Source organism: Pseudomonas sp. LARHCG127, from assembly GCF_052871455.1.
On record NZ_JBIXJT010000010.1, the window covers coordinates 77,569 to 192,911 of the forward strand.

Below are 115,343 nucleotides of genomic sequence, written 5' to 3' on the forward strand. Positions count from 1 at the left end.
GGGGGTGGGGGGTTGGGCGGTTGGGGTTATTTTGTGGCCAATTTTTTTGGCCCCCCCCCCCCCCCCCCCGCCCCCCCCCCCGCTCCCACAAGTCCCACAAGAAGGATCGCGCATGAGGCCGGGAGCCTAGCAGACGGTTGGTACAAGGCATAGCTTGCGCGAATGACGATGTCTGGTAGAATCCGCGGCCTAATTACGTGCGGTATTCAACAATAGTGTTGGGTGGCGGCACGCTAGCCTGAGGAAAACAGCATGAAAACCGATATCCATCCGGAATACCCAGAAATTGCCGTAACCTGCAGCTGCGGCAACAAGTTCGAAACGCGTTCGACCTACGGCAAAGCCCTGGCGATCGACGTTTGCAACGAATGCCACCCGTTCTACACCGGTAAGCAAAAGACTCTGGATACCGGCGGCCGCGTTCAGAAGTTCGCCGATCGTTTCGGTGCTTTCGGCAAAGTTACTCCAAAAGCCTGAGGCTGATCATTTTGGATGGTCGTCTCGACTGCTCCAGACTGATAAAGAAGGCGTCCCTCGCGGGCGCCTTTTTTGTGTCTGCGATTTGGCTCTGCGGTGCCCAGGCGGCCTGCCCTTCGCCGGGCGACCTGCCACAAGTGGCGGTGCAGCGCGTGGTGGATGGCGACACCTTGTACCTGGCGGATGGCCGCCGCATTCGGATGATCGGCCTCAACAGCCCTGAGCTGGGCAAGCGCGGCCGCGCCGACGAGCCGTTTGCCGTGGCGGCGCGCCAGCGACTCGAGGCCCTGGTGGCTGCCAGCGGTGGCCGGGTGGGCGTATTGCCTGGCAAGGACGACCGGGATGATTACGGTCGCACCCTGGCCCATGTCTACAACGCCCAGGGCGATAATCTCGAAGAGCGCCTGATTGCCGAAGGGTTGGGGTTTCTGGTGGCAGTCGCGCCGAACGTCGACCTGGTCGGTTGCCAGCAAATGGCCGAGCGTCATGCGCGCCAAGCCGGATCAGGTATTTGGAAAAAATCCCCGGTGGTGCGAGCGGAGCAGATCAATGCCCCCGGCTTCGTGCTGACCCGTGGACGAGTAGAAAGCGTGCAACGCAATCGCGGTGGTGTCTGGATTGAATTGCAGGGGGCGGTTGTCCTGCATATTGCGCCCAATTTGCACAGACGTTTTGATGCCTCGGTCCTGGAGCGGCTCAAGGGGCGGACAATCGAGGCGCGTGGCTGGGTTATCGACCGCGCCCGGCGTGGCGGAAATAAAGCCGGTCAAGCGCGATGGATGTTGCCGTTGACTGATCCGGCCATGCTGGAAGCAATCCTGTAGGAAAAAATTGTAGACATTTCGTCGCTATATTGTATGCATGTAGCCCTTGTGTTTCGCGGCTCTTGGCCCAAAGTCGTAGGGCAGGGCGCTTGACAGCAGTGACTGGTCAGTCTTGTGGGGACTTTGCGAGGCGCGTATCCTCGGCGGTCCGTCTGTCCAACACAGTAAAAAGCGGAATGCCCACATGTCTGATCTGAAAACTGCCGCTCTCGAATATCACGCTCATCCTCGTCCAGGAAAGCTGAGTGTCGAGCTCACCAAGGCCACCGCTACTGCTCGCGACTTGTCGCTGGCCTACAGCCCCGGCGTAGCCGAACCAGTCCGCGAAATCGCTCGCGACCCTGAACTGGCCTACAAATACACCGGTAAAGGCAACCTGGTTGCAGTCATTTCCGATGGCACCGCGATCCTCGGCCTGGGTAACCTCGGCCCATTGGCGTCCAAGCCAGTCATGGAAGGCAAGGGCGTGCTGTTCAAGCGTTTTGCCGGTATCGACGTATTCGATATCGAAGTCGATTCCGAGAGCCCGCAAGCCTTCATCGACACCGTCAAGCGCATCTCCATCACCTTCGGTGGCATCAACCTGGAAGACATCAAGGCACCTGAGTGCTTCGAGATCGAGCGCGCCCTGATCGAACAGTGCGACATCCCGGTCTTCCACGATGACCAGCACGGCACCGCGATCGTTACCGCGGCCGGCATGATCAACGCCCTGGAAATCGCCGGCAAGACCCTGCCGGAAGCCAAGATCGTCTGCCTGGGTGCCGGCGCTGCGGCCATCTCCTGCATGAAGTTGCTGGTGAGCATGGGCGCCAAGATCGAAAACATCTTCATGGTCGACCGTACCGGCGTGATCCACTCCGGCCGTGACGACCTGAACCAGTACAAAGCCGTGTTCGCCCACGCGACCGACAAGCGCTCCCTGGCGGACGCGCTGGACGGTGCCGATGTGTTCGTCGGCCTGTCGGGCCCGAACCTGCTGAGCCCGGAAAACCTGCTGCGCATGGCACCGAACCCAATCGTGTTCGCCTGCTCGAACCCGGACCCGGAAATCTCCCCGGAACTGGCTCACGCGACCCGCAACGACGTGATCATGGCCACTGGCCGTTCGGACTACCCGAACCAGGTCAACAACGTACTGGGCTTCCCGTTCATCTTCCGTGGTGCCCTGGACGTTCGCGCCAAGCGCATCAACGAAGAAATGAAAGTCGCGGCCGCCAACGCCCTGCGCGAACTGGCTAAGTTGCCGGTGCCTCAGGAAGTGTGCGACGCCTACGGCGGCATCAAGCTGGAATTCGGTCGTGAGTACATCATCCCGAAACCAATGGACGCCCGCCTGATCACCCTGATCTCCGATGCCGTGGCCAAGGCCGCCATCGAGACGGGCGTGGCGACACTGCCGTATCCAAAGAACTACCCGCTCAAGAGCGTGGATGACGTGTTCAACGGCTAAGCCGTTGTAGCGCTTCAACAAAAAGCCCCGGCTCTGTGAGTCGGGGCTTTTTAATGCCTGCCGATTTTGTACGACCGTCGCAGATCCCTGTGGGAGCCGAGCTTGCTCCCGCTCGGCTGCGCAGCAGTCGCAAATCGGGCAATGCGGTCGGTCTATAGGCATGCAGGGGCCTGCTGCGCAGGCCAGCGGGAGCAAGCTCCCTCGCCACGGGTTTTGGGTTGCCTGGGCTGACGCCATCGCGAGCAAGCTCGGCTCCCACATTGGTTCGGTGGTGGACGTTGATTGTGTGACCGCCACAAATCCCCCTGTGGGAGCGAGCTTGCTCGCGATGACGATCTTCAATTCACCCCAGGCCTCTCAGCCCAACGCTCGAGCCTCAATCCAACCCTGTGGCGAGGGAGCTTGCTCCCGCTCGGCTGCGCAGCAGTCGCAAACCGGGCAATGCGGTCGGTCTATAGGCATGCAGGGGCCTGCTGCGCAGGCCAGCGGGAGCAAGCTCCCTCGCCACGGGTTTTGGGTTGCCTGGGCTGGCGCCATCGCGAGCAAGCTTGGCTCCCACAGGGATGTGGATGGGTCAGAACAGATCGATCGGCGCCGCTTCGTCCGCCGGCAGCGGGCTACCCGGTGCGACGCCGTTGCCCAGCTCGTTGGCCGACGGCGGCGTGTCTTCGCTCTTGAACAGTTCGAAGTACGCACCCGGGGTACCTGGCGTGGCCGCGCGGCCGCTGACCGGGTCGACCCGCAGGCTGAGGATGCCTTCCGGCTCCGGCTGGGTGTGCGGCGGTTTGTCCTTGAGGGCGGCGCCCATGTAGTTCATCCAGATCGGCAGCGCCACGGTGCCGCCGAACTCGCGGCGACCCAGGCTTTCAGGCTGGTCGAAACCGGTCCAGACGGTGGTCACGTAGTCGGCGTTGTAGCCGGAGAACCAGGCGTCCTTGGATTCATTGGTGGTGCCGGTCTTGCCCGCCAGGTCAGTGCGGCCCAGGGCCAGGGCGCGACGGCCGGTGCCGAGCTTGATCACGTCCTGCAGCATGCTGTTGAGAATGTAGGTGGTGCGGCCATCGACAATGCGCTCCGCGATGGCGGGCGCTTGCGGCAGGCCTGGGGCCGTCGCGGCTTCACCTGGTGTCGCATTGACCGTGAACGTCTCGGTGGACGGTGCGGCGACGCCATCGCTGGCCTGCTCGCCCGTGGGAACCCGTGGCGGGTTGGCAACAAACAGTGTCTCGCCATTGCGACTTTCGATCTTGTCGATGATGTACGGGGTGATCTTGTAGCCGCCGTTGGCGAACGTGCTCCAGCCCATGGCGATTTCCATCGGCGTCAAGGTCGCGGTGCCCAAGGCCAGGGACAGGTTGCGCGGCAGGTCCTGCTTGTTGAAGCCGAACTTGCTGATGTAGTCGATGGTGCGGTCCACGCCCAGCGCTTGCAGCAAGCGGATCGAGACCAGGTTGCGGGATTTGTACAGCGCCTCGCGCAGGCGAATCGGGCCGAGGAAGGTATTGGTGTCGTTCTTCGGTCGCCAGACCTTGTCCAGGTACTCATCGACGAACACGATCGGCGCATCGTTCACCAGGCTGGCGGCGGTGTAGCCGTTATCCAGGGCGGCGCTGTAGACAAACGGCTTGAAGCTCGAGCCTGGCTGGCGCTTGGCCTGCAAGGCGCGGTTGTAATTGCTTTGCTCGAAGGCGAAGCCACCCACCAGCGAGCGGATCGCGCCGTTCTGTGGGTCGAGGGACACCAGCGCGCCCTGGGCGGCCGGAATCTGGCTGAACTTGAGCGTATTGTCCGCCTGGCGCTGGACGCGGATCAGGTCGCCGACCTGGGCCACATCCGACGGTTGCCGTGGGTTGGCGCCCATGCTGTTGGTGTTGAGGAATGGGCGGGCCCATTTCATGGTGTCCCAGGCTACGTGTTCTTCCTGCTCGCCATTGCGGGTCAGCACCTTGATGCCGTCCTTGTCCACCGAGGTGACGATCGCCGGCTCCAGGCTGCTGATGGTGCGTTGCTTGGTCAGTTCCAGGGCCCAGGCTTCCTTGGTCTTGCCCGGCAGGCGCGATTCAGGGCCACGGTAGCCGTGGCGCTGGTCGTAGGTCATCAGGCCCTCGTGCAGCGCGGTGTTGGCCATTTCCTGCAAGTTGCTCGGCACCGTGGTGGTCACGCGAAAACCTTCAGTGTAGGCGTCGCTGCCATAACGCCCGACCATCTCAGCGCGGGCCATCTCGGCAATGTACGGGGCATTCACTTCCGGCGTCGGCACGTGATAGCTGGCGTTCAGCGGCTCGTTGATCGCGGCGGTGTAGTCGGCCTCGGTTATTTTGCCGAGCTTGTACATACGCCCCAGGATCCAGTCGCGTCGCTCCTTGCTGCGCGTCGGGTTGGCCAGCGGGTTGAAGCGCGACGGGGCCTTGGGCAGGCCGGCGATCATCGCCATCTGCGCCAGGCTCACATCGCGAATCGACTTGCCGTAATACACCTGCGCCGCCGCCTCGATGCCGTAGGCGCGGTTGCCCAGGTAAATCTTGTTCACGTACAGCTCGAGGATTTCATCCTTGGTCAGTTGCCGTTCGATCTGCAGGGCCAGGAGGATCTCGGTGGTCTTGCGCGAAAAGCTGCGCTCGCTGGTCAGGAAGAAGTTCTTGGCCACTTGCATGGTGATGGTGCTGCCGCCGGACTGGATGTGCCCGCTCTTGACCAACTGGCTGGCCGCGCGCATCAGGCTGCCAGGATCGACGCCATAGTGGTTGGCGAAGTTATCGTCTTCAGCACTTAGTAACGCATTGATGAAATTGGGGGGAATGTCGGCGAAACGGATCGGTGTGCGGCGCATTTCGCCAAATTCGGCGATCAACTTGTCGTCGCTGCTGTATACCCGCAAAGGAATCTGCAACTGAATACTTCTCAGCGCCTCCACGGACGGCAAACCCGGACTAAGGTAAAGAAAAGCACCGCTCAGGCCCAAGAGCAGTCCGCAGAAAACGGCGACGATGGACCATCCGAAAAATTTCAGCAGACGAATCAAGGCTTTTGGATATCCAGGCAAAGAATGAAAAAGGCGCCAGGTGCAGGGATGGACCCGTGCTTGCAACAAAGCGAAAAAAACGCTGGGCATTATAAGCATTTTTTTTCGTCAGGCATGCCATACGCACGTCCGTCGGACGGCCGTGATTGAACGCAATGCATATTAGAGAGTCCGTAACTCACGGATAGTCATAGGGAATTGGTAGTGCTACGACTCTTCAATAAAAAAGCCCATGCGCTTCTGGGGATCGACATCAGTTCGACGTCGGTGAAGCTGCTCGAGTTGAGTCGCCAGGGCGAGCGATACCGCGTCGAGTCCTACGCGGTCGAACCGTTGCCGGCCAACGCCGTGATCGAGAAGAACATCGCCGAACTCGAAGGGGTGGGGCAGGCGTTGTCGCGGCTGCTGGCCAAGGCCAGGACACCCCTGCGCAGCGTGGCGGTGGCCGTGGCGGGCTCGGCGGTGATCACCAAGACCATCGAGATGGACGCCGGCCTGTCCGACGACGAGATGGAGAACCAGCTCAAGATCGAGGCCGATCAATACATCCCTTATCCGCTGGATGAGGTGGCCATCGATTTCGAAGTGATGGGCGTTTCGCCCCGCAGCGCCGAACGCGTCGAAGTACTGCTGGCGGCCTGTCGCAAGGAAAACGTCGAGGTCCGCGAGGCGGCGTTGGCGCTCGCCGGGCTGACGGCCCGGGTGGTGGATGTGGAGGCATATGCGCTGGAGCGGGCGTTTGGCCTGCTCGCCACGCAACTGGCCGCGTCCCAGGAGCGGCTGACAGTGGCGGTCATCGACATCGGCGCCACCATGACCACCCTCAGCGTGCTGCACAACGGGCGTATCATCTATACCCGCGAACAACTGTTCGGCGGCCGCCAGTTGACCGAGGAAATTCAGCGCCGCTACGGCCTGACGCCCGAGCAGGCGGGCCTGGCAAAGAAGCAGGGTGGGCTGCCGGACGATTATCTCGGCGAAGTGTTGCAACCTTTTCGCGAGGCCCTGGTGCAGCAGGTTTCGCGCTCCCTGCAATTTTTCTTCGCCTCGGGCCAGTACAGCGCGGTGGATCACATTCTGTTGGCCGGGGGCACGGCTTCCGTCGCTGGCCTGGACCGGCTGATCGAGCAACGCCTGGGCACGCCGACCCAGGTGGCCAACCCGTTCACCAACATGGCCCTGAGCAGCAAGGTCAATGCCGGTGCCCTGGCCAGTGATGCGCCGGCGCTGATGATCGCTTGCGGGCTGGCCCTCAGGAGTTTCGACTGATGGCGCGGATCAACCTGCTTCCCTGGCGCGAAGAGCTGCGCGAAGAGCGGCGCAAACGCTTTCTGCTGGCCTTGGTGGGTGCGCTCGTCGGAGCGGTCGGGGTGATTCTGGTCGCCGTCCGCTACATCGACAACGCCATCGACCATCAGGTCGCTCGCAACAGCCATCTCTCCGGCCAGATCGCCGTGCTCGATGAGCGCATCAAGCAGATCAGCGAATTGAAAGCCCGTCGCCAGCAATTGCTGGAGCGCATGCGCATTATCCAGGACTTGCAAGGAAATCGACCGGTCAGCGGGCGCATCTTCGACCAGTTGGTGCGGACCTTGCCGGATGGCGTGTACTTCACCGAAGTGAAAATGGAAGACCGGACGCTCTTCATCAAGGGCGCTGCGGAATCGAACAACCGGGTCTCGGACCTGATGCGCAACCTGGACTCATCGGACCTGTTCGATGCGCCCAGTTTGACGGAGGTCAAGGCGACCACCGCTGGCCAGCTCGACCAGGCCAACGTTTTCCAACTGACGGTTCGCCAGACCCGCCCGGTCGAAGTGGAGGACGCCGAATGAAGCCGGGGGAGTGGTTCGACGCGCTGCGCAAGATCGACATCAGTGACCTGGACACCAACAACATTGGCTCCTGGCCGGCACCGATCAAGTGGTTGGCCGGCATCCTGCTGGTGGCCCTGGTGCTGGGGCTGGGCTATAACTTTGCCTTGAGTGACCTGGAAAACCAATTGCAGCAGGTGCGCGAGGAAGAGAACACGCTCAAGGCGCAATTCGCGGGCAAGGCCCACATGGCCGCGAACCTGGAACGCTACACCGAGCAGATGAAACAGATGGAAACGTCTTTTGGTGTGCTGTTGCGGCAATTGCCCAGCGATACCGAGGTGCCGGGCCTGCTGGAAGACATTACCCGCACCGGGTTGGGCAGCGGCCTGGAGTTCGAGGAAATCAAGCTGCTGCCGGAAGTCACCCAGCCTTTCTATATCGAGCTGCCGATCCAGATCACCGTGACCGGCGGCTACCACGACCTGGCGACGTTCGTCAGTGGGGTGGCGGGGCTGCCCCGGATCGTCACGCTGCATGATTTCGAGATCGCCCCGATGGAGCCCGAGGCAGGCACGAAACTGCGCATGAGCATCCAGGCCAAGACCTACCGCTACAACGAGCAGGAGGCGCAGCCATGAGGCTGATGGTGTGCCGTCTCTGTCTGCTGGCGGGCCTGGTCGTGTTGGCGGGCTGCAACAATGACAGCGGGTTCAGCGACCTGGACGCCTACATGAACGAAGTGCGCCTGCGCCCGCCCGGCAAGATCGAGCCGACGCCGACGTTCAGGCCCCAGGAGACCTTTACCTACAGCGCTGCCAACCTGCGCAGCCCGTTTTCCCGGCAGGTCCGTGTGGACCAGGCTGACCGGCAGCGCGGCTCGCGCAACGTCCGGCCAGACCCCAACCGGGTCAAGCAGTACCTGGAAGGCTTCAACATCGAGCAGTTCGAAATGGTCGGTACGATCTCCAACGCCGCTGGCTCCTTCGCGCTCCTGCGGGGCGCGGGCGGGGTGCACCGGCTCAAGGTCGGTGACTATCTGGGACGCAACGACGGACGAATCGTCGCCATCAGCGCCACCCAGGTCGATGTGGTCGAAATCGTTCCCGATGGCGAGGGTGCCTGGCTGGAGCGACCCCGGACCATTCCTTTGAAAGAGCATTCATAGTGGAAGTCGAACAATGAACAGGTTTTTTTCAGCCCTCGGTATTTCGCTATGGACAGCGCTGTTGTCGCCGATGGTTCTTGGGACCGGCCTGAAAACGCTGGATGTGGCGGCGTTGCCGGGGGACCGTGTCGAGTTGAAACTTACCTTCGACGGACCGCCGCCGACACCGCGGGGCTACACCACCGAACAACCGGCCCGGATTGCGCTGGACCTGCCGGGTGTGACCAATCAACTGGCCAGTAGAAGCCGCGACCTGGGAGGGGGCAACGCGCGTAGCGCCACCGTGGTCGAGGCGGGGGATCGCACCCGGTTGATCATCGGCCTGACTCAACTGGCGCCGTATGACACCCGGATCGAAGGCAATAACCTGTTCGTGGTGGTCGGCAAGGGCGCCGCCCCGAAGAGCACTGCCCGCAACGGCACCGCCCAGGCTCCACGCCCGGCGGTGGCCAGCGCGGCGCCTGCCAGGAGCAGTGCGCCGGTGGGCAAGGCGATCCGTGGGGTGGATTTTCAGCGCGGGACCCAGGGCGAAGGCAACGTGGTGATCGATTTGTCCGATCCGTCCATCGCCCCGGACATCCAGGAGCGCGACGGCAAGATCATCCTCAATTTCGCCAGGACCCAATTGCCCGAGCCACTGCGGGTGCGCCTGGACGTCAAGGACTTCGCCACCCCGGTGCAGTTCGTCAATGCCAGCGCCGGCAGCGACCGGGCGACCATCAGCATCGAGCCCAGCGGTACCTTCGACTACTCGACCTACCAGACCGACAACAAGCTCACCGTCAGCGTCCGGCCCATGACCGTCGACGACCTGCAAAAACGCAACGCCGACCGCGCTGCCTACAGCGGCGAAAAACTCTCGCTCAACTTCCAGGACATCGAGGTGCGTTCGGTCCTGCAATTGATTGCCGACTTTACCAACCTGAACCTGGTGGCCAGCGACACGGTGCAGGGCGGTATCACCCTGCGCTTGCAGAATGTGCCTTGGGACCAGGCGCTGGACTTGGTGCTCAAGACCAAGGGGTTGGACAAGCGCAAGGTCGGCAACGTGCTGCTGGTGGCCCCGGCCGATGAAATCGCAGCGCGGGAACGCCAGGAGCTGGAGTCGCAAAAGCAGATTGCCGACCTGGCGCCACTGCGGCGTGAGCTGCTGCAGGTCAACTATGCGAAGGCTGCGGACATCGCCAAGCTGTTCCAATCGGTGACCAGCGCCGAGGCGAAAGCCGACGAGCGCGGCACGATCACGGTGGATGAGCGAACCAACAACATCATTGCCTACCAGACCCAGGACCGGCTCGACGAACTGCGCCGGATCGTGGCGCAGTTGGATATTCCGGTACGCCAGGTGATGATCGAGGCGCGAATTGTCGAGGCCAACGTCGACTACGACAAAAGCCTGGGCGTGCGCTGGGGCGGTTCGATCCAGAACAAGGGCAACTGGAACTCCTCGGGGGTGACCACCGGCACCTCCACCACCATCGGCACGCCGGGCAGTACCGGCACCAATCAGCCGTTCGTGGACCTGGGTGCCTCGGGCAATACCTCGGGGATCGGCATTGCGTTCATCACCGACAACGTATTGCTGGACCTTGAACTGACGGCCATGGAGAAAACCGGTAACGGGGAAATCGTCTCCCAGCCCAAGGTGGTGACATCCGACAAGGAGACGGCCAAGATCCTCAAGGGCACGGAGATTCCTTATCAGGAAGCCAGCTCCAGCGGCGCCACCTCGGTGTCGTTCAAGGAGGCCTCGCTGTCCCTGGAGGTGACCCCGCAAATCACCCCGGACAACCGCATCATCATGGAGGTCAAGGTCACCAAGGATGAGCCGGACTACCTGAACAAGGTGCAGGATGTGCCGCCGATCAAGAAAAACGAAGTCAATGCCAAGGTCTTGGTCAATGATGGCGAGACCATTGTGATTGGCGGGGTTTTCTCAAATACTCAGAGCAAGGTCGTAGATAAGGTGCCATTTCTTGGCGATGTGCCGTATCTTGGCCGCCTTTTCCGGCGTGATGTGGTTTCGGAGAAAAAATCCGAGCTGCTGGTGTTCCTCACTCCGCGTATCATGAATAACCAGGCGATTGCTGTGAGTCGTTGATTCTGTGCGAAATTTGATTCTTGTTGGGCCGATGGGCGCTGGAAAAAGCACCATCGGCCGTTTGCTGGCCAAAGAGCTGCGCCTGCCGTTCAAAGATTCCGACAAGGAAATTGAATTGCGCACGGGTGCCAATATCCCATGGATCTTCGATAAGGAAGGCGAGCCGGGCTTTCGCGACCGTGAGCAGGCGATGATTGCCGAGCTGTGCGCGTTCGAGGGCGTGGTGTTGGCCACCGGCGGTGGTGCGGTAATGCGCGAAGCCAATCGTCGGGCGCTGCATGCCGGCGGACGAGTGGTCTATCTGCACGCCTCTGTCGAGCAGCAGGTCGGCCGCACCGCCCGGGACCGCAACCGGCCGCTGTTGCGCACCGCTGACCCGGCCAAGACCCTGCGCGACCTGCTGGAGTTGCGTGATCCGCTGTATCGGGAGATCGCTGACCTGGTAGTGGAAACCGACGAGCGGCCGCCGCGGATGGTGGTGCTGGACATTCTCGATCGCCTTCAGCAACTGCCGCCCCGTTAATGCGCCTGGCGAAATGCGCTATCCTCGACGTCCCGTTTTGGTCCGTCTGGAGCGTGGCGTATGGCCATTAACTGGCGTCAGGGCAGGCACCGTGGACTTTCGTTAATTGCAGGCAGGACGCCTGATTCCATCTTCACTGTGGGGACACATGCAGACACTTAAGGTCGACCTGGGCGAGCGCAGCTACCCGATTCATATTGGCGAAGGCTTGTTGGACCAGCCCGAACTGCTGGCGCCGCATATCGCCGGGCGGCAAGTGGCGATCATTTCCAATGAAACCGTCGCGCCCCTGTATCTGGAACGTCTGACCCGCAGCCTGTCGGCCTTCTCGGTGATTTCCGTGGTATTGCCCGACGGCGAAGCCTTCAAGAATTGGGAAACCCTGCAACTGATTTTCGACGGCCTGCTGACCGCACGTCACGATCGCCGCACCACGGTGGTTGCCCTGGGTGGCGGCGTGATCGGCGACATGGCCGGTTTTGCCGCCGCCTGCTACCAGCGTGGTGTCGATTTCATCCAGATCCCCACTACGCTGCTGTCGCAGGTCGACTCGTCGGTGGGCGGCAAGACCGGGATCAATCATCCGCTGGGCAAGAACATGGTTGGTGCGTTCTATCAGCCCAACGTGGTGCTGATCGACACCGCCACACTCAATACCTTGCCGGCTCGCGAGCTGTCTGCGGGGCTGGCGGAAGTCATCAAGTACGGGCTGATCTGCGACGAACCGTTCCTGGGCTGGCTCGAAGAGAACGTCGACCGCCTGCGTGCGTTGGACCAGTCGGCGCTGACCTACGCCATCGAGCGCTCCTGCGCCGCCAAGGCCGCCGTGGTCGGTGCCGACGAGCGTGAGTCCGGAGTGCGCGCCACGCTCAACCTGGGGCACACCTTTGGCCATGCCATCGAAACCCACATGGGCTATGGTGTCTGGCTGCACGGTGAAGCGGTTGCGGCCGGTACGGTCATGGCCCTGGAGATGTCCGCGCGCCTGGGTTGGATCAGCGAGCAGGAGCGCGATCGCGGTATTCGTCTGTTCCAGCGCGCCGGGCTGCCGGTGGTTCCGCCCGAGGAAATGAGCGAGGCGGATTTTCTTCAACACATGGCAATCGACAAAAAAGTGATCGACGGTCGTCTGCGCCTGGTGCTGCTGCGCCACATGGGCGAAGCGGTGGTGACCGACGATTATCCGAAAGAAGTTCTACAGGCCACGCTGGGAGCGGACTACCGCGCCCTGGCTCAGCTTAAAGGTTAATAAGACTGCGATGACTAGTTTGCATGCCGACGAGGCTTTCCTCGGCCATTTCCAATTGAGTCATGACCCTTTTGCCCCACGGGTCCCGGGCTTCAAGTTCTTCCCCGCCCAGCGCAAGCCGGTGCTGGGCCAGTTGCATCACCTGGCGCGCTACAGCCAGTTGCTCCTGGTGGTCACCGGTCCCCAGGGCAGCGGCAAGACCTTGTTGCGCCAGGCCCTGGTGGCCAGCACCAACAAACAGTCGGTGCAAAGCGTGGTGGTATCGGCCCGTGGCGCTGGCGATGCCGCCGGCGTGTTGCGCCAGGTGGCCCAGGCGCTGAACGTCGCCCAGGCTGAAGTCGGTGCCATTCTCGATCAGATCGTGCAACTGGCGCTGACCGGGCAGGAAGTCTATCTGCTGGTGGACGATGCCGAGCAACTCGACGAGTCGGCCCTCGAAGCCCTGCTGGCCCTGGCGGCCGGTGCGCCGGAGGGTCGCCCTCATGTGTTCCTGTTCGGCGAGTCGTCGCTGATCGCCGACCTGGACCAGTTGAACCTCGAGGAAGAGCGCTTCCACGTCATCGAACTGGCGCCCTACACCGAGGAAGAAACGCGTGAATACCTGGCCCAGCGTCTTGAAGGTGCGGGGCGGGGCATCGAACTTTTCACTGCCGATCAGATCTCTGAGATTCACGAAAGCTCCGACGGTTGGCCTGGCAACATCAACCAGGTTGCCCGCGATGCTCTCATCGAAGTCATGATTGCCAGCCGCTCAGCGGTGAAGCGTCCAAGTATGGGGTTCAACATGCCGAAGAAACACGTATTGGCAATTTCCGCCGTCGTCGTGGTTGCGGTTGCCGCCGCCTGGCTGATGCCGGGTCGCAGCAAGGCGCCAACCACCGGCGCACCTGCCAACGAACAGGCGCAACTGCCCCTTGGCCAAGGTACACCGCAACCCAACGGCGGTGCACCGGCGGTGGAATTCGCCGGCAATACCCAGCCGATGCCGCTGCCGCTGGTCGGCAACTCGCAACCGGTCATGCGCGGGCCCCTGGCGGAAGCCGCAGGTGGAATCACCGAGGGTGACGACGGTGCGCCGCCTCCGATCGAAGACACCAGCGACGTGCCACCTACCGTGACCACCACCGCGCCGCCTGCGGGCGTACCGGCCGGTCCTGCGCCGACGACGCCTGCACCGGCTCCAGCCGCCAAACCGACCCCAGCGCCCACTCAGGTCGCCACCGCCAAGCCGGCACCGGTTCCAGCGCCTGCGGCCAAGCCTGCCGCTGCCCCGGCCAAGGCCGCGGGCGGTAGTTGGTACGCCGGCCAGGCACCGGGCAACTACGTAGTGCAGATCCTCGGCACAAGCTCCGAAACCGCGGCGCAGAACTTCGTCAAGGAGCAGGGCGGCGAGTACCGTTATTTCAAGAAAGTGCTCAATGGCAAGCCGCTCTATGTCATCACCTACGGCAGCTTTGCTAACCGTGATGCAGCCGTTTCCGCCATCAAGGCCTTGCCAGCGAAGGTTCAGGCTGGTAAACCTTGGCCTCGCACTGTCGCCAGCGTCCAACAGGAACTGGCAGCAACTCGCTGATGATTCGGCGGCCTTACCCAGGCCGCCTCTCCCGGCAACCTCAAAATTTCCGCAAGGGCGGGCGGCCTTTCAGGCCGCGCGCCTTGTGGTGTCTGCGTCACAGTAGCGTTTGAGTCGTAGCGGTCGAACCCAAAAAAGTTTTGACTAGCACAGCATATAGCTTTAAACCTTTCACAAATGCGACATGGATTTGCGACAGTTCGTCGTCAAATTTGTGAGCCCCTGTGTCGGTGTGTACAATGACCTCCCTTTTGCCCCCGCAAAGCTGGCGTACGTTCGGCGCGGCATGCAACTGGTTGAATTGAAAAGAAATTTGTCTCGATAAGAGGCAGCCTGGTGAGAAAGTGTCTATGAAAGCAGGTCTGTACCAACCAGATGAATTCAAGGATAACTGCGGTTTTGGCCTGATAGCCCATATGCAGGGCGAGCCCAGTCATACCCTTTTGCAAACGGCCATTGAGGCCCTGACCTGCATGACCCACCGCGGTGGGATCAACGCCGACGGCAAGACCGGTGACGGTTGTGGCTTGCTGATTCAAAAACCCGACGAGTTCCTGCGTGCCGTCGCCCAGGAAACGTTTGGGGTAACCCTGCCCAAGCAGTACGCCGTGGGCATGGTGTTCTTCAACCAGGACCCGGTGAAGGCCGAGGCGGCTCGCGAAAACATGAATCGCGAGATCCTGGCCGCCGGCCTGCAACTGGTTGGCTGGCGCAAAGTGCCGATCGACACCAGCGTGCTCGGCCGCTTGGCGCTCGAGCGCCTGCCGCAGATCGAGCAGGTGTTCATCGCGGGCGAAGGCCTGAGCGACCAGGACATGTCGATCAAGCTGTTCAGCTCCCGTCGTCGTTCGTCCGTGGCCAATGCCGCCGACACCGATCACTACATCTGCAGCTTTTCCCACAAGACCATCATTTATAAAGGCCTGATGATGCCGGCGGACCTCACCGCCTTCTATCCAGACCTCAGCGATGAGCGCCTGAAAACCGCGATCTGCGTGTTCCACCAGCGCTTCTCCACCAACACCCTGCCGAAATGGCCGCTGGCCCAGCCGTTCCGCTTCCTCGCCCACAACGGCGAGATCAACACCATCACCGGCAACCGCAACTGGGCCGTGGCCCGTCGCACCAAGTTCGCCAACGACCTGATGCCGGACCTCGAAGAGCTCGGCCCGCTGGTCAACCGCGTGGGTTCGGACTCCTCGAGCATGGACAACATGCTCGAGCTGATGGTGACCGGTGGCATCGATCTGTTCCGTGGCGTGCGCATGCTCGTGCCGCCAGCCTGGCAGAACGTCGAGACCATGGACCCGGACCTGCGCGCCTTCTACGAATACAACTCCATGCACATGGAGCCGTGGGACGGCCCGGCCGGTATCGTCATGACCGACGGTCGCTACGCCGTCTGCCTGCTCGACCGTAACGGTCTGCGTCCGGCGCGCTGGGTCACCACCACCAACGGGTTCATCACCCTGGCCTCGGAAATCGGCGTCTGGAACTACCAGCCCCAGGACGTCATCGCCAAGGGCCGCGTAGGTCCGGGCCAGATCTTTGCCGTGGACACCGAGACCGGCCAGATCCTCGACACTGATGCCATCGACAACCGCCTCAAGTCCCGTCATCCGTACAAGCAATGGCTGCGCAAGAACGCCCTGCGCATCCAGGCGACCATGGAAGACAACGACCACGGTTCGGCTTTCTATGACGTCGACCAGCTCAAGCAGTACATGAAGATGTACCAGGTGACGTTCGAAGAGCGTGACCAGGTGCTGCGTCCGTTGGGCGAGCAGGGCTACGAAGCGGTCGGCTCCATGGGCGACGACACGCCGATGGCCGTGTTGTCGCAACGCGTGCGCACACCGTACGACTATTTCCGCCAGCAGTTCGCCCAGGTGACCAACCCACCGATCGACCCGCTGCGTGAGGCGATCGTGATGTCCCTGGAAATCTGCCTCGGTGCCGAGCGCAACATTTTCCAAGAGTCGCCGGAACACGCCTCGCGGGTGATCCTCAGTTCGCCGGTCATTTCCCCGGCCAAGTGGCGCTCGCTGACCAACCTTGACCGTCCCGGCTTCGAGCGTCAGGTCATCGATCTGAACTACGACGAGAACATCGGCCTCGAAGCGGCGATCCGCAACGTCGCGGACCAGGCTGAAGAAGCGGCGCGCGCCGGGCGTACCCAGATCGTGCTGACCGACCGTCACATCGCCCCGGGCAAACTGCCGATCCACGCCTCGCTGGCCACGGGTGCGGTGCACCATCGCCTGACCGAAAAAGGCCTGCGCTGCGATTCCAACATCCTGGTGGAAACGGCTACCGCACGTGATCCGCATCACTTCGCGGTGCTGATTGGCTTCGGCGCTTCGGCGGTCTACCCGTTCCTGGCCTACGAAGTGCTGGGCGACCTGATCCGCACCGGTGAAGTGCTGGGCGACCTCTACGAGGTGTTCAAGAACTACCGCAAGGGCATCACCAAGGGCTTGCTCAAGATCCTGTCGAAAATGGGGATCTCGACCATCGCCTCGTACCGTGGCGCGCAACTGTTCGAGGCCATCGGCCTGTCCGAGGAAGTCTGCGAGCTGAGCTTCCGTGGCGTGCCGAGCCGTATCAAGGGCGCGCGCTTCGTCGACATCGAAGCCGAACAGAAAGCCCTGGCCGCCGAAGCCTGGAGCCCGCGCAAGCCGATCCAGCAAGGCGGCCTGCTGAAGTTCGTTCACGGTGGCGAATACCACGCCTACAACCCGGATGTGGTCAACACCTTGCAAGCCGCCGTGCAACAGGGCGACTACAGCAAGTTCAAGGAATACACCTCGCTGGTGGACAACCGTCCGGTGTCGATGATCCGCGATCTGCTCAAGGTCAAGACCCTCGACACGCCGCTGGATATCAGTGAAGTGGAGCCGCTGGAATCGGTGCTCAAGCGCTTCGATTCGGCCGGTATTTCCCTCGGTGCGTTGTCCCCGGAAGCCCACGAAGCCCTGGCCGAAGCCATGAACCGCCTCGGTGCGCGTTCCAACTCCGGTGAAGGCGGCGAAGACCCGGCGCGCTACGGCACCATCAAGAGTTCGAAAATCAAGCAGGTGGCCACCGGCCGCTTCGGTGTGACTCCGGAATACCTGGTCAACGCTGAAGTGCTGCAGATCAAGGTCGCCCAGGGTGCCAAGCCCGGCGAAGGCGGCCAACTGCCCGGTGGCAAGGTCAACGGCCTGATTGCCAAGCTGCGCTATGCGGTTCCCGGCGTGACCCTGATCTCGCCACCACCGCACCACGACATCTACTCGATCGAAGACTTGTCGCAACTGATCTTCGACCTCAAGCAGGTGAACCCCAAGGCGCTGGTCTCGGTGAAACTGGTGGCGGAAGCGGGCGTTGGTACCATCGCCGCAGGCGTGGCCAAGGCCTATGCCGACCTGATCACCATCTCCGGCTACGACGGCGGCACCGGTGCATCACCGCTGACCTCGATCAAGTACGCCGGTGCGCCGTGGGAATTGGGCCTGGCCGAAACCCACCAGACCCTGCGCGGCAACGACTTGCGCGGCAAGGTCCGGGTGCAGACCGACGGTGGCCTGAAGACTGGCCTGGACGTGATCAAGGCCGCCATCCTCGGCGCCGAGAGCTTCGGCTTCGGCACCGCGCCGATGATCGCCCTGGGCTGCAAATACCTGCGCATCTGCCACCTGAACAACTGCGCCACCGGCGTGGCGACCCAGAACGACAAGCTGCGCAAGGACCACTACATCGGCACCGTCGACATGGTGGTGAATTTCTTCACCTACGTGGCCGAGGAAACCCGCGAGTGGTTGGCGAAGCTGGGCGTGCGCTCCCTTGAAGAGCTGATCGGCCGTACCGATCTGCTGGACATCATCGAGGGGCAGACCGCCAAGCAACAGCACCTGGACCTGACCCCTTTGCTGGGCAGCGATCTGATTCCGGCAGACAAGCCTCAGTTCTGCCAGGTTGATCGCAACCCGCCATTCGACAAGGGTGAGCTGGCCGAGAAAATGGTCGACATGGCCGCTGCGGCGATCAACGACCTGAGCGGTGCCGAGTTCGAACTGGACATCTGCAACTGCGACCGTTCCATCGGTGCGCGGATCTCCGGCGAAATCGCGCGCAAGCACGGCAACCAGGGCATGGCCAAGGCACCGGTGACCTTCCGCTTCAAGGGCACCGCGGGCCAGAGCTTCGGCGTCTGGAACGCCGGTGGCCTGAACATGTACCTGGAAGGCGATGCCAACGACTACGTGGGCAAGGGCATGACCGGCGGCAAGCTGGTCATCGTTCCGCCCAAGGGCAGCGTCTACAAGACCCAGGACAGTGCCATCATCGGCAACACCTGCCTCTACGGTGCCACGGGCGGCAAGCTGTTCGCCGCCGGCACCGCGGGCGAGCGTTTTGCCGTGCGTAACTCCGGCGCCCACACCGTGGTGGAAGGCACCGGCGATCACTGCTGCGAGTACATGACCGGTGGTTTTGTCTGCGTGCTGGGCAAGACCGGTTATAACTTCGGCTCTGGCATGACCGGCGGTTTCGCCTACGTGCTTGACCAGGACAACACCTTTGTTGACCGGGTCAACCACGAACTGGTGGAAATCCAGCGGATCAGCGGCGAGGCGATGGAGGCCTACCGCAGCCATCTGCAAAACGTGCTGAACGAGTACGTCGCGGAAACCGACAGCGAGTGGGGTCGTGAGCTCGCCGAGAACCTCGATGACTACTTGCGCCGTTTCTGGCTGGTCAAGCCCAAGGCTGCCAACCTGAAGTCGTTGCTTTCCAGCACTCGTGCCAACCCGCAGTGATATGCGCCTGAAGAGTTTGATGAGGTTTTAACAATGGCTGAACGTCTGAATAACGACTTCCAGTTCATCGATGTCGGGCGCAAGGATCCGAAGAAGAAACTGTTGCGTCAACGCAAGAAAGAGTTCGTGGAAATCTACGAGCCTTTCAAACCCCAGCAGTCGGCCGACCAGGCTCACCGCTGCCTGGGTTGCGGTAACCCGTACTGCGAATGGAAGTGCCCGGTGCACAACTTCATTCCCAACTGGTTGAAACTGGTGGCCGAGGGCAACATCCTCCAGGCCGCCGAATTGTCCCACCAGACCAACACCCTGCCGGAAGTCTGCGGCCGGGTATGCCCCCAGGATCGTCTATGTGAAGGTGCTTGCACCCTCAACGACGGTTTTGGCGCGGTGACCATCGGTTCGGTGGAGAAATACATCACCGACACCGCGTTCGCCATGGGCTGGCGCCCGGACATGTCCAAGGTCAAGCCGACTGGCAAGCGCGTGGCGATCATCGGCGCGGGCCCGGCGGGCCTGGGCTGTGCCGACGTACTGGTACGCGGTGGCGTGACCCCGGTGGTGTTCGACAAGAACCCGGAAATCGGCGGTCTGCTGACCTTCGGCATTCCCGAGTTCAAGCTGGAAAAGACCGTGCTGAGCAATCGCCGCGAAGTCTTCACCGGCATGGGCATCGAGTTCCGCCTGAACACCGAGGTGGGCAAGGACGTGACCATGGAGCAACTGCTCGAAGAATACGATGCGGTCTTCATGGGCATGGGCACCTACACCTACATGAAGGGCGGCTTTGCCGGTGAGGACCTGCCGGGCGTCTACGACGCGCTGGACTTCCTGATCGCCAACGTCAACCGCAACCTGGGCTTCGAAAAGTCACCGGAAGATTTCGTCGACATGAAGGGCAAGAAGGTCGTGGTGCTCGGCGGTGGCGACACGGCGATGGACTGCAATCGCACGTCGATTCGCCAGGGCGCCAAGTCGGTGACCTGTGCCTATCGTCGTGACGAAGCGAACATGCCCGGCTCGCGCAAAGAGGTGAAGAACGCCAAGGAAGAAGGCGTGAAATTCCTCTACAACCGCCAGCCGATCGCCATTGTCGGTGAAGACAAGGTCGAAGGCGTGAAGGTGGTCGAGACCCGTCTCGGCGAGCCGGACGCCCGTGGCCGCCGTAGCCCCGAGCCGATCCCGGGCTCCGAAGAGATCATCCCGGCCGACGCCGTGGTCATCGCTTTCGGCTTCCGCCCGAGCCCGGCGCCGTGGTTCGAGCAGTTCAGCATCCAGACCGACAGCCAGGGCCGTGTCGTGGCACCGGAACAGGGCCAGTACAAACACCAGACCAGCAACCCGAAGATCTTCGCCGGTGGCGACATGGTCCGGGGTTCCGACCTGGTGGTGACGGCGATCTTCGAAGGCCGCAATGCGGCGGAAGGGATCCTGGATTACCTACAGGTCTGACCGAACGACACCAATCCAGTGGGAGCGAGCTTGCTCGCGATAGCGGTAGATCAGTCGCCAGATGTATTGGCTGACATGCCGCCATCGCGAGCAAGCTCGCTCCCACAGTTGTTTTGTGGTGTTAGGAGACTGCGTGGCACCGCGACAAATTGCCCCGATAGATAAAAGGCACGGCTCTTGCCGTGCCTTTTGCGTCGCGCTCTGAGAAAATGCCCGCACTTTTTTTCCGGATGCCGACATGACTGCCCTGAAGAACGACCGTTTCCTTCGCGCCCTGCTCAAGCAACCCGTAGACGTCACCCCGGTGTGGATGATGCGTCAGGCCGGTCGCTATCTGCCGGAATACCGCGCCAGCCGCGCCAAGGCGGGCGATTTCATGAGCCTGTGCATGAACCCGCAGTTCGCCTGCGAAGTCACGATGCAGCCGCTGGACCGTTACCCGCAGTTGGATGCGGCGATCCTGTTCTCCGACATCCTCACCATTCCCGATGCCATGGGCCAAGGCCTGTACTTCGAAACCGGCGAAGGCCCGCGCTTCAAGAAAGTCGTCAGCACCCTGGCCGACATCGAAGCCCTGCCGATTCCCGATCCGCAGAAGGACCTGGGCTATGTCATGGATGCGGTCAGCACCATTCGCCGTGAACTCAACGGCCGTGTGCCGCTGATCGGCTTCTCCGGCAGCCCGTGGACCCTCGCGACCTACATGGTCGAAGGCGGCTCGTCGAAGGACTTCCGCAAGACCAAGGCGATGCTCTACGACAACCCGCAAGCCATGCACTTGTTGCTGGACAAGCTGGCGCAGTCGGTCACGTCCTACCTCAACGGCCAGATCATGGCCGGTGCGCAAGCGGTGCAGATTTTCGATACCTGGGGCGGCAACCTGTCGGCGGCGGCGTACCAGGAGTTCTCGTTGGCCTACATGCGCAAGATCGTCAGCGGCCTGATCCGCGAGCACGAAGGCCGCAAAGTCCCAGTGATCCTGTTCACCAAGAACGGTGGCCTGTGGCTGGAAAGCATCGCCGATACCGGCGCCGACGCCCTGGGCCTGGACTGGACCTGCGACATCGGCAACGCTCGTGAGCGCGTTGGCCATAAGGTTGCGCTGCAAGGCAACATGGACCCGACCGTGCTCTACGCCAAGCCTGAAGCGATCCGCGCTGAAGTCGGGCGGATCCTGGCCAGCTACGGCAGTGGCAGCGGCCATGTGTTCAACCTCGGCCACGGCATCACCCCGGAAGTCGACCCGGAACACGCCGGTGCTTTCCTGCGGGCGGTGCATGAGTTGTCGGCGCAATACCACGTTTGATTTCCCGTCACCCAGCCTGTCCGGACCCGCGCCGGACAGGCTTTTTTTTGTCCGCTGTTAGCCGTCCAACCTATAACCAGTCGATTATTTTTTTGGGTGTATTTGTTTGCTTTTGTTTGTTGGGGATTTTTGTTCGTAAGATGTTTCTCTAATTATGTAAGGGAAATCGAATCAGAGATCATTCCTTCTATGTTGAGAGATTTATCCTACATAGAGAATCCTTAAGTTTCTATAAGGTTCCGGGCACTTGTAAGGGCGGGCGCTGAGCCGTCTGGCGCGCCTTTCGAGCAGGCGGTGACACGTCTTTCATTTTGATGACTAGTCTGGAATTTATATGAAAAATAACTTCAACAAGGGCAATGTATTAACGGGGTGTGCGTCTTCATTAGTTCTGTTGTCGGCCATGGCTGCATCGCAAAGTGTACTGGCCCATGGTTTCGTCGAAGTACCGCCTTCCCGTGCACTGTTGTGCCAGCAAGGTGTCAATCTGAACTGTGGCGGGGCGCAATACGAACCGCAGAGTACCGGCGAAACCTTCAAGGGTTTCCCGAATGGTGCAGGCGGCGGGCCGTTGCAGGGCCCTATCGACGGTAAAATCGCCAGCGGCGGCAAGGCCAACTTTTCTGCACTCGATGCGCAATCGTCTTCGCGCTGGCACCTGACCGAAATCAAGGACCGCAACATTGCCTTCCAATGGCGCTATAGCGCGGTGCATCCGGCGACCAAGCATGAATACTTCATTACCCGCGACGGTTGGAACCCGAACGAAGCGCTCAAGCGTGCCTCGTTCGATAGCACGCCGTTCTGTACGGTGGATGGCGGTAATCAACTCCCGGTGAGCGGAGCCCCGCACAACTGCGTCATTCCGGACAGTAAATCGGGTCATCACGTCATCCTGGGTGTCTGGACAGTGGGTGATACCGATGCCGCCTTCTACAACCCGGTGGATGTGAACATCCTCGCCGAAGCCGCGTTGCCGGGTGGCTGGTCGCCGGTGGGCAGTATTGCGCCATCGACCCAACTCCTGGTGGGTGACAAGGTCAAGGCCCGGGCATTTTCCGCCACCGGCGAAAATGCCGAGTACAGCCTGGAGATCAGCATCGACAACGCTGAGGAAGGCAAGGCTGAAAACTGGTCGTTCAAATTGGCCGAGGCCCTTAACAGTGCCTATCCACTCATTCGTGCCGGCATTCGTGACGAAGACGGCAATATCACGCCGATCAAGGGCACCAACAGCCTCTATGCCCAGAAAGAAAGCGGTGTGACCCGCTATGAAGTGCAACTGGAAATGCAGGAAGACGCCGGCGCCAGCATGGGGATTTCCTCCCTGCAGCCGGAGTACGTACTCGACAAGGGTCGGGTCAGCATGGCGTTCACCGCGCAGACAAACCGCCGGATGAACCTCGAAGCCACATTGTTCGATGAGAAGAACAAGCAAGTGGGTGTCGTGAGCAAGGTGGGTGAAGGCAGCACCGGGCTGAGCCTGGACGTGCGCAGCGCCCCGGGGGTTCATACCCTGACGCTGGTGGGTACCACCGAAGACGGGCGTACTACTCGCCAGGATACCAAGTCGGTCACTCTGACCGGTGAAGGCGCGGGTATCGAATACGACTTCGTGTTCCCTGAAGGCATCAGCGACTACACCGTCGGTACGAAAGTGCTGCAGCCCAAGACTGACGAAGTCTTCGAATGCAAGCCATTCCCATATTCCGGCTACTGCAAACAGTACTCCCCGACATCGAACGGCTTTGAGCCTGGTGTCGGTGCGTCCTGGCAGAGCGCCTGGGACAAGCTGTAAGTCCTGACAAGCATGGCCCCAGCCGATCCGTACGGGTTGCCTGGGGCTTTCACATGAGGACGCAGTGATGTCTATCCATTACTCCAGGCGGCGGGTGCTGCTGCACTGGTTGTCGGCGGCCATTATTTTATGGGCGTTGGTGTCCGGTTTTTATGTGGCGTTCAACCCGGTCTCGGCTTCGATCGAGCATTGGGTCGGGTCACTCAACGTGTCGCTGACGACGCTTTCGCTGCTGGTCGCGCTGCATCTGTGCGCCGTGCTCTGGCATGAGCTTTCCGGACGCAGGGTGGTGCGGCGAATGCTCTTCGCCAAGCCTGCGGGCACGCTCCAGCGAGCGCAAAGGTGAGCCTGTCTTTGTGGGCCGGCAACCGTTTGCCGAAGCTGGCGCTGGTGCTGGTGCCGCTGCTCTATGGCGTATTCCTGGCGGGGCAAGAGTGGCGTTTTCGCCAGGCATTGGACCGTAACGTGCCGGTAGTCGCCGACTCGCCGGTGGCGCCGGCCCGTGACTTGCCCAACGTGCAAGCGGTGGCGACCGTGCTCGGCCTGGCGCCTGAAGGTGCCCAGGCGCCGAGCGCCGAGCCCATTACCTTACAAGCCAGTTTTGTTGCCGACCAGGGATTGTCCCGGGCCTTGCTGGCGGACGCCGCCGGCCCGCGTGTGTACCAGGTCGGAGAGCGCTTGCCCGGTGGCAGCGTGCTGCGCCGGGTCGAGGCCAGCCATGTGACGTTGTGGCGCAATGGCCGGGAAGAGCGGTTGGCCCTGCAACCAGCGGCCAAGCCCTTGCTGCGTCGGTTGGGCCTCGAAGACGGGCGCCATGCTGCGCTGCATTCCTCGCAATACCTACGCCCGGTGGCGGGGCAATCAGAGTGATCGAATCATGAATAGCTTTATCCGGGATCGTGTATCGCGCGTCCTGTTCTGTCTTGCCGTGTCCTGTCCATTGGCGTTCGCCAGTGCACTGCAAGCCGAAGAGACTCATTGGCAATTGGCGATGAACAACGCGGAACTGCGCGACGTGGTCGAGGAGTTCTCAGCGATCCTCGGCAAGACCGTGGTGCTCGATCCCAGAGTCTCAGGACGCATTACCGTCATGTCCCGCGAGGCGCTGGACCGCGAAGGCGTGCGTCGGTTGTTCTATTCGGTCCTCGATGCGCATAACTTCACGGTGATCGACGAGGGCGAGCGCATCCTGATCATGCCGGTCAGCGATGCGAAGACGCGCGCCGCAATCGCGGATGCAAAAAGCGCCACGCCGTCGCAGTTCGTCACCCGGGTCCTGGACCTGCAATCAAGCATCGCCGCCGACGTCGCCGGGTTGATCCGGCCCTTGGTGTCGGCCAATGGTTACGTCGGCCCTTCGGTATCGTCCAACGCCCTGGTGGTCACCGACACCGCTGCCAATGTCCAGCGCCTCGCCGACGTGGTTCGGCAGTTGGACTCAGGGCGCAACCGCAATCATGTGGCGGTGCGGTTGCGGCATGCCCAGGCCGGGGACATCGCGCCGCTGATGGAAGCCTCCGTCGGCAAGCGCGAGGGTGACATGGCGGGCGTGGTGATCGCTGATGCCCGCAGCAATCGACTGGTGATCATCGGCCCGCCGACGGTGCGCCAGCGCCTGGTCGACCTGGCCCGGAGCCTGGATGTCCCGGCTGCGGCATCCCAGGACAACGCCCGGGTCATCCGCCTGCGCCACAGCGATGCCAAGCAATTGGCCGACGTGCTGGAAGGCGTCGGGCAGGATAAAAAAACCACACCGGCACTCGCTGGCCAGCGAGACATTGCCGCCACCCGCCCGTTCATGATCAAGGCCGATGAAAGCCAGAATGCCCTGGTGCTGATCGCCGACCCGGCCCAGATTCGTATCATCGAAAACATCGTCCGTGAACTGGATCAACCTCGGGCCCAAGTGCTTATCCACGCAGCCATCGTGGAGGTTTCCGGGGACATTACCGAAGCCTTGGGCGTGCAGTGGGGCCTCGACAGAGGCAGCGCGACCGGGTTTATCAACTTTCCGGGTACCGACATCCCGATCATCGGCAACCTGAACCTCAGTGAGCTGGATAAAGGACCGGAAGGTGCGATCCTGCGGCTGGGCGGCGACCGCTTCAGTGCGCTGATCTCGGCGCTGGCGAGCAACACTCACAGCAACCTGCTGTCCACCCCCAGCCTGCTGACCCTGGATAACCAGGAAGCGGAAATCATCGTGGGCCAGAATGTCCCGTTCAAGACGGGCTCCTACGCCACCAGTGGCAACGGCGCGGACAACCCGTTCACCACCGTGGAGCGCAAGGACGTCGGCATCAGCCTCAAGGTCAAGCCCTACATCAACGAAGGCTCGACCTTGCGCCTGGAGGTGGAGCAGGAGGTTTCGGACATCGCGCCGTCTGTTTCCGGCGTGGACTCCTCCGACCTGATCACCAACAAGCGCGCCTTGAAGAGCACGATCCTGGCGGACGATGGCGAGATCATCGTGATCGGCGGCCTGATCCGCGACAGTGTCCGCACCCAGCAAAGCGGTGTGCCGCTGTTGCGCAGCATTCCGTATTTGGGTGCGTTGTTTCGCTGGAACCGCGACACCCAGACCAAGAGCAACCTGATGGTGTTCCTGCGCCCGACCATCGTGCGCAGCAACGCAGACCTGGCCGAGGTCAGTCGCCAGCGCTACGACGCGCTCCGGGAGCTGAGCAAACCCGGCTCGCGAAAAAACAATTCGCTGCTGCTGCCTCGGGATGCCCACCAGCTGTTCGAGTCATCGACCGATGCACTGGCGATCGATCCGCAACGGCGCTCGGGTGCCCTGTGACTGACCCGCGAGCCCCATTGCCCTTTGGTTTCGCCAGGCGCCTGGGCGTGATGCTGGAAGGCGCGGGGCCGACGTTGAGCCTGGTCATGCGCCGCGATACACCGCTCACCGCCGCGGCCGAAGTGCGGCGTCTGTGTGGGCGGGACTTGCCGATCCAGATACTGGAACCGGCACAGTTCGCTGCGCGCCTGGCCAGCGTCTATCGCCAGGGCCAGAGCGCCGCCGAACAGGTCGCCCAGGGCCTGGACGAGGAACTGGACCTGCTCAGCCTGGCCGACCAGATGCCGCAGACCACCGACCTGCTGGAGCAGCAGGGCGATGCGCCGATCATCCGGCTGATCAATGCCTTGCTCAGCGAGGCCGTCCGCGAGCACGCCTCGGACGTGCACCTGGAAACGTTCGAACAGTACTTGTCGGTGCGCATGCGCATCGACGGTCAGTTGCAGGAAATGCTCCGGCCGCGCCGGGAACTGGCGAGCCTGCTGGTGTCGCGGATCAAGGTCATGGCGCGCCTGGACATCGCCGAAAAACGCGTGCCCCAGGATGGGCGAATGGCCTTGCGCCTGGCCGGGCACGAGGTTGATGTGCGGGTCTCGACCCTGCCTTCGGCCCATGGCGAGCGGGTGGTGTTGCGCCTGCTCGACAAGCAGGCCGGGCGCCTGGAGCTGCAGCGCCTGGGCCTGCCCGACGACACCCTGGCGAGTCTGCGCCAGTTGCTCGGCAAGCCCCACGGCATCGTGTTGGTCACCGGGCCCACGGGCTCGGGGAAGACCACCAGCCTGTACGCGGCGCTGAGCAGCATCAATGACCAGAGCCGCAACATTCTCACCGTCGAAGACCCCATCGAATATCACCTGCCGGGCATCGGCCAGATGCCGGTCAACCCGAAAGTCGACATGACCTTCGCCCGCGGTTTGCGGGCCATTTTGCGCCAGGACCCGGACGTGGTGATGGTCGGTGAAATACGCGACCGCGAGACCGCCGAAATCGCCGTCCAGGCGTCGCTGACCGGGCACTTGGTGCTCTCGACCCTGCACACCAACACCGCCGTCGGCGCGGTCACGCGGCTGGTGGACATGGGCGTGGATGCCTATCTGCTGGCGTCGTCCCTGGCTGGCATCGTCGCCCAGCGCTTACTGCGTCGTCTGTGCCCGTCCTGCAAGACGCCGTACGTGGCTGACGCCGCCACCTGGCGGCGCCTGGGCCTCGACGCCACTGCCGCGCCCCGGTTGTTCAAGGCCCAGGGCTGCGAGCAATGCCAGAAAGGCTATCGCGGGCGCTTCGGGATCTATGAGCTGGTGAATGTCAGCGCCGTCCTGTCGCAACTGATCCACCAGGGCGCCACCGAGCAGGCGCTGGCCGCCGAGGCGCGCAAGACCTCCCGCAGCCTGTTCCAAGACGGTCGCCAGCGGGTGCTGGAAGGCCTGACCAGCGTCGACGAACTGCTGCGCATCACCCAGGAGGATTAGCACCATGCCGACCTTCGACTATCGGGCCGAAGACGCCCAGAGCCGCCGCTGCAAGGGCCGTGTGGAAGCCGACAGCCCGCGCCATGCTCGCCAGTTGCTGCGCGAGCGCGGCTTGCTGCCCAGCGAACTGGCTGAAGCCAAGGAACCGCGAACCTTGGGCGGGCGGCATGCCGGAGCGCGTTTGAGCCCGGCAGATCTGGCATTGCTGACGTTGCAGTTGTCCACCTTGATCCAGGCCGGCCTGCCCCTCGAAGAATCCCTGGGAGCGGTGGCGCAACAGAGCCAGAAGCGCCGCGTCGCCCACCTGCTGGCGGCGGTGCGCAGCCGGGTGATGGAAGGCCACGCATTGGCGACGGCCCTGAGGGCCTTTCCCCAGGCGTTCCCCGAGCTGTTCTGCGCCACGGTCGCGGCGGGCGAGCAATCCGGGAACCTGGGGCAAGTGTTGGAGCAGTTGGCGAGCTACACCCAGGCGCGGCAGGCATCGCGCCAGCGCATTCAACTGGCGTTGGTTTACCCGCTGATCCTGATGCTGGCCTGTGTCGCGATTGTTGGCTTCCTGCTGGGCTACGTGGTGCCGGATGTGGTGAAGATTTTCATCGACAGCGGCCAGCCGTTGCCTTGGCTGACCCAGGCGCTGATCGCCGTGAGCGATGGCTTGCGCCGCTATGGCCTGTTGATGCTCGGTGCGCTGGCCGGGCTGTTCGGGCTGTGGCGCTGGAGCCTGCGCCAGCCGGCGTGGCGCCTGCGCTGGCATCGTTTGCTGTTGCGGCTGCCGGTGTTGAGCGAAGTGCTGCGGGCGATGGAGGCGGCGCGATTTGCCAGCACCTTGGCGATCCTGAGCAAAAGCGCGGTGCCGTTGGTGGATGCCTTGCACATCGCCGCGCAGGTGATCGGCAACCTGACGATCCGCGCCCGCATGGCCGACGTCGCCCGTTCGGTCCGCGAAGGCGGAACGCTTACGCATGGCCTGGAGCAGGGCGGCGATATTCCGCCGTTGATGCTGCACATGATCGCCAGCGGTGAGCGGGCCGGCGAACTCGACAACATGCTCGCCCGGGCCGCCGAACAACAGGAGGCCAGCCTCGCGGCGCGTATCGCGTTGGTGGTGAGCCTATTCGAACCGGCCATGTTGGTGCTGATGGGCGGCGTCGTGCTGCTGATCGTCATGGCCATCCTCCTACCGATCCTGAGCCTCAACCAATTGGTGAATTGAACGATGAAACTCCAAAGCAACCGATCCGCACGTCATCCACAACGCGGCTTCACCCTGATCGAAATCATGGTGGTGGTGGTCATCATTGGCGTGCTGGGCGCCATCGTGGTGCCGCAGTTCATGAGCCGACCCGACCAGGCCAAGGTCACGGCCGCCCGCACCGATCTCCAGGCGATCGCCACGGCCCTGGAAATGTACCGTCTCGACAACCTCCAGTACCCCTCGACCCAACAAGGCCTGGAGGCCTTGAGCAAACGCCCGTCCGGCACGCCCGTAGCCAGGAACTGGAACCCCCAGGGGTATCTGAAAAGCCTGCCGATCGACCCCTGGGGCACGCCCTACCAGTACCTCAATCCCGGGCATAAATCCGTCGACGGCAGCTATGACCTCTACTCCCTGGGCGCCGATGGCGTGCCGGGCGGTGAAGGGATGGCGGCCGACATCGGCAATTGGGCCGAGTGAACATGCAGCATCGTTGCCGGGGTTTCACCTTGCTGGAGCTGATGGTCGTCATCGTCTTGATCGGCGTCCTGGCGGGCATGGTCCGCTTCGCCACGGGACCGAGCCCGGCGCGTGAAGCCCGGCAGCAGGCCCGGGACTTCGTCGCGGTGGTGCAGCAATTGCGCGAGCGGGCGGTGTTGGACGGGCAGGAATACGGTGTGCGTGTGCAGCCTGGCGGTTATCAGGCGTTGCGGCTCGAAGCCCAGGACTGGACGACGGTGTCGGCGTTGCATCGATTGCCCGAGGGCCTGACGCTGGGGTTGGAGCAGGAGGGTCATGTCCTGCGCCTCGACGACGTCCAAGGCCCGCCGCAGTTGCTGATGCTCAGCAGTGACGAGATCAGCCCGTTCAGGCTGCTGATCAAAGTCGCGGGGCAGGCGATTGCCCGGGTCTCGAGCGATGGCCTGGCGGAGCTGCTGATCGATGAGTAATGCGCGCGGGCAGGCCGCCGATTGCCGGGGGTTCACGCTGTTGGAAGTCATGATCGCCCTGGCGATTTTCGCGACGCTGGCGGCGGCCGTGCTTTCGGCCAGCCAGTTCGTGCTCAAGCAAAGCGCTGGCCTGGAGGACCGTCTGTTCGGCGCCTGGCTGGCGGACAATCAGTTGAGCGAACTGCGCCTGCAAGCCGTCACACCGCCCGGACAACAGCGACTGAGCCGGCACCTTGATCGCCGCGATTGGGTCTTGCAACAGCGGATCGCCCCGGCTCGTGATGGGCGGCTGTTGCAGGTCGAGATCCAGGTTCGCCGCGGCGACAGCGCGACCGTCGCGTACCGCACCATCGGGTGGATCCGAAGCCATCATGAATAAGCAGTCGGGTTTCACCTTGTTGGAGCTGGTTATCGCCATCGGCATTTTTGCCTTGCTCGGCCTGGCCAGTTGGCGGTTGTTCGATGGCGTCGTGCGGACCCAACAGGGAGCCGGTCAGCATGAGCGCGACATCCGGGCCTTGCAGCGCGCTGTCGGCGTGATCGAACGGGATATGTGGCAGGCGGTTGTCGACTCGGTCGTGCTCGCGCCGGGGCACTTGCGCTTGCAGCGCAGCCATTGGCGCAACCCGTTGGACCAGCCGCGCAGCGAACGGCAAGCGGTGAGCTATCAGCTCCAGGGCGGCGCGTTATGGCGCGAGACAGTCGGTGAAGGCACGACGCTTGCGCAGCGGCAGAAATTGCTCGACGACGTCCACAGCCTGAGCTGGCGGGTGTTCGACCGCCAGCAGGGCTGGCACCGCGAAACCGCGAGGGGCAGCGCGCCGCTGGCGCTGGAATTGATCGTGTCGGCGGGGCGTTTCGAGCAGATCCGTCGAGTGTTGCTGTTGCCAGAGGCGCTGCCATGAGGCGCCAACGCGGCGTGGCGCTGATCAGCGTGCTGCTGGTGCTGAGCCTGGCCTTGCTGCTGGTCGGTAGCCTGTTGCGCAGTCATCGCCTGTTGTTGCACAGCAGCGCGCAGCAACTGCAACAGGTCCAGTTGCGGCAATTGGGATTGGCGGGGGAAGACTGGGCGCGGGTGGTGTTGGAAGGCAGCGGGATCACCTCGTCCGGGCCCGTTGACCTGAGCCAGGATTGGGCTCGGCTCGAGCCCGTGTTGGAGGTGGACGGCGCCGAGCTGCGCATCGCTATCGAGGATTTGTCCGGGCGCCTGAATCTCAACACGCTGCTGGCCCTGGGGCAAATCGATCAGGTCAGCTTCGGTCGCTGGAGTCGCCTGCTGGCCTTGCTGGATCTGCCGCCACTGACGTTGCCCCAGGTCGGGCCGGTGCAGGAGTTGAGTCAACTGCGTCTGTTGCCAGGCGTCGACGGCCAGACGCTGCAGCGCCTGGAACCCTGGGTGGTGTTGCTGCCCAAGGACGCGCGGCTGAACATCAATACCGCCTCGCAGCGTGTGCTGATGACCCTCGATGGGATGAAAGCCGGGCCCACCCAGGCATTGGTCAACCAGCGTCGTCACGCGCCATACGCCGGCGTGCAGGCGTTTACCAACGACCCGTTGCTGTCCGGAGTCGGCCTCAACAGCCATGGGTTGGGCGTGGGCAGCCGCTGGTTTCGAATCACGGTGAGCGTGATCCATGGCGACAGCCGTCTGCGCCTGGCCTCGGATATCGAGCGCGATTCTGTCAGTGGGCGCTGGACGGTTCGTCAGCGTCGTTTCTTACCCTTCAGCCCCAGCGAGTTTCCTTGATGAAAGCCTGGCTTTACCTGACCGCTGAAGGCCTGGACGCGCCTTGCGCCAACTGGCCATGCTGCGTGTGGTCGCCAACCGGCGAGCGTCGTCGCCTGCCGTTGCACGAGGCGGCCGGCGAGTTGAACGGCCGGCCCGTCGATGTGCTGTTGCCAATGGAAATGTGCAGTTGGTTGCGCAGCGATCCGTGGCCGTCTCGACGCCAGCCCCGGCCCCAGGCCCTCGCATTCGCCATCGAAGAGCAACTGAGTGAAAACCTGGAGGCGCTGCACATCAGCATCGGCCCGCGGGACCGTCAGCACCGCTATCCGCTGATGGTGACGGCGCGGGGCCGGTTCCAGGCGCTGTTGGCGCTGCTCGCCGAACAAGGCATCGATACCCGTGCGGTGCATGTCGATGCTGATCTGATTGCCGATGACCAGGCGTTTGGGGTGCGCTGGTTCGGGCGCTGGCTGTTGGGTGGAGGGCTTTCGGCGCGGATGTCGTTGTCAGTAAAAGGCTTGGCAACGCTCAAGCCTGGCTTGCCTGAGGAGATGCACTGGCTGGACGAGGAGCGTGATCGCCAAGGCATCGATGAGTGGCTGTTGAGCACGGGCGGACATCCCATTGACCTGTTGCAGGGCGAGTTCCGTCGGCGCCGCCAACCGCTGCCGTGGCGGGGCACCTCGGTGGCTGCGCTCGGCGCGCTGATGCTCACCTGGGTCTTCAGTGAAACGCGCATAGGCTTTCTTGAAAGTGAAACCCGGCGTCTGTACGTCCAAAGCGAACAGCGATTCAGGTCGTTGTATCCGGAGCAGGAACGGATCGTCGACCTGGCGGCGCAGTTCCAGGCATTGCAGAGCCGTCGTGGGCCAGGTCCGGACACTCAGGTTGCGCGTCTGACCCGGCTGACCGAGCAGGTGATCGGTGCCAGCAACGTTGAGGTGCAGCGCATCGATTTCCGCGAAGGCGAAGGCTGGAAAATCCAGCTGACGGCGAACAGTTTTGTCGAGCTTGAACAACTGCGTGAACGCGGACAGCAAAACGGATTGCCCGTCACCCTGGGCAGCGCCAGCAAGCAAAACAACCGCGTGCAGGCCATCCTCACACTGGAGAGCCGTTGATGAACATCGATGGATGGCGGGTCTTGAAACAGGCCTGGGGAAACCTCTCGCGCCGAGAGCAAGGCTTGTTGCTGGGGCTTGCCGGATTGTTGTCGGTGGCGCTGGCCTACACCGCGATTTGGCAACCGACCCGGCAACGACTGGAGGTTGCCGAACGACAGCATCGCCAACAAGCCGAACTGAACGCCCGGATCCAGCGCGCCGAACCCTCCCGGCATAGGACTGCCGCCACCCGACCCTTGTCGGTGCGCGTCAATGCAAGCGCGACGGCAGCGGGGTTGGACATGGCGGAAATGGAGGCCGACGGCGACTCGTTGCGACTCGCTGTCAGTGGCGATGCGAGTGCGTTGCTGCAGTGGTTGGATCAACAAGAGCGGGAGGGGGCGGTGCTGCGATCGCTGACGCTGGAAGTGGAAGAGGGTGTGCTGAGTGCTCGGGTGGTGTTGCGTCAATGACTCACCGAACGCACAACAACGTTGATCAGGAATATGAGCTTTTGTGGCGAGGGAGCTTGCTCCCGCTCGGCTGCGCAGCAGCCGTAGACCGGTTTGCAGGGCGTACCTGTTGCACCGCGGTCTCTGTTTTTGGGGCGGCTGCGCCACCCAGCGGGAGCAGGCTCCCTCGCCACAAAGTAGCGACGCTGTCCCGGAGGTGGAAGTGAGGGCTAGACCTGCACATTCCCCGGCAGCAACGGCAATTTCGCCAGCTTCATCGCCACGCACAACGCAATCACCAGCAAGCCACCGATGAACAGGCCGATCCCGTTCCAGCCGCCCAGGTGCCAGGCCACGCCGCCCGCCGTCCCTGCAACGCTGGATCCAGCGTAATAGCTGAACAGATAAAGCGACGAGGCCTGGCCCTTGGCCTTGAGGGCGCGGCGGCCGATCCAACTGCTGGCCACCGAATGGGCGCCGAAGAAACCGAAGGTGAACACCAGCATGCCCAGGATCACCAGCCACAGCGGCGTGGCCATGGTCAGCAAGAGGCCCGCGAGCATCAGCGCGATGGTCGCCCAGAGCATTTTGCGCCGACCGAGCTGGTCCGCCAGTGCGCCGACTTTTGCCGAGCTGTAGATACCCGACAGGTACACCACCGACAGCAACCCGACGAAGGCCTGGTCCAGATGATAAGGCTCGGCCAGCAGGCGATAGCCGATGTAGTTGAACAGCGTCACGAATGCGCCCATCAGCACGAACGCTTCGAGAAACAACAGCGGCAACCCGGCATCGCGAAAGTGCAGGGTGAAACCGTCCAACAGACTGCGCGGATGCAGGGAACGGGGACGGAAGTTGCGTGACTCGGGAAGAATCCGCCAGAACACCGCCGCCGCAATCAGCGCCAGGCCACCTACCACCAGCATCGCGGTGTGCCAGCTGACGAAGTCGATCAAGACCCCGGCGATCAGGCGTCCGCACATGCCGCCGATGGCGTTGCCGGCGATGTACAGCCCCATCGCCAGGCCAATGTGCTTGGGGTGGATTTCCTCGCTCAGGTAAGTCATCGCCACCGCCGCCAACCCGCTCAACGACAGCCCGACGAAGGCGCGTAGCAGCAGTACACCTTCCCAAGTCGGCATCATCGCGCTGGCAATCGTGCACAGCGACGCGGCGAACAACGCCGTGACCATCACCGATTTGCGGCCGATGCGGTCGGAAATCGGACCGGTGATCAACAGGCCGATGGCGAGCAGGCCGGTCGCCACCGACAAGACCAGGCTGCTCTGCGCCGCGTTTATGGAAAACTCCTTGGACAGCAGCGGCATCATCGGTTGCACGCAATACAACAGGGCGAAGGTCGCAAAGCCACCGCAGAAAAGCGCCAGCACCGTGCGCATGAACAACGGCGTGCCTTTCTCGATATAGATGTCCTTGAGTTCGACGGCGACGTCCTGCGCACGCGGCGGGATTTCATGGGCCAGTGGAGCGACAGCAGTTTTCACGGTGGACCTCGCAAGGACACGATCAGGCAGGCGATGAAAAAAGCATATAGCCGGCTAATGTTTCTATCCAATATATTGTTCGACCTGTTTAAGACGTTAAACGACCTATTGGGGGCCCATGGAACTGCGTCACCTGCGTTATTTCATCGCCGTTGCCGAAGAACTGCATTTCGGCCGCGCCGCGCTGGCCCTGGGGATCTCCCAGCCGCCGTTGAGCCAGCAGATCCAGGCACTGGAGCAGGAGATTGGCGCGCGGCTGTTCGAGCGTACCAATCGTCGGGTCGAATTGAGCGAGGCCGGACGGTTGTTCCTTGAAGAAGCGCGACGGGTATTGGCCCAGGTCGACAAGGCCGCCGACGTGGCCCGCCGTGCGCAACTGGGGGAGTTAGGCGAACTCAAGATCGGCTTCACGTCCTCGGCACCGTTCAACTCGACCATTCCCCAAGCCATCTTCGCCTTCCGTCAACGCTTCCCGGCCGTTCACCTTAACCTGCGGGAAATGAGCAGCACCCAGGTCTCGGATGCGTTGGTGGACGAAACCATCGAGGTGGGCATCATGCGGCCGTTGCCGCTACCGGATTCACTGGTAGCCATCGAGCTCAGCCGCGAACCCTTGGTAGCCGTGCTCAGCGCCAAGCATCCGCTCGCCCAGGGCAGCGACGAAGGCTTGTACTTGTCGGCGCTGGCCCACGAGCCTTTCGTATTTTTCCCACGAAGCTACGGCAGCGGTCTTTACGCCCAGCTTTTAACGTTGGCCCGCGACGCCGGTTTCAGCCCGCACTTCGCCCAGGAAGCCGGGGAGGCCATGACCATCATCGGCCTGGTGGCGGCTGGCCTCGGGGTCTCGGTGCTGCCGGCATCTTACCAACGCATGCGTATCGACGGCGTGGTCTATCGGCCGCTGCTCGACCCGGCGGCGGTTTCGGCGGTGTGGCTGGTCCAGCGCAAGGACCAGCGTTCGCCGATGGCACAAGCATTCATAGGGCTGTTGACCGACGGAGCGCAATCATCCAGTGCCTAACGATGGCATTCGACGCAGGCCGCGCCTGTTTGCCCAACTCCCGGGGCTGGCCTTGCGCTTGGCTTAGTCCCCCCAAAACGTGGCGTGTCTGGTGGCGTGATAGTCGTAGAAGCCTTGGAGAATCCAGGTATTGCCTTGACGTTCGAATGCGGCGCGCCATGCGCCCCGTCCGCCGCCGGGAGCCAACTGTGCCATGTCGTACCAGTAATAGCGGTTGATTTTTTTAGTGGTGATTCTGCCGGCTCGGAGGTCATCCATGATTTCGCTGACTTTCGCCCGGGCGGGGGCCGGGAAATTGTCATATGACATCTGCGCGTCAGCCAGGGGACTGACTGTCACCGTGTACTCAGGGATAACCGTCGAGGGCTTCGCCGCGGCAGGGGCAGGAACCGAAGAGGCTGCTTGTCCGGTCACCTTGTGGGAGGCGGCTTGGGTGACCAGCTCGATATCGAATGGGCTGTAGTTTTTGAGGGAGCGGGTGAAGGTATCGATGTCATTTTCGGTGGTGAGAAGCGCACTTCGCTGTGTCTTGCCCCGGTTAATGATGATATGGCGAATTTTGTAGTTCCTGATCTCCGTGAGCAGCCCGGGCTTGTGTCGGCGCAGTCGCTCTTTTCGAAACTCATCAATATTGTCGATTCGATATTCCGGTGATTCGATATAGGCCTCTCTTGCAGCAACCACGGAGGGTTCGTCTCCAGGGAACAAGGTGTCAAGTTTGGATTCCAGCCGTTTCTCGACAACTTGGACTGTGTCGCTGATGTCTTTCGATATTTTGTCGACGGCGTCTTTTTTTCGCCCGTTTCTTGGAGTGATCACAATGTATTTCGCACCGGTTATGTTATCCGGCAGGATAGTTGCACTGGCCTTCAGGCGTCCTTCGAGGATGAATTCCTCCTTGTGCAGGATGAGCGTGTCATAAAGTCGATATTTTTGCGGAAGGCTCAGGGAGAGGTTTTTTTCTTTTTGAAGCGTATCACTCGTCTGTTCGACAAGATCCCAGATGCCAAGCTTATGAAGTAGGTGTTTACGTTTGGGTTCGTAAACTTGATAGTTCTGCCGATTTATCTGTTTTAAATGCAAGCGGTAACTTTCGATATCGGCGGCGCCTACATCGTTCATGCTTTCTTTAAGTACGCGGTCCAGCAACGTTTCGGGCATTGAGCGAACCACGCGTTTCATCACGTTGGCTGCTTCGCTGGGGAGGTCATGCCCGCTGGGCAGGACCCCTTCCACCAAGGCGTTGAATTTCTTGTCTTCCGGACGCTCTTGGGGGCGACTCCAATACCCGCCGCCGCCGAGCAAACGCCGACGCTCCTGAACGGTCCATTGGCCGTTTTCCCACGTCACTGTGCGCTGGTCCGTGCGGTTGTTCGGCGCGTAGATGACTTGCTCGCCGTCCTGGAAAGCCGTCTTGAAATAATCTTTGCCTAGCTTCAGATAACCCTGCCCGTGCAAATCCCTATAGCGGTTGCGCCCCTCCGGCACCAGGCCCTTGCCCTCGAAGCCTTTCAGTTGGAATGCCTCCAACCGCGGGTCCGGCATGCGAGGCAGCGATGCCAAGGCCGGGTAGGCGTTGCCTCTGGGCCGCGTCGCGCGGGCCATGATCAAATCTTGCCCGCCTTCGGCAAGCACCTCACCCAGCCCGCGGATGAAATCGCTTGCCCACTGGCTGACGCTACCGCCTTCATCCTGTATCGCCGAGACGGCGGCACCGCCTGCCATGGTCGGTAGAATTGCGCGTCCCACTGTCCCAGCCAAGCGGCCTGCCGGTGCCATCGACATAGCCCCCGTCAACAGGGCTACACCGTTGCGACGCCCTTCCCGAGCCGCCGCGCTGTCGCGTTCGGCGTTGGTCACTGTCAGGGCCTGTACCGTTTTGAGGGCATGGGTTATTTGCGTCTCATGCAGTGTCTTGAACAGGTCTCCCTCAACCACGGGTGAAGTGACTTTCAAGGCGAAATCGCTTGGCGTCCTGTCCTTCGTCCAGGTGAAAACCGATTGCGTGACCTTCTTGATTTTCTCTTGGACGGTCAGGTTGTCCTCTGCCGGCAACAGGCTTGCGAGCTGTGCGGCTTGCTCCAGCAGCGGAAGTTGGGAGATCAGCCAGCGGGTCATTTGCGGTGTGGCCGTGAGGGTCTGCGCCAACGCCGTCTGCAGCGCTCGACCGCTGCCTGATGCATCCACGTCCCTGAAGGTCTTTCCATCCGGCGCACCTGGCGTGTACAAGGTCAACGAAGGGCGGCTGGCGAATGACTTCACTCCGAACGCAAGCAGGTCCTTCAGCACGCTGTCGCCCCAATGCAATTGCCGGACGACCACTTCGTGCCCGTTGACCTTGTCACGTCCCGCCGACCCAGGGCAATCCAGCGCCGCCAAGACCAGCTTCAAGCCGGTGTTGTCCTTGTCGTGTCGCAAGTCTCCCGAGATGTGGGCCGCCCACACCTCGGCCCGCATTTGCGTTGCTTTCACACTCATCCATTGAGTCTGTCGCTCCCGTGCCATGCGTTGCAGCACCACCGGAAGGCGCGCACCCACGTCTGCCCGCTCGATGACCTCGACAATCTGCGGGAAGCTCAACGGGCCGACCACGGTGTGGTGAGCTGCCTGGCGTTCATCATCTGTCAGGTTGGACATCGCCCAGTCCGTCAGGGAGCGCCTGTCGTCATGGAACGCTTGCGCACTGCCCATGGAGACCCCGGACCCGAACGGTGAATGGCCCGTCGGTGCGTGCGGATCAAGCGCCTCTTTTCGAATGCTCAGGGTGATGTCTTCAGGGTCGGCAGGTGGGTATTTTTCCTTGATGTAGCCGGCGAGTAGCGTGCGGGCCTGGTCTCGAATGGCCTCTGGAGTGGCCATCGACACTGGGTCCGGCGGTGCTGGCGTATCGGCGATGGTGTTCTGCAGGGCCTGCGTCGCTTTCCACCATGCCAGGCGATCGTTGCCGATGATGTGCGGGTTGGCGTGGAGCCAATGATCGAGGCTTGCCAGTTTCAGCCGAAACTCACGTTCGTCCAGGACGCCAGCCAGATCCAGTCGAATACCCAGGTCCGCTGCGGCGTCCAGCCGATGCACCCAACTGGAGATGTTTTCCCCTTCGACAATGTCATCCGACAAAGCATCGCGAATGGCGGCTTTTTGCGCCGTACGCACGTCCGTGGCCAAACGCGTCAGGAAGTTTTGCGCCAACGGCACGAGTTCCACCTCATCGGCGGCGCTGTCGCCTATGAACGAGGTCTTCAGTTGCTGCAAATTCTCGTAGACCTCCAGCGGCTTACCGGGACGGTACAGTACGGCGCCGCCCCAATCCGTATCTGCGTCGTGCCGGGACAGGGCAACGGCGCTGGTCACCGGAACGGACAATCCCCAATCCAGGTAGATGGCGCTCAGGCTGTACAACCAGGGCCTGTAACTTTCCGCCAGCTTGTTACGAGACGCCGCGTCCGGCGCCGACAGCGAATCCATTATCGACTTGTGCATCTGCCGGCTCAGCGTCTTGTCGTGTAGATGAAGGTCCGCCAGTGCCTTGAGTTGCATAGCGAGTTCGTCCGCCAACCAGCCGTTGATGCTTCGTCCCTGGCTGAACGCGGCGGGCCTATCCCAGAAGCTATCCAGCGACGTCATGAGCAGCTGTTCATAAGCGACTGGCGTGGTATTGAGCAGTTGACGGAATTTTTCTTTCGCCCGGCGACTGTTCAGAAGGGTGGGCACTCGCTTGGAACTGTCCAATTCCTGGACTATTTCAAGGTTATCCAGATCCGCCAAGCTGTCGCTGATATCGACCTGGCCGGTGATGGCGCGCCAGAAAAGAAGCTCAAGGCCGGTGATGTTTTTATCCGTTGGCCCGGAGCTCGACCCGTCGGGTTCATGCCCCGATTGAGGGATCGGAGTTTTTTGCGATACGCGCACGGACAGCTTGTCCACTGCCATGTCGACCGGCAGGATGGGGAAGCTTCGTTTGAGCCAATGGTCCAGGTGCTGCCGGGTGACCTCAGAAGGCCGTGGCGCAGCTTTGCTCAGGTTTATCATTCGTTGCTGCGAGGCGTTGATCTGGCCCGATAAGTCGTGATCCAACATAGTCTCTTCCTGGGAAAGTTTCGGAAAAGACAAGCTATTGGGGAAAACCGACGCAGGAGCGGTAAATAGATACCGCACGAAGGAAGGGCGGCAGTGCAGTTGTCAGTGTGGAGTCACGAGTTTCAGGGATCGCGGATATTCTTTGTACCGCAGGAACGCCAGGATCGCGTCGCGGGTGGCTTGTGGTTGCTCTTCAAGCAACCAGTGCCCGGTGTTTATCAATGTCAGTGAGTGCGGTTGCGCGGCGATAAAAGTAGCCTGCTCGGCCAGCGTCCGTCCCCGGGAATGGTCGCGTTGCATCGAGATTGTAGGAAAGTGCGCATTTCCGGTTACGACACTTCCTATTTGTCCCAGATGCCACGCCGTTGGGATTGCGACTCACCTGCCCTGCAACGTCTTATTCATCATTCCGAATCGTCCGGCTCAGTGCGCATTCCCGGCGCAAAGGAACGCAGCCTGAAGCCCATGAATAAGGCCCTTGGAAATGCACTCATCTTTGGATGCCCCTTACACCAACGAAATCTCCCATGAATCACTTCGTCATTTGGATGACTTGTACTTGGAGCCACGCCAACTGGAGGGTTACGGCGAAGAAGTCGCGGCATTCATGAACCGACAAAAAGCTTTCGTCGAAGCTCATCCGCCCATCGCCATCTACCGAGTGGCCACCGAGGGCAGCCAGACGCGTGACGGCGGAACGATCCAGCAGGTGTCGTCGTCGTTGACGTTCACCTTGGATAATGGCTGGAAAGTACGCGCCGCGCAGAAAGGCGATGAGGTGGTGTACGCCGATGGCAGCACGGCACGGATCATCACCGGCGCCGGGAAAAACAATAGCAACATTGCGCTGGTTGGCAGTCGCTTGAGCAATGGCGATGAGATCATCAATACGCTGCAGAAACGTTTCATGATCATCGTGCGGGAGGGGGTGCCGATGGCGGAGGACTTTTTGCCTGCGCTCAGGTTGGCGGAGGTTCATTACCTGCACCCGAATGCGATGAAGGAGAACGGCTAATAAAACAGGGGTTGCTGCGCAGCCCAGCGGGAGCAAGATTCATGGCTGTTACACGGACTGCTGGGATTCTCCAAACAGGTTGAAGAGCACCGAGGCGTCAAGCCCAAACCCTGTGGGAGCTGAGCTTGCTCGCGATGACGGCTGTATAGCCAACATCACCGGTGCTGACCCACCGCTATCGCGAGCAAGCTCGCTCCCACAGTGGATTTTGGGTGTTCGGAGTATCTGGGCACGCCACCAAGCCCTGTGGGAGCAAGCTTGCTCGCGATGACGGCAGCATAGCCAACATCACCATCGCTGATCCACCGCTATCGGACCCTGTAGGAGCTGCCGAAGGCTGCGATCTTTTGATTTTTTGATCTTTCACTTGGGACTCAAGTGTTTGGGGAAAGATCGCAGCCTCGTTGCACTCGACAGCTCCTACATTCCAGCGAAGATCGCAAGGGCATGGCCGAGGTGCTTTTTTTATTGCACCTTCGCCAGATCCCCTTTCAACGCAACGCCGGCCATGATCGCGCCGGCGTGGCATTCATAGGTGGTGGCATCCCGGCGTTCGTTGCGCTTGTAGAAGCTGACGATGTTGATGACGGCGTTGGCGCCCGCGGCCTTGGCGGCTTGGTGCAGGCTGATCAGCGCCGATTGCACCACCCATTCGCAGGCTTCTACGTCGGATTTGTTGAAGGCGTTGGTTTTTTTATTGGTGACCTCGCCCGCGCTGAGCACGCTGACTTTGCCCTGTGGCTCGTCGCCCGCCAGGTAGAACTTCACGCTGCGGTCGATCTTGCCGGTGCGGATGGCTTCGTTGACGACTTTGTCGAAAGGCAGGTAAAGCGTGGTATCACGGGCCTGGCTGAGGGTCGGCATGGCGCTGAGCAACAGGGCGGCGGTAACAGCGATTTTCTTCAATGACATCATCAGTCTCCTTGACCAGGGATAGCGGTTATCAGTGCCAGCGGCGGAAAATCAGCGAGGTGTTGACCCCACCAAAGGCGAAGTTGTTGTTCATCACGTATTCATGGCTCATCGGCCGGAATTCGTTGCGCAGGTAATCGAGCTTGCCGCACTGGGGGTCGACTTCATCGAGGTTGAACGTGTGCACGTAGAGGTCGCGGTTCATCATTTCGATGCTGAACCAGGACTCCAGCGCTCCGCAGGCGCCCAGGGTGTGGCCGAGGAAACTCTTCTGCGAGCTGATGGGCATGTGTTCGCCAAACAGGCTGCTGGTGGCCTGGGTTTCGGCAATGTCGCCCTGTTCGGTGGCGGTGCCATGGCCATTGACGTAGCCGATGGCCGAGGGTTCGAGGCCGGCGTCTTCCAAGGCCAGTTCCATGGCCCGGCGCATGGTGATCAGTTCGGGGCGGGTGGCGTGCTGGCCGTCGGCGTTGCTGCCAAAGCCGACGATCTCGGCGTGAATCCGTGCGCCCCGGGCCAGGGCGTGCTCCAGTTCTTCCAGCACGAGCATGCCGGCGCCTTCGCCGATCACCAGGCCATCGCGACCCTTGTCGTAGGGCCGCGGGCTGGTTTGCGGCGCATCGTTTTTCAGGCTGGTGGCGTATAGGGCATCGAAGACCATCGCTTCGGTCGGGCACAGTTCTTCCGCACCGCCGGCGAGCATCAGCGGCAAGCGGCCGAACTTGATGGCTTCGTAGGCATAGCCGATGCCGTGACTGCCGCTGGTGCAGGCACTGGACGTCGGGATCAGCCGTCCGGTCAGCCCGAAAAAGATGCTGATGTTGGCCGCCGTGGTGTGGGGCATCATTCGCACGTAGGAGTTGGCGTTCAACCCTTCGGCCACGCTGTTGAGCAGCATGTTGCCGAACGCCTTGATCTCGTCGGTGCTGCCGGTGGACGAACCGCAGGACACGCCCATGCGCCCGTCCTTGATCGATTCGTCGCCCAGCAGGCCGGCATCGGCCAGGGCCTGTTCCGCCGCGCCCACCGCCAGGCGCGAGACCCGGCCCATGCTGCGTAGTTGCTTGCGGGTCCAGTGGGCCGGAACCTGGAAGTCGTCGATGGGCCCGGCCAGGCGGGTGTTCAGTTCGGTGAAACGGTCCCACTCATCCATGCGCCGGATGCCGCTGCGGTTGGCGGCGAAGTTGGCGGCGATGGTCTCCCAGTCGCTGCCTATGGACGTGATGCCGGCCATGCCGGTGACGACGACGCGCTTCATCAGCACAAGCCTCCGTTGACGGCCAGGACCTGCCGGGTGATGTAGCCGGCTTCGGCGGACATCAGGAAGTTCACCGCGCCCGCCACTTCTTCCGGGGTGCCCATGCGCTGGGCGGGGATCATTTTCATCAGTTCTTCCACAGGTACGTTTTCATCGAGCATGGCAGTGTCGATCAACCCCGGCGCGACGCAGTTGACGGTGATCTTGCGCTTGCCCAACTCGATTGCCAATGCCTTGGCCGCGCCGATCAAACCGGCCTTCGAGGCACTGTAGTTGACCTGGCCGCGATTGCCGATCAGCCCGGAAACCGAGGTGATGCAGACGATCCGCCCAGCGGCGCGGCGACGGATCATCGGCATCATCACCGGATGCAGCACGTTGTAGAAACCGTCGAGGTTGGTGCGCATCACCACATCCCAATCGTCCTCGCTCAGGGCCGGGAAGGCGCCATCGCGGGTCAGGCCGGCATTGAGCACCACGCCGTAATAGGCGCCGTGGGTTTCCACGTCGGCTTCGAGAATGGCCTTGCAGGCGGCGCGGTCGGCCACGTCGAATTGCAGCACCCGGGCGTTGCGGCCCAGGGCCTGGATTTGGGCCTGGACCGTTTCGGCCTCGGCGCGGCCGCTGCGGCAGTGCAGCACGATGTCATGCCCTGCCTGGGCCAGGCGCAGGGCGATGGCGCGGCCGATGCCACGGCTGGAGCCGGTGACCAGTACGGATTCAGTCATGACGGGTTTCCTGTTGCGGACGGTTCATGAAGGTAATGGGCGGCCTGGGGTGGACGGAAGACATTGAGCCGGGCCATGGCATGGATGCCTGGCGCGTGGATGTGGCATTCGAACACGCCCATGCCGTTGTCGTCTTCCAGGGAGCGCACACCATGGATGCTCAGCTCGGTGCCAAGGGGAAAACAGTCGACGTTGCATTCGAACTTGCGGGTGCCGAGCAGAAAACCCAGCGCCACGGCATCGCCGCGTTGGCGTGCGTGGCAACCGGCAAACGCCGCGACGCTCTGGGCCATCAACTCGATGCCGACCCAGGCCGGCAGCGCACCGTCGTCACGGTTGAACAAGCCGCCGGACGTGACGGTGGCGTGGGTGTGGATCTGTTCGTCATCGAACGACAGGATCCGGTCGATGAGGATCATGTCACCGGCATGGGGCAGCAGTTCGGCGAGCGGCCAGTCAATCATGGGGCGTCTCCGATAATCAGGCTGACGTTGTTGCCGCCGAAGGCAAATGAGTTGCTCATCAGGCGGCGCGGGGTGGCCGGGTCCAGGCGGGTGTGGGTGGTGACCCAGTCCAGCGCCGGCAGGGCAGGGTCGGCCTGGCCGTCCCAGACATGCGGCGGCAGGGCCTGGGCGGTGTTTTCGGTGCTCAGGGCCAGCCAGCAGAACGCCGCTTCCAACGCCCCCGCCGCACCGAGGGTATGGCCGGTCATGGGCTTGGTGGACGAGCAGGGCACGCCCGCCGGAAACAGCCCGGCCACGGCCTGGCTTTCCATGGCGTCATTGTGTTGGGTGGCCGTGCCGTGCAGGTTCAGGTAATCGATCTGGCTGGCGTCGAGGCCGGCGCAGCGCAGGGCTTTTTCCATGGCCTGGCGCGCGCCGCGACCGCTGGGTTCAGGCGCGGAAATATGGTGGGCATCGGAACTGGCGCCGTCGCCGAGCAAGGCAATCGGTACTCCCTCGCCTGGCGTCTTGCTCATGAGAAACAGCACCGCTGCTTCGCCGATGTTGATGCCGCTGCGGTTCACCGAGAACGGATTGCAGCGCTCGTTCGACACGGCCTCCAGTGCGGAAAAACCGTTGAGGGTCAATTTGCACAAGCTGTCCACGCCACCGCACAGCACGGCATCGCACAGCCCCAGGTCCAACAGGCGCCGGGCGCTCATCAAGGCGCGGGCGCTGGAGGTGCAGGCCGTGGAAATCACATAGGACGGGCCACTGAGGCCAAGCCAGTCGGAAAGAAAGTTGGCCGGCGCGCTGAGCTCCTGTTGCTGATAGTCATAGCCGTCGGGGAAGCGTTGCTCGCGCAGGTAATGGGCAATGCCCTGGCTGGCCTCGTCGATACCCGACGTGCTGGTGCCCAGGACGATGCCGATGCGGGCGCGACCGTAGGCCTGGATGGCCTGGTCGATCTCGGCGCGGATTTGCAGCCCTGCCTCCAGCAGCAGTTGATTGTTGCGGCTGCGTTGCGCTGCCAGGGCCGGGGGGATGGACGCGAGTTCACCGGGCACCGCGGCGACCGGCAAGGTACGCTCGGCCACCCAGCCAGCCTCGCTGCGCACGCCCGAGCAGTCACCGGCAAACAGGTTGCGCGCGACGGTGTGTTTGTCGCGACCCAAGGCACAGATCACCCCGAGGGCATTCAAATAGGCGGTCATGGGGCGTTCTCGGTCAACGGTGTGATGCGGTAGCGCAGGCCTTGGGGCAGGCTCATTTCAAAATCCAGCGGTTGTGTATAGCGCACCTGCCAACGACGCTCGAGGGTCCGTTGCGACGCCTGTTGTCGCGCCGCCGGGTAGTTGCCGGGCAGCTCGACCTCAGGCGTCAGCGCGAACAACAACGCGGCGAACAACTCCCGGGCCTCGGCATTGGGGGGCAGCAGACCGTCGGCCTGCCACTGGCCATCGACCAGGCGCTGGCGGGCCAGGGGAATGCCCAACGGGTCCATCATCGACCAACGGATGCCGCTGCCTTCGCGCTGGACCACCAGCAACCAGTCCTGACGCTGGCCGGCCAGTGTCCGCTCGATGTGCAGTTGCATCGGCAATGCCAGGGTTGGCGTGCGGGCGGGCAGTGGTGCCTGGCTGGCGCAGGCACTGAGCAGCAACACGCAGGCGATCAGCAGGCCACGGATCATCCCGCAGCCCCTTCGCGAGGCTTGCGCGCCACCACGTTGACCAAGGTTTCCTCACGTTCGCCAAACGGCTTGGGCCGGCGTAGGCCCAAGCGCTCCAGTAGGCCGAAATCCTTGGCACGGCTCCACCACAGGTACGGGTAGGACACGTTGCGTTCTTCGAACTGGAACCCTTGATCGCGGATCATCTGCAGGTACTGCGCAGCACTTTTCTGTACGTGCATCGGATGGCGGAACAGCCAGCGGATCACCCAGGTATCGATGTAGGCTTCGGTGGATTCGGCGAACAGCAAATAGCCGCCGGGCTTGAGGACGCGGTAGAACTCGGCAAGGGCTTTTTCCTGTTCCACCAGGTGATGGAACGTCTGGTGACAGAACAGCAGGTCGACGCTGGCGTCGGGCACCGCCAAGGTCGCGCAGTCGCTGCCGATCAGCTCCACGGCCATGCCCTGGCGCGCGGCTTCCTCCCGGCTCAGGTCGAGGCTGTGGGGGTCGGCATCCACGCCGATCAGGCGTTGTGGTGCGAACGCCTGGCGCAGGTACTGGAACGATTTGCCCTGGCCGCAGCCGGCGTCCAGCAGTACCGGGTTGGCCGGCAGCGCGGTGCTGAACAGGCTGCGCAGATCGTTGATCGCCACGCGCAACACATGGTGCTGCCAGGTGTGGCTGCGCAGGAACCAGAAGCCGAAGCGGGTTTCTTCGACGTAGTTGTCGCTCAGGTAGCTCATGGTTGCTGGCTCGGCGCCGGGCTCGCGCAGATTTCCGAGAGCATGCGCAGGCGCCGCTTGGGCTCACTGACGAACGGGTTGCGCTGATCCCAGGCGTAGCCGGCCAGGATCGAACTGATCATGCGGCGGATGTCGTCAGAGCCTTCAGTGTAGAAAATCACGTCCTGGAAGGTGCCGGCGTACCAGCCTTCGACGTAGCAGCGGAAGGTATCGACGCCGCGCTTGAGCGGCTCGGCGAACTCGCTTTGCCAATCCACGCTTTCACCTTGCAGCTGACGGTGGAGCACGTCGGCGGCCATGCTCGCCGACCGCATGGCAATGGTCACGCCGGAGGAGAACACCGGGTCGAGGAATTCCGCGGCGTTGCCCAACAGGGCAAAGCCCGGGCCGTGCAGGGTCTTGACGTTAGCCGAGTAGCCGCCGATGGTCCGCGCCGGAGTATCCCACACCGCGTTCTGCAGCACGCCGGCCAGGCTCGGGGTTTCGTCGATGAAACCGCGCAGGCAGGCATCGAGGTCGTCGGTACGGCCGGCGAAATGTTCCGCCGCCGCGACCACGCCCACCGAGCAGCGTCCGCCGCTGAACGGAATGGTCCAGAACCACACGTCGCGTTTGCTCGGGTGGGTGGTGATGAGGATTTTTTCCCGGTCGAACGCCGGGGCGTCGATGCGATCCTCGATGTGGGTGAACACGGCCTGGCGCACCGGGAAGTTCGACGGCGCCTCGAGGTCCAGCAGGCGCGGCAGGACGCGGCCATAGCCGCTGGCATCGAGCACGAAGTCGGCTTCGACAAGGTACTCGCTGCCGTCTTCGCGCTGCACGCCCAGGCGTGGCTTGGCGAGGCTGAAGTCGGCGCTGGTGATCGCTTGGCCGTAACGGATTTCCACGCCTTGCAAGGCAGCCTGGTCGGCCAGCAACTTGTCGAAGTCGGCGCGTTGCACCTGGAAAGTCGTGGGCTTGCCGTTGCTGAAGGTCTCGCCAAAATCGAAGGCGCTGTAGCGTTCGCCCCAGGCAAACGCGGCGCCGTTCTTGCGCTGGAAGCCGGCGGCATTCACCGCGTCGAGCATGCCGGCTTCTTCGACGAAATCCAGGCAATGGGACAACAGGCTCTCACCGATGGAGAACCGTGGGAAATGCTGGCGTTCGATGACCAGCACATCGTGGCCCTTGCGCTTGAGCAGGGCGGCGGCAATGGCACCGGAGGGGCCGGCACCGATGATGACGACCTGGCGATATTCCGTTTCAGTGACAGGCATTGGGATTCCTTGAATATCCTGGGTCATCGTTGATCTTCTTGAGCAGGTATAGGGTGTTCCTGGCGCCCGGCCCACGGCGCCAGCATGAAACTGAAGGCCAGCCCCAGGCTCACCGCCAGGCCGAAGTTACTCACCGCCGGTGTGCTGGACAACGCCAGCAGGCCGAACGACAGCCAGGTGGTGACCGCTGCCAGCAGGGTGCCCAGCAGGCTCACGGCGGCACCGCCGATCTGTTCGCGCATCAGGATCGCGTAATCGACGCCGATGGCCGTCACCAGCAACAGGCCGAACAGGCTGAACAACGTCAGTGGTTGTCCCAGCCAGCCGAGGCTCGCCAGGCTGCACAGCGCGGCCAGCAACGGCAGGGCAACGATGCGCAAGGCTGCGCTGACCCCGAAAGGCCAGATCAGCAGCAGCACAATCAGCACGCAGGAGGCCAGTTTCAACTCGGCGGCGCTGACCTGCGTGGCGGCGAAGACCCGGTTCAGGTCACCCAGGCGATCCACCAGTTGCACGCCCGGCAGGTCCAAGGCTTGCACGCGCAGCAGCGCGGCATCGTTCAAGCCTTGCAGGCTGATCATGGCGGCCACGCCTTGCCCCGTGGGGCCGAGCCAGAGTGTGCGGTACGGCTCGGCCAGGGGGCCGGCCAGCGCGGCATCGATGTCTGTCACCGGCAAGGCCTGCAATTGCGCCAGCTCCCCTTGCAGTGCGGCGAGCGGCACGCCCAGGTCGAGCAGCGGTTGCCAGAAGTCCGGCAATCGGGCCAGTGCTTCGCGCACTTTCTGCTGGTCGGCGGGCGGGCTTACCAGTTGGTTCAGCGACAGGTAGCCCTGGAGTTTTTCCAGGGCGATCAACTGGTCCAGTCGTTCGTTGAGGGCGGTCTGGCGCTCCAGCAGTTGGGGTTGATCATCGGCACGAATCAGGAAGAACTGGCTGGTGGGCTGGAAGCCGGTGATGCGCGCGATGTCGCGGGCTTCGTCGGTGAGGTGCTGGGGCGTGCCGATCCATTGGCGGATGTCGTTTTTCGTGGTCAGGTGCCAGAGGCCGCCCGCGCAGAAGCTCAGCAACAGCACCAGCAGCACCGGCGTGGGGACTCTCGCCAATAACGCTTGGCGGATCTGGAGCAGGCATTCGCACAGCCGCAGCGGCCACTGGGCCGGACGCAGGTCTGCGCCTTTGAGCAGCGCCGGCAACAGGCAGACCGCGGTCAAGTAGGCGCCCACCAGCCCGGCGGCGGAAAATATCGCGATCTGGGTCAGGGCCGGGAACGGCGTCCAGGCCAGGGCCAGGTAGCCGATGCAGGTGGTCGTCAGGCTCAGGCTCAGCCCCGGCAGCGTCAGGCGCAAGGCCGGCCAACTGCGCCACGGCTTGAGGCTCCAGCTCTTGGACAGGTAGTGCAGCGGGTAATCCACCGCGACACCGATCAGGCTCGAACCCAGTACCAACGTCATCACATGCATGCGTCCGAACAACGCCACGCACGCCACCGCGCCGAACAGCATGCCCACCAGCACCGGCACGAACGCCAGCCACACACGCAGGCGCCGGAAGGCGAGCAACAGCAGCAGCAAGATGCCGATGGTTGCACCACCGCCGACCCAGGTGATTTCCCGCGATGCCTGTTGCTGGCCGCTGGCGGCGTACAGCAGGCCGCTGGCGGCCAGCAGTTGCCCTTGGGCCTGGCTAGCCTGGTCGCGGCTGAGTTGCAGCAGTTCGGCCACTTGCAGCGGCAGGTTCATGTCGAAGGCGTTACCCTGGGCGCGAGCCCGCAGCATCACCCAGCTTTTACCGTCGGCATCGGCGATCAATGCACCGCTGCCGATGTCGAATTTGATTGCGCCGCGTTGTGGCTGGCTGTTCTGGATACGCCCGGTCAGGCCCAGCCAATCGTCCTGGTTCGGCACCAGGCTGAAGCCGCTGAACGGATCGAACAGGGCTTGCACCCGCTGTTGGATGAACGCCTGGGGCTGCTCGATCAATTGCTCCCGGTCCGCTGCCGAGAGCATCGCCAGCCGGCCGTTGAGCAGTTGCGTGCGCAGCGCCGGCAAGTCGGCCTGCAGCGTCCATTGCACCTTGTCGAACAGGCCGCTGGCCTGCCATTGCTCGCCCAGGGTTTGCGCCAGGGCGATGGCTTGCTGGCGATCGGTATGGCCGACCAGCACCAGCACCTCGCGGTTGAGCGGCTCCTGCATGCGCTGCTCGGCGATCAGCTCCAGGGCGTCGGGCGATGTGCCCGGTACCAGCTCCATGAGGTTGGCCGACAGCGGCGCGCCGTTGCGCCATTGCCAGCCGGCGAGCACCAGCACCGCCAGCAGCAGGATCAGGAACAGCCATGGGAGCCTGCGTTCACTCGGCAAAGTCATGTTGCTCCGCTTCGCTCAAAGGTTGCGCGGGGGTAGCGTCCAGCATGCGCAGCACGGTGCTGTCGCCCTGGGTTTCCAGCAGTTCGATGCGCTGCACCAGTTCGCCGCCGTCAATGTTGATCTGGTTGAAGACCTGCTTGAGCAGCACCGAGCGCGGGGTCAAGGTGAGCTTCCACTGCTGCGGCTCGCCCGACAGGCTCAGCTCGAAATCCCGTTGCAGGCCACTGCTGTCGCCCTGCAATACTGCCAGGAACAGCCGGTTCTGCTCGGCGCCGGCGCTCTTGTTCGGCAGCATTTGCCAGGCATTGCCGTCCCGCCGGGCGATGCCCTGGGCGGTGATGCGGTAGTCCTGTTGCAGCGGGGTTTGCAGCAACCACAGCAGCCCTTGGTTTTTCGCCAGCACGAAGCGGCCCTTGCTGGTGAGGGGCTGGGGCAGGGCGCGCAGGTGTTTTTCCTGGATGAACTGGCCGTGGATCACCTCCGGGCGGGCCAGTTGGTCACTTAATTGCTCTAGATCGAACGCCTGGGCCAGTGGCGACAGGCTGCACAGCAGCAGCCAGATGAAGAGGCGTTTCATGACAGTTTCCTCTCGACGGCTTCGACAAAGACCCGTGGCGAGGCCAGCAGCATCTCGCGAGTGGCCATGTCCACGGCCACTTGCACTGAACTGGCCCGGGTGAAGCGTTCACCTGTCGCGGCGTCACTGATCAGGTAGTTGATCTTCAGCCGGTTTTCCCACTCCACCAGGCTGGCGCGCACGGTCAGGGCCTGGCCGAACACGGCACCGCGTACGTAGCGCAACTGCAGGTCGATCACCGGCCACGCATGGCCGGATTCGAGCATGTCGTTGTAGTTGTGGCCGATCAGGTCGAGCAGGGCACAGCGGGCCACTTCCAGGTATTTGACGTAATGGCCGTGCCAGACCACGTTCATCGAATCGACGTCGAAAAATGGCACCACGATCTGCGTGTCGACGTGCAAAACACCTTGGCTACGCATGCAGCCTCCAGTGTTGCTCGGCGATGCGTTGCAGGCACAGGCGCAGTTCGCCTTCCAGGGCGCGGTCTTCGATGACCGGCGGGAAATCCTCGGCCAGTTGCTGGTGCATGGCGGCCAGGGCCGGTGGCAGTGGACGTGCATCCTCGGCACGGCTGCGCAGCCAGACGCCCTGGTTGGCGGCGAGCAAGGTGGCGGCGGCCACTTGTTCGGTCAGTTCCAGCACGCGGATCGCGTCCCGGGCTGCGATGGTGCCCATGCTCACCTTGTCCTGGTTGTGGCACTCGGTGGAGCGCGAGAACACGCTGGCCGGCATCGTATTTTTCAGGGCTTCGGCGGTCCAGGCGCTGGTGCCGATCTGCACGGCCTTGAAACCGTGGTTGAGCATCGCTCGCTCGGCACTGGCGCCGGAAAGGTTGCTGGGCAGGCCATGGTTGTAGCGCTCGTCCACCAGCAGCGCGAGTTGCCGGTCCAGCAGGTCGGCGACGTTGGCCACCAGGTTCTTCAGGCTGTCCATGGCGAAGGCGATATGCCCGCCGTAGAAATGCCCGCCATGGAGCACGCGCTCGGCTTCGGCGTCGATGATCGGGTTGTCGTTGGCGCTGTTGAGTTCGGTTTCGATGAACCCGCGCAGCCAGCCCAGGCTGTCGGCCAATACCCCGAGCACATGGGGCGCGCAGCGCAGGGAATAGCGATCTTGCAGGCGATGCAGTGGCGCGGTCGGCGCGTCGATTGCCAGGTCCTTGCGCAGCCACGCGGCGACTTGCATCTGCCCCGGATGTGGTTTGGCGGCGAACAGGCGTTCATCGAAGTGTTCCGGGTTGCCTTGCAGGGCGACCACGTTCAGCGCGGTGATGCGGGTCGCCAATTGCAGCAGGTAGTCGGCGCGGGCGAAGGCCAGGCAGGCCAGGCCGGTCATCACCGCGGTGCCGTTCATCAGCGCCAGGGCTTCCTTGGGCCGCAGCACCAGCGGCGTCCAGCCCAGTTCACGGTGCACGTCGGCGGCCAGGCGGCGCTCGCCACGGAACATGACCTCCCGTTCGCCGGAAAGCGTGGCGGCGACGTAGGACAGCGGCGTCAAATCGCCGCTGGCGCCCACCGAACCCTCTTCCGGAATCAGCGGCAGGATGTCGTGTTCGAGAAAGGCCTGGAGGCGTTCCAGCAGTTCCACCCGCACCCCCGACACGCCGTGGCACAGCGACTGCAAACGCGCCGCGAGCACGGCGCGAGTGGCCTGGGCGTCGAGCAGCTTGCCCAAGCCGCAGCCGTGGAACGTGTACAGGTGACGGGGCAGGGCCTCGACGTGGTGCAGCGGCACGGCCACCACGCAAGAGTCGCCGTAACCGGTGGTCACGCCGTAGATCACGCCTTCCTTGTCCAGCAGGGAATCGAGGAATTGCGCACCCTTGGCGATGCGCAGGCGGAACGCCGGGTCATCTTGCAACTGCGTCGGCGCCTGACGGTTGGCCAGGGCCAGCACGTCTTCAATGCGCATGGGGCGTTCGCCGAAGGTTACCGGCTCAAGAGTGGGCATCGTCATCGGTCTTCCAGAAAGGGTAAAAGTTGAACCACTGTTGCGGGCCCTGGAGGCAGTACTGCGCCAGGCGCTCGGCGTAGCGGGCGGCCCAGTGGGCGATCACTTGCTCACGCTCGTTGCGCTTCCACGTCACGGCATCGGCGAAGGGTTCGAGGGTGACGCGATAGCGCCCCTCGTGCTTGAGGCACATCAGCAGGTTGACCGGGCATTTGAGCAGGCCGGCCAGCAACCACGGGCCTTGCGGGAATGCCGCCGGGTGGCCCATGAAATCCACGGTCACGCTGCGCCCGCCGTGCAGCGGCACGCGGTCGCCGGCAATCGCCAGCCATTCGCCGCGCTCCAGGCGTTCGCTCAGCTGCAACATGATCACCGGGTCCAGTTCGCTGACCTGGATCAGCCGCAGGTGCGTGGCGCCGGCCTCGCCCAGCAAGCGGTTGAACTGCTCGGCGTGCTTGGTGTGCACCAGCACGTTCATGGTGACTTTCTCGCCCAGCTCGGCCAGGGCCCGGCACATCTCCAGGTTGCCCAGGTGCGCGCCCACCAGCATTTGTCCGCGGGCATCGCGCAGGTGATTGCGCAACAGCGCCGGGTCGACGATCTCGATCTGGTCGATGCTCAGCTTGCCGTTCCAGACGTCGAGTTTATCGAGCAGGGAGTCGGCAAAGGCCATGAACTGCCCGAACACCCGCCAGCGGGTCGGGCGCAATTCGGGACGTGCGCTCCAGTCGGCCAGGCGTTGCTGGTATTGCCAGGCTGCCTGCCGGGCGCTACGGCCGAAAATGAAGAAGTACAGGACGATGCCGTACAGCACCGGGGTCAGCAAGCGCCGGCCGAGCACCTTGGCGGCGAGGGCGGTGAGTTTCATCAGCCAGTAACTGCCGCGCTCCTGGCGGTCGGCCCAATGCTGTTTGTCTGCCTGAAGACTCATGCCCGCCACCGTCGCCAGAGAATCAGGGGAAAGCGCACCAGCATGCCGAAGAACAACCGGGTGTGCATGCTGGAAATCAGCACGTTGTCGTGGAACAGGCGAAAGTGCGAAACCCCATCCTGGGGGTAATGGACCCGGGTGTGCAGCCAGTGCATCGGCTGATTGCGCCAGGCCAGGCGCACGAGGATGTCCGAGTCGAAATCCATGCGCTTGCCGATGTTGGCCGAGTCGATCACGGCCAGGGTCGGTGCCAAGGGATAGACCCGAAAGCCGCACATCGAGTCGCGGATTTGCAGGGACAGGCTGTTGATCCAGACCATGACGTGGGTGAGGTAGCGCGCATACAGGCGGCCTTTCGGCACGCTGGCGTCGTAGTGCGGATACCCGCAGATCACCGCGTCCGGGTGGGCCCGGGATTGCTCGATGAACGTCTTCACATCGCCAAGATCGTGCTGTCCGTCGGCGTCCACCTGCAGCGCATGGCTGAAACCCAGGCGCGAGGCTTCGCGCAGGCCGGCCATCACTGCACCGCCCTTGCCCTGGTTGACGGCCAGCCTGAGCAGATGCACCTGCTCGCCTTCGGCCAGCCGTTCCAGCACCGCGGCACACGCCGGGCTGCTGGCGTCATCCACCAGCACACAGGGCAAGCCGTTGGCGAGCAACGCCGTGACCACCGCCGAGATGGCGGTTGCGTGGTTGTAGACCGGGATGACGGCGCAGGGGTTATGCATGTTTTCTGCCCTCCACAAATCCATTGTGGCGAGGGATCTTGCTCCCGCTCGAGTGCGAAGCGCTCGCTCTTGCAAAACCAGGGGCTGCTTCGCAGCCCAGCGGGAGCAAGCTCCCTCGCCACAGTGATCTGTGCAGTTGCCTAGGCATTGTTTTCCCCCAACACAATCCGCCCACTGGAGCACGCCGCCGTGTCATTGCGGAAGGCAAAGTACAGCTTGCCGCGCTCGCGGTCGAAACGCAGGTGCAGTTGGATTTCATCGCCGGGGCGCACCAGTTGCTGGAATTTCAGCACTTCCATGCCGACAAATCGGGGCGGCAGGTCCAGCAGTTGTCGGCCGAGGCTCAAGGCCCAGTCGACCTGCACCACGCCCGGCAACACCGGCGCGGTGGGAAAATGACCGCTGAAGTACGCCAGGTCTGGCGGCACGATCAATTGCAGGCTCCATTCCCCATCGGTTTCGACTCGCTCCAGGACTTCGGGGCCTTTTGGACGTGGCGCCAGCAGCAGCGCTTCGACCTCGGCCTGGGACAACTTGCCCTGGGCGTTGAGCGGCAACTGCCGCAGCCAGCGCCAGCGCCGTGGCAGGGCGAGGGGTTCGCAGTGGGCGCTCAGGTGCCGGCGCAGGCCCTCGGTAACGGCGCGTCTGCCCTGGTTGCGCAAGGCATGCAGGCCGGCATCACTCAGCACCACCAGCGCGCCAAGGGAGGCGCGATTCTCCTGCACCACGCCCAATCGCGCTTCGCTGACCCAGTCGTGGGCCACCAGTGCTTGTTCCAGCATCGGCAGGGAGATGCGTTTTTCTTCAAGCTTGACGATACGGTCCAATCGCCCGAGCAGCTCGAAGCGCCCGTCGTCGGCGATCCGCGCTGCGTCAGCGGTATGTTCCACATGCCCGGCCGGCAGATAGGGCGAAGCAATCAGCAAGGCGCCGTCGCTGTCCTGGCTCAACTCGACGCCGGCAAAGGGTTGCCACAATCCGCCGCCCTGGCGCCAGGCGATGCCGCCGGTTTCCGAACTGCCGAAAATTTCCGTCGGCCATTGTCCCAGGCGTCGCTGCAAGCTTTGTGCAGCCTCGGAGGGCAAGGCGCCGCCAGAGGAAAACACTCGGCGCACGCTGCTCAGGGCCGGCCAATCGAGGTTGTCGCCCATGCGCTTGAGCAATGCCGGGCTGGCAACCCAGGCGAACGCCGGTTGTTCGCGGCTGGCCCGTTGCAGGTCTTCGGGAAATGCCAGTTGCCGACGCATGAATGGACGCCCGGCGCACAGCGGCCAAAGCACCCGGAACAGTAGTCCGTAGATGTGCTGGGCGGCCACGCTGCCGATCATGCAGGCCGGGCCGAGGTCGGCGCCCCACAGTTGTTCCAGGGCCTGGACTTCGTTACTCAACTGCCGCAGGGTTTTCTCGATGCGCTTGGGCTCGCCGCTGGAGCCGGAGGTGCACAGGCTCAGCCAACAGTGATCGAGGTTCAGTTCGGCGCCATCCATCGGCGCGTGTCGCACATCGCCGGGATGGGTGTCGCCGGGCTGGTCGGTCAACCACAGGTCCACGTCCGCCGCCCAGCGCTGGCGTGTCTGCGCTTGCAGGTCGGCGGGCAGCAGGACCCGCGCTCCGGCACGCCAAGCGCCGAGCAGGGCGATGGCCAGGTCGGCGGCATCGTCCAGGTGCACCGCCACATGCCGCGCGCCCCGGGCTTGCAGGCCCGCCGCCAGGCACAACGCCGCCTCCCGCAGTTGCGAGTGATCCAGCGCCGGAGCGACGGTAACGGTGCGTTCCGGTTGAGCCCTGAGCAACATCTGCTCAAGTGTTATCCAATTCATGGGCGGCCTCTTACCCGTTGTCGTATGAGCCATTCAATGGCAAACAGCAGCCCCATCAATCCGTAGGAAATCAGGCCGGTGTACAACATCCACCAGCTCAGCGGCGCCCAGAGGGTCAGGGCGGCGGCGAGCAAACCGTTACACAGGAAAAACACACACCAGGCCACCGTGACCTGGCGGGTATACACCACGGCCTTGGCCGGCAGCTGCGGTTCGCGCAGGCGGGCCAGGCGTTCAATCATCGGCGGGCCGTATTTCAGGCTCAGGGCGAACAGCCCGAGCATGAACCCGCTGATCAGCACCGGGTACCAGCGCAGCAGGAGCGGGCTGTCGAACAGCGCGAGCAACACACAAAAACCGATCGCCGTGACAGCCATCCAACGGCTGCCGGCGCCGCCCTTGCCAAGCAACGCCCGGGCCAGCCACAGGCTCCCCAGCAGCAGCCCGAACTGCCACGGGGCGAAATGCTCCATGCCGAAATACACCGCAAAGGGGTACAGCAGGCCTGCCAGTAGCAGGCCGAGGCCAATCAGCCGGGTCATGCGGCCGGTTGGACCAGTCGATAGACCGCCTCGACCACGTCATTGACGGTGCGCACCGACTTGAATTCTTCGGCTGCGATTTTCTTGCCGGTCTGGCGCTTGATGTGATCGATCAGGTCGACCGCATCGATGCTGTCGATTTCCAGGTCCTGGTACAGGTTCGATTCCAGCGTCACGCGTGCTGGGTCCAGTTCGAAGAGTTCGACCAGGGCATCACGCAGGGTGTTGAAAATGTCGTCACGAGTTTGCATGGTCGGTCTCAGGCGCTTTTTGCAGTGACGAAGGCCGCAAGGCTTGCCACATTGCTGAAATGGTTACGGGTGTCCTTGGCGTCGGCGTCGATCTTGATGCCATATTTTTTCTGGATCGCCAGGCCAAGCTCCAGGGCATCCACCGAGTCCAGGCCCAGGCCTTCGCCGAACAGGGTCTGATCGTCGCCGATGTCGTCGATGCCGATGTCTTCCAGGCCAAGGGCTTCGATGATCAGCTGTTTGATGTCACGGTGCAGATCGCTCATCTTCGGCGAGCTCCTTGATGTAATAGTGATGCAAGAAATCGTTGAGCCTGCGCGAAGCCTGGGGTGGCGGGCCGAGCGCAGCGAACGCCTGTGGGTCTATATCGGCCCCGACGTGAAAACTGAAGTGCACGCGACACCGAGGGATGCGATACCAGGGTTCGGCCTTGGTCAGGGTCGTGGGGTTGACCTTGATCGTGACGGGCGTGAGGATTTTCGCACCCCGCAGGGCAATGGCCGCGGCCCCCCGATGAAAGGCCGGCGCCTGGCCTGGCTGGGTGCGCGTCCCTTCGGGAAAAACGATCAGCGTCTGGCCATTTTGCAAGGCATCGCTGGCGGCATCGAGCATGTCCATGCTGCCGTCGTTGCTGATGTATTGGGTAGAACGCAATGGGCCCCGAGTGAAAGGATTCGCCCACAGGCTTTGCTTGACCACGCAGTTGGCGTCGCGCACCAGCCCGATCAGGAACACCACGTCGATCAGCGACGGGTGATTGGCAATGATCATCTGCCCGGGACGCCCGAGCCGTTCGGCGCCATCGATCTGGTAGGTAAGCACCCCGGTGCGGGCCATGAATCGGATAAAGAACCAGAACAACCGCCCGACGGTGCGACGGGCCCTTTGTCGGTGGGCCTTGGCATCCCCGGGCAACCAGGCCAGCAACGGGAACACCAGCAAACGCAGGCACAGCCCGCCCAGCCCGAACAGGGCGAAGCTGGCGGCGGTCGCGACCAGGCGCCAGTAATAGGCGTCGCGATGTTTGCCGGTCACCGGTTGCGTTGCCAGGTCCATACACGATTCTTCCAGACATGTTGGCAGGTGGTTTCGTTGTTCAGCAGGGTACGCAACAGATCCAGGGCATGGGGCCAGTCGCTGCCAGGCGAGTGGTCGGCCTCTGCGGACAGGTCCAGTTGCCAATCGTCGCCCGGGGTCAACAGCAGGCCCACGGCATAGGGAAAAGGCACGTCATCGACCCACGGAGCGTAGACCTGCGGCGGTTGTTCCTCGGTGATGACCAGCAACACCGCCGGCGAGCCTTCGTTCAACAGCGCTGCGGCTTCCAGCACGCCGTGCTCCAACCCATCGCCCGTGGCGGCCAGGGCGGTCATTTCGCTGGTTTCGCCGCGCATGATCGACCACAGGCCGATCACCGCGTTATGGACCGACAGGCTGAATTGTGTCGGCGACAAGGGCAGGTCGGCCGCCAGGTCCTTCAGAATCTCGAAAGTGCGCGGGGTTTCACCGTGACGGGAAATAAAGACCAACGGTAGGGCCGGACGGCCCTCGGCCAGTGGCCAGCCGGCGCTGAAGGCCATCCGCGCCAGGCGACTGAGGCGCCGGCGTTGCATGGCGGGCAGGAACGAGACGTCAGGGGCGGCATCGCTGGCTGGCAATACGACCGGCTGTCGGCTCCATGCCTGCCAATCATCCACGCTTTCGAGCCCAGGGGCCCATGCGCGCCATTGGGCGATATTGAAATTGATCACAAACTTCACCCCACCCCTGCGGGCTTTTATTGTCACGGTTCAGTGGTTTGACCCGCGTCCAACCCTGCATGGCCTTGCGACCCAAGTGGCGCGCATTATCCCGGTGCGGTTGGCTTGTAGCAAATACTGGTTACATTTTGCCCAGCAAAATATACGGGTTGGTCCGCTCAATGCCAGGCAAGACCATTGTCGCGCTCATCGCGAGTTTGTCTGTCGGTTGTTCCTGTCATTGACTGGCCTTAATTGACGCTTGAATCGTTGGAAAAGCCACCGTCGCTGTAGTCCTTCTACGCAGAAGGTAGCTAAGCGGTGTCGCGCCCTACTACACTCGGGAATCTTTGATACACGGAGGTTTTGACATGCGGCGTGTGGTGTTCAATCAGAAAGGTGGCGTGGGCAAGTCCAGCATCGCCTGCAATCTGGCGGCGGTCAGCGCCAGCGAAGGCTATCGCACGCTATTGATAGACCTGGATGCCCAGGCCAACTCCACTCAATACCTGACTGGCCTGACCGGCGATGACATCCCCATGGGCATTGCCGATTTCTTCAAGCAGACCCTGTCGTCCGGGCCGTTCTCGAAAAAGAACAAGGTGGATATCTACGAAACGCCCTTCGACAACCTGCATGTCATCACCGCCACGGCGGAGCTGACGGACCTGCAGCCCAAACTCGAGGCCAAGCACAAGATCAACAAGCTGCGCAAATTGCTCGAAGAGCTGGAGGAGGATTATGACCGGATTTACCTGGACACCCCGCCAGCCTTGAATTTTTATGCGGTTTCGGCGCTGATCGCCGCTGATCGGGTGTTGATCCCTTTTGACTGCGACAGTTTCTCCCGTCAGGCCCTGTACGGCCTGCTGGCGGAAATCGAAGAGCTCAAGGACGACCATAACGAAGGCCTGGAAGTCGAAGGTATCGTGGTCAACCAGTTCCAGGCCCGCGCCAGCCTGCCGCAGCAGATCCTCGACGAACTGATCGCCGAAGGCCTGCCGGTGTTGCCGGTGTACCTGAGCAGCTCGGTGCGCATGCGCGAATCCCACCAGGCCAGCCTGCCGCTGATCCACCTCGACCCGCGGCACAAACTGACCCAACAGTTCATGGAGTTGCATAGCCTGCTGGAAAGTGCCTGATTGGAATCCACTGTGAAAGAATCACTGTGGGAGCGAGCTTGCTCGCGATAGCTGCCTGTCAGTCGATACAGTATTGACGGGTACACCGCTATAGCCAGCAAGCTAGCTCCCACAATTTTATAAAGGCGTGAAATCCCCAGGCTGCGCAACCAAGCCATCAATTGAGGCAAGGGAAACGCCCCACTCTGGCGCGCCACCTCCCGGCCATCCTTGAACAGAATCAGGCTGGGAATCGAGCGGATCCCCAACTGTGCCGACAACTGCTGGTTGGCCTCGCTGTCGAGCTTGGCCAGCCGACATTTACCCGCCAATTGCGCGGCGGCCTGTTCGAACACGGGCGCGAAGGACTTGCATGGCCCACACCAATCGGCCCACACATCCACCAGCAACGGCAGATCGCCTTTGATCTGGCTGGCATAGTCGCCTTGCTTGAGTTCGAACGGCTTGCTCAATAACACCTGGGCCTTGCAGCGTCCGCACTTGGGCTGGTCGCCCAGGCGTTCGGCGGGTATGCGATTGAGCCCGTTGCAATGGGGGCAGGGGATCAGCATCAGATCAGTCTCCAGAAAATCATTGGCACAGATTGAACACTATATAGAAACCACCACAAAGCCCCTGTGGGAGCGAGCTTGCTCGCGATGGCGGTGTGTCAGTCAATATTGCCTCGACTGTCAGACCGCTATCGCGAGCAAGTTCGCTCCCACAGGGGTGTATCGGTGTGGCTGTTATTTGCCGTTGGTCAGCGTGTTGTAGCTGGTCATCAGGTTGCGGTAGTCCGGGATGTGGTTGGAGAACAGGGTCGCCAGGCCTTCCACGTCGTTGCGCCAGTCGCGGTGCAGTTCACAGGCCAGGCCGAACCAGGTCATCAATTGCGCACCGGAGGAAGACATGCGGTCCCAGGCCGATTGACGGGTCAGTTCGTTGAACGTGCCAGACGCATCGGTGACCACGAACACTTCGAAACCTTCAGCCAGGGCTGACAGGGCCGGGAAGGCTACGCAGACTTCGGTGACGACGCCGGCGATGATCAGTTGTTTCTTGCCAGTGGCCTTGATTGCCTTGACGAAATCTTCGTTGTCCCAGGCGTTGATCTGGCCAGGACGGGCGATGTACGGCGCATCCGGGAACAGCGTCTTGAGTTCTGGCATCAACGGGCCGTTGGGGCCGGTTTCGAAGCTGGTGGTGAGGATGGTCGGCAGTTGGAAGTACTTCGCCAGATCAGCCAGGGCCAGTACGTTGTTCTTGAAACGGTCCGGGTCGATGTCGCGTACCAGCGACAGCAGACCGGCTTGGTGATCGACCAGCAGAACGGCGGCGTTATCTTTGTCGAGACGGTTGTAGGAAGCAGTCATGGCGTAGCCCTCATTAAGTTTTGTTTGCCGAAGGTTTCGGCGTGGTTAAGGTTTTGAATTCGGTGCAGCGATTATTGGGTGACTCATCTGGCCGAAGCGCCGGTTTGAATCCGTGTTGCGTTTCGATGGGTGTAGATTAAAACTGGCACCTTTGAAGCGCTAGACTGCGGAAATCAGCCTTAGCGTTCTATTTGGAGAACGATCATCGAAGACCTCAACACGCTTTACTATTTCACCCAGGTGGTCGAGCACCGTGGGTTCGCCGCGGCCGGCCGGGCGCTGGACATGCCGAAGTCAAAGCTCAGCCGGCGTATCGCCCAGTTGGAAGAGCGGCTCGGGGTGCGCTTGCTCCATCGCACCAGCCGCCATTGCACGCTAACGGAGATCGGCCAGGCTTATTACCAGCGTTGCCTGGCGATGCGGGTCGAGGCCGAGAGCGCGGCGGAAGTGATCGAGCGCAACCGCTCCGAACCCCAGGGGCTGGTGCGCATCAGTTGCCCGACGGCGCTGCTCAACAGTTGGGTCGGGCCGATGTTGACCCGCTACATGCTCAAGTACCCGCGGGTGGAGTTGTTCATCGAGAGCACCAACCGCCGGGTCGACTTGATCCATGAAGGGTTCGATATCGCCTTGCGGGTGCGCTTTCCGCCGCTGGAAAACACCGACATGGTCATGAAGGTGCTGAGCAACAGCACCCAGTGCCTGGTGGGCAGCCCGGCGTTCCTTGAGCGCTTGTCTTCACCGGCCTCCCCGGCGGACCTCAACGGCTTGCCCAGCGTGCACTGGGGCGCGGCGCAGCGGGAATACCAGTGGGAGTTGTTCGGCCCGGATGGCACCCGCGCGCTGATCCGTCACGCGCCACGCATGGTCACCGACGACCTGCTGGCCCTGCGTCATGCGGTGCTGGCAGGCATCGGCATCGCCCACCTGCCCACCGTGGTGGTGCGCGAAGACATCGCGGCCGGCCGGCTGGTGGAACTGGTGCCGGGCTGGACGCCGAAATGCGGGATCGTCCATGCGATCTTTGCCTCACGCCGCGGGTTGCTGCCGTCGGTGCGTACGCTGATCGACTTTCTGGCCGAAGAATTCAGCCACAGTGATATGGCATAGGACGGAGACAGTAATGCCACCGGATTCTCCTTGTGGGAGCGGGCTTGCTCGCGAAGACGGTGTGTCAGTCAACATCTATGTGTCTGATACGCCGCCTTCGCGAGCAAGCCCGCTCCCACAGGAACTCACACTCCAGGCTTTTCCAAGGACATTTATCAAGGGGGCCATTCATCAGGTGCGCCGCACTGAAACGCTGTCACGGCCTCAAAAAAGACACCACGTACCTGTTTGCAGACTCAGGAGGTCCCATGAGCCATCCTCAAGACCCAGCCACTCCCCAGGCAGTGGACAATCCCAACGATGACGGCTTCGTCCTCGGCACCGCCGGCCGCGACGAGGACCCCAACGCCGCCCCGGCCTACGCCACCGACCGTCGCCATGATCGGGACGAATTGACCCCGGAAGACGCCCGCGGCATGCCCGGTTATCCCGAGGAAAAGCCGCCGGCAAAACCCAGGGAGAAGGGGGTTGAAGAGGCAGAGCCGGGGATCGAGACGCCTGAGCAGGGGAACGATAAGGTTGGGTGAGCAGGACTCATATCTGCTCACATTTCTTACCGAGACCTAAAGCTCTTGGCGACTAGGCTGGAAACCAGCAAGAGCTAACCATTTGTCTATCTGGCTATATCGCAATTTGCGATGTGCCAGATTTGTGTTTAACTTTCCCATAGCAAAATGCGATAAGGACGTTGCATGCATGTGATCACCGAGAAACGCATTTGGGAGGCCAAGGAGAAATGGCCACATTCAGCGAATGCGTTGGATCAATGGTATCGGCTGATCAAGCGCAATAGCCCGGCTGATTTTGCAGCGATGAAATCCATATTTCCGGCAACTGATAAGGTCGGTCCGCTGCATGTGTTTGACATCGGTGGAAACAAGTTGCGGCTGATTGCGGTGATTCGATACCGAGCGCAGCGTCTGTATATCAAATGCGTGCTTGACCATCGGGAATACGACAGAGGCAAGTGGAAGGAGGAAAAGGGATGAGTGCACTGATCGAACAAGTCGCCGCCCATTGGGAGTTTGTGTCTCCCTTGCTGCGTAAGCCCAGGAGCGAAGAGGATTACGACCGGTTGGTCGCAGCGCTCGATGAATTGTTGGAGTTGGTTGGCGAAGAAGAAGCCCATCCGCTGATGAGCCTGGTGGACATTATCGGTGAATGGATCGAGGCCTGGGATCATCAACACCGGCCGATGCCCAAGGCCACTGGCGTTGAGGCGCTTCGTTATCTGATGCGCGAGCATGGGAAGAGCCAGAGCGACTTGCCGGGTGTCGGTACCCAGTCGGTGGTATCGGAGATATTGAGCGGCAAGCGTCAGCTCAATTTAAGGCAGATCCGCTGGCTGGCGGAGCGCTTCGGCGTATCGGTTGAGACCTTTATTTGATGGCTTGGCGCACTAACTGTGGCGAGGGAGCTTGCTCCCGCTCGGTTCTGTAGGAGTTGCCGAAGGCTGCGATCTTTTGACCTTTCGCTTGAGACTCAAGTGTTTGGGGAAAGATCGCAGCCTCGTTTGCACTCGACAGCTCCTAAACAGCTCCTAAACAGCTCCTACACGCTCCTACGGCTCAGCGGGAGCAAGCTCCCTCGCCACCGGGTTATGTGTTTGGTGGGAGGTCTGTTTTAGCCAGGGCCTGCGCTACGACGAGCAACTGATCTCCAGATGCTTGCCCCACTCCGGCGGACGCTCGGCGTAGCTGTCCATGCCCGATTGTTCTTCGAATGGCTTGCTCAACACAGTGTGCAAGCGGCGGACTTCGTCGTAGTCGCCTGATTCGGCGGCTTCGATGGCTTTCTGTGCCAGGTAATTGCGCAGCACGTACAGCGGGTTGACGGCGTGCATGCGGGCGCGCCGTTGGTCTTGATCGACGGGGCCTTCGCGGTTGACGCGGGCGATATAGAGTTCGCCCCAGGCGTCGAAGCCCTTGAGGTCGACGAAGTCGTCGCGCAGGGTGGCGATGGCGTGCTCGGGCGCCTGGTCGCCGAGTCGACGGAAGAACAGGCTGTAGTCGACGCCGCTGTTCTGCATCAGTTGCAGCAGGCGCTCCACCAGTTTCTGGTCATCCTCTTCGGCGACGGTCAAACCGAGGCGGCGGCGCATCAAGTCCAGGTAGTGAGCCTGGTACAGCGGCAAGTATAGCCCGAGGGTCTCACGCAGCGCCTCGACGCTGATGAAGGGCGTCAGGGCCTGGGCCAGGGCGCTGAGGTTCCACTGGCCGATGGGCACCTGGTTGCTGAACGAATAGCGGCCCTGGTCATCGGAGTGGTTGCAGATGAAGTTGGCGTCGAAGTCATCGAGGAAGGCGAACGGCCCGAAGTCGAAGGTGATGCCCAGGATCGACATGTTGTCGGTGTTCATCACGCCGTGGCAGAAACCGTAGGCCTGCCATTTGGCAATCAGCTCGGCGTTGCGCTCGACGATTTCGCGGTACATCGCCAGGTACGGCTCCGGCTGCTCACGGCACTCGGCAAAATGCAGGTTCAAGACGTGCTCGGCGAGGGTCGCGTGCAGTTCGGGTTTCTTGGTGTAGTAGAAATATTCGAAATGGCCGAAACGCACATGGCTCGGCGCCAGGCGCAGCACCATGGCGGCGCGTTCCTGTTTTTCGCGCCACACCGGGGTGTCCGAGCCGATCACGCACAAGGCGCGGGTGGTGGGGATGCCCAGGGCGTGCAAGGCCTCGGAGACGAGGAATTCGCGGATCGAGGAGCGCAGCACCGCGCGCCCGTCGCCCATGCGTGAGAACGGCGTCTGGCCGGCGCCCTTGAGGTGCATGTCCCAGTGCTCGCCGGCCTCGTTGTACACCTCGCCCAGCAGCAACCCGCGGCCATCGCCCAGTTGTGGGTTGTAGTGGCCAAACTGATGACCTGAATAGATCATCGCCCGGGGCTCGGTTTCAGCCCAGAGCTTGTGGCCGCCGAAGATCTCGGCGAACAGCGCTGTCTCGGCTTCTGCAGGATCCAGGTCCAGCAGCGCCATGGCCGCCGGGCTGGCGACCACCAATCGGGGGTTGTCGATGGGCTCGGGCAGCACGTGGGCCGAGAAACCGTCGCCCAGGCGGGCGAAACGGTTATCGAAGGTCAGCGTTTCCAGCGATTTCATGGCCGTCTCCAGCGGGACCGCCCGTAGGCAACCCAAGTCAGTCGAGTTTACCCTGCGGAGGTTCGGACACCGGTTTGATGCTGGCGACCGCCGAAGGCACGGGCGGAATGGTCTTTTTGTCGGGCTCTGCAGGCACCAGTTTGTATTCCTGGCCTTGCATGTTCTTCAGATAGATCTCCATCTGACGGAACGAAATATTGATATGTTCCTTCTTGAATTCCCGGTTGATGAAGCGGTTGATCTCGTCCAGCACCGGGTTGCGGTCGCCCAGGTCGCGTACGTGCATGCGCAGTTCATGGTCCAGTGTGCTTTCACCGAAGTTCAGGAAGTACACGATCGGCTCTGGCTCCTTTAGCACGCGCGGGTTATCGCGGGCCGCCTTGAGCAGCAGCTCGCGCACCCGATCCAGGTCCGAACCATAATCCACACCCAGTTTCAGGGTCACGCGGGTCACGGTGTCGGTCAGCGACCAGTTGATCAGTTGCCCGGTGATGAAGGTCTTGTTCGGGACAATGATGTCCTTGCGATCGAAGTCGGTGATGGTGGTCGCGCGAATGCGGATCTTGCTGACCGTGCCCGACAGGTTGCCGATGGTGATGGTGTCGCCGATGCGCACCGGGCGTTCGAACAGGATCATGATGCCGGAGATGAAGTTGGCGAAGATCTCCTGCATGCCGAAACCCAGGCCTACCGACAGTGCCGCCACCAGCCATTGCAGCTTGTCCCAGCTCACGCCCAGGGTAGAGAGCGTAGTGACGAAACCGACGCCGGCGATGACGTAGGACAACAGCGTGGTGGTCGCGTAAGCGCTGCCTTGGGCAAGGTTGAGCTTTGACAGCACGAACACTTCCAGCAGGCCCGGCAGGTTGCGTGCCAGGGCAAAGGTAATGCCGATGATGATCAGCGCGCCGAGCATGTCACCAATGCTGATGGGCACCATGCTCATGTTGACGCCGGTGCCGCTGGTGTACTCGTAGAGGGTGATGTTGTCCAGGTACGAGAACACGCTGATCAGGTCCGACCAGACCCAATACAGCGCGGCCATGAAGCCGCCGAGCAGGGCGAGGCGGATCAGGCGCAGGGATTGCTCGTTGACCTTCTCGATATCCAGGGTCGGCTCTTCGACCACCGCTTCGCCGTCGCCGGCTTCCTTGGCCGCCTGGCGCTTGGCCAGGGCGCGCTGGTAGGCCAGGCGCCGCGCCGCGACCGACAGGCCGCGCACGAAGGTGGCTTCGATCACCAGCCAGAACATCAGCAGGTACAAGGTATTGATCAGTCGGTCGCTGAGCTTCAGTGCGGTGTAGTAGTAGCCGAAGCACACCGCCACGAATAGCGCGATCGGCAGTGCGGTGAACAGCACCCCGACGGCCTTGCGGAACAGTGAAGTGTTCTTGTGCGTCGGGCTGCTCAGCAACAGGCGACTGAGCAGCCACGCCATCAGCGCATAGCAGGTCAGCACTACCGGCATGCCGAGCACGTCATCGGCCAGGGTCGAAGGTTGCAACTCGGCCACGGCCACCACGGCCACCAGCGCCAGTACCACCAGCCCGAGCCGGCGAATCCAGCCTTGGAGGAATTCGACCTGGGGTTTCTCCCAGCGGAAATGCAACTCGGCCACGCCGCCTGGCGCCAGCACCCGATAGGCGGTGTAGAACACCAGCCAGGCCTGGCCGATCTGCAGCAGCGCCGCGCCGAGGTTGGCGTTCTGGCCGCGAGCATCGATCTGCAAGGCATAGCCGCAGAGGGTCAGCGCCAGGGCGACCGGCATTGCCAGCAGGATGTTGATCAGGATCGCCTGGGGGGTGTGCCACTGGCTGTCGCGCTTGAAGTGGCCAACGTCCTGGTGAACCTTGTTCAAGCGGGCGTAGAGGTTCTTGCGCCGCCACAGCAGCACGCCGATCAGCAGCACCAGGGGCAGGAACAGCAAGGGCCGCTGGGTCAGGCCATCGGCCAGCTCACTGAGGCTCGACGCCCAAGGCAGCGAGTCGATCTGTTTCTCCAGGCGCGTCGGCACGGCACGCATCCATTCGAAATCCAGCGGCTTGTTGCTGGGAATCCAGAACATCTGCTCTTCAAGCGTCGCCCGCAGGTTCTGGGCGGTGCTGAGCAGTTGCTTCTGGTTGAGCTGCAAGGTGATGGATTCGTTGAGTACCGCGCTCAACTCCCGGTTCAGGCGCTCCAGCAGGTCGACGCGGGTCAGTGCCAGCTCCAGCAAGGTCTTGCGCAGTTGCGGCGTGGCTTGTTCCGAGGGTTGCGAGGCCAGCAGGTTGTCGACATAGGCACTGGGGTTGTTCAACAGCTCACGTTGTTGGCTGACTTCGAACTGGTACAGGCGGATGTCGGCGATCTGGTCGGCCAGGGTCTGGTCCAGCTTCAGGCGCGGCAGGGTCTGGCGCTGCTTGTAGAGAATCTTGGAGAGCAGCAGGCTGCCCTTGAGCACGCTGATCTGTTCGTCCAGGGCGGCGTCGGTCTGGGTCACGCTGTCCAGCAATTGCTTGGTCTGCAGGTTCTGCTGGGTGACCTCGTTGAGGCGGTCGGTGCTCTTGAGCAGGTAGTCGGAGAGCTTCAGGTTGGCTGAGCTTTCGGTCGCCAGCAAGCTGCTGCCACCGGCCTTCTGGGCTTCGATGGATTGCTGGGTCACTGTCTCCTGGGATTGGGCCAGGCGCTTCTGGTTGATCAGGTTCTGCAGGTCCTGGATTTCCTGCTCCATGCGGGCGATTTTTTCCATCAGCAGGTCGTGCTGGCCGTTGCCCAGGTCCTGCAGTTGGCTGTTGCCGGCCAGTTCCTGGCGGCGCAGAGGGATCAGCGCATTGAGTGCCGCCAACTCGGCGTTGAGCTGGTCGCGCTGCTCGGCGCTGAGGGCCTTGCCGGCATCTCGACCGGCCTTGAGAATCGTGTTGATCTGCTGGATGCGGGTCTGGCTGGTGGAGATTTCCGCCTGGGCGCGCTCGGGGCGGGTCTGGGCGGTGATGACCAGGCTGTTGGCATCGGCCAGGGCTTTTTGCAGGTCGCTCTGCTGGGTGGAGCGATCCGTGAGCATTTGTTCGAGCTGGGGAATCGGCAGGTTGGCATAGCGTTGCGCCACTGGCACCACCGTGGTGCCCTTGAGCCGCGCCAGTTCGCGCTGGTTCTCGATGTTCTGCTTGGGCGCCGTGGCCAGTTGCTGTTTGAGCGCCTGCAGCTTCTGTTCGTAATCAGCCTTGTTGTTGAGCTGGGTCAGCGTGTTCTGCAAGACGGCCTGCAGGGCTTTCTGGTCAGCCTCCGGCAGTTTGCGGTCGCCGATCTTGTCCAGGCTGGCCTGTACCGAGGCACTGGTGGGCGGCTCGGCGGCGTGCACCGTGCAGATGGAAAGACTCAGGCCGAGCAGGGCAATGGCGAAAAAGGAGCGCAGGGTAGGCATAGAGACCGGTCAAGCAAGTGAGAGTGGGAGCAGTTTAGAGGAACAAGCCGGGACCCGGGCGACTTCCTTCGGGGAATCTGACGCCCACTTTGCCGATCTTGTTCCCGTCCATGGCCGCGACGGTCCACAGGGTATTGTTCCAGTCCACTTGGTCGCCGACTACTGGCGCACCGCCCACTTTCTGGGCAATGAAGCGGCCCAGGGTCATGTCTGGATCGATGCCGTCCAGCTTCAACCCGTAGAGTGCGGCAACCGCGGCCAGCTGGGCGTCTCCTTCGAGTACGAAGTCGCCGAAGAAGCGCAAATCCAAGCCTCGTTGCGGTGCCTGGCTGAACAGTTTTCCAAGGGCTGGCAAATCGTGTTCATGGCCGATAACACACAGCAAATCATCGACTTCCAGCACCGTACTACCCGACGGATGGAGCAATTGCTGGCCACGGAACAGGGCCGCGATGCGGGTTCCATCGGGCATTTTCAGGTCCCGCAGGGGCGAACCGATGCACCATTTTTCCTTGCCCAGGCGATAGATGAACAGCTCCCACTCGCTGGTGACGTGCACTTCCAGCGCGGCCCGGGAAATCGGCAGTGGCTCGGGCGGGACGGTCACATGCAACAACTTGGCGACCCACGGCAAGCTCGTGCCCTGCACCAGCAGCGACACCAGCACGATAAAAAATGCCAGGTTGAAATAGAGCTGCGCCTGGGGCAGGCCGGCCATCAGCGGGAACACGGCCAGGATGATCGGCACCGCGCCGCGCAGCCCGACCCAGGAGATAAACGCTTTTTCACGACCATGGAACGCCTTGAACGGCAGCAGGCCGACCATGACCGACAGCGGGCGGGCAAACAGGATCATCCACAACGCCAGCCCCAGGGCCGGCAGGGCGATCGGCAACAGGTCGTGGGGCGTGACCAGCAGCCCCAGCACCAGGAACATGCCGATCTGCGCCAGCCACGCCATGCCATCGAGCATATGCAGGATGCCATGGCGGCTGCGCACCGGACGGTTGCCCAGCACCAGGCCACACAGGTACACCGCCAGGAAGCCACTGCCGTGCAGGGCGTTGGTCAGGGCGAACACGGCCAGGCCGCCGCTGATGACCAGGATCGGGTAGAGCCCGTTGGCCAGGTTGATGCGGTTGACCATCTGTAGCATGAGCCAGCCACCGCCCAGGCCGATCACGGCGCCAATCCCGAACTCTTGCACCAGATGCCCCAACAGGCTCCAGTGCAGGCCGGTTTCACCGCTGGCCAGCATGCCGATCAAGGTGACGGTGAGGAACACCGCCATGGGGTCGTTGCTGCCGGACTCGATTTCCAGGGTGGCGCTGACCCGTTCGTTCAGGCCTTTGCCGCCCAGCAGCGAGAACACCGCCGCGGCGTCGGTGGAGCCGACGATGGCGCCGATCAGCAGGCCTTGGATCAGGTTGAGGTTGAACAGCCATGCCGCCGCTAGGCCGGTCAGTCCGGTGGTAATCAACACCCCGACCGTCGCCAGCGACAACGCCGGCCACAGCGCCACGCGAAAGCTCGACACCCGCGTGCGCAAGCCGCCATCGAGCAGGATGACCGCCAACGCGAGGTTGCCGACCAGATAGGCCGTGGCGTAGTTATCGAAAAGAATACCGGCGCCGTCGACACCGGCCACCATGCCCACGGCCAGGATGATCACCAGGATCGGGATGCCCAGGCGGGACGAAAGAGAACTCACCAGGATGCTCGCACCTACCAGCAACGCGCCGATCAAGAACAGGCTGTTGATGGTCGTTGCAGTCAAAGGCGTTACTCCGGGAGAACTGAAGGACGGGCGCAAACTGACCATGCAGTCTGCGTGCCAGCGATTCTAACCTGTTGAAATGTGATGCTGTCAAAAAAGGTTGGGAGATCGGGTTCTGGGTGCTGCCCTTGTGGCGAGGGAGCTTGCTCCCGCTCGGCTCTGTAGGAGCTGGCGAAGTCTGCGATCTTTTGATCTTGATCTTGATCTTTCGCTTGGGACTCAATTGTCTGGGGAAAGATCGCAGCCTCGTTGCACTCGACAGCTCCTACACAGCTCCTACACAGCTCCTACACAGCTCCTACAGAGCCCAGCGGGAGCAAGCTCCCTCGCCACAACAGCATTGATCGCCCACGGAATGTGAGCGATCGATGGGTTTGCGGTTAAAGGCTGAACCGCCCGACCATGCTGTTCAGGTCCACCGCCAGGCGCGACAGTTCGGCGCTGGCGGCACTGGTCTGGTTGGCGCCGGTGGCCGATTGCACCGACAGGTCGCGGATGTTCACCAGGTTGCGGTCCACTTCACGGGCCACCTGGGCCTGTTCTTCGGCGGCGCTGGCGATCACCAGGTTGCGTTCGTTGATCTCGACGATGGCGCTGTTGATTGTGTCCAGGGACATGCCGGCACCGCGGGCTATGTTCAGCGTCGATTCGGCGCGTTCGGTGCTGTTGCGCATCGAATCCACGGCCTGTTCGGTGCCGCTCTGGATGCTGCCGATCATGCGTTCGATTTCGCTGGTCGACTGCTGGGTGCGGTGGGCCAGGGCGCGAACTTCGTCGGCGACCACGGCAAAGCCTCGTCCGGCCTCACCGGCGCGAGCGGCTTCGATGGCGGCGTTCAGTGCCAGCAGGTTGGTCTGGTCGGCCAGGCCGCGGATCACATCCAGAACCTTGCCGATATCCCGGGACTCGTTGGCCAGGTTGCCGATCAACGAGGCTGTGCTTTGTACGTCGGCGCTCATGCGCTCGATGGCGCCGACGGTTTCCTGCACCAGGTCGCGGCCGTCGCCAGCGGACGTAGTGGCGTTCCTGGACGCTTCCGACGTGCTGACGGCGTTGCGCGCGACTTCTTCCACGGCGCTGGTCATCTCGTTGACCGCCGTGGCGGCCTGCTCGATTTCGTTGTTCTGCTGGGTCAAGCCACGGGCGCTTTCGTCGGTGACGCTGTTGAGTTCTTCAGCGGCGGACGCCAGTTGCGTGGCCGAGCCAGAGATCCGCTGCAGGGTGTCGCGCAGTTTGTCCTGCATGGTCGACATCGCCCGCAGCAGGCGGCCGGCTTCGTCGCTGCCGTCCACGGTGATCGGCCGGGTCAGGTTGCCCTTGGCGATTTCTTCGGCGGCATCCAATGCGTTGGCGATCGGCTTGGTGATGCTGTTGGTCAGCAGCCAGGCGAACAGCACGGTCAGGCCGGTGGCGATGACCAGCAGGGTGACGACCCAGTTGAAAGCGCCTGAATATTGTTGCGCTGCGCTCTGATTGAGTGCCACGGCTTGCTGGTTGTTGATTTCCACCAAGTGGCCGATTGCGGCATTGATGGCGTCGGAGTTGCTCAGCAGTTCAGTGTTGAGCAACGCCCGCAGTTCATCGACCTGATTGTTGCGAGACAGGGTTTTCATGCGCTCTTCGAGCTGACGGTACTGCCCGAGCAGTTGCACGTACTGATCGTAGGCGGCCCGTTCGTTCGGCGCGCTGATGAGTTTTTCGTAGGTGGTCTGGGCCGTGCGGATCTGTTGGTTGCGTTGTTCGAACAGATCGTAGGTTTTCTGTTGGATGTCCGGTTCGCGGTTGACCAGCAAGCGATAGGACAATACGCGCAGGCGCAGAGTGAGCTGGGTGAACTCATCCAGGGCCTTGATGCTGGGCACACTGTTTTGGGCGATGCTCTCGCCGGACCCGCGAATCTTGCTCATCTGAGTCAGGGCGAACACGCCGAGGGCCAGCATCAGGGCGCCGATCAGGGCAAACCCCAGGAACGCCCGCGGCGCGATGTTCATATTACGTAGGGACATGGAAGTTACCGTGAAGAAGCGCGTCCGTGCGGGGCTGTGACTGGTTTCACTGACTTATCGGTCTAGCGACCGAAGTCTTGAGTGCCGTGCGTGCTTTTGTCGCAGTGCAGCAGTCGCTGTGCGACGAAGGGTAGGAACCAGATGCTTGAATCGCAGTCTCTACAGCTCGCGAGCGAAGCGCCGCCACTGCGTAAAGCGTGGCATCGGCGGTGACTTTTCTTTATCGTACGCGCCCCTTGGAAAAGCCTGGAAATCAATATGTTGGAAGCATCCCTCAGCCAACTGGAGCAACTGGTCAACGACCTGGTGCAACAGAATCTGCAACTCACCGGCCTGAACGAAACCCTGAGCGCCGAACTTGCCAAGGCCAAGGATGAAAACGAAAGCCTGCAACTGAGCCTGATGGAACAGGAAGAACTGCACGGCGCCACCGCGGCCCGCATCCAGGCCCTGATCGAGCGCGCCAGCGCCGGTCCTGTCAGCGCATGAAGCACGGCGCCGATGGGGTGACGGTCATCTCGATCCTGGGAGAAGACTATTCGATCAAAGCGCCGGCCGGGCAGGAACAGGCCCTGCTGGACGCCGCTTCGATGCTCAAGGCCGCACTGGCCGATACCAAAAGGAAATACCCGACACTGATCGGTGATCGCCTGCTGGTATTGGCGGCCATGAACCTGTGTTCGCAGCAGATGGAAATGCAGAAGCAGCATCAAGCGGAACTCGACCGTTACCAAGAGCAAGTCAGCGCCACGGTCGAGGTGATTGCCAAGACGATTCAGCAGGCTTGAACCGTTAGCGAATGTTGACTGCAGGGCTTTGTGTGGGAGCGAGCTTGCTCGCGATGGCGTCAGCACAGTTGCCTGTGTATTGACTGGAACGCCGCTATCGCGAGCAAGCTCGCTCCCACAGTGGATCAGGGGTGAACGCAGATGTCGTGTTCACTTGAAACCCCTTGGGGAGCGAGCTTGCTCGCGATTGGATGTCAGCCACACCACAAGCACTGGCTCAGAACCACTCATCCCGCATCCCCAGGCACGTATCATCCCGCGCCTCAAGAATCGCCAGCTCATGGTGACACCCCGGCACTTCCCAGGTCAGGAAGTAGCGCGCCGCTTGCAGCTTGCCTCTATAGAAGTCGCTGTCCGCCGCGTTGCCCTTGGCCAGGCCTTCCTCGGCACGAATCGCCTGTTCCAGCCAGCGCCAGCCAATCACCATGTGTCCAAACACCTTCAGGTACAGCGCCGAGTTGGCGAGGCTGCCGTTGACCTTGCCCTGGGCCAGGTCCGTCAGCAAACCGAGGGTGACGGTTTGCAGGCGCGCCACCAGCGCTTCCAGCGGCTGGCGCAGCGGCGTCAGCGATGGGTGCGCCTGGGCCCGTTCGGTGGTGTCGGCTACCAGGCGAATCAACTGCTTGAGACCGGCACCGCCGTTCTGCGCCAGCTTGCGTCCCAGCAGGTCCAGGGATTGGATGCCATGGGTGCCTTCATGGATCGGGTTCAAGCGGTTGTCGCGGTAGTACTGCTCCACCGGGTATTCGCGGGTGTAGCCGTGGCCGCCGAGAATCTGGATTGCCAGTTCGTTGGCTTTCAGGCAGAACTCCGAGGGCCAGGACTTGACGATAGGCGTCAGCAGGTCCAGCAGTTCATGGGCGCGCCGACGCTCGGCTTCGCTTTCCAGGGTGGTGGTGTCGTCGAACAGCCGGGCTGCATAAAGGCCCAGGTCAAACGAACCCTCGACGTAGGCCTTCTGGGTCAGCAGCATGCGCCGCACGTCGGCGTGCTGGATGATTGCCACGGGGGCGGTGGTCGGGTCCTTGCTGTCGGGCACCCGTCCCTGCGGGCGTTCGCGGGCGTACTCAAGGGAATACAGGTAACCGGCGTAACCGAGCATCACCGCGCCCATGCCGACGCCGATCCGCGCCTCGTTCATCATCTGGAACATATAGCTCAGGCCGTGGTGCGGTTTGCCTACCAGGTAACCGACACAGTCGCCGTTGTCGCCGAAGTTCAACGCGGTGGACGTGGTGCCGCGCCAGCCCATCTTGTGGAACAACCCGGCCAGCAGCACGTCGTTACGCGGGCCGAGGCTGCCGTCGTCGTTGACCAGGAACTTGGGCACGATAAACAACGAAATGCCTTTCACGCCCGGCGGTGCATCCGGCAATTTCGCCAAGACCATGTGCACGATGTTTTCCGACAGCGGATGATCGCCACCGGAGATGAAGATCTTGTTGCCTTTGAGTCGATAGGTGCCGTCAGGCGCCGGCTCTGCGCGTGTGCGAATATCCGACAGCGAGGAACCGGCATGGGGCTCGGTCAGGGCCATGGTGCCGAAGAAGCGGCCGTCGATCATCGGTTGCAGGAAGCGTTGCTTCTGCTCGTCGCTGCCGAAGCTTTCGATCAGGTTCGCCGCGCCCATGGTCAGGAACGGGTAAGAGGTCGATGCGGCATTGGCCGACTGGAAGTGCGCGAAACAGGCCTGGGACAGCAACGTCGGCAGTTGCATGCCACCGGCCTCGAAACTGCGCGCGGCATTGAGGAACCCGGCCTCCAGGAAGGCATCCACCGCCGGCTTCACCTCGGGAATCAGGATCGCCTGGCCGTTCTCGTAGCGCGGTTCGTTTTCATCATTCTTGCGGTTGTGAGGCGCGAAAAATTTCTCGGCGATGCTGCGGGCCGTGCCGAGGGCTGCGTCGAAGGTTTCGCGATTGTGCTCGGCAAACCGCTCGCGCTGAGTCAGGCCCTCGGCATCGAGGACTTCGTACAGCTCGAAAGCCAGATTGCGGGAACTGAGCAACGTCTCGGACATGGCGGCCTACCTTTTTTTGGAATGGGCCGAGTCTAGGCGTGGGGATGGAGGCTGAACAGGATGATTGATTTGGGTGATGGAGGAGCGAGGGTGACGCTAATCAAAAAAGTGTGGGAGCGAGCTTGCTCGCGATAGCAGTGTTCCAGTCGACAACATTCCTGACTGAAGCACCGCTATCGCGAGCAAGCTCGCTCCCACAGGGATTGCTATTGCCAAGCACCTATTGCAGGTGCCTGGCTTACAGCATTTAGCCGATGGTCATCAGGCTGGCGTTGCCACCCGCAGCGGCGGTGTTGACGCTCAGCGCACGTTCGATAACCAAGCGTTCCAAGGCAATATTGGTTTCGCCCTGGGACAACCCGTGCACACCGACGATGGCGCCAGCGCGCTTGGCCACTTGCTGGCAAACACCGCGCAATTGATCCGAGTCGCCGTGATGCAGGACCGCGTCGAACAGCACATCGTCCTTGGTCCAGTCGGCCACTCGCTGGATGCGCGCCTGAATATCCTTCGGCAAACGTGCGAACACAGCCTTGCTGGTGTCGGTTTCCGGCCACACGGCCGAGCCGCCCACGGCCAGTACGGCCGCCAGTTGCGTCAGCAGGTCGCCTTCCACGTCGGCCAGGCACAGCACGTGCTCGCGCGGCAGGATGGCGTAGCTGTTGCGTTCACCGGTCGGGCCAGTCAACTGACGGGTAATACCGCTTTGCGACTGAGCCGCGAACTGCACGCACAGGGCGCTCAGTTCGGCGAGCTTCTGGCTGTCAGCCCAGGCTTGCAGCGCCGCCAGCGGTTTGCCCATGGCCTCGCGCAAACGCAGGTCCGGTGCCGCCAGCGCATCGCCACGGACGAAGGATTGCTGGATCGCATCGGTAGGACGCATCGACAGCAGGCGGTACAGATACAGCGGACCACCGGCCTTGGGGCCGGTGCCCGACAGGCCTTCGCCACCAAACGGCTGGACACCGACCACGGCGCCGACAATGTTGCGGTTCACGTACACGTTGCCCGCATGCACATTGTCGATGACCTTGGCGATGGTCTCGTCGATGCGGGTATGCACGCCCAGGGTCAGGCCATAGCCGGAAGCGTTGATCTGGTTGATCAACTGATCCAGCTCCTTGCGCTTGTAACGCACCACGTGCAGCACCGGGCCGAAGATTTCACGCTGCAACTCGTCGAAGCTTTCCAGTTCGATCAAGGTCGGCATCACGAAGGTGCCGCGCTTGCACTCGTCACTGTCGGCGATTGCCATCTGGTACACGGCGCGACCCTTGTCGCGCATGGCCTGGATGTGTTTCTCGATGCCGGCCTTGGCTTCGGCGTCGATCACCGGGCCGATGTCCACGGACAGGCGCTCAGGATTGCCGAGGCGCGATTCGGCCATGGCACCCTTGAGCATTTCGATGACGCGGTCGGCGGAATCTTCCTGCAAGCACAGGACCCGCAGGGCCGAGCAACGCTGGCCAGCGCTGTCGAAGGCCGACGACACCACATCGATAACCACTTGTTCGGTCAGGGCCGAGGAGTCGACGATCATCGCGTTCTGGCCACCGGTCTCGGCGATCAGCGGGATCGGCCGGCCCTGGTTGTCCAGGCGACCGGCGATGTTGCGTTGCAGCAGGCGGGCAACTTCGGTGGAACCGGTGAACATCACGCCCTTGACGCGCTCGTCACCCACCAGGCGGGCACCGACGGTTTCGCCGCGACCCGGCAGCAGTTGCAGGACGCCTTGCGGAATACCGGCTTCGAGCATCAGGCGCACCGCCTGGGCCGCCACCAGTGGCGTCTGTTCGGCGGGCTTGGCCAGAACCGGGTTGCCGGCGGCCAGAGCGGCAGCGACCTGGCCGCTGAAAATCGCCAGCGGGAAGTTCCACGGGCTGATGCAGACCACCGGGCCCAATGGGCGGTGGGCGTCGTTGGTGAAATCGTTGCGCGCCTGCACTGCGTAGTAGCGCAGGAAGTCCACGGCTTCACGTACTTCGGCAATCGCGTTGGCGAAGGTCTTGCCGGCTTCGCGGGCCAGCAGGCCCATCAGCGGCTGGATTTCGCCTTCCATCAGGTCGGCGGCGCGCTCGAGGATCGCAGCGCGCTCGGCCGGTGGCGTGGCCTGCCAGATCGGTGCGGCATTGAGGGCGCACTGAATGGCGTTGTCGACGTCGGCAACCGTGGCTTCCTGCACATGGCCAACCACATCGCGGTGATCGGACGGGTTGAGCACCGCTGCCGGGCTTTCTTCGCTAGCGGCGCAACCGAGCATCGGCACGGCTTTCCAGTCGTTATGGGCGGTCGCCAGCAGGGCGCAAGACAGCGATGCCAGGCGATGTTCGTTGGCCAGGTCGATGCCGCTGGAGTTGGCGCGGTCGCTGCCGTACAGGTCGCGTGGCAGTGGGATGCGCGGGTGCGGCAGGCCGAAACCGCCTTCCAGGGTTGCCATCTGCTCGATGCTGGCCACTGGATCGGCGACCAGTTCCTGGATGGAAATCGACTGGTCGGCGATGCGGTTGACGAACGAAGTGTTCGCGCCGTTTTCCAGCAAGCGGCGTACGAGGTAGGCCAGCAGTGTTTCGTGGGTGCCGACCGGCGCGTACACACGGCACGGACGGTTCAGCTTGCCTTCGGAGACCTTGCCTACAACCTGTTCGTACAGCGGTTCACCCATGCCGTGCAGGCACTGGAATTCATACTGGCCCGGGTAATAGTTCTGACCGGCGATGTGGTAAATGGCCGACAGGGTATGGGCGTTGTGCGTGGCGAACTGCGGGTAGATGACTTCCGGCACCGACAGCAGCTTGCGCGCGCAAGCGATGTAGGACACGTCGGTGTACACCTTGCGGGTGTAGACCGGATAGCCTTCCAGGCCTTCGACCTGGGCGCGCTTGATCTCGCTGTCCCAGTACGCGCCTTTTACCAGGCGAATCATCAAGCGGTGGCGGCTGCGGCGGGCCAGGTCGATGACGTAGTCGATCACGTATGGGCAACGCTTCTGGTACGCCTGGATCACGAAGCCGATGCCGTTCCAGCCGGTCAGTTGCGGCTCGAAGCACAGGCGCTCCAGCAGGTCCAGGGACAGTTCGAGGCGGTCGGCTTCTTCGGCGTCGATGTTCAGGCCGATGTCGTATTGCTTGGCCAGCAGGGTCAGCGACAGCAGGCGCGGGTACAGCTCGTCCATGACGCGCTCGTACTGGGCGCGGCTGTAGCGCGGGTGCAGGGCCGAGAGCTTGATGGAAATGCCCGGGCCTTCATAAATCCCACGACCATGGGAGGCTTTGCCGATCGAGTGAATGGCTTGTTCGTACGAGGCCAGGTATTTCTGAGCGTCATGTTCGGTGAGCGCGGCTTCACCCAGCATGTCGTAGGAATAGCGGAAACCCTTGGATTCGAACTTGCTGGCGTTGGCCAGGGCTTCGGCGATGGTTTCGCCGGTGACGAATTGCTCGCCCATCAAGCGCATGGCCATGTCGACGCCCTTGCGGATCATCGGCTCGCCGCTCTTGCCGATGATGCGGCTCAGGGACGAAGTCAGGCCTGCTTCATTGTGGGTGGCGACCAGCTTGCCGGTCAGCAACAAGCCCCAGGTGGCGGCGTTGACGAACAGCGACGGGCTGTTGCCCAGGTGTGGGTGCCAGTTGCCGGTGCTGATCTTGTCGCGGATCAGGGCATCGCGGGTACCTTTGTCCGGGATGCGCAGCAGCGCCTCGGCCAGGCACATCAGCGCCACGCCTTCCTGGGAAGACAGGGAAAATTCCTGCAGCAGGCCCTGAACGATACCGGCACGGCCGCCGGCACTCTTCTGGTTACGCAGTTTTTCAGCAATCGACGCCGCCAGCTTATTGGTGGCTTCGGCCATTTCGGCCGGCAGTCGGGCCTGCTCCATCAGCATCGGCACCACTTCCGGCTCCGGGCGGCGGTAAGCGGCGGTGATGGAGGCGCGCAGGACCGACTGCGGCAGGATGCTCTCGGCAAACTCGAGGAAGCATTGGTGAGCGTGGTCGACCTGTACATCGCCAGCGTCGTCGCTGTCGGCACGAGGGGAACCGTTCAGCTCGGTCAGGGTTGCACCACCCTCGAGTTTTTCCAGGTAATTGAAAATTGCCTGCTTGATCAGCCAGTGCGGCGTGCGATCAATCGAGGTTGCGGCCGCCTTGAGGCGTTCGCGGGTCGGGTCGTCGAGTTTGACCCCAAGGGTGGTGGTAGCCATATTTTTATCCTCATGTTTACCACGTGTGGCGTGGCATCAGCTGGCGGCAAGATTAGCTGCGCGCTGATTGAGGTGCAACCGGGTGCAACCCTTTTTTTCTCGAAATGACCGGCAGCTCATCTGGAAGTAAATACTGCCCCGCCATTCCTGCACCGCCTTAGTGCTTTGGCTTCTAGAGAAGGGCCGTTTACTGCACTAAAAGGGAGCAAAAAACAGCGATTTTGCAACAAAACCGATCAGGTGCAACTTATTCGAGCGAAACTGGTTGCACCTTATTTGATTTGTTGAATAGCATTCGCGGCCAAGGTGCAACCGGTTCCAAGCCGAGGGGCATCGGCTGATGGCTTTCCTGGGGAAACATCAGTCATAAATTCGCGGGACTGCAAATCGTTGCTACAACTTCAGCGTTGTCGACGCTTTCAACTGCCACCGCATCATAAAAACAAAGCCAGGGCGTAACTCATGAGTGTTAGTAATCCCACCTTGATCACTTTCGTGATCTACATCGCAGCCATGGTCCTGATCGGTCTGATGGCTTACCGCTCCACCAATAACCTTTCCGATTACATTCTGGGCGGTCGCAGCCTCGGCAGCGTGGTCACGGCGTTGTCCGCCGGTGCCTCCGACATGAGCGGCTGGCTGTTGATGGGTTTGCCGGGTGCCATCTACATGTCCGGCCTGTCGGAAAGCTGGATCGCCATCGGCCTGATCGTCGGTGCCTACCTGAACTGGTTGTTCGTAGCCGGCCGCCTGCGGGTGCAGACCGAGCACAACGGTGACGCCCTGACGCTGCCGGATTACTTCTCCAGCCGTTTCGAAGACACGAGCGGCCTGCTGCGGATCATCTCGGCGGTGGTGATCCTGGTGTTCTTCACCATCTACTGCGCTTCCGGCATCGTGGCCGGCGCCCGTCTGTTCGAAAGCACCTTCGGCATGTCCTACGAGACCGCGCTGTGGGCCGGTGCTGCCGCGACCATCGCCTACACCTTCGTCGGTGGTTTCCTGGCGGTGAGCTGGACCGACACCGTACAAGCCACCCTGATGATCTTCGCGCTGATCCTCACGCCGATTATCGTACTGTTGGCCACCGGTGGCGTGGACACCACGTTCCTGGCGATCGAAGCGAAAGATCCTTCGTCCTTCGACATGCTGAAGAACACCACCTTCATCGGCATCATCTCGCTGATGGGCTGGGGCCTGGGTTACTTCGGCCAACCGCACATCCTGGCGCGCTTCATGGCTGCGGATTCGGTCAAGTCGATCGCCAATGCCCGTCGCATCTCCATGACCTGGATGATCCTGTGCCTGGGCGGCACCGTGGCGGTCGGCTTCTTCGGTATCGCCTACTTCTCGGCGCACCCTGAAGTGGCCGGTCCCGTGACCGAAAACCCTGAGCGCGTGTTCATCGAGCTGGCGAAGTTGCTGTTCAACCCTTGGGTTGCCGGCGTGTTGCTGTCGGCGATTCTGGCGGCGGTGATGAGTACCCTGAGCTGCCAGTTGCTGGTGTGCTCCAGTGCCCTGACCGAAGACTTCTACAAGACCTTCCTGCGCAAGAGCGCTTCCCAGCTGGAACTGGTCTGGGTCGGTCGCGCCATGGTGCTGCTGGTGGCCTTGGTTGCCATTGCCCTGGCCGCCAACCCGGAAAACCGTGTATTGGGCCTGGTGAGCTACGCCTGGGCCGGCTTCGGTGCCGCCTTCGGTCCGGTGGTCCTGATCTCCGTGGTCTGGAAGAACATGACTCGCAACGGCGCCCTGGCCGGTATCCTGGTCGGCGCGATCACCGTCGTTGTCTGGAAGCATTTCGAGCTGCTGGGTCTGTACGAAATCATCCCAGGCTTCATCTTCGCCAGCCTGGCTATCTATTTCGTCAGCAAGATGGGCGCGCCTACCACCGGTATGGTGCAGCGCTTCGAAGCAGCCGAGAAAGATTTCCGCCTGAACCAGTAAGACTTTCTGCGCGGCCTTGAGCCCGCAGGTGATCCAATGTGGCGAGGGAGCTTGCTCCCGCTTGAGTGCGAAGCGCTCACAAAAAGGGACTGCTACGCAGTCCAGCGGGAGCAAGCTCCCTCGCCACGGATATCACTTCATCTCGGCATCAGGCTGGTTGAGAAAGATCAACACGCCCAGGATCGCCATGTAGAACCTGAACGCAGCGTCCTGGCCATTCCAGATTTCTGATTGCCACATCAGGAACCATTCGCCGCCGACCACCATGAAACCAAAGAACCAGACGAAGAAACCGACCGTCAAGCCGGCCACGGCCCATCGTTTGGCGCGGGCAAATGCCCCGGCCTCGGCCCGGCGTGCCTGCCACAGTTTCACTGCGCCGTAGCCCAGCAGCCCCGCCGTCGATGCCTCGCCGAAGATGATCAGCCAATAGGCGCCGTGCCACATCCACGGTTTATCGAGGGCGCGATACCGGGCGGCATTGTCGGGGAAGGTGGTGTCCATGCTCAGTACATGCTGGACGAAATTGAAATTGGAGCGGTAGTCCGTGAGGTTGTTGAACACCGTCAGGAAGGCGAATGCGGCGAGTGCCAGGGTCATTGCGATTTTTGCGTAGCGTGTCGTCATGTCCTGCGTCCTTTGCTTTTTTGCGACCGGCGCACGTTATCACGCCCACTGTTGGCCAGAGATCGAGCACGTTGCAAGAAACTGCTGATTCGTTTGTAGGACGGTAGCGGTTGGTCGTGATGCTTCGAATGTCTATCGGAAAATGCATCACGCTTAGCAGCTTTTAGCTTCTTGGATGTAGGGCAAATCTGTTTTTTTGCGCCTCCAATACACGTCCCTGGTGCTCGTGCAGAATCATCCGCCTCCATTCAGCAGAGGCACATAGGATGTTCCCGCCGCGATTCACGCTGACGCTCGACAACCCGCCGAGCGCGCTCAAGGTGCTCGAATTCAAGGGCACGGAAGCCATCAGCCAGCCCTATCGCTTTGACCTGGAACTGGTCAGCGAACGGTCCGACCTGGCACTGGAAGAGCTTCTGCATCGTCAGGCATTCCTGGGGTTCGACGACCGGGACGGTGGCATACACGGTCAGCTCTATAGCGTCGCCCAAGGCGACTCGGGCAAGCGCCTGACTCGCTACCAGGTCACCTTGGTGCCACGCCTGGCCTACTTGCGCCATCGTATCAACCAGCGGATCTTCCAGCACTTGAGCGTGCCCGCTATCGTCGCCCAGGTCTTGAAGGATCACGGGATCCTGGCGGGTGCCTACGAATTCACCCTCGCAGGGCAATACCCCGAGCGTGAATACTGTGTGCAGTACGGTGAAAGCGACCTGGCGTTCATTGAGCGGATCTGCGCTGAAGTCGGTATCCACTACCATTTTCGCCATCGCCCTGACGGTCATCTGCTGGTGTTCGGTGATGACCAGACCGTGTTTCCTTGCCTGCCCGAATCGACGCTGTACCTTCCCGACAGCGGCATGGCTGCCGACGCGCCGGCCATCAAGCGCTTGGCGGTGCGAATCCAGACCCATACCACGGCCGTGACGTTGCGCGACTACGACTTCCGCAAGCCTGGCGTGACATTGCAAGCCGAGCTCTACAATCGGCAACGTCCTGTCCTTGAGGACTATCGCTACCCCGGTGGGTTCTGCGACCGTGACGATGGCAAGCACCTGACCCGACGCGCCCTTGAGCGTCACGGCGCCGATTATCGCGTGGCACAGGGCGACAGCGATGACAGCGCCTTCGTCAGTGGGCATTTCATGCGCATCAAGGACCATCCCCGGGAACAGTGGAACGATCTGTGGCTCCTGACCCAGATCAACCATCATGGCCGTCAACCCCAGGTGCTGGAAGAAACAGTCTCCTCCAGTCCGGATGAATTCCAGGGTTATAGAAATACCTTCCTCGCCACGCCATGGGACGTGTTCTTTCGGCCGTCCTTGCAGCACGAAAAGCCCCATGCCCACGGCTATCAATCAGCGGTGGTGACCGGGCCGCAGGGCAGCGAGATCCATTGCGATGAATTTGGGCGGGTCAAGGTGCAACTGGTCTGGGATCGTCACGGCCAGCGCGATGAGCATTCCAGTTGCTGGCTGCGAGTGGCCGCGGGTTGGGCCCATGATCGCTACGGTGCGGTGATGATTCCCCGGGTCGGCATGGAAGTGCTGGTGGGGTTCATCGATGGCGACGTGGACAAGCCGTTGGTGGTCGGTTGCCTGCCCAATGGCGCCAACCCGGTGCCGCTGGAACTGCCGGCGGACAAGACCCGCAGTATCTGGCGCAGCCAGAGCAGCCCTGGTGGCGAAGGCTATAACGAACTGCGCATCGAGGACCGCAAGGGGGCCGAGGAGATCTACCTGCGGGCCCAGCGAAACTGGACCCAGCATGTGTTGCACGACCAGCACGTGCAGGTCGATCACGAGCGTAGCATCGTTGTCACCGGCACGGCGCGGCACGAGCTCAAGGCCGATGAGCAGCGCGTCACCCACGGTAGGCGCCACGCTGAAGTCCGCCAGGACGATCACTTGGTGGTGAGTGGCGAGCGGCATATTCGTGTGACCAGCCAGGTCTTGAATGCCGGTCAGCAGTTTCATGTCAGCGCCGGCCAGCAAGTGGTTTTGGACGGTGGCGCTAGTGTGACCCTCCAGGCTGGCGGCCATTGGATCAACATCGGTGCCGGTGGGATTTTCAGCAGTGTGCCGATCGAGGTCGGTGGGGCGCCGATGGCGGTGATGGACGCGGCAGCGGGTTCGCCGGGCGGCGCCGGGAAACCGGTCCCAGCGGCGGCGCCTCGGCTTTCCGTGGCGCAAGTCCTCAGTTTCCAAGGCTCGGCGCCATTCTGTGAGGAATGTGAACGTTGTAGAAACGGCGTCTGCGCAGTGCCGCCGGTTATTCATAAACCTGTCAATGGCCGGAGGCGTGCATGAACGGCGACCCATCTCCCCGAGCATGGCTTGAGCACCATCCGTTGCAGGCGTCCGAGCAACTGTTCGCCATTTTCAGCAACGCCAGCAGCGCCGGGGCGTTATCGGCCTGCCGGCGCTCGATGACCACGACGCCCACGCCAATCTGGGCCGGCACGCCGTATGCCGGGTGGGAAGCGGTCATGCCTTATGTGGGGCTTGTTCGCGCAGACAGTGAGTTCCTTGATTGGATAGCGGCCACCGACTCACTCGATTGGGGCTGGCTGGCGGTGTCGCGTGCCGGACAGGAAGACCTTGCCGAGCATTTGCGTGGGCTCACCCAGGTGTTGCTGCCGGGTGGCAAGGCGGTTTTCCTGCGCTTTTGGGATGGGCGCTTCATGGGGCCGATCCTGCAATCGACGGCGGTGGACGCCGGGCAGCTCTTGCCGGTGATCAATCGTTGCTTGATCAACGGTCAGTCCCTTGAGTTCGTGGGAGATGTCCAGCGGCCGGCCCGGATTTTTCCTTGGTGGGAAGTACCGGTGGCGCTGCTGGAGACCATGGCCGAGGGGCCGATGGATTGCCTGGTGGATAACTTGCTTACATGGCTGGGCGAAGAGCATCCGTCTCTGTGTGAGCGGGTCGACCAGCGCATCCTGCGGTGCAAGATTGCCCACTTTCTTGAGCGATCGAAGCCGCTTGCCGCGCCCAAGGCGCCTTTGCAGGCGTACTTGCTGCGCGAGCTTGCTGATCGTGGCGTGTCCGCCGGGCTGCCAACCCCTGACGTTCGACGCGCTTCAAGGTAAACTCGTCGCCCTTCGCAGGAGCCGCCATGAACTATCGCCACGCCTTCCACGCCGGCAATCACGCCGACGTGTTCAAACACCTGACCTTGACCCGCCTCATCGCGCTGATGTCGCGCAAGGAACAGCCCTTCGCCTACCTCGATACCCACGCGGGCATCGGGCTGTATGACTTGCAGGGCGACCAGGCCAATCGTACCGGTGAGTACTTGGAAGGCATCGCGCGGTTGTGGGGCGAGGGCGACCTGCCGCCGTTGACTGCCGACTACATGCAAGTGCTGCACGAGATGAACCCGGACGGGCAATTGCGCTACTACCCGGGCTCGCCGGAACTGGCGCGGCGCCTGACCCGTCCGCAGGACCGTGTGCTGCTTAATGAGAAACACCCGGAAGACGGCGTGTTGCTCAAGGACAACATGAAAGGCGACCGTCGCGTGGCGGTGCACCTGGGTGAAGGCTGGCATGTGCCGCGGGCGTTGCTGCCGGTGGCGGAAAAACGTGCGCTGATGCTGATCGATCCGCCCTTCGAACAGCTTGACGAAATGCAGCGCTGTGCCGCCTCGCTCAAGGAGGCGATTGGCCGGATGCGCCAGACGGTGGCGGCCATCTGGTACCCGGTGAAGGACCAGCGGATGTTACGCCGCTTCTACCAGGACCTGGCTGGCACGGGCGCGCCGAAGCTGTTGCGGGTGGAACTGTTGGTGCACCCGCTGGCGACGCCCAACAGCCTGAACGGTTCCGGCCTGGCGATTGCCAACCCGCCGTGGGGACTGGAAGAAGAGTTGCGTGAGCTGCTGCCGTGGCTGTCGAAAAAGCTCGGGCAGACCCAAGGTGGGTGGCAGATGGATTGGTTGATCGCTGAGAGCTGATGGTTTGATGGTGTCTGGAAGGGCGCCATCGGGAGCAAGCTCGCTCCCACACGGGTTCTGAGGTGTGCCCAGTATTTCTGTTCGCCCCGAACCCTGTGGGAGCGAGCTTGCTCGCGATGGCGGCGGCACATTCAACATCACCGCTCCAGACCCACCGCTATCGCGAGCAAGCTCGCTCCCACACACGGGTTCTGAGGTGTGCCCAGTATTTCTGTTCGCCCCGAACCCTGTGGGAGCGAGCTTGCTCGCGATGGCGGCGGCACATTCAGCATTACCGCTCCAGACCCACCGCTATCGCGAGCAGGCTCGCTCCCACATTGGCCCTGGTGTGCATGCAACCTTTGGGTATGCCGCTGGACCTGTGGGAGCGAGCCTGCTCGCGAAGCTTGTAGTCAGATCGGGCAGGTCACGCCGGTGCCGCCGATCCCGCAATAGCCTTCAGGGTTCTTCGCCAGGTACTGCTGGTGATAGGCCTCGGCGAAGTAGAACGTCGGCGCTTCTTCGATTTCGGTGGTGATGGTGCCTTTGCCGGCCTTGGTCAGCTCAGCCTGGAAGACTTGCTCGCTGTGTCTGGCCGCTGCCAGTTGAGCCGGGTTCGTGGCATAGATCACCGAACGGTACTGGGTGCCGATGTCGTTCCCCTGGCGCATGCCCTGGGTCGGGTTGTGCAGTTCCCAGAACATCTTCAGCAGCTCTTCGTAGCTGACTTTCGCTGGCTCGTAGACCACCAGGACCACTTCGCTGTGGCCGGTAAGGCCCGAGCAGACCTCTTCATACGTCGGGTTCGGCGTGAAACCGCCGGCGTAACCCACCGCGGTACTGACCACGCCTTCACGCTGCCAGAACTTGCGCTCTGCGCCCCAGAAGCAACCGAGGCCGAAGATCGCGAAGTCCACGTCCATGGCAAACGGGCCCAGCAGGGGCGCGTCGTGGACGAAGTGTTTTTCCGGCACGGTCATCGGGGTTTCACGGCCAGGCAGAGCTTGATCAGGAGTAGGAAGCACGTTTTTATTCACCAGGATTTCCGAGCGCAAGACCATGATCAGTCCTCTCAGTCAGATGGAGTTGAGCGAAATAGACCGTCAGTGTGCCTCAGAAAAGCCGCCGCAAGCTATACGCAGCTGTCAGACCAGAGGCCCGCGCGGGTAGCGCTTGAGCTTTTCGATCAGCTCCGCGCCAGGGATTGGCCGGTCGAACAGGTAGCCCTGGCCGACGTCGCAACGATGACGCCGCAGGAACTTCAGTTGCTGGGCGGTTTCGATGCCTTCGGCCACGACCTTGAGTTTCAGGTTGTGGGCCATGGCGATCACCGCCGAGGTGATTTCCATGTCGTCCTGGTTGTCGGGGATCTCATGGATGAAGCTGCGATCGATCTTGATGATGTCGATCGGGAATTTCTTCAGGTAGCTGAGGGACGAATAACCGGTGCCGAAGTCGTCCATGGCCAGGGTCAGGCCCAGGCGCTTGAGCTGGTCGAGCTGCAAGTGGGTGTCTTCGGTGGCTTCCAGCAGCAGGCCTTCGGTCAGCTCCAGTTCCAGCAGCCGCGCCGGCAGTTGTTCCTCCTTGAGGATGCTGGCGATGGAGGCGACCAGGTCCGGGTCGGAGAACTGCTTGGGTGACAAGTTGATCGCCACTTGCAGGTTACCCAGGCCGGCGGCGGTCAGCTGTTTGCTCATCCGGCAGGCCTGGCGGGCGATCCATTTGCCAATGGGGATGATCAGGCCGGTTTCTTCGGCCACGCTGATGAACTGGTCCGGGCGGATCATGCCCTTTTCCGGATGGTTCCAGCGCAGCAGCGCTTCCATGCCCAGCAGGCGGCCGCTGCGCAGGCACAGCTTGGGCTGGTAGAACACGTCCAGTTCGTTCTGGGTCAAGGCGCGTCGCAGGTTGTTTTCCACGAACAGCTTGTAGCTGGCCTCGGCATTCAGTGCTTCGGTGAACACTTGGACCTGGTGCTTGCCGTTGGCCTTGGCCTTGTGCAGGGCGAGGCCGGCGTTGCGCATCAGCGTCTGCGGGTCGCGACCGTGCAGCGGCGCGCAGGCGAGGCCCACGGAGCCGGTCACGCTGATCAACTGGTTGTCGACGAACATCGGTTTGTCGAGGGTCATCAGCAACTGGCTGGCGATCTGCTGCCCGGCCTCCAGATCGGTGTCGTCCAGCAGCACCGCGAATTCGTTACTGGCGAAGCGCGCCAGGCTGCCACTGGGGCTCAAGCTGTTGCGCAGGCGCCGGGCCAGGCTGATCAACAGTTTGTCGCCGGTCTGGTGGCCGAGACTGTCGTTGATGCGCTTGAAGTTGTCGATGTCCACCAGCAGCAGGCTGATGGGCGAGTCACTGTCCCGGGCGAAGCGTTCATCGAGGTTGCGGATGAACGCTGGGCGGTTGCCCAGGTTGGTCAGGTTGTCGGTGTAGGCCAGGCGCTCGATGCGCTGCTGGGCCAGCTTGGTCTGGGTGATGTCTTCGTAGATGCCGATATAGTGGGTCAACTCGCGGTTGTCGCCGTAGACCTTGGAAATCGACAACTGGCCCCAGTAGGGTTCCAGGTTCTTGCGACGGCTCTTGAACTCGCCCTGCCAGCTATTGCTCTGGGCCAGCGCCGAGGGCGCATCGAACAGCAGTTCGCTGAGGTTTTCCAGGGCCGGCAGTTCCGAGAGGCGCTGGCCGTGGACTTCCTCGGTGGTGTACTGGGTGATCGCGGTGAAGCTTGGGTTGACGTACTCCACCACGCCGTCGCAATTGACCAGCAGGAACGCGTTGGCGCTCTGCTCCACGGCCCGCTGGAACAGGTGCAGGGCGCTGGTGGCGGTGCGTCGGTTGTGGTTGTTGATGACTTGGGCGAACTGGTCCGCCAGCTCGCCGGCAAAGGCGATCTCATCCGACTGCCAGGCGCGGGTGGCGCCCACTTGTTCCAGGCACAGCACGCCCACCACTTGGCCGTCGATACGCACGCTGGCGTCGAGAATGGCGTTGACGTCGCGAGCGCGCAGGTTCCCGGCCATTTCCCGGGTACGCGGGTCGCGCATCGCATTGTGGGCGTCGATGGCGCGGCAGGTCTGCAGCGCCTCCATGTAGTCGGGAAACTCGTTGGCGTCGATCACCGCGGGCAGGAAATATTCCTGGGACGCGCGGTTATAGGCGGAAATCGGCACCAGCTTGCCATCGTCGAGGTTCCAGATACTGGCGCAATCGATCTGGTAGATGTCGCAGGCGCTGCGGGTGATGAGTTCGGCCGCTTCGAGCAGGGAATTGTTGGCGCTGTAGCGTTGGCGGGTCAGTAGCAGGATCAGGTCCTGTTGGGCACGTACGCGGTCCAGATGCTGGAGCTGCTCTTGCTGGGCGCGCTGGTTCAGTTCCAGGGCGATCTGCAGGCGCGAGTTCTGGGTTTCCAGGTCCAGGGCCGGCATGGAGGGTTCGCTTTGCAGCAAATTGTCCACTACCAGCAGGTAGCCGCGCAGCAGGTGGCGATTGTGCTGTTTATAGGCTTCGCCCGTTTCCAGCACGTTCATCGGTCCCTTGGCGGTGTGGAGCGTGTAGCGAATCTGGTAATGCGCGGCCTGGGCCAGTTGCTGCTGGATGGCGTCGTGCAGTTGATAGCGCGCTTCGGGTTCCATCAGGCTGGCGTAGGGCGAACTGACCAGCGAGCACAGCTCTACCGCCGGCAGGCCGAAGTGTCGCTCGCAATTGGGGTCGAGGAACAACAGCGCCCAGCTAGCTTCATTCAGCCGTTCGAAACGCAGCATACCGAGCCGCGCGGGCACCGGTAACTGCGTCACTACCTCGGCCGCCATACGGCTGGCGGCATCGGGTTGGCTTTTCATGGGGAAACTCGCTTCGAAAATGCTGATCGCGCCGGGCTGACGCCCTCGTTATTACGGATTGGCGCAAGGTTGCATCATTGCGGCACTGGCTGACAAGAGAGATGAAGGCCAAGTGCTATAAACCTTTTATCGGCCGACAACGGGATTTCTCCAGTCGCCAGCCGATCAGAGGGCATGGAAGTTCATCGCAGCGGGATATCGACTGCCTGCAAGGGCCTTGCGTCACGGTCGTGGAAGGTGACCTGGAGGCTCTGCGCCGTGACCTGCAGGCGGGCGAAGTTGTCTTGGCTCACTACTTCGCTGGTCAGTTCATAGCGGTACTCACCGCTGTCCGTGCGGGCCATGGGCCGGTGGAAAATAAAATCCGCGGCTTTTGCAAAAGGCAGCAGTTTGCTGTTGTAGAACGGCGAGGAAACGACGGTGTTGACCTCGAAATCAGGATCCTCGCTGTGCCGCAGCCGGCTGGTCATGGAACCGTGGACGTCACCCGAAATGAACACTACGTTTTTGATCCGCTGACGGCGGATGCTGTCCAGCAGTCGCAGCCGTTGTGCCGGAAACGCCTGCCAGGCATCGCCGTCATTGCGCTTGCTGTCTGGGAAAAACATCACACTGGTGACGACGAGCTTGACCCGGGCGGGGCTGTTGACGAGCCATTCAAGCAGGGCCTGTTCCTGTTCATGGTCGAGGATGCGCCGGTCGTCCGCCGACAGGTTGCGTTGCGTCCGGCTGTCGGTAACGAACCAATGGATATCCCCGTGGGCAAAGGTGTACCAGTAGCGGGTCAACGCCTTGTTCAATGTTCCGTCGCCCGACAGTTCATGGACGGGCCCGTGGCTGGCCTGGTAAAGCCGATAAGCGCTCATGGCATTGGCATACAGGAGGTCGTCCTGGGCGGTTCTCCTGGCGGGCCAGTTGTCTTCGATTTCATGGTCGTCGAGGATCATGTAGGTCGGGGTGCCAGCCATCAGCTTGCTGATCTGCGGCTGCGCAAATACCGTTCGGTATCTGAAGAGGATGTTTTTATAGGCTCGGTCCGGGCCGATGACATTCAAGTCATCGAGGTAAACCTGGTCGCCGGTCATCAATACCGCGCTGATCGGCGGGTCGGCTTGTTCGACGACGCGATTGATGCCGGCGAAGGTGCGATCCCCAAGGGCGGGTAGCAGCGGGGTGTTGGCGACGATCCGCAAGTAGCGACACGAGCCCACGATATAAGCCCGCGGCGCATCGGTTTTATCGGTCGGCGTGCGCAAGCAATAGGTGTTCCTGGGCCATTGCAAGGGCAGCTCCTGGATAGTTTCCACGGTATGGGTCGGGCTCAGGGGGCTGAACCAGCCGGCCTGGTATTCGTAGGCGGTGTCGGGTTGAAGGCCTTTCAACACGATGACATCGGACATGTCGCGGTAGGCCTTCAGTTGGACAAATTGCCCCATCGACCAGCTTGTATCCCCTCGGCGTCGGTGGCGGATGCCGGCAAATACCTGGCTGTTGCCATGATCGCCGCGCAGGAATATCCGGGCATGGTCCGTGGTCGTGTGCCCGACAATCGGGCCGACGGTAGGTTTGAACATATTCGAATCCATTCGAAGTTTTAGTGGGGCGCCCATCAAGGTGCCTTGGCGGTTCGATGCTAAAGCTCGGCGGGCGATAAATATCGATAGGGAAGGGGGCGCGGGGTGTGGGGAATGACTACAGGGGTCGTAGTCATTTAAAACTGGCGGGGTAGGAAAATTGCCGGGCTGTCTGACATACCGCTATCGCGAGCAAGCTCGCTCCCACAGGAGGGGCTCATCAGTTTCAGGTGCAGTGCGGCACCACAAGACCCTTGTGGGAGCGAGCTTGCTCGCGATGAGGCCGGCCCATCCAGCATCCCTGTACCTGGCTTGATTTCCAGGCAAAAAAAAGCCCCGCCAAACGGACGGGGTTGAGGTACGAGCGTGGCGCTCGGAAAACGGTGCTCCGAATGGCCCTCCCAAGGGAGGGCCGCCCGGTGTTACAGCAGGATGGTGCGGATGTCGCCCAGCAAGTCGCTCAGGCGCTTGGTGAAGCGTGCGGCGGCGGCGCCGTTGATCACACGGTGATCGTAGGACAGCGACAGTGGCAGCATCAGCTTCGGCTGGAAGGCTTTACCGTCCCAGACTGGCTGGATGGTGGCCTTGGAAACACCCAGGATCGCCACTTCCGGCGCGTTGACGATCGGCGTGAAGCCGGTGCCGCCAATGTGGCCGAGGCTGGAGATGGTGAAGCAGGCGCCCTGCATGTCGTCAGCGGTGAGCTTCTTGTTCCGGGCTTTTTCGGCCAGGGCAGCGGCTTCGCCAGCCAGTTGCAGCAGGCTCTTCTGGTCGACGTTGCGGATGACCGGTACCAGCAGGCCTTCCGGGGTGTCGACGGCAAAGCCGATGTGCACGTATTTCTTGCGGATCACAGCCTTGCCGCTTGGGGCCAGGGAGCTGTTGAAGTCCGGCAGTTCCTTGAGCAGGTGCGCGCAAGCCTTGAGCAGCAGTGGCAGCACGGTCAGCTTCACGCCGGCCTTTTCCGCCACGGCTTTCTGCGCGACGCGGAAAGCTTCCAGCTCGGTGATGTCGGCCTGGTCGAACTGCGTCACGTGGGGGATGTTCAGCCAACTGCGGTGCAGGCTCGACGCGCCGATCTGCATCAGGCGAGTCATGGCCACTTCTTCGGTTTCGCCGAAGCGGCTGAAGTCCACCGCCGGAATCGGCGGGATGCCCGCGCCGCCGGTGGCGCCTTCGGCCGGTGCGTTCTTGGCCTTTTGCATCATGGCCTTGACGTAGGCTTGCACGTCTTCCTTGAGCACGCGACCGTGAGGGCCGCTCGGGCCTACGGCGGACAGCTCGACACCGAATTCACGGGCCAGCTGACGCACTGCAGGGCCAGCATGCACCTTGGCACCGCTAGGCGCAGTGGCGACCGGAGCAGGGGCTGCTTCAGCCTTGGCCGCAGGCGCGGCGGCTGGTGCTGGAGCGGCCTCAGCCTTGGCGGCTGGCGCAGCGGCCGGGGCAGGCGCGGCAGGTGCCGAGGCGCCGGCTACTTTCAGCTTCAGGATCAGGTCACCGGTGCCGACTTCGTCGTCCAGCTTGACCTCGACGCTTTCCACCACGCCGGCGGCCGGCGATGGGATTTCCATGCTGGCCTTGTCGGATTCCAGGGTGATCAGCGACTGGTCGGCTTCGACGGTGTCGCCAGCCTTGACCAACACTTCGATGATCTTGGCCTTGCCCGACGAACCGATGTCCGGGACATGAATGTCCTGGACGCTGGCAGCGGCAGGCGCCGCAGCGGGCGCGGGAGCCGCTTCGGCAGCCGGCGCGGCGGCAGGCTTTTCAGCCGCTGCCGGGGCAGCCGCAGGGGCGGCCGCTTCAGGCGCCGCAGCGGCGCCCTCGACTTCCAGCTCCAGCAGTTCGTCGCCTTCCTTCAAGCGGTCGCCCAGCTTCACTTTCAGGCTCTTGATGACACCGGCCTTCGGCGCAGGCACTTCCATGCTGGCCTTGTCCGATTCAAGCGTCAGGATGCTCTGGTCGGCTTCGATACGGTCGCCGACCTTCACAAACAGTTCAATTACTTCACCTTCACCGCTGCCGATGTCAGGTACGCGAATGAGTTCGCTCACGAAAATTCTCCTCAGCAGTCCAGTGGGTTGCGTTTTTCCGGATCGATGCCGAACTTGGCGATGGCTTCGGCCACCACTTTAGGTTCGATATCGCCACGGTCAGCCAGGGCTTCCAGGGCTGCCAACACAACGAACTTACGGTCGACTTCGAAGAAGTGACGCAGCTTCTTGCGGCTGTCGCTACGGCCGAAACCGTCGGTGCCCAGCACTTTGAATTCCTTGGAAGGCACCCACTGGCGGATCTGCTCGGCGAACAGCTTCATGTAGTCGGTGGAGGCGATGACCGGACCTTTGCGACCGTTCAGGCACTCTTCGACGTAGCTCAGCTTTGGCTTCTGGCCAGGGTGCAGGCGGTTGCTGCGTTCTACGGCCAGGCCGTCGCGACGCAGTTCGTTGAAGCTGGTGACGCTCCAGACGTCGGCGCCGACGTTGAACTCTTCACGCAGGATCTTCGCCGCTTCACGCACTTCGCGCAGGATGGTGCCGGAGCCCATCAGCTGGACGTGATGCGCCGCTTCGCGGGTGTCTTCCTCGAGCAGGTACATGCCCTTGACGATGCCTGCCTCGACACCGGCCGGCATGGCTGGCTGCTGGTAGGACTCGTTCATCACGGTGATGTAGTAGAAGACGTCCTGTTGCTCTTCGGTCATCTTCTTCATGCCGTCCTGGATGATCACCGCCAGCTCGTAGCCGTAGGTCGGATCATAGGTGCGGCAGTTCGGGATGGTCCCGGCCAGCATGTGGCTGTGGCCGTCTTCGTGCTGCAGGCCTTCACCGTTGAGGGTGGTACGGCCGGCGGTGCCGCCGATCAGGAAGCCACGGGTACGGCTATCGCCAGCGGCCCAGGCCAGGTCACCGATACGCTGGAAGCCGAACATCGAGTAGAAGATGTAGAACGGCAGCATCGGCTGGTTGTGGCTGGAGTACGAAGTACCGGCGGCAATGAAGGAGCTCATGGCGCCCGCTTCGTTGATGCCTTCCTCGAGGATCTGGCCCTTCTTGTCTTCGCGGTAGAACATCACCTGGTCTTTATCGACTGGCTCGTAGAGCTGGCCGACGGACGAGTAGATGCCCAGCTGGCGGAACATGCCTTCCATACCGAAGGTACGGGCTTCGTCCGGGATGATCGGGACGATGCGCTGGCCGATTTCCTTGTCCTTGACCAATTGCGCGAGGATCCGCACGAAGGCCATGGTGGTGGAGATTTCACGGTCGCCCGAGCCGTCCAGGATCGCCTTGAGGGTTTCCAGTGGCGGGGTCGGGATGCTGAAGCTCTTGGCGCGACGCTGTGGCACGAAACCGCCCAGTGCGGCACGGCGCTCGGCCAGGTAACGGGCTTCGGCGCTGCCTTCTTCAGGCTTGAAGAACGGCAGGTTTTCCAGCTCGCTGTCCTTGACCGGAATGTCGAAGCGGTCGCGGAACAACTTCAGGCTGTCGACATCGACTTTCTTGGTGTTGTGCGCGGTGTTCTTCGCTTCGCCGGCACCGGTGCCATAACCCTTGATGGTCTTGGCCAGGATGACGGTCGGCTGTTCTTTGTGGTTGACCGCCTGGTGGTACGCCGCGTAGACCTTGTACGGGTCGTGGCCGCCACGGTTGAGCTTCCAGATCTCGTCGTCGGACAGGTCGGCGACCATGGCCTTGAGTTCAGGCGAGTTGAAGAAGTGCTCGCGGACGAACGCGCCGTCCTTGGCCTTGTAGTTCTGGTATTCGCCGTCGATGACTTCGTCCATGCGACGTTGCAGGATACCGTCGACGTCCTTGGCCAGCAGTGGGTCCCAGAAGCGGCCCCAGATGACTTTGTTGACGTTCCACTGGGCGCCACGGAACACGCCTTCGAGTTCCTGGATGATCTTGGCGTTGCCGCGAACCGGGCCGTCGAGGCGCTGCAGGTTGCAGTTGATGACAAAGATCAGGTTGTCCAGCTTCTCGCGGCCGGCCAGGGAGATCGCGCCCAGGGATTCCGGCTCGTCGCACTCGCCGTCGCCCATGAAGCACCAGACCTTCTGCTTGCCTGGCTGGATGAAGCCACGGGCTTCCAGGTACTTCATGAAGCGTGCCTGGTAGATCGCCTGGATCGGGCCCAGGCCCATGGAAACGGTCGGGAACTGCCAGAAGTCCGGCATCAGCCAAGGGTGCGGGTACGAGGACAGGCCATTGCCGTCCACTTCCTGGCGGAAGTTGTTCATCTGGTCTTCGGTAATGCGGCCTTCCATGAACGCACGGGCGTAGACGCCTGGCGATGCGTGACCCTGGAAGTAGATCAGGTCGCCGCCGTGTTCGTCGGTCGGGGCCTGGAAGAAGTAGTTGAAGCCGATGTCATACAGCGTCGCGCTGGAGGCGAAGCTGGAGATGTGACCGCCCAGGTCAGAATCTTTCAGGTTGGTACGCATGACCATGGCCAACGCGTTCCAGCGTACCAGCGAGCGAATGCGGCGTTCCATGAACAGGTCGCCAGGCATGCGTGCTTCGTGGGTAACGGGGATCGTGTTGCGGTACGGCGTGGTGATGGCGTAGGGCAGTTGCGAACCGCTGCGGGTCGCGAGTTCGCCCATACGGGTCATCAGATAATGAGCACGGTCTTCGCCTTCTTTGTCGAGAACCGATTCCAGGGCGTCCAGCCATTCCTGGGTTTCGACGGGATCGAGGTCTTGCATGGCTTGCTCCAGGGCGGAAAGGCTACCAGAATCGGTTGCCTGAGTTTGCGACTGGCCTTGTGGGCAGACGATATAAATTCTTGGATTGCCGAAGGTTGTTTCGGCGGCGTGTAGTTTTACTACAAATCGTCGGCCGTTTCAGCCTTTCGAATGTATAGACGAGTAGTAAAACTACACCTGAGCGGCTCGTGGCCCCTCGTTTCGTTGTGAGAATAATCGTTACTGTTGGTCTTTAGCCAACTCGAACAGGTAAAAACTTGATGCCGGCTGCCAATAAAATCAGATTTTCAGCTATTTATCATCTTTGTTCGACAGTCGATCAGGTAGTGTCTTTTGAAAAAACACTACATCCAGCCTTTCCCGCGCCGATCAAGGATAGACCATGAGCCTGCCCTCGCTTGTCGAAGTACCTGCGATTCTCCAGTCATTGGTCAGTCGTGCCGAGCAGTCGTTCCGTGCGGCGGTCGCCTGCCTCGACGACGATCATGGGCTGTCGGCCTGGACCCCGCAACGCTGGGAGGCGTTCAGCCGCATTGCCGCCGCCAGCGACTTTGTCATCGAGCAGAGTGTCCGTGACCCGGTGATGCTCCTGGAGCTGGTGCGCAGCGGTGAACTGGACCGTAGCCTGGCACCCGGCGAAATGTGTACGCAGATCGGCGCGGCCGTCCAGGCCGCCGAAACCGAAGACGAACTGGGCCGCGTCCTGCGTCGCCAACGTACCCGCCAGCAGGTACGGATCATCTGGCGCGACCTGACCCGCCAGGCCGATCTGGTCCAGACCTGTCGCGACCTCTCGGACATGGCCGACACCTGCATCGACCAGGCTTACCGATGGTTGTACCAGCGCCTCATCCAGCAGTTCGGCACGCCCACCGGACGACGCAGCGGCGAGCCGCAGCAGATGGTCATTCTCGGCATGGGCAAGCTGGGGGCGGTGGAGCTGAACCTGTCGTCGGACATCGACCTGATCTTCGCGTACCCCGAGGGCGGTGAAACCGTGGGCGTCAAGCGGCCGCTGGATAACCAGGAATTTTTCATCCGCGTCGGCCAGCGCCTGATCAAGGCCCTCGACCCGATGACCGTCGACGGTTTCGTGTTCCGCGTCGACATGCGCCTGCGCCCCTATGGCTCGGCCGGTGCGCTGGTGCTGAGCTTCAATGCCCTGGAGCAGTATTACCAGGACCAGGGCCGCGACTGGGAACGCTACGCCATGATCAAGGCGCGGGTGGTGGCCGGCGACCAGGTGGCCGGCGCGCAACTGCTCGACATGCTGCGTCCGTTCGTCTATCGCCGTTACCTGGATTTCTCCGCCATCGAAGCGCTGCGCACCATGAAGCAACTGATCCAGCAGGAGGTGCGGCGCAAAGGCATGGCCGACAACATTAAGCTGGGCTCGGGCGGCATTCGCGAGGTCGAGTTCATTGCCCAGGCGTTCCAGCTGATCCACGGTGGACGCGACTTGAGCTTGCAGCAGCGGCCGCTGCTCAAGGTGTTGAACACCCTGGAGGGCCAGGGTTACCTGCCGGCCAAGGTGATCGATGAGCTGCGCCAGGGCTACGAATTCCTGCGTTATACCGAGCATGCGATCCAGGCCATTGCCGATCGCCAGACCCAGATGCTGCCAGACAGCCCGCAGGATCAGGCGCGCATTGCGTCCATGCTGGGTTTTGCCGACTGGCCGGCCTTTCATGAGCAATTGATGTACTGGCGCGGGCGCGTGGCCTGGCATTTCGGCCAGGTCATCGCCGACCCGGATGAAGAAGAGGGCGGTGAAAGCGAAGTGGTGGTCGGCGGCGAATGGTTGCCGTTGTGGGAAGACAGCCAGAATGAAGAAGTGGCGTGCCGTCAGTTGGAAGAGGGCGGTTTCGTCGATGCGCCCAAAGCCCTCAAGGCCCTGGCCGTCCTGCGTGGCAGCCCGCAATTGCGCGCCATGCAGCGCTTGGGGCGCGAACGCCTGGATGCGTTCATTCCACGCCTGCTGGCCCAGGCTGTGGAGCATGCCGATCCGGACCTGGTGTTGGAGCGGGTGCTGCCCTTGGTAGAAGCTGTGGCCCGCCGTTCGGCCTATCTTGTGTTGTTGACAGAAAACCCCGGGGCCCTGCGGCGCTTGCTGACGCTGTGCGCAGCGAGCCCGTGGATTGCCGAGCAAATCACCCGTTTCCCGCTGCTGCTCGATGAATTGCTCAACGAGGGCCGGCTGTTCAAGCCGCCCCTGGCGCCGGAATTGGCGGCGGAGTTGCGTGAGCGCCTGACGCGCATTCCCGAGGATGATCTGGAGCAGCAAATGGAGGCGTTGCGGCATTTCAAGCTGGCGCACCGTCTGCGGGTGGCGGCGTCGGAAATCGCCGGCAGCCTGCCGTTGATGAAGGTCAGCGATTACCTGACCTGGCTGGCCGAGGCGATTCTCGAACAAGTGCTGGCCCTGGCCTGGCGCCAGACGGCCGCCAAGCACGGCGTGCCGTTGCGCACCGACGGCAGCCTGTGTGATCCGGGCTTCATTATTGTCGGTTATGGGAAAGTCGGCGGCCTGGAATTGGGGCATGGTTCTGACCTGGACCTGGTGTTCATCCACGATGGCGACCCGCAGGCGGAAACCGATGGCCCGAAACCCATCGACGGCGCGCAATTCTTCACCCGGCTTGGCCAGCGGATCATTCACCTGCTGACCGCCCAGACCAACTCCGGGCAGTTGTATGAAGTGGATATGCGCCTGCGACCGTCCGGGGCGTCGGGGTTGCTGGTCAGTTCCCTCGGGGCGTTTGCCCGCTACCAGGAGAACGAAGCCTGGACCTGGGAGCATCAGGCGCTGGTGCGAGCCCGTGTGCTGGTGGGCAGCCAGGACGTGGGCCAGGCGTTCGAAAAGGTCCGCGTCCAGGTGTTGGGACGCAAGCGTGACTTGCCGACGCTGCGCCAGGAAGTCAGTGAGATGCGCGCCAAGATGCGTGACAACCTTGGCAGCAAGACCACCGCCGCCGGGACCGCGCCGAATGCCTTCGAGGCCGCGGCACCCTTCGACCTCAAGCAGGATGCCGGAGGTATCGTCGATATTGAATTTATGGTGCAATACGCGGCCCTGGCGTGGTCCGAAGAGCATCCATCGCTGGTGCGCTACACCGATAACATCCGCATCCTGGACGGGTTGCAGGAAGTCGGGTTGATGCCGGCCGAAGACGCGACGCTGTTGCGCGAGGCCTACAAAGCCTACCGCTCCGCCGCTCACCGCCAAGCCTTGCAGAAAGATGCCGGGGTGATCGCAGGCGACCAGTTCGTGGATGAGCGCCGGCAGGTAGTGCGGATCTGGCGGGAGCTGGGACTGAGCTGAAGCTTTAAATGTGGGGGCGAGCTTGCTCGCGAAGGCGGAGTGTCAGGCGACATTGATGTTGGATGGGCTGGCCTCATCGCGAGCAAGCTCGCTCCCACAGTTGATTGGCGGTGCTGCACGGTGCTGGAAACGTATGCAGGCCCCCTGTGGGAGCGAGCTTGCTCGCGAAGGCGGAGTGTCAGGCGACAATGATGTTGGATGGGCTGGCCTCTTCGCGAGCAAGCTCGCTCCCACAATGGATTTGTGGTGTGGCACGGTATTGCGAGCCTATGCAAACCCCCTGTGGGAGCGAGCTTGCTCGCGAAGGCGGAGTGTCAGGCGACAATGATGTTGGATGGGCTGGCCTCTTCGCGAGCAGGCTCGCTCCCACAGTTGATTGGCGGTGTGTTGTAGATTAGGGCAACAGGCAACGACCTAAGCCACAGTGATTCTCGAGGCGGGGAGGCGTAGGCCTCCCCGTATCGTTTTTGGAAAGCACATGAATATTTTGATCGTTGGGCCCAGTTGGGTCGGTGACATGGTGATGGCGCAGACACTGTTCCAGTGTTTGAAACAGCGTCATCCGCAGTGCGAAATCGACGTCCTGGCCCCTGAATGGAGCCGGCCGATCCTGGAACGTATGCCCGAAGTGCGCAAGGCCTTGAGCTTCCCGCTCGGCCACGGCGCGCTGGAGCTGGCGACCCGTCGGCGCATCGGCAAATCCCTGGTCGGTCAGTACGACCAGGCGATCCTGTTGCCCAACTCGTTGAAGTCGGCGCTGGTGCCGTTCTTCGCCGGCATCCCCAAGCGCACCGGCTGGCGTGGCGAGTTTCGCTACGGCCTGCTCAACGACGTGCGCAAGCTGGACAAAGAACGTTATCCGTTGATGATCGAGCGCTTCATGGCCCTGGCCTACGAACCTGGCTCCGAGTTGCCCAAGCCGTATCCGCGGCCGAGCCTGCGGATCGACCCGGTGACCCGTGACGCGGCGCTGGCCAAGTTCGGCCTGAGCCTGGATCGTCCAGTGCTCGCCCTGTGTCCAGGTGCAGAGTTCGGCGAATCCAAGCGCTGGCCGGCGGAGCACTACGCCCAGGTGGCCGAGGCGAAAATTCGCGAAGGCTGGCAAGTCTGGCTGTTCGGTTCGAAAAAAGATCACCCGGTAGGCGAGGACATCCGCTCGCGGCTGATCCCGGGTCTTCGGGAAGAGTCGGTGAACCTCAGTGGCGACACCTCCCTGGCCGAGGCCATCGACCTGCTGTCCTGCGCCGACTCGGTGGTCTCCAACGACTCGGGCCTGATGCATGTGGCCGCGGCCCTGAATCGTCCATTGGTGGCGGTCTACGGTTCCACCTCGCCAGGCTTCACGCCGCCGTTGGCCGACCAGGTCGAGGTCGTGCGCCTGGGCATCGAGTGCAGCCCGTGTTTCGACCGCACCTGCCGTTTTGGTCATTACAACTGCCTGCGCCAGCTCATGCCGCCGTCGGTGAACGAGGCCCTGGAGCGTTTGCAGGGCACCCCCGTGGAGGTCCGGTAACTTGCGGGTATTGCTGATCAAGACCTCTTCGCTGGGGGATGTGGTCCACACGTTGCCGGCGCTGACCGACGCGGCGCGGGCGATTCCCGGCATCAAGTTCGACTGGGTGGTGGAAGAAGGCTTTGCCGAAATCCCCACCTGGCACCCGGCCGTGGGCAAGGTCATTCCCGTGGCGATCCGTCGCTGGCGCAAGAACCTTTGGCAAACCATCAAGAGTGGCGAATGGCGACGCTTCAAGCAGAACGTGCGCGCCGAACAGTACGACCTGGTGATCGATGCCCAAGGCCTGTTGAAAAGTGCCTGGCTGACCCGCTACGTCAAGGCGCCGGTGGCTGGCCTGGATAAGGATTCTGCGCGTGAGCCCCTCGCGGCGCGCTTCTATTCGCGTCGCCTGGCCGTGGCCCGTGGTCAACATGCGGTCGAGCGGGTGCGTCAATTGTTCGCCTTGGCGCTGGGCTATGACTTACCGAAAACCCAAGGCAGCTATGGCCTCGACATCGACCGATTGGTGGAATTGCCGCGTCCTTACCCTTATGTGGTGTTCCTGCATGGCACGACCTGGGAATCCAAGCATTGGCCCGAGCTTTACTGGCGCCAGCTCACCGAGCGCATGGCCCAGTTCGGCGTGGTCGTCAAACTGCCGTGGGGCAACCCTGCCGAGAAGGCCCGGGCCGAACGCATCGCCAACGGGCTGCGCAACGCCCTGGTACTGCCGAAGCTGAACCTCGGCGGCATGGGCAAGGTGCTTGCCGGGGCCCAGGCTTGCGTGGCCGTGGACACGGGCCTCGGCCATCTGGCCGCGGCCCTGGACGTGCCGACCATTTCCTTGCTCGGCCCGACCAATCCGGTGCTGACCGGCGCCTATGGCAGGGGCCAGATTCACCTCGCCAGTGATTTCCCTTGCGCGCCGTGCATGCAGAAACACTGCACTTATCCGCCAACCGCCGAGGATGCCCGGCGGTTTGACCTGAAACGCGAGCAGCCCCTGTGCTTCACGCGTCTGAACCCCGAGCGTGTTGCCAGCCACCTGAGCACGTTATTGGCTGAGGAGCCGCGCTGATGCAATTGGCTTTTGTCCTTTACAAGTATTTCCCCTTCGGTGGCCTGCAGCGTGACTTCATGCGCATCGCCCTGGAGTGCCAGCGACGCGGCCACCAGATCCGCGTCTACACGCTGATCTGGGAGGGTGACGTGCCGCCAGGCTTCGAGGTGCTGGTGGCGCCGGTCAAGGCGCTGTTCAATCATCGTCGCAACGAGAAGCTCACTGCGTGGATGGAGGCCGACCTGGCCAAGCGCCCGGTAGACCGGTTGATCGGCTTCAACAAAATGCCCGGCCTGGACGTGTACTACGCCGCCGACGGCTGCTTCGAAGACAAGGCGCAGAACCTGCGCAATTCGCTGTACCGGCGCTGGGGCCGCTACCGGCATTTCGCCGAGTATGAGCGGGCCGTGTTCGCCAAGGATGCCAAGACCGAAGTCCTGATGATCTCCGAAGTCCAGCAGCCGTTGTTCATCAAGCACTACGGCACGCCGCTGGAACGTTTTCACCTGCTGCCGCCGGGCATCGCCCAGGACCGTCGCCGGCCCGCCCACGCCGACGAGATTCGCGCCGCGTTCCGGGCCGAATTCGAGCTGGCCGACGACGACCTGCTGCTGGTGCAGATCGGCTCCGGGTTCAAGACCAAGGGCGTGGATCGCAGCCTCAAGGCCCTGGCCGCGTTGCCAGCCGAGCTGAGAAAACGCACCCGGCTGTTTGTAATTGGCCAGGACGACCCCAAAGTATTCCAACTGCAAAGCGCCGCGCTGGGTCTGGGCGACAACGTGCGATTCCTCAAGGGCCGCAGCGATATCCCGCGTTTCCTGCTGGGCGCCGACCTGTTGATCCACCCGGCGTACAACGAGAACACCGGCACCGTATTGCTCGAAGCACTGGTGGCGGGGTTGCCGGTGCTTGTCAGTGCGGTGTGTGGGTACGCCCATTACATCGCCGAGGCCGACAGTGGCCTGGTGCTGGATGAGCCGTTCGAACAAGCCCAGCTCACCGACTACCTGGGGCGCATGTTGAACGACGCCCAGGCACGGGCGGCCTGGAGCCGCAACGGTCTGGCCTTCGCCGAGACGGCCGACCTCTACAGCATGCCGCAGCACGCGGCGGATGTGATATTGGCGGAGCACGCGCAATGAAGTTGATGCTGGCCGAACCGTTCAAGAGCCTTTGGGCCGGGCGCGATGCGTTCGCCGAAGTCGAAGCGCTCAAGGGCGAGGTCTATCGCGAACTGGAGGCCCGGCGCACCTTGCGCACGGAGGTGGACGGTCGCGGTTTTTTCGTGAAGATCCACCGCGGAATCGGTTGGGGCGAGATCTTCAAGAACCTGTTCACCGCCAAGCTGCCGGTACTCGGCGCAGGGCAGGAGTGGAAGGCGATCCAGCGCTTGCAGGAAGCGGGTGTGCCGACCATGACGGCGGTCGCCTACGGCGAGAAGGGCAGCAACCCGGCGGACCAGCACTCGTTCATCGTCACCGAAGAGCTGGCACCGACCGTCAGCCTCGAAGACTTCAGCATCGACTGGGTCAAGCAACCGCCGCAGCCGACGCTCAAGCGTGCGCTGATCGCCGAAGTGGCGCGCATGACCGGCATGATGCACCGCGCCGGGGTCAACCATCGTGACTGCTACATCTGCCACTTCCTCCTGCACACCGACAAACCGGTGACACCTGGGGATTTCAAGCTCTCGGTGATCGACCTGCACCGCGCCCAGACCCGTCCTGCCATCACCACTCGCTGGCGCAACAAGGACCTGGCGGCGCTGTATTTTTCGGCACTGGACATCGGTCTGACCCGCCGCGACAAACTGCGTTTTCTCAAAGGCTATTTTCAACAGCCGCTGCGTCGAATCCTCGCCGAAGAGGCTTCGCTGCTGGCCTGGCTCGAAGGCAAGGCCAACAAACTGTATGCCCGCAAGCAGCGGTACGGGGACGCGCTCTGATGTCGGGTTGGAATCTGGAACCGGCATATGCCGAGTTGGCAGGGGATTTTGGCAGCCTCGAAGCGGTGTTCGCATTGCAAGGAGAGCGCTTGACCCGCGACCCGTTGTCCGAGGTGATCCGGGTACAGCGCAACGGCGTGAATTATTACGTCAAGCGCTACGTCGGGGCCGGCAAAGGCTTGCGGCGCTACCTGGGCAAGCCACGGGTCAAGTCCGAATGGCAGAACCTCAAGCGCTTCGCCAAATGGGGCATCCCCACCGCTGAAGTCGTGGGCTGGGGCTTGGAGCGAAACGGCGCGACCTATGCCCGTGGCGCGCTGATCACCCGCGAATTGCCGCATACCGAAGACCTCTCGGCCCTCGCCGAGCGCCACGATCCGAGGCTGGCGGACCGTGCCTGGGTCGATAGCGTCAGCCGGCAACTGGCCGGTTATACGCGAACGATGCACGACCACCGCTTCACTCACAATGATCTCAAGTGGCGCAACCTGCTCATCGACGACCGTTCGCAGCTGTTTCTGATCGACTGCCCGAACGGCGATTTCTGGCGCGGTTTCTGGCTCAAGTACCGTATTACCAAGGACTTGGCGTGCCTGGATAAAGTGGCCAAATACCATTTGTCGGCCACGCAGCGCCTGCGTTTTTACCTGCAATATCGCCAGCGCGACCGGCTCGATGCGTGCGACAAGAAGCGCATCCGCCACGTGGTGAGATTTTTCGAGGGGCGTGAATGACTGATTTTTTGGCCGCTGAAGATCGGGCGTTGTTGCAACGTCATGGCCTGGACAGCTTCGAGGCGTTGTGGGCGCGGCAACTGGAAGCGGTGGACGAACCCAACACCTCGGGCGATGGCTGGAGCAGCGTGTTCCGGCTGGAGCTGGAAGGGCAGGGTTATTACCTCAAGCGCCAGAGCAATTACCTGACCCGGACCTGGTCCCACCCGTTTGGCGAACCGAGCTTTTCCCGGGAGTTTCGCAATATCAGCCGTTATCGGCAGTTGCACATTCCCGCGCTGCAAGCGGTGTTCTACGGCCAGCGCAAAGTGAACGGCGAGGCGCGGGCGGTCCTGCTGACGCGTGCGCTGGACGGCTGGGATGACCTTGATTCACTGCTGCAGCGCTGGTCGACGCTGAGTGCCGGACAACGTACAGGCATCCTTCAAGCCTGTGGTCACTTGGCGCGTCGCCTGCACAATGCCCATCAAATGCATGGCTGTTTCTATCCCAAGCATATTTTCCTGCAAGCCATCGACGGCAGCTACCAGGCACAGCTGATTGACCTGGAGAAAACCCGGCCGCTGTTGTTCGGCCAACGTGACCGGGTCAAGGACCTCGAGCCGCTGTTGCGACGGGCAGGCGCCTGGAAGAGCGACGATGTGCGCCAATTGCTGTCTGTTTATCTGGAGCAGCCGCTCGACAGCGCTCTGGTCGACAGCTGGATGACCCGGCTGGCCGCCCGACGTAGCGACAAGGAGGCTCGTTGATGCTTTTGTCCGAACTGAAAAATGCCGGTCGCAATCCTGGCCTGCCCCTGAGCCTGGAGCTGGCGGACGCCGCCGGCCCGGCGCAGTTGCAGTTGTTGACGCTACTGCGGGTTTTGCCAGGGCAGCGCTACGTGGGCGCCGGCATATGGCGAGGCCGCCCGGTGTTGGCCAAGTTGCTGGTGGGCAGCAAGGCACCCCGACATTTCCAGCGTGAGCTTCAAGGCGTTCGCCTGCTGGCGGAGCAGGGGCTGACGACGCCGTTGCTACTGGCCGATGGCTTGAAGGAAGGCGAAGGTGGCTGGTTGCTGTTCGAGCTTCTGGAAGATGCCGAGAGTCTTGGTGACGCCTGGAAGCAGGTCGAACATCTGCCGATACTGGCGGATGAGCAAACGGCGGTGCTGGCCGAGGCCTTGGACGCGATTGCGCGGCTGCACAGCAAAGGCCTGTGGCAGGAAGACCTGCACCTGGACAATTTGTTGCGCCACGGCGGCAAGCTTTATCTTATCGATGGCGCTGGCATTCGCGTCGAAACCCCCGGCCAGCCATTGTCGCGGCAAAAAGTCTTGGAAAACCTGGGCGTATTCTTTGCCCAGCTTCCCAAATCCATCGAGCCGTTCACCGAAGAACTGCTGGTGCACTACCTGCTGGGCAACGCTGAACACGCGCTGCCCATGGAAGCGCTGCAAAAGCAGATCGACAAGGTCCACGCCTGGCGACTGAAGGACTTTCTTGAAAAAGTCGGGCGCGAGTGCAGCCTTTTCAGTGTGCAGCGCGGGCCGTTCGGGCTGCGGGCGATCCGCCGCGAAGAAGAGGCCGCGATGACGCCCGTGCTCGAGCAGGCCGATGCCTTGCTCGACCAAGGCCACCTGTACAAGACCGGCGGCGCGGCGAGTGTCGGAAAAGTGGTTGCGAACGGCCGCACACTGATCATCAAGCGCTACAACATCAAGGGGTTCGCCCATTGGCTCAAGCGCTTCTGGCGTCCGAGCCGTGCCTGGCATGCCTGGCGCGAAGGCCATCGCCTGGCCTTCCTCGGCATTGCCACGCCCAAGCCGCTGGCGCTGCTGGAAAAGCGTTTCCTGTGGCTGCGTCGTGGTGCCTATCTGGTCACCGAACACCTGCCTGGCCCGGACATCATCGAGCGCTTCGCCCCTTACGTGGAAAACGGCGAAGCCCCTGAGTCCGAATTGCTGGCACTGGATCGTTTGTTCGCCGACCTGATCCGCGAGCGCATCAGTCACGGTGATTTCAAAGGGCATAACCTGTTCTGGCAAGACGACCGCTGGGCGCTCATCGACCTCGACTCCATGTGCCAGCACCGTAGCCAGGCCAGCTTCGCCCCGGCCTACGCCCGGGATCGGGCGCGGTTCATGCGCAATTGGCCGCAGGGCAGTGCGTTGTATCGGGTGATCGATCAGCGGTTGCCGAAGGGCGTCGATAGCGCGCCATCTGTCTTGTAACCGGGCACCGTGGCGAGGGAGCTTGCTCCCGCTGGGCTGCGCCTGTAGGAGTTGTCGAGCGAAGCGAGGCTGCGATCTTTCCCCAGGCACTTGAGTCTCAAGCGAAAAATCAAAAGATCGCAGGCTTCGCCAGCTCCTACAGGGCCGAGCGGGAGCAAGCTCCCTCGCCACGGACCGCGTACACCTTAAGGCCGAGAAAGGGGCGGACTCGGGTTTGAAATGGACTGCCGCTATCGGCTATTGCGAGCAAGCTCGCTCCCACAGTTTTTTGTATCGTCTGCAAACATTGTGAGCATCCGCAAAACCATGTGGGAGCGAGCTTGCTCGCGCTAGCGGTGGTTCAGCTCCATAGAGGCCTACTTACCCCGCTCTTGCTTTGCTTTGCTTTGGATCTTGCGTCCTATTAGACACGTTGGCCCAGTGGCGCCTGGCCGCAGAACAGTGCGGTGTATCGGGTCATTGAGGGGGCGGTTGCCGAAAGCGGTTGAGCGTTCGGTCTGATGTGATGAGCGACCTGGCAAAAGGAGTTTTTCAACTGTTTTTTGCAGCCTGGGTAAGGAAGGTTGACTATGTGGGATTTTTTTTCATGGCTGTATTCCCGCTTCCTGAAAATATCGTCCAACGCAAAGCGTTGGACGTTAAAAGGCGAGGCTTTAATATATCTATTTTTTATACCGATATTCTCGTGTTATTCATAAAAATTTACGTTGAATTCGGTCGATTGGGAAAAGCCGCAAACAGGATCATGAATTGTTAGTTTAGTGAAAACGTTACGGCCACCTCCTTCGCCTGGATTTTTGGGTATAGGAGTGACCGTTATAATTGCATCCGAAAATGATGTGTATTGTAATCCCCCCGTTCCCTCTTTCCATTCATATCCAATTTGCCCGCTAGGAGTTCTCGACCCGCTGGCATTGTAAGTCGCAGATTCCGACATTTTTCCGCTGTCTGGACGCTGGATATCGATGTGGATAGGTTTTTGTGCCCCGTCTTCCATCTGGCCAGTGTTAGGGTTGTGTGTAGGATAGTAGCAAGTTTCATTAAGTGCGTGCGCACTCATGTTGAAGCATAGAAAGCTAACCGCCGCAGTCGTGAGCAATAACGTTCTCATGTTGTTTCTCTCCAAAGTTTTGCTGTTTAGTGCAAACATCCATAAATTCTGTTTGCAATGAGATGTTAGATGGCGTTGCTTCCATTGGGGCCTGTCAACTACGACAGTTTTTAATAATCAGTTGCGCTATTGATGTGATTTTTTAGGCTCTGTACGTAAAGAGATGTCGCAGACAACGCATGGAACAAGCCAGTGAGACCATGGCTGCGTGCTTTTCTCGAGCTTGTCGAGACGTGTGACGATGCGGTGGCTTTCTTTCAGCAACCGCTCATGCATTCGATAATGTTGCGCTGCCGGTATTTGGGTCGATCAAACGTAAGCGATCCATGACCTATATATTCAGCTGTCGTGAGCAGCCTACTGTGTTAGGTCAGACTTCTGGCGCTGCGAAGTGACAAGACGCCGGCGAGTTAGCGCAGCACTGTTCCGCAGCACAGCGGCTTAGTTTAGAGGGCAAAAAGAGCGCTTTATGATTTTTGGTGATGTGGTTGATAACAAAAAACAATAAAAAACTGTCAGTCTTGACAGTTTGATTTTTAATTGTTTTTTTTATCTTTGGGTGACTGTCAATATTGAATTGACAGGGTGAAGAATTTACTGAGGAAATTCATATGTCACAGGAGCAAGCACTTATATGCCGGCGAAATAGTGAGCAGGCTATAGCGGGCGTTTATCGAGACCTGATTATCACTTCGGCAGACTCAGGTTCAGGAAAGATGGAGGGGCGATTGGACTCCTTTAATCTCGCATCGAAATTGGGGGGCGGCGCGATACATGACGCTGGGTTCCATTACGATGTCCCTTCAGAAGGCTCAACCGTGTGGTTTACGGTTGATACTGCAAAGTTTATTTTGAAAGCAGACGATAGAACATTTAGCAGGTTGTATGGCGAGGTGACTTTTGAAGACGGATCGGTCGAGGCTTGCGCATTTAAGAAGCCTTTCCCATAAAGCTTTTCTCTTCGCTGTATTCTTGGAAGAGGGAGCCGTATGGCTCCCTTTTTAAGAGCTGTGCTTTTGCTGTATCGGACATCTTCGCGTTTTTTACGTTGTACGGTTTGCGCGGATCATCAACCACTCAGTACCAGCCTTACAAAGTAATGAAAAACTTCATGCGTGGAATGTGGGGGCTGCGGATGTGTGGCGTATGACCGTGAGATTGCCCACCGCCGATGGTTATGAAGCAATCCATGTCATGACTACTGGTCTCGGCCACCATGACTATGAATGCCCATAAATGGCTTTTTAAATAACATCATCGCAGCGAGCCGCCTATCCGGTGGGCAGGTTTTCCATTGGTCTATTGGCAACGCCTCGCAGGCCCCACTCACCGCTAGAGGCTTAAGGCCGCTTTTACGCTATAATCCCGCCCTTTAGCTGCCCCGCACCCCTGATGCGCGGCACATCCATTTTTTGCGGCGCTTGTCGCCCGTATGCAGACATAAGAGGCTAGACCCTGTGGCATTGACGATTCTTGGCCTGTCCGGCGCCCTTAGCCATGATCCTTCCGCAGCGCTTTACATTGACGGCAAGCTGATCGCGGCGGCCGAGGAAGAGCGCTTCGTACGCGATAAACATGCAAAGAACCGCATGCCCTACGAGTCGGCGAAGTTCTGCCTGGAGCAGGCCGGCATCAAGCCTTCCGACGTCGATGTGGTGGCGATCCCCTTCGCCCCCATCAGCCTGTTCGGCGAAGCGCGCTGGCACTACGCCAAGCGTTACTGGTACGCCCCGGACCGCGCCCTCGACGCGATCCTGATGGGCAACCGTCGCTACAAGCGTTATCGCCGCAAGATTGTCTGGTGCCTGGAACAACTGGGCTTCGATCCGAAAAAGATCAAGATCGAACCGGTCGAGCACCACTTGGCCCACGCTTCCAGCGCCTACCACTGCTCGGGTTTCCAGGAAAAAACCGCGATCCTGGGCATCGACGGCAAGGGTGAGTACGCCACGACCTTCTTCGGCTATGGCGAAAACGGCAAGATCCACAAGATCAAGGAATTCTTCGACCCGGACTCCCTGGGTGGCCTGTACGGCGCGATTACCGAGTTCCTCGGTTTTGAAATGCTCGATGGCGAATTCAAGGTCATGGGCATGGCGCCCTACGGCGATGCCAGCAAGTACGATTTCTCGCGCCTGGCCTCGTTCGAAAACGGCGAATTGGTGATCAACACCGACTACGCCAACGTAATCGGCCTGCGTCGTTATAAAGAGAAGGGCAAGGGCTTCTACTTCTCGCCGAAACTGATCGAGTGGCTCGGTCCGAAACGTGAAGGCGACATTGCCGACGAACCGTACATCCACTATGCGGCGAGCATGCAGGCGCTGTTCGAGAAGCTCGCACTGCAAATGATCGACCACTACCTGGGTGACGTGCTCAAGGAAACCGGCAAGCTGGCCTTCGCCGGTGGCTGTGCGCTGAACGTCAAGCTGAACCAGAAGATCATCGCCCGTGACGACGTCAAGGAGCTGTTCGTGCAACCGGCTTCCGGCGACGCCGGCACGGCAGTGGGGGCGGCGGCTTATGTGTCCCACGCCCGTGGCGTGCCGGTGGAGAAGATGGAACACGTCTACCTCGGCCCCGCCTACAGCAACGAAGATGTGATCGCCGCGTGCGCCCGTCATCCGAGCAAGCCTGAGTGGCGCAAAATCGACAACACCCCAGAGCGCATCGCCAAGATCATGGTCGACGGCAACCCCGTGGCCTGGTTCCAGGGCCGCATGGAGTTTGGCCCGCGTGCCTTGGGCGGTCGCTCGATCATCGGGTGCCCAAGCGCCAGTGGCGTGGCCGATCGCATCAACGAACAGATCAAGTTTCGCGAGCGCTGGAGGCCTTTCTGCCCGTCGATGCTCGACACCGTTGCGCCGCAGATGATCAAGGTCGACCACCCGGCCCCTTTCATGACCTTCACCTTCGAAGTGGCCGAGGAATGGAAAACCCGCGTGCCGGAAGTCGTCCATGAAGACGGCACCTCCCGGGCCCAGGTGCTCAAGCGCGAATACAACCCGCGCTACTACGACATGATGAAGGCCCTGGAAGTCCTGACTGGCAATGGCGTGTCGCTGAACACCTCGCTCAACCGTCGTGGCGAGCCGATGATCTGCTCGCCGACCGACGCGCTGAACATGTTCTTCGGTTCCGACCTGCAGTACCTGATCATGGAAGACATTCTGGTGGTCAAGGACGGTGTGGACGCTTATGACTGAAGTGCTGGTCAGTGTCATCATTCCGGCCTACAACTACGCCGAGACCTTGCCTCGCGCGGTGAATTCAGTCATTGCGCAGTTGAGCCAAGCCCAGGCTGAGTTGTTGGTGATCGACGATGGTTCCACCGATGCAACGCCCCAGGTCCTGGAGCAATTGCAGGCCGAACATGCCGGGGGCTTCCGAGCCTTGCGCAAGCCCAACGGCGGTCTGTCATCGGTCCGAAACCGCGGGATTGAGGAGGCTCGGGGGCAATACCTGATCTTCCTCGACGCCGATGATGAGATGGCACCCGGTGCCCTTGCCGCGGTGACCCAGCATATAACCAGTCATCCCGAGACTCGCCTGGTCATCGGCGGCCACTGGTCGGTGTTTGCGGACGGACGTCGTGTCGAGCATGAAGTAAAGCCACTACCGACCACACCGCGTGGGCGTGTTCGGGGTTATCTGCTGGACAAGACGGTGACGCTGTCCAACGGTGCCTGTGCAATGCATCGCGAAGTATTCGGGCCGGGCAACTACCCAGAGCATCTGCGCAACGTTGAAGATATCCCGGTGTTTGCCCAGGTGCTGGCGCGTTTTCCGTGCACCGTACTCCCAAAGCCGTTGGCGCTGATCCACAAGCATGGCGACAGCATGCGCCATGACCTCAGGCAGAGCCTGGCGGCGGGCGTGGGCATGGTGGACGAAGTGTTTTCCCCGGCACGCATGCCGCAGGAACTGCAGGACCTGCGCCAAGCCTTCATGGCCCAGCGATGCCTGTCGTTGTTCCGCGATTGCTACAGTGCCGGCGACTATGCCAATGCCAAGGTTTTTTATGCCCAGGCCATTCGTACCGATCTTCGGTCTATCACGCGCTGGTCCTACACGCGCAAGGCCATCCGGTTGTTGTTCAAGTGAGCGCCTCGAGGTCTGACGACAATAGGTTCCAGGCCGACGGAAGCTGGGCCCGAAAGGCGCGTGAACTGGACCGCTATCGCTGGAAAGTGCTGCGCGAGCGTCACGGTCGCCTTGGCAGCCTGTTGCGACTGGCTCGTGATGTGCTGGTGGATGTCGCGACTGGACTGCGCGCCAAGGCGCGCCTGAAGCGTTCGACAGGCGCGGCACCCTGCCAAGTGCTGCTGTTGCATTCGGCACCGAAGTCCATGGCACTGCAGCGCAAGAACGTGTTGATCGATGCCCTGCGCAAGCGCGGCCATCAACTGACGGAGGCCGCGCTGCGCGCTCCCGCCGACGCGTGCGCCCAGCGCATGCTCGTGGCGCCGCCACAGGTCGTACCCCTGCGTTACCTGGTCTATGCCGCCCATGCTCAATGGCTGGTGGAGACCTACCGACCCAAAGTATTGATCAACGAACGCAATGGCAGCCTCCACGCGCCGTTCCTGCGCCTGGCGTTGGCCGCGCGGGGTGCCCGGTTGCTGCACCTGGCCCATGCCACGACGTTGGAGTCATCCCGCCGGCTGGGCATGAACGACTACGATTATTACGGCGTCTTCGGGCGCAGTTCGCTGGAAGCCTTGCAAGAGCGTCGACTGCGGTTCGGTGAGTCGACAGTGGTGCTGGTCGGTTCCTACCTTGTCGATGAAAGCTATGACCTGCCCATCGCTGATCCCTGCATCAAGACATTGTTGGTCTTGGGGGTAGGGCCCGATCGAGAAAAAGAGTCCGGTTATGAGGATACCTATCGGCTGCTGCGCGATTGGGCCGGGCGCAATCCGCATTATCGCCTGCTGTTCAAGCGCCACCCGCGCAGCAAGGCGCAATTCTGGATCGACGCGGCGACGCGATTCGCCAACATTGAGCTGCTGGATATCGACTGCTCGCTGGCACAGGCACTTGCCCAGGCCAGCGTAGTCGTCAATATCATGTCCAATGCCGGCATCGAGGCGGGGCTGGCAGGCCGGCCGGTGATACATGTGAATGCTGGCAACGATGTGGATATTTTTTCCCACGCGTTGTTCTTCGGGCCGCAAGTGCGCGACGAGCAGGCTTTTTCCCAGCAGTTGCAGGCGCTAGAGCGCGATTATACGGATTGCGTGGTCAAGGCCCGCGGCTTCGCCGATTATCACTTGGTACACGGCTCCAAGGGGTTGGCAAAGACCGTCGAGCTGGTCGATGACTTGTTGCGCGACAGGGATCCCGCGCAGGACTTCGAATTATCCAGGCTGCCTGCCGCCGGCTGACTGGCGATTCAGGTACCGAGCGCGAGCCTCAGCTCCCGTTCGTTGCAGGTCTGCTGATGGCTGAGGTAGTGCTCCAGGAACCGATTGTCCCTGAGCAGCCATTCGCGATCCTGGCGGTAGCGCAACATGTGTTTGAAGTTGCGCAGGCGCAGCCCTTTGCGCAGCGGCTTGCCATAGACCCTCAGGTCGGCGACGTCGATCAGCCCCAGCGTGTCTTCAGGTGTCAGCACGACGTTGCCCAGGTGCGCGGAGCGAAAATAGATGCCCTTCTGGTGGAGGCCAGCCATGAACTCACCGAGTCGTGCCTGAAGGTCGGCAGGGGCATCCCCGTCCAGCAATTGACGAAGGGTGCGACCAGGCAGCGGGTCGTAATGGACCGCGTCACGCTCGATGGAGGGAATGCGAAAGACCTGGCGAACCCGCGGACACTCAATGCCGCGCTCGTGCAAGGCCTGGCAGTTGTCGGCAAAGCGCCTGGCATACGGCGACCATAGCGCGGAGGTCAGCAGACGCTTGCGCCGGAACAGCTTGAGTATCGAGCCATCGACCAGGCGCAGCACTTTATCCCCTTGGCGATCGGCTTCGAGGACATCGGCACCTTCGCGCAGGTCGAGGTAAACAGTAGGGTCGAGCGTTTGCATCAAGGCTCCAAGGCTTGGCCCGATGGGAGGGGCAGCCGGGTATGTTAGCGCAGTGTGCAGGCGGCAAAAACCGCTGTGGTATAGTCGCGTCAATTTTCACCGGGGCGTTCGCCTTGTTCACGGCTCGCCTGGCGCCGTCTTTCTGGATATTCCATGACGAAAACGCTGTTCATTTCCCTGGCCAAGCACCAGGGTCTTTATTTCAATCGCTTGCTCAACGAAACCGAGCTGCAAGGTAAAGTCGTTTCTCCTCAACACATGCCCTGGCCAAGGTCTCTGCGAATCTCCAGGATTGTTTCGCGCATCGATTGGCCGAGCCTGATCGAAGAGAAATGCGAGGAGCGTCGGGTCAAGAAAAAAAACAATGGCACGCTGTATCGCCTGTTGCTACGCCTCGAACTCCTGTGGATGGCGCTGCGCGCCCAGGCCTTGCTTGACCGGGAGCGCCCCGATGCGTTGGCGTTCTGGAACGGCGCCCATCGTTACTGCCGGTTGCTGGCGGCACTGGCGCCGGCCGGTTGCAAGACCTTCTTCTTCGAAAACGGCCTGTTGCCCGACACCACTACGGTGGATCCGCGCGGCGTGAACTACCTGAACGCGGTTCCGCGCGAGGCAAGTTTCTACCTCGATTACCCGCATCCAGTGCCGGAAAGCCAAGCTGCGCCGGTGCTGATTCCTCGTGCGCCACGCAGCGCCGGACCGGCCCCGATCATGCTGCCCGCGCAGTTCGTCTTCATTCCGTTCCAGGATGATCGCGACAGTCAGGTCCGCCTGTTTTCCCCCTGGATCAGGAACATGCGCGATATGTTTGCCTTAGGCGAGCGACTCGCCGAGGAGACGGGCATGACTGTGGTGTTCAAGGAGCACCCGTCCAGCCGCGAGAGCTACCCCGAGCTGCACGAGCGCACCCATGAACGCCTGCTCTTCGCCAACGGCAATGCCACGCAACAGTTGATCGAGGCCAGTCAGTTCGTGATCACGGTCAATTCGACCGTGGGGCTGGAAAGCCTGCTGCTGGGCAAGCCCGTGCTCACGCTTGGCCAAGCCTTTTTCAATATTGAAGGGCTGGTGATGCATGCCGAAAATGCCGACCAGGTCAT

Annotated in this window: 90 protein-coding genes and 3 pseudogenes (1 of these 93 running past the window's edge); 52 read left to right on the forward strand and 41 right to left on the reverse strand. The window is 61.9% G+C overall.

Features of this window, described 5'->3' with window-relative positions:
• Positions 1 to 252: 252 nt before the first annotated feature.
• The 3 genes from rpmE to ACIPQ1_RS18135 all read left to right on the forward strand — a co-directional run bounded on the left by rpmE (position 253) and on the right by ACIPQ1_RS18135 (position 2,754).
• Positions 253 to 477 carry a 50S ribosomal protein L31 gene (rpmE, locus tag ACIPQ1_RS18125; RefSeq protein ID WP_053117645.1) on the forward strand — a complete coding sequence of 75 codons (225 nt, stop codon included), beginning with the start codon at positions 253 to 255 and terminating at the stop codon, positions 475 to 477.
• Between the two features lie 11 nt (positions 478 to 488).
• Positions 489 to 1,301, forward strand: coding sequence for a thermonuclease family protein (locus tag ACIPQ1_RS18130; RefSeq protein WP_411386269.1), 813 nt, complete (start codon positions 489 to 491; stop codon positions 1,299 to 1,301).
• 184 nt (positions 1,302 to 1,485) lie between these two features.
• Positions 1,486 to 2,754, forward strand: a complete 1,269-nt coding sequence (locus ACIPQ1_RS18135; protein ID WP_053117649.1) for a malic enzyme-like NAD(P)-binding protein — start codon at positions 1,486 to 1,488, stop codon at positions 2,752 to 2,754.
• 574 nt (positions 2,755 to 3,328) lie between these two features.
• Here the strand turns inward: ACIPQ1_RS18135 and ACIPQ1_RS18140 are convergent.
• Positions 3,329 to 5,773 (reverse strand): penicillin-binding protein 1A, encoded by a 2,445-nt coding sequence (locus ACIPQ1_RS18140; protein ID WP_411387453.1) that lies wholly within the window; start codon positions 5,771 to 5,773, stop codon positions 3,329 to 3,331.
• A gap of 207 nt (positions 5,774 to 5,980) precedes the next feature.
• Between ACIPQ1_RS18140 and ACIPQ1_RS18145 the strand changes: the two genes are divergently transcribed.
• From ACIPQ1_RS18145 to gspM, 24 genes are all read left to right on the forward strand, one after another.
• Positions 5,981 to 7,045, forward strand: a complete 1,065-nt coding sequence (locus tag ACIPQ1_RS18145; RefSeq protein WP_186706085.1) for a type IV pilus assembly protein PilM — start codon at positions 5,981 to 5,983, stop codon at positions 7,043 to 7,045.
• Positions 7,045 to 7,611 (forward strand): PilN domain-containing protein, encoded by a 567-nt coding sequence (locus ACIPQ1_RS18150; RefSeq protein WP_186706084.1) that lies wholly within the window; start codon positions 7,045 to 7,047, stop codon positions 7,609 to 7,611. Before ACIPQ1_RS18145 ends, ACIPQ1_RS18150 begins: the two co-directional genes overlap by 1 nt.
• Positions 7,608 to 8,231: a type 4a pilus biogenesis protein PilO gene (gene pilO, locus ACIPQ1_RS18155; RefSeq protein WP_053117658.1), complete on the forward strand. Its 624-nt coding sequence runs from the start codon at positions 7,608 to 7,610 to the stop codon at positions 8,229 to 8,231. The genes ACIPQ1_RS18150 and pilO overlap by 4 nt, the downstream gene beginning before the upstream one ends.
• Before the next feature lie 5 nt (positions 8,232 to 8,236).
• A complete protein-coding gene (locus ACIPQ1_RS18160; RefSeq protein ID WP_186706137.1) occupies positions 8,237 to 8,758 on the forward strand; it encodes a pilus assembly protein PilP in 522 nt (173 codons plus the stop codon).
• Positions 8,759 to 8,771: 13 nt separating this feature from the next.
• Entirely contained in the window at positions 8,772 to 10,859 is a 2,088-nt protein-coding gene (pilQ, locus tag ACIPQ1_RS18165) for a type IV pilus secretin PilQ (RefSeq protein ID WP_446534551.1), read from the forward strand.
• Positions 10,860 to 10,863: 4 nt separating this feature from the next.
• Positions 10,864 to 11,382, forward strand: a complete 519-nt coding sequence (aroK, locus tag ACIPQ1_RS18170) for a shikimate kinase AroK (protein ID WP_060739556.1) — start codon at positions 10,864 to 10,866, stop codon at positions 11,380 to 11,382.
• Between the two features lie 148 nt (positions 11,383 to 11,530).
• Complete coding sequence (gene aroB, locus ACIPQ1_RS18175) at positions 11,531 to 12,631, forward strand: 3-dehydroquinate synthase (RefSeq protein ID WP_446534552.1); 1,101 nt, start codon at positions 11,531 to 11,533, stop codon at positions 12,629 to 12,631.
• Between the two features lie 10 nt (positions 12,632 to 12,641).
• Complete coding sequence (locus ACIPQ1_RS18180) at positions 12,642 to 14,204, forward strand: AAA family ATPase (RefSeq protein ID WP_446534553.1); 1,563 nt, start codon at positions 12,642 to 12,644, stop codon at positions 14,202 to 14,204.
• A gap of 350 nt (positions 14,205 to 14,554) precedes the next feature.
• Positions 14,555 to 19,003: a glutamate synthase large subunit gene (gene gltB, locus ACIPQ1_RS18185; protein ID WP_446534554.1), complete on the forward strand. Its 4,449-nt coding sequence runs from the start codon at positions 14,555 to 14,557 to the stop codon at positions 19,001 to 19,003.
• A 33-nt stretch (positions 19,004 to 19,036) separates the two neighbouring features.
• Positions 19,037 to 20,455, forward strand: coding sequence for an FAD-dependent oxidoreductase (locus tag ACIPQ1_RS18190; RefSeq protein WP_003196992.1), 1,419 nt, complete (start codon positions 19,037 to 19,039; stop codon positions 20,453 to 20,455).
• 238 nt (positions 20,456 to 20,693) lie between these two features.
• Positions 20,694 to 21,761, forward strand: a complete 1,068-nt coding sequence (hemE, locus tag ACIPQ1_RS18195) for a uroporphyrinogen decarboxylase (protein WP_250962292.1) — start codon at positions 20,694 to 20,696, stop codon at positions 21,759 to 21,761.
• A 334-nt stretch (positions 21,762 to 22,095) separates the two neighbouring features.
• Entirely contained in the window at positions 22,096 to 23,559 is a 1,464-nt protein-coding gene (gene gbpA, locus ACIPQ1_RS18200) for an N-acetylglucosamine-binding protein GbpA (RefSeq protein ID WP_446534555.1), read from the forward strand.
• 67 nt (positions 23,560 to 23,626) lie between these two features.
• The gene (locus ACIPQ1_RS18205; protein WP_446534556.1) at positions 23,627 to 23,905 is read left to right on the forward strand and encodes a hypothetical protein; all 279 of its coding nucleotides are present in this window, start codon (positions 23,627 to 23,629) and stop codon (positions 23,903 to 23,905) included.
• Positions 23,902 to 24,429, forward strand: a complete 528-nt coding sequence (locus ACIPQ1_RS18210; RefSeq protein WP_250962289.1) for a type II secretion system protein N — start codon at positions 23,902 to 23,904, stop codon at positions 24,427 to 24,429. Before ACIPQ1_RS18205 ends, ACIPQ1_RS18210 begins: the two co-directional genes overlap by 4 nt.
• A 7-nt stretch (positions 24,430 to 24,436) precedes the next feature.
• Positions 24,437 to 26,362, forward strand: a complete 1,926-nt coding sequence (gspD, locus tag ACIPQ1_RS18215; RefSeq protein ID WP_446534557.1) for a type II secretion system secretin GspD — start codon at positions 24,437 to 24,439, stop codon at positions 26,360 to 26,362.
• Positions 26,359 to 27,831, forward strand: coding sequence for a type II secretion system ATPase GspE (gspE, locus tag ACIPQ1_RS18220; protein ID WP_446534558.1), 1,473 nt, complete (start codon positions 26,359 to 26,361; stop codon positions 27,829 to 27,831). Before gspD ends, gspE begins: the two co-directional genes overlap by 4 nt.
• A 4-nt stretch (positions 27,832 to 27,835) precedes the next feature.
• Positions 27,836 to 29,044, forward strand: coding sequence for a type II secretion system inner membrane protein GspF (gene gspF / locus ACIPQ1_RS18225; RefSeq protein ID WP_446534559.1), 1,209 nt, complete (start codon positions 27,836 to 27,838; stop codon positions 29,042 to 29,044).
• A 3-nt stretch (positions 29,045 to 29,047) separates the two neighbouring features.
• On the forward strand, positions 29,048 to 29,506 hold the full coding sequence (gspG, locus tag ACIPQ1_RS18230; RefSeq protein ID WP_446534560.1) for a type II secretion system major pseudopilin GspG: 459 nt from the start codon (positions 29,048 to 29,050) through the stop codon (positions 29,504 to 29,506).
• 2 nt (positions 29,507 to 29,508) lie between these two features.
• The gene (gspH, locus tag ACIPQ1_RS18235) at positions 29,509 to 29,976 is read left to right on the forward strand and encodes a type II secretion system minor pseudopilin GspH (protein ID WP_446534561.1); all 468 of its coding nucleotides are present in this window, start codon (positions 29,509 to 29,511) and stop codon (positions 29,974 to 29,976) included.
• The gene (gspI, locus tag ACIPQ1_RS18240) at positions 29,969 to 30,355 is read left to right on the forward strand and encodes a type II secretion system minor pseudopilin GspI (RefSeq protein ID WP_250962284.1); all 387 of its coding nucleotides are present in this window, start codon (positions 29,969 to 29,971) and stop codon (positions 30,353 to 30,355) included. Before gspH ends, gspI begins: the two co-directional genes overlap by 8 nt.
• On the forward strand, positions 30,348 to 30,881 hold the full coding sequence (locus tag ACIPQ1_RS18245) for a type II secretion system protein GspJ (protein WP_446534562.1): 534 nt from the start codon (positions 30,348 to 30,350) through the stop codon (positions 30,879 to 30,881). Before gspI ends, ACIPQ1_RS18245 begins: the two co-directional genes overlap by 8 nt.
• A complete protein-coding gene (locus ACIPQ1_RS18250; protein ID WP_446534563.1) occupies positions 30,878 to 31,723 on the forward strand; it encodes a type II secretion system protein GspK in 846 nt (281 codons plus the stop codon). Before ACIPQ1_RS18245 ends, ACIPQ1_RS18250 begins: the two co-directional genes overlap by 4 nt.
• On the forward strand, positions 31,723 to 32,826 hold the full coding sequence (gene gspL / locus ACIPQ1_RS18255; RefSeq protein ID WP_411386284.1) for a type II secretion system protein GspL: 1,104 nt from the start codon (positions 31,723 to 31,725) through the stop codon (positions 32,824 to 32,826). The genes ACIPQ1_RS18250 and gspL overlap by 1 nt, the downstream gene beginning before the upstream one ends.
• Positions 32,826 to 33,281, forward strand: a complete 456-nt coding sequence (gspM, locus tag ACIPQ1_RS18260; RefSeq protein ID WP_446534564.1) for a type II secretion system protein GspM — start codon at positions 32,826 to 32,828, stop codon at positions 33,279 to 33,281. Before gspL ends, gspM begins: the two co-directional genes overlap by 1 nt.
• A 209-nt stretch (positions 33,282 to 33,490) precedes the next feature.
• Here gspM and ACIPQ1_RS18265 read toward each other — a convergent pair whose 3' ends face one another.
• Positions 33,491 to 34,744: an MFS transporter gene (locus ACIPQ1_RS18265; protein ID WP_446534597.1), complete on the reverse strand. Its 1,254-nt coding sequence runs from the start codon at positions 34,742 to 34,744 to the stop codon at positions 33,491 to 33,493.
• A gap of 139 nt (positions 34,745 to 34,883) precedes the next feature.
• On the opposite strand from ACIPQ1_RS18265, the gene ACIPQ1_RS18270 reads away from it, so the two are divergent.
• Complete coding sequence (locus ACIPQ1_RS18270; RefSeq protein ID WP_411386286.1) at positions 34,884 to 35,786, forward strand: LysR family transcriptional regulator; 903 nt, start codon at positions 34,884 to 34,886, stop codon at positions 35,784 to 35,786.
• Between the two features lie 63 nt (positions 35,787 to 35,849).
• Here ACIPQ1_RS18270 and ACIPQ1_RS18275 read toward each other — a convergent pair whose 3' ends face one another.
• Complete coding sequence (locus ACIPQ1_RS18275; protein ID WP_446534565.1) at positions 35,850 to 39,863, reverse strand: dermonecrotic toxin domain-containing protein; 4,014 nt, start codon at positions 39,861 to 39,863, stop codon at positions 35,850 to 35,852.
• Positions 39,864 to 40,347: 484 nt separating this feature from the next.
• Here ACIPQ1_RS18275 and ACIPQ1_RS18280 point away from each other — a divergent pair, with 484 nt between their 5' ends.
• Positions 40,348 to 40,878 (forward strand): hypothetical protein, encoded by a 531-nt coding sequence (locus ACIPQ1_RS18280; RefSeq protein ID WP_446534566.1) that lies wholly within the window; start codon positions 40,348 to 40,350, stop codon positions 40,876 to 40,878.
• A gap of 465 nt (positions 40,879 to 41,343) precedes the next feature.
• On the opposite strand, the gene ACIPQ1_RS18285 is transcribed toward ACIPQ1_RS18280, so the two are convergent.
• From ACIPQ1_RS18285 to ACIPQ1_RS18380, 20 genes are all read right to left on the reverse strand, one after another.
• Positions 41,344 to 41,790 (reverse strand): excinuclease, encoded by a 447-nt coding sequence (locus ACIPQ1_RS18285; protein WP_250962275.1) that lies wholly within the window; start codon positions 41,788 to 41,790, stop codon positions 41,344 to 41,346.
• A gap of 31 nt (positions 41,791 to 41,821) precedes the next feature.
• Positions 41,822 to 43,048 carry a beta-ketoacyl-ACP synthase gene (locus tag ACIPQ1_RS18290; RefSeq protein ID WP_411386289.1) on the reverse strand — a complete coding sequence of 409 codons (1,227 nt, stop codon included), beginning with the start codon at positions 43,046 to 43,048 and terminating at the stop codon, positions 41,822 to 41,824.
• Complete coding sequence (gene fabG / locus ACIPQ1_RS18295; RefSeq protein ID WP_003197011.1) at positions 43,048 to 43,776, reverse strand: 3-oxoacyl-ACP reductase FabG; 729 nt, start codon at positions 43,774 to 43,776, stop codon at positions 43,048 to 43,050. Before fabG ends, ACIPQ1_RS18290 begins: the two co-directional genes overlap by 1 nt.
• A complete protein-coding gene (locus tag ACIPQ1_RS18300) occupies positions 43,773 to 44,240 on the reverse strand; it encodes a hotdog family protein (protein ID WP_250962273.1) in 468 nt (155 codons plus the stop codon). The genes fabG and ACIPQ1_RS18300 overlap by 4 nt, the downstream gene beginning before the upstream one ends.
• Positions 44,237 to 45,433, reverse strand: a complete 1,197-nt coding sequence (locus tag ACIPQ1_RS18305; protein ID WP_446534567.1) for a beta-ketoacyl-[acyl-carrier-protein] synthase family protein — start codon at positions 45,431 to 45,433, stop codon at positions 44,237 to 44,239. Before ACIPQ1_RS18305 ends, ACIPQ1_RS18300 begins: the two co-directional genes overlap by 4 nt.
• Positions 45,430 to 45,912 (reverse strand): DUF3261 domain-containing protein, encoded by a 483-nt coding sequence (locus ACIPQ1_RS18310; protein WP_250962271.1) that lies wholly within the window; start codon positions 45,910 to 45,912, stop codon positions 45,430 to 45,432. The genes ACIPQ1_RS18305 and ACIPQ1_RS18310 overlap by 4 nt, the downstream gene beginning before the upstream one ends.
• A complete protein-coding gene (locus tag ACIPQ1_RS18315; RefSeq protein WP_250962270.1) occupies positions 45,909 to 46,637 on the reverse strand; it encodes a class I SAM-dependent methyltransferase in 729 nt (242 codons plus the stop codon). The genes ACIPQ1_RS18310 and ACIPQ1_RS18315 overlap by 4 nt, the downstream gene beginning before the upstream one ends.
• Positions 46,634 to 47,893 (reverse strand): NAD(P)/FAD-dependent oxidoreductase, encoded by a 1,260-nt coding sequence (locus ACIPQ1_RS18320; protein WP_186729470.1) that lies wholly within the window; start codon positions 47,891 to 47,893, stop codon positions 46,634 to 46,636. Before ACIPQ1_RS18320 ends, ACIPQ1_RS18315 begins: the two co-directional genes overlap by 4 nt.
• A 23-nt stretch (positions 47,894 to 47,916) precedes the next feature.
• On the reverse strand, positions 47,917 to 50,256 hold the full coding sequence (locus ACIPQ1_RS18325; RefSeq protein WP_446534568.1) for an MMPL family transporter: 2,340 nt from the start codon (positions 50,254 to 50,256) through the stop codon (positions 47,917 to 47,919).
• The gene (locus ACIPQ1_RS18330; protein WP_411386294.1) at positions 50,240 to 50,833 is read right to left on the reverse strand and encodes a LolA family protein; all 594 of its coding nucleotides are present in this window, start codon (positions 50,831 to 50,833) and stop codon (positions 50,240 to 50,242) included. Before ACIPQ1_RS18330 ends, ACIPQ1_RS18325 begins: the two co-directional genes overlap by 17 nt.
• Positions 50,830 to 51,255, reverse strand: a complete 426-nt coding sequence (locus ACIPQ1_RS18335; protein WP_186706050.1) for an acyl-CoA thioesterase — start codon at positions 51,253 to 51,255, stop codon at positions 50,830 to 50,832. The genes ACIPQ1_RS18330 and ACIPQ1_RS18335 overlap by 4 nt, the downstream gene beginning before the upstream one ends.
• Positions 51,248 to 52,792, reverse strand: coding sequence for an HAL/PAL/TAL family ammonia-lyase (locus tag ACIPQ1_RS18340; RefSeq protein ID WP_411386295.1), 1,545 nt, complete (start codon positions 52,790 to 52,792; stop codon positions 51,248 to 51,250). The genes ACIPQ1_RS18335 and ACIPQ1_RS18340 overlap by 8 nt, the downstream gene beginning before the upstream one ends.
• Positions 52,773 to 53,717, reverse strand: a complete 945-nt coding sequence (locus ACIPQ1_RS18345) for an LpxL/LpxP family acyltransferase (protein ID WP_186706048.1) — start codon at positions 53,715 to 53,717, stop codon at positions 52,773 to 52,775. Before ACIPQ1_RS18345 ends, ACIPQ1_RS18340 begins: the two co-directional genes overlap by 20 nt.
• Positions 53,714 to 54,448 carry a glycosyltransferase family 2 protein gene (locus ACIPQ1_RS18350; RefSeq protein WP_250962266.1) on the reverse strand — a complete coding sequence of 245 codons (735 nt, stop codon included), beginning with the start codon at positions 54,446 to 54,448 and terminating at the stop codon, positions 53,714 to 53,716. Before ACIPQ1_RS18350 ends, ACIPQ1_RS18345 begins: the two co-directional genes overlap by 4 nt.
• 140 nt (positions 54,449 to 54,588) lie before the next feature.
• Positions 54,589 to 56,268, reverse strand: a complete 1,680-nt coding sequence (locus tag ACIPQ1_RS18355) for an AMP-binding protein (RefSeq protein ID WP_446534569.1) — start codon at positions 56,266 to 56,268, stop codon at positions 54,589 to 54,591.
• On the reverse strand, positions 56,265 to 56,810 hold the full coding sequence (locus ACIPQ1_RS18360; RefSeq protein WP_186729475.1) for a COG4648 family protein: 546 nt from the start codon (positions 56,808 to 56,810) through the stop codon (positions 56,265 to 56,267). The genes ACIPQ1_RS18355 and ACIPQ1_RS18360 overlap by 4 nt, the downstream gene beginning before the upstream one ends.
• Positions 56,807 to 57,061, reverse strand: a complete 255-nt coding sequence (locus ACIPQ1_RS18365; protein ID WP_186706044.1) for an acyl carrier protein — start codon at positions 57,059 to 57,061, stop codon at positions 56,807 to 56,809. Before ACIPQ1_RS18365 ends, ACIPQ1_RS18360 begins: the two co-directional genes overlap by 4 nt.
• Before the next feature lie 8 nt (positions 57,062 to 57,069).
• The gene (locus tag ACIPQ1_RS18370; protein ID WP_411386297.1) at positions 57,070 to 57,327 is read right to left on the reverse strand and encodes a phosphopantetheine-binding protein; all 258 of its coding nucleotides are present in this window, start codon (positions 57,325 to 57,327) and stop codon (positions 57,070 to 57,072) included.
• Complete coding sequence (locus ACIPQ1_RS18375; protein ID WP_411386298.1) at positions 57,308 to 58,117, reverse strand: lysophospholipid acyltransferase family protein; 810 nt, start codon at positions 58,115 to 58,117, stop codon at positions 57,308 to 57,310. The genes ACIPQ1_RS18370 and ACIPQ1_RS18375 overlap by 20 nt, the downstream gene beginning before the upstream one ends.
• Positions 58,093 to 58,812, reverse strand: a complete 720-nt coding sequence (locus ACIPQ1_RS18380; protein ID WP_446534570.1) for a beta-ketoacyl synthase chain length factor — start codon at positions 58,810 to 58,812, stop codon at positions 58,093 to 58,095. The genes ACIPQ1_RS18375 and ACIPQ1_RS18380 overlap by 25 nt, the downstream gene beginning before the upstream one ends.
• 359 nt (positions 58,813 to 59,171) lie before the next feature.
• Here ACIPQ1_RS18380 and ACIPQ1_RS18385 point away from each other — a divergent pair, with 359 nt between their 5' ends.
• Complete coding sequence (locus tag ACIPQ1_RS18385; RefSeq protein WP_186706040.1) at positions 59,172 to 59,942, forward strand: ParA family protein; 771 nt, start codon at positions 59,172 to 59,174, stop codon at positions 59,940 to 59,942.
• 131 nt (positions 59,943 to 60,073) lie between these two features.
• Here the strand turns inward: ACIPQ1_RS18385 and trxC are convergent.
• Together trxC and ycaC are read right to left on the reverse strand one after the other, a co-directional pair.
• Positions 60,074 to 60,493: pseudogene (gene trxC, locus ACIPQ1_RS18390) on the reverse strand (thioredoxin TrxC); the annotation flags it as partial.
• A 174-nt stretch (positions 60,494 to 60,667) separates the two neighbouring features.
• Positions 60,668 to 61,294, reverse strand: coding sequence for an isochorismate family cysteine hydrolase YcaC (ycaC, locus tag ACIPQ1_RS18395; RefSeq protein ID WP_250962260.1), 627 nt, complete (start codon positions 61,292 to 61,294; stop codon positions 60,668 to 60,670).
• 204 nt (positions 61,295 to 61,498) lie between these two features.
• On the opposite strand from ycaC, the gene ACIPQ1_RS18400 reads away from it, so the two are divergent.
• From ACIPQ1_RS18400 to ACIPQ1_RS18415, 4 genes are all read left to right on the forward strand, one after another.
• Complete coding sequence (locus ACIPQ1_RS18400) at positions 61,499 to 62,404, forward strand: LysR family transcriptional regulator (protein ID WP_217884362.1); 906 nt, start codon at positions 61,499 to 61,501, stop codon at positions 62,402 to 62,404.
• A gap of 248 nt (positions 62,405 to 62,652) precedes the next feature.
• The gene (locus ACIPQ1_RS18405) at positions 62,653 to 62,931 is read left to right on the forward strand and encodes a hypothetical protein (RefSeq protein ID WP_411386299.1); all 279 of its coding nucleotides are present in this window, start codon (positions 62,653 to 62,655) and stop codon (positions 62,929 to 62,931) included.
• Positions 62,932 to 63,096: 165 nt separating this feature from the next.
• Positions 63,097 to 63,393: a type II toxin-antitoxin system HigB family toxin gene (locus ACIPQ1_RS18410; protein WP_053117759.1), complete on the forward strand. Its 297-nt coding sequence runs from the start codon at positions 63,097 to 63,099 to the stop codon at positions 63,391 to 63,393.
• The gene (locus tag ACIPQ1_RS18415; protein ID WP_186706037.1) at positions 63,390 to 63,791 is read left to right on the forward strand and encodes a helix-turn-helix domain-containing protein; all 402 of its coding nucleotides are present in this window, start codon (positions 63,390 to 63,392) and stop codon (positions 63,789 to 63,791) included. Before ACIPQ1_RS18410 ends, ACIPQ1_RS18415 begins: the two co-directional genes overlap by 4 nt.
• A 252-nt stretch (positions 63,792 to 64,043) precedes the next feature.
• Here ACIPQ1_RS18415 and selO read toward each other — a convergent pair whose 3' ends face one another.
• From selO to ACIPQ1_RS18440, 5 genes and pseudogenes are all read right to left on the reverse strand, one after another.
• On the reverse strand, positions 64,044 to 65,507 hold the full coding sequence (gene selO, locus ACIPQ1_RS18420; protein WP_446534571.1) for a protein adenylyltransferase SelO: 1,464 nt from the start codon (positions 65,505 to 65,507) through the stop codon (positions 64,044 to 64,046).
• A 37-nt stretch (positions 65,508 to 65,544) separates the two neighbouring features.
• Positions 65,545 to 68,907, reverse strand: a complete 3,363-nt coding sequence (gene mscK, locus ACIPQ1_RS18425; protein ID WP_411386301.1) for a mechanosensitive channel MscK — start codon at positions 68,905 to 68,907, stop codon at positions 65,545 to 65,547.
• Positions 68,908 to 68,941: 34 nt separating this feature from the next.
• The gene (locus tag ACIPQ1_RS18430) at positions 68,942 to 70,684 is read right to left on the reverse strand and encodes a potassium/proton antiporter (RefSeq protein ID WP_207962879.1); all 1,743 of its coding nucleotides are present in this window, start codon (positions 70,682 to 70,684) and stop codon (positions 68,942 to 68,944) included.
• Between the two features lie 380 nt (positions 70,685 to 71,064).
• On the reverse strand, positions 71,065 to 71,937 hold the full coding sequence (locus tag ACIPQ1_RS18435) for a methyl-accepting chemotaxis protein (RefSeq protein WP_446534598.1): 873 nt from the start codon (positions 71,935 to 71,937) through the stop codon (positions 71,065 to 71,067).
• Between the two features lie 30 nt (positions 71,938 to 71,967).
• A pseudogene (locus ACIPQ1_RS18440) lies at positions 71,968 to 72,690 on the reverse strand (MCP four helix bundle domain-containing protein); the annotation flags it as partial.
• Positions 72,691 to 72,948: 258 nt separating this feature from the next.
• Between ACIPQ1_RS18440 and ACIPQ1_RS18445 the strand changes: the two are divergent.
• Together ACIPQ1_RS18445 and ACIPQ1_RS18450 are read left to right on the forward strand one after the other, a co-directional pair.
• Complete coding sequence (locus ACIPQ1_RS18445) at positions 72,949 to 73,179, forward strand: hypothetical protein (RefSeq protein WP_250962252.1); 231 nt, start codon at positions 72,949 to 72,951, stop codon at positions 73,177 to 73,179.
• Positions 73,176 to 73,478 (forward strand): cell division protein ZapA, encoded by a 303-nt coding sequence (locus tag ACIPQ1_RS18450; protein WP_025211477.1) that lies wholly within the window; start codon positions 73,176 to 73,178, stop codon positions 73,476 to 73,478. Before ACIPQ1_RS18445 ends, ACIPQ1_RS18450 begins: the two co-directional genes overlap by 4 nt.
• Positions 73,479 to 73,695: 217 nt before the next feature.
• Here the strand turns inward: ACIPQ1_RS18450 and ACIPQ1_RS18455 are convergent, their stop codons facing one another.
• Entirely contained in the window at positions 73,696 to 75,498 is a 1,803-nt protein-coding gene (locus ACIPQ1_RS18455; RefSeq protein ID WP_446534572.1) for an acyl-CoA dehydrogenase, read from the reverse strand.
• A gap of 247 nt (positions 75,499 to 75,745) precedes the next feature.
• Entirely contained in the window at positions 75,746 to 79,699 is a 3,954-nt protein-coding gene (putA, locus tag ACIPQ1_RS18460; RefSeq protein ID WP_446534573.1) for a trifunctional transcriptional regulator/proline dehydrogenase/L-glutamate gamma-semialdehyde dehydrogenase, read from the reverse strand.
• A gap of 462 nt (positions 79,700 to 80,161) precedes the next feature.
• Here putA and putP point away from each other — a divergent pair, with 462 nt between their 5' ends.
• Positions 80,162 to 81,646 (forward strand): sodium/proline symporter PutP, encoded by a 1,485-nt coding sequence (gene putP, locus ACIPQ1_RS18465; protein WP_446534574.1) that lies wholly within the window; start codon positions 80,162 to 80,164, stop codon positions 81,644 to 81,646.
• 132 nt (positions 81,647 to 81,778) lie between these two features.
• Here putP and ACIPQ1_RS18470 read toward each other — a convergent pair whose 3' ends face one another.
• Complete coding sequence (locus ACIPQ1_RS18470) at positions 81,779 to 82,273, reverse strand: DUF2165 family protein (RefSeq protein ID WP_446534575.1); 495 nt, start codon at positions 82,271 to 82,273, stop codon at positions 81,779 to 81,781.
• Between the two features lie 266 nt (positions 82,274 to 82,539).
• On the opposite strand from ACIPQ1_RS18470, the gene ACIPQ1_RS18475 reads away from it, so the two are divergent.
• Genes ACIPQ1_RS18475 through ACIPQ1_RS18485 form a run of 3 tightly spaced genes read left to right on the forward strand, consistent with a single transcriptional unit; the run spans position 82,540 to position 86,233 of the window.
• On the forward strand, positions 82,540 to 84,585 hold the full coding sequence (locus tag ACIPQ1_RS18475; protein WP_411386306.1) for a type VI secretion system Vgr family protein: 2,046 nt from the start codon (positions 82,540 to 82,542) through the stop codon (positions 84,583 to 84,585).
• A complete protein-coding gene (locus ACIPQ1_RS18480) occupies positions 84,582 to 85,367 on the forward strand; it encodes a DUF4123 domain-containing protein (RefSeq protein ID WP_446534576.1) in 786 nt (261 codons plus the stop codon). The genes ACIPQ1_RS18475 and ACIPQ1_RS18480 overlap by 4 nt, the downstream gene beginning before the upstream one ends.
• A gap of 26 nt (positions 85,368 to 85,393) precedes the next feature.
• Positions 85,394 to 86,233, forward strand: coding sequence for a 23S rRNA (adenine(2030)-N(6))-methyltransferase RlmJ (locus ACIPQ1_RS18485; protein ID WP_250962245.1), 840 nt, complete (start codon positions 85,394 to 85,396; stop codon positions 86,231 to 86,233).
• A gap of 392 nt (positions 86,234 to 86,625) precedes the next feature.
• Here ACIPQ1_RS18485 and msrA read toward each other — a convergent pair whose 3' ends face one another.
• The 5 genes from msrA to aceE form a co-directional block, all read right to left on the reverse strand.
• Positions 86,626 to 87,273 carry a peptide-methionine (S)-S-oxide reductase MsrA gene (gene msrA / locus ACIPQ1_RS18490; protein WP_186706022.1) on the reverse strand — a complete coding sequence of 216 codons (648 nt, stop codon included), beginning with the start codon at positions 87,271 to 87,273 and terminating at the stop codon, positions 86,626 to 86,628.
• Positions 87,274 to 87,357: 84 nt separating this feature from the next.
• Positions 87,358 to 90,051 carry a putative bifunctional diguanylate cyclase/phosphodiesterase gene (locus ACIPQ1_RS18495; protein ID WP_411386308.1) on the reverse strand — a complete coding sequence of 898 codons (2,694 nt, stop codon included), beginning with the start codon at positions 90,049 to 90,051 and terminating at the stop codon, positions 87,358 to 87,360.
• A gap of 182 nt (positions 90,052 to 90,233) precedes the next feature.
• Positions 90,234 to 91,625: an alkaline phosphatase D family protein gene (locus ACIPQ1_RS18500; RefSeq protein WP_411386309.1), complete on the reverse strand. Its 1,392-nt coding sequence runs from the start codon at positions 91,623 to 91,625 to the stop codon at positions 90,234 to 90,236.
• 422 nt (positions 91,626 to 92,047) lie between these two features.
• Complete coding sequence (aceF, locus tag ACIPQ1_RS18505) at positions 92,048 to 93,682, reverse strand: dihydrolipoyllysine-residue acetyltransferase (RefSeq protein WP_446534577.1); 1,635 nt, start codon at positions 93,680 to 93,682, stop codon at positions 92,048 to 92,050.
• Between the two features lie 11 nt (positions 93,683 to 93,693).
• Complete coding sequence (gene aceE / locus ACIPQ1_RS18510; protein ID WP_053117793.1) at positions 93,694 to 96,339, reverse strand: pyruvate dehydrogenase (acetyl-transferring), homodimeric type; 2,646 nt, start codon at positions 96,337 to 96,339, stop codon at positions 93,694 to 93,696.
• 382 nt (positions 96,340 to 96,721) lie between these two features.
• Between aceE and glnE the strand changes: the two genes are divergently transcribed.
• The 8 genes from glnE (at position 96,722) to ACIPQ1_RS18550 (ending at position 107,104) form a co-directional block, all read left to right on the forward strand.
• The gene (glnE, locus tag ACIPQ1_RS18515; RefSeq protein ID WP_446534578.1) at positions 96,722 to 99,661 is read left to right on the forward strand and encodes a bifunctional [glutamate--ammonia ligase]-adenylyl-L-tyrosine phosphorylase/[glutamate--ammonia-ligase] adenylyltransferase; all 2,940 of its coding nucleotides are present in this window, start codon (positions 96,722 to 96,724) and stop codon (positions 99,659 to 99,661) included.
• 478 nt (positions 99,662 to 100,139) lie between these two features.
• Entirely contained in the window at positions 100,140 to 101,174 is a 1,035-nt protein-coding gene (waaF, locus tag ACIPQ1_RS18520) for a lipopolysaccharide heptosyltransferase II (RefSeq protein WP_250962792.1), read from the forward strand.
• A gap of 1 nt (position 101,175) precedes the next feature.
• A complete protein-coding gene (waaC, locus tag ACIPQ1_RS18525) occupies positions 101,176 to 102,234 on the forward strand; it encodes a lipopolysaccharide heptosyltransferase I (protein WP_446534579.1) in 1,059 nt (352 codons plus the stop codon).
• On the forward strand, positions 102,234 to 103,358 hold the full coding sequence (locus ACIPQ1_RS18530) for a glycosyltransferase family 4 protein (RefSeq protein ID WP_411386313.1): 1,125 nt from the start codon (positions 102,234 to 102,236) through the stop codon (positions 103,356 to 103,358). Before waaC ends, ACIPQ1_RS18530 begins: the two co-directional genes overlap by 1 nt.
• Positions 103,355 to 104,161, forward strand: coding sequence for a lipopolysaccharide core heptose(I) kinase RfaP (gene rfaP, locus ACIPQ1_RS18535; RefSeq protein WP_186708074.1), 807 nt, complete (start codon positions 103,355 to 103,357; stop codon positions 104,159 to 104,161). Before ACIPQ1_RS18530 ends, rfaP begins: the two co-directional genes overlap by 4 nt.
• Positions 104,161 to 104,895 (forward strand): lipopolysaccharide kinase InaA family protein, encoded by a 735-nt coding sequence (locus ACIPQ1_RS18540; protein WP_411386314.1) that lies wholly within the window; start codon positions 104,161 to 104,163, stop codon positions 104,893 to 104,895. The genes rfaP and ACIPQ1_RS18540 overlap by 1 nt, the downstream gene beginning before the upstream one ends.
• Positions 104,892 to 105,644 carry a lipopolysaccharide kinase InaA family protein gene (locus tag ACIPQ1_RS18545; protein ID WP_446534580.1) on the forward strand — a complete coding sequence of 251 codons (753 nt, stop codon included), beginning with the start codon at positions 104,892 to 104,894 and terminating at the stop codon, positions 105,642 to 105,644. Before ACIPQ1_RS18540 ends, ACIPQ1_RS18545 begins: the two co-directional genes overlap by 4 nt.
• Positions 105,644 to 107,104, forward strand: a complete 1,461-nt coding sequence (locus ACIPQ1_RS18550; protein WP_446534581.1) for a lipopolysaccharide kinase InaA family protein — start codon at positions 105,644 to 105,646, stop codon at positions 107,102 to 107,104. The genes ACIPQ1_RS18545 and ACIPQ1_RS18550 overlap by 1 nt, the downstream gene beginning before the upstream one ends.
• 688 nt (positions 107,105 to 107,792) lie before the next feature.
• Here ACIPQ1_RS18550 and ACIPQ1_RS18555 read toward each other — a convergent pair.
• A complete protein-coding gene (locus tag ACIPQ1_RS18555; protein ID WP_250962798.1) occupies positions 107,793 to 108,215 on the reverse strand; it encodes a hypothetical protein in 423 nt (140 codons plus the stop codon).
• Between the two features lie 142 nt (positions 108,216 to 108,357).
• Positions 108,358 to 108,529: pseudogene (locus ACIPQ1_RS18560) on the reverse strand (IS5/IS1182 family transposase); the annotation flags it as partial.
• A 1,143-nt stretch (positions 108,530 to 109,672) separates the two neighbouring features.
• On the opposite strand from ACIPQ1_RS18560, the gene ACIPQ1_RS18565 reads away from it, so the two are divergent.
• The 3 genes from ACIPQ1_RS18565 to ACIPQ1_RS18575 are packed head-to-tail and all read left to right on the forward strand — an operon-like array spanning position 109,673 to position 113,602.
• Entirely contained in the window at positions 109,673 to 111,421 is a 1,749-nt protein-coding gene (locus ACIPQ1_RS18565; RefSeq protein ID WP_186708065.1) for a carbamoyltransferase C-terminal domain-containing protein, read from the forward strand.
• Positions 111,414 to 112,319 (forward strand): glycosyltransferase family 2 protein, encoded by a 906-nt coding sequence (locus tag ACIPQ1_RS18570; protein WP_411386317.1) that lies wholly within the window; start codon positions 111,414 to 111,416, stop codon positions 112,317 to 112,319. Before ACIPQ1_RS18565 ends, ACIPQ1_RS18570 begins: the two co-directional genes overlap by 8 nt.
• Entirely contained in the window at positions 112,316 to 113,602 is a 1,287-nt protein-coding gene (locus tag ACIPQ1_RS18575) for a capsule biosynthesis protein (RefSeq protein ID WP_446534582.1), read from the forward strand. The genes ACIPQ1_RS18570 and ACIPQ1_RS18575 overlap by 4 nt, the downstream gene beginning before the upstream one ends.
• 8 nt (positions 113,603 to 113,610) lie before the next feature.
• Here the strand turns inward: ACIPQ1_RS18575 and ACIPQ1_RS18580 are convergent, their stop codons facing one another.
• Positions 113,611 to 114,243 carry a toluene tolerance protein gene (locus ACIPQ1_RS18580; RefSeq protein ID WP_411386319.1) on the reverse strand — a complete coding sequence of 211 codons (633 nt, stop codon included), beginning with the start codon at positions 114,241 to 114,243 and terminating at the stop codon, positions 113,611 to 113,613.
• Positions 114,244 to 114,396: 153 nt separating this feature from the next.
• Here ACIPQ1_RS18580 and ACIPQ1_RS18585 point away from each other — a divergent pair, with 153 nt between their 5' ends.
• Positions 114,397 to 115,343 carry the 5' portion of a capsular polysaccharide export protein, LipB/KpsS family gene (locus tag ACIPQ1_RS18585; RefSeq protein WP_446534583.1) on the forward strand. It continues 160 nt past the right edge of the window, so 947 of the gene's 1,107 nt are visible here — the first part of the coding sequence; its start codon is at positions 114,397 to 114,399; the stop codon falls past the right edge of the window.

Excerpts from the sequence above, each read along its gene's own strand:
- rpmE (WP_053117645.1), top strand. The coding sequence starts at position 253 with ATGAAAACCGATATCCATCCGGAATACCCAGAAATTGCCGTAACCTGC.
- ACIPQ1_RS18135 (WP_053117649.1), top strand. The coding sequence starts at position 1,486 with ATGTCTGATCTGAAAACTGCCGCTCTCGAATATCACGCTCATCCTCGT.
- ACIPQ1_RS18150 (WP_186706084.1), top strand. The coding sequence starts at position 7,045 with ATGGCGCGGATCAACCTGCTTCCCTGGCGCGAAGAGCTGCGCGAAGAG.
- pilO (WP_053117658.1), top strand. The coding sequence starts at position 7,608 with ATGAAGCCGGGGGAGTGGTTCGACGCGCTGCGCAAGATCGACATCAGT.
- ACIPQ1_RS18160 (WP_186706137.1), top strand. The coding sequence starts at position 8,237 with ATGGTGTGCCGTCTCTGTCTGCTGGCGGGCCTGGTCGTGTTGGCGGGC.
- pilQ (WP_446534551.1), top strand. The coding sequence starts at position 8,772 with ATGAACAGGTTTTTTTCAGCCCTCGGTATTTCGCTATGGACAGCGCTG.
- aroB (WP_446534552.1), top strand. The coding sequence starts at position 11,531 with ATGCAGACACTTAAGGTCGACCTGGGCGAGCGCAGCTACCCGATTCAT.
- ACIPQ1_RS18180 (WP_446534553.1), top strand. The coding sequence starts at position 12,642 with ATGACTAGTTTGCATGCCGACGAGGCTTTCCTCGGCCATTTCCAATTG.
- gltB (WP_446534554.1), top strand. The coding sequence starts at position 14,555 with ATGAAAGCAGGTCTGTACCAACCAGATGAATTCAAGGATAACTGCGGT.
- ACIPQ1_RS18190 (WP_003196992.1), top strand. The coding sequence starts at position 19,037 with ATGGCTGAACGTCTGAATAACGACTTCCAGTTCATCGATGTCGGGCGC.
- hemE (WP_250962292.1), top strand. The coding sequence starts at position 20,694 with ATGACTGCCCTGAAGAACGACCGTTTCCTTCGCGCCCTGCTCAAGCAA.
- gbpA (WP_446534555.1), top strand. The coding sequence starts at position 22,096 with ATGAAAAATAACTTCAACAAGGGCAATGTATTAACGGGGTGTGCGTCT.
- ACIPQ1_RS18205 (WP_446534556.1), top strand. The coding sequence starts at position 23,627 with ATGTCTATCCATTACTCCAGGCGGCGGGTGCTGCTGCACTGGTTGTCG.
- gspD (WP_446534557.1), top strand. The coding sequence starts at position 24,437 with ATGAATAGCTTTATCCGGGATCGTGTATCGCGCGTCCTGTTCTGTCTT.
- gspF (WP_446534559.1), top strand. The coding sequence starts at position 27,836 with ATGCCGACCTTCGACTATCGGGCCGAAGACGCCCAGAGCCGCCGCTGC.
- gspG (WP_446534560.1), top strand. The coding sequence starts at position 29,048 with ATGAAACTCCAAAGCAACCGATCCGCACGTCATCCACAACGCGGCTTC.
- gspH (WP_446534561.1), top strand. The coding sequence starts at position 29,509 with ATGCAGCATCGTTGCCGGGGTTTCACCTTGCTGGAGCTGATGGTCGTC.
- gspI (WP_250962284.1), top strand. The coding sequence starts at position 29,969 with ATGAGTAATGCGCGCGGGCAGGCCGCCGATTGCCGGGGGTTCACGCTG.
- ACIPQ1_RS18245 (WP_446534562.1), top strand. The coding sequence starts at position 30,348 with ATGAATAAGCAGTCGGGTTTCACCTTGTTGGAGCTGGTTATCGCCATC.
- ACIPQ1_RS18250 (WP_446534563.1), top strand. The coding sequence starts at position 30,878 with ATGAGGCGCCAACGCGGCGTGGCGCTGATCAGCGTGCTGCTGGTGCTG.
- gspL (WP_411386284.1), top strand. The coding sequence starts at position 31,723 with ATGAAAGCCTGGCTTTACCTGACCGCTGAAGGCCTGGACGCGCCTTGC.
- gspM (WP_446534564.1), top strand. The coding sequence starts at position 32,826 with ATGAACATCGATGGATGGCGGGTCTTGAAACAGGCCTGGGGAAACCTC.
- ACIPQ1_RS18270 (WP_411386286.1), top strand. The coding sequence starts at position 34,884 with ATGGAACTGCGTCACCTGCGTTATTTCATCGCCGTTGCCGAAGAACTG.
- ACIPQ1_RS18275 (WP_446534565.1), bottom strand. The coding sequence starts at position 39,863 with ATGTTGGATCACGACTTATCGGGCCAGATCAACGCCTCGCAGCAACGA.
- ACIPQ1_RS18280 (WP_446534566.1), top strand. The coding sequence starts at position 40,348 with ATGCACTCATCTTTGGATGCCCCTTACACCAACGAAATCTCCCATGAA.
- ACIPQ1_RS18285 (WP_250962275.1), bottom strand. The coding sequence starts at position 41,790 with ATGTCATTGAAGAAAATCGCTGTTACCGCCGCCCTGTTGCTCAGCGCC.
- ACIPQ1_RS18290 (WP_411386289.1), bottom strand. The coding sequence starts at position 43,048 with ATGAAGCGCGTCGTCGTCACCGGCATGGCCGGCATCACGTCCATAGGC.
- fabG (WP_003197011.1), bottom strand. The coding sequence starts at position 43,776 with ATGACTGAATCCGTACTGGTCACCGGCTCCAGCCGTGGCATCGGCCGC.
- ACIPQ1_RS18300 (WP_250962273.1), bottom strand. The coding sequence starts at position 44,240 with ATGATTGACTGGCCGCTCGCCGAACTGCTGCCCCATGCCGGTGACATG.
- ACIPQ1_RS18305 (WP_446534567.1), bottom strand. The coding sequence starts at position 45,433 with ATGACCGCCTATTTGAATGCCCTCGGGGTGATCTGTGCCTTGGGTCGC.
- ACIPQ1_RS18310 (WP_250962271.1), bottom strand. The coding sequence starts at position 45,912 with ATGATCCGTGGCCTGCTGATCGCCTGCGTGTTGCTGCTCAGTGCCTGC.
- ACIPQ1_RS18315 (WP_250962270.1), bottom strand. The coding sequence starts at position 46,637 with ATGAGCTACCTGAGCGACAACTACGTCGAAGAAACCCGCTTCGGCTTC.
- ACIPQ1_RS18320 (WP_186729470.1), bottom strand. The coding sequence starts at position 47,893 with ATGCCTGTCACTGAAACGGAATATCGCCAGGTCGTCATCATCGGTGCC.
- ACIPQ1_RS18325 (WP_446534568.1), bottom strand. The coding sequence starts at position 50,256 with ATGACTTTGCCGAGTGAACGCAGGCTCCCATGGCTGTTCCTGATCCTG.
- ACIPQ1_RS18330 (WP_411386294.1), bottom strand. The coding sequence starts at position 50,833 with ATGAAACGCCTCTTCATCTGGCTGCTGCTGTGCAGCCTGTCGCCACTG.
- ACIPQ1_RS18335 (WP_186706050.1), bottom strand. The coding sequence starts at position 51,255 with ATGCGTAGCCAAGGTGTTTTGCACGTCGACACGCAGATCGTGGTGCCA.
- ACIPQ1_RS18340 (WP_411386295.1), bottom strand. The coding sequence starts at position 52,792 with ATGACGATGCCCACTCTTGAGCCGGTAACCTTCGGCGAACGCCCCATG.
- ACIPQ1_RS18345 (WP_186706048.1), bottom strand. The coding sequence starts at position 53,717 with ATGAGTCTTCAGGCAGACAAACAGCATTGGGCCGACCGCCAGGAGCGC.
- ACIPQ1_RS18350 (WP_250962266.1), bottom strand. The coding sequence starts at position 54,448 with ATGCATAACCCCTGCGCCGTCATCCCGGTCTACAACCACGCAACCGCC.
- ACIPQ1_RS18355 (WP_446534569.1), bottom strand. The coding sequence starts at position 56,268 with ATGAATTGGATAACACTTGAGCAGATGTTGCTCAGGGCTCAACCGGAA.
- ACIPQ1_RS18360 (WP_186729475.1), bottom strand. The coding sequence starts at position 56,810 with ATGACCCGGCTGATTGGCCTCGGCCTGCTACTGGCAGGCCTGCTGTAC.
- ACIPQ1_RS18365 (WP_186706044.1), bottom strand. The coding sequence starts at position 57,061 with ATGCAAACTCGTGACGACATTTTCAACACCCTGCGTGATGCCCTGGTC.
- ACIPQ1_RS18370 (WP_411386297.1), bottom strand. The coding sequence starts at position 57,327 with ATGAGCGATCTGCACCGTGACATCAAACAGCTGATCATCGAAGCCCTT.
- ACIPQ1_RS18375 (WP_411386298.1), bottom strand. The coding sequence starts at position 58,117 with ATGGACCTGGCAACGCAACCGGTGACCGGCAAACATCGCGACGCCTAT.
- ACIPQ1_RS18385 (WP_186706040.1), top strand. The coding sequence starts at position 59,172 with ATGCGGCGTGTGGTGTTCAATCAGAAAGGTGGCGTGGGCAAGTCCAGC.
- ycaC (WP_250962260.1), bottom strand. The coding sequence starts at position 61,294 with ATGACTGCTTCCTACAACCGTCTCGACAAAGATAACGCCGCCGTTCTG.
- ACIPQ1_RS18405 (WP_411386299.1), top strand. The coding sequence starts at position 62,653 with ATGAGCCATCCTCAAGACCCAGCCACTCCCCAGGCAGTGGACAATCCC.
- ACIPQ1_RS18410 (WP_053117759.1), top strand. The coding sequence starts at position 63,097 with ATGCATGTGATCACCGAGAAACGCATTTGGGAGGCCAAGGAGAAATGG.
- ACIPQ1_RS18415 (WP_186706037.1), top strand. The coding sequence starts at position 63,390 with ATGAGTGCACTGATCGAACAAGTCGCCGCCCATTGGGAGTTTGTGTCT.
- selO (WP_446534571.1), bottom strand. The coding sequence starts at position 65,507 with ATGAAATCGCTGGAAACGCTGACCTTCGATAACCGTTTCGCCCGCCTG.
- mscK (WP_411386301.1), bottom strand. The coding sequence starts at position 68,907 with ATGCCTACCCTGCGCTCCTTTTTCGCCATTGCCCTGCTCGGCCTGAGT.
- ACIPQ1_RS18435 (WP_446534598.1), bottom strand. The coding sequence starts at position 71,937 with ATGTCGACCATGCAGGACAAACTGCGCGACACCCTGCAGCGGATCTCT.
- ACIPQ1_RS18445 (WP_250962252.1), top strand. The coding sequence starts at position 72,949 with ATGTTGGAAGCATCCCTCAGCCAACTGGAGCAACTGGTCAACGACCTG.
- ACIPQ1_RS18450 (WP_025211477.1), top strand. The coding sequence starts at position 73,176 with ATGAAGCACGGCGCCGATGGGGTGACGGTCATCTCGATCCTGGGAGAA.
- ACIPQ1_RS18455 (WP_446534572.1), bottom strand. The coding sequence starts at position 75,498 with ATGTCCGAGACGTTGCTCAGTTCCCGCAATCTGGCTTTCGAGCTGTAC.
- putA (WP_446534573.1), bottom strand. The coding sequence starts at position 79,699 with ATGGCTACCACCACCCTTGGGGTCAAACTCGACGACCCGACCCGCGAA.
- putP (WP_446534574.1), top strand. The coding sequence starts at position 80,162 with ATGAGTGTTAGTAATCCCACCTTGATCACTTTCGTGATCTACATCGCA.
- ACIPQ1_RS18470 (WP_446534575.1), bottom strand. The coding sequence starts at position 82,273 with ATGACGACACGCTACGCAAAAATCGCAATGACCCTGGCACTCGCCGCA.
- ACIPQ1_RS18475 (WP_411386306.1), top strand. The coding sequence starts at position 82,540 with ATGTTCCCGCCGCGATTCACGCTGACGCTCGACAACCCGCCGAGCGCG.
- ACIPQ1_RS18480 (WP_446534576.1), top strand. The coding sequence starts at position 84,582 with ATGAACGGCGACCCATCTCCCCGAGCATGGCTTGAGCACCATCCGTTG.
- ACIPQ1_RS18485 (WP_250962245.1), top strand. The coding sequence starts at position 85,394 with ATGAACTATCGCCACGCCTTCCACGCCGGCAATCACGCCGACGTGTTC.
- msrA (WP_186706022.1), bottom strand. The coding sequence starts at position 87,273 with ATGGTCTTGCGCTCGGAAATCCTGGTGAATAAAAACGTGCTTCCTACT.
- ACIPQ1_RS18495 (WP_411386308.1), bottom strand. The coding sequence starts at position 90,051 with ATGAAAAGCCAACCCGATGCCGCCAGCCGTATGGCGGCCGAGGTAGTG.
- ACIPQ1_RS18500 (WP_411386309.1), bottom strand. The coding sequence starts at position 91,625 with ATGTTCAAACCTACCGTCGGCCCGATTGTCGGGCACACGACCACGGAC.
- aceE (WP_053117793.1), bottom strand. The coding sequence starts at position 96,339 with ATGCAAGACCTCGATCCCGTCGAAACCCAGGAATGGCTGGACGCCCTG.
- glnE (WP_446534578.1), top strand. The coding sequence starts at position 96,722 with ATGAGCCTGCCCTCGCTTGTCGAAGTACCTGCGATTCTCCAGTCATTG.
- waaF (WP_250962792.1), top strand. The coding sequence starts at position 100,140 with ATGAATATTTTGATCGTTGGGCCCAGTTGGGTCGGTGACATGGTGATG.
- ACIPQ1_RS18530 (WP_411386313.1), top strand. The coding sequence starts at position 102,234 with ATGCAATTGGCTTTTGTCCTTTACAAGTATTTCCCCTTCGGTGGCCTG.
- rfaP (WP_186708074.1), top strand. The coding sequence starts at position 103,355 with ATGAAGTTGATGCTGGCCGAACCGTTCAAGAGCCTTTGGGCCGGGCGC.
- ACIPQ1_RS18540 (WP_411386314.1), top strand. The coding sequence starts at position 104,161 with ATGTCGGGTTGGAATCTGGAACCGGCATATGCCGAGTTGGCAGGGGAT.
- ACIPQ1_RS18545 (WP_446534580.1), top strand. The coding sequence starts at position 104,892 with ATGACTGATTTTTTGGCCGCTGAAGATCGGGCGTTGTTGCAACGTCAT.
- ACIPQ1_RS18550 (WP_446534581.1), top strand. The coding sequence starts at position 105,644 with ATGCTTTTGTCCGAACTGAAAAATGCCGGTCGCAATCCTGGCCTGCCC.
- ACIPQ1_RS18555 (WP_250962798.1), bottom strand. The coding sequence starts at position 108,215 with ATGAGAACGTTATTGCTCACGACTGCGGCGGTTAGCTTTCTATGCTTC.
- ACIPQ1_RS18570 (WP_411386317.1), top strand. The coding sequence starts at position 111,414 with ATGACTGAAGTGCTGGTCAGTGTCATCATTCCGGCCTACAACTACGCC.
- ACIPQ1_RS18580 (WP_411386319.1), bottom strand. The coding sequence starts at position 114,243 with ATGCAAACGCTCGACCCTACTGTTTACCTCGACCTGCGCGAAGGTGCC.